The 101,787-nt window shown below is 42.9% G+C and carries 86 protein-coding genes, 5 tRNA genes, 1 rRNA gene, 3 pseudogenes and 1 riboswitch (1 of these 96 running past the window's edge); of the genes and pseudogenes, 65 read left to right on the top strand and 30 right to left on the bottom strand.

Features of this window, described 5'->3' with window-relative positions:
* Positions 1–168 precede the first annotated feature (168 nt).
* The 5 genes from rrf to FTU98_RS00985 all read left to right on the top strand — a co-directional run bounded on the left by rrf (position 169) and on the right by FTU98_RS00985 (position 7,007).
* Positions 169–283: ribosomal RNA gene (gene rrf / locus FTU98_RS01005) — 5S ribosomal RNA — on the top strand.
* 287 nt (positions 284–570) lie between these two features.
* A complete protein-coding gene (locus FTU98_RS01000; RefSeq protein ID WP_180050128.1) occupies positions 571–1,920 on the top strand; it encodes an MFS transporter in 1,350 nt (449 codons plus the stop codon).
* Positions 1,921–2,343: 423 nt separating this feature from the next.
* Positions 2,344–3,552 carry an MFS transporter gene (locus FTU98_RS00995; RefSeq protein WP_179989619.1) on the top strand — a complete coding sequence of 403 codons (1,209 nt, stop codon included), beginning with the start codon at positions 2,344–2,346 and terminating at the stop codon, positions 3,550–3,552.
* Between the two features lie 194 nt (positions 3,553–3,746).
* Positions 3,747–6,119, top strand: coding sequence for a YgiQ family radical SAM protein (locus FTU98_RS00990; RefSeq protein ID WP_180050125.1), 2,373 nt, complete (start codon positions 3,747–3,749; stop codon positions 6,117–6,119).
* Positions 6,120–6,464: 345 nt separating this feature from the next.
* Positions 6,465–7,007: a DUF2726 domain-containing protein gene (locus FTU98_RS00985; RefSeq protein ID WP_180050123.1), complete on the top strand. Its 543-nt coding sequence runs from the start codon at positions 6,465–6,467 to the stop codon at positions 7,005–7,007.
* Between the two features lie 88 nt (positions 7,008–7,095).
* On the opposite strand, the gene FTU98_RS00980 is transcribed toward FTU98_RS00985, so the two are convergent.
* The 4 genes from FTU98_RS00980 to mdtD form a co-directional block, all read right to left on the bottom strand.
* Positions 7,096–7,476 (bottom strand): RidA family protein, encoded by a 381-nt coding sequence (locus tag FTU98_RS00980; protein ID WP_180050120.1) that lies wholly within the window; start codon positions 7,474–7,476, stop codon positions 7,096–7,098.
* Positions 7,477–7,921: 445 nt separating this feature from the next.
* The gene (gene dinB / locus FTU98_RS00975; protein ID WP_180050117.1) at positions 7,922–8,977 is read right to left on the bottom strand and encodes a DNA polymerase IV; all 1,056 of its coding nucleotides are present in this window, start codon (positions 8,975–8,977) and stop codon (positions 7,922–7,924) included.
* A 525-nt stretch (positions 8,978–9,502) separates the two neighbouring features.
* The gene (locus FTU98_RS00970; protein ID WP_180050114.1) at positions 9,503–10,300 is read right to left on the bottom strand and encodes a GH25 family lysozyme; all 798 of its coding nucleotides are present in this window, start codon (positions 10,298–10,300) and stop codon (positions 9,503–9,505) included.
* A 79-nt stretch (positions 10,301–10,379) separates the two neighbouring features.
* A complete protein-coding gene (gene mdtD / locus FTU98_RS00965; protein ID WP_180050111.1) occupies positions 10,380–11,771 on the bottom strand; it encodes a multidrug transporter subunit MdtD in 1,392 nt (463 codons plus the stop codon).
* 183 nt (positions 11,772–11,954) lie between these two features.
* Between mdtD and FTU98_RS00960 the strand changes: the two are divergent.
* A pseudogene (locus tag FTU98_RS00960) lies at positions 11,955–13,841 on the top strand (choice-of-anchor I family protein).
* Between the two features lie 153 nt (positions 13,842–13,994).
* Here FTU98_RS00960 and FTU98_RS00955 read toward each other — a convergent pair.
* A complete protein-coding gene (locus tag FTU98_RS00955; RefSeq protein ID WP_096902251.1) occupies positions 13,995–14,615 on the bottom strand; it encodes a TIGR00730 family Rossman fold protein in 621 nt (206 codons plus the stop codon).
* Positions 14,616–14,739: 124 nt separating this feature from the next.
* Here FTU98_RS00955 and FTU98_RS00950 point away from each other — a divergent pair, with 124 nt between their 5' ends.
* From FTU98_RS00950 to FTU98_RS00920, 7 genes are all read left to right on the top strand, one after another.
* The gene (locus FTU98_RS00950) at positions 14,740–14,952 is read left to right on the top strand and encodes a hypothetical protein (RefSeq protein ID WP_180050108.1); all 213 of its coding nucleotides are present in this window, start codon (positions 14,740–14,742) and stop codon (positions 14,950–14,952) included.
* Positions 14,949–16,532 (top strand): TerC family protein, encoded by a 1,584-nt coding sequence (locus tag FTU98_RS00945; RefSeq protein ID WP_178318297.1) that lies wholly within the window; start codon positions 14,949–14,951, stop codon positions 16,530–16,532. The genes FTU98_RS00950 and FTU98_RS00945 overlap by 4 nt, the downstream gene beginning before the upstream one ends.
* Before the next feature lie 141 nt (positions 16,533–16,673).
* Positions 16,674–17,141, top strand: coding sequence for a YchJ family protein (locus FTU98_RS00940; RefSeq protein WP_178865910.1), 468 nt, complete (start codon positions 16,674–16,676; stop codon positions 17,139–17,141).
* A 65-nt stretch (positions 17,142–17,206) separates the two neighbouring features.
* The gene (locus FTU98_RS00935; RefSeq protein WP_004975638.1) at positions 17,207–17,851 is read left to right on the top strand and encodes a trimeric intracellular cation channel family protein; all 645 of its coding nucleotides are present in this window, start codon (positions 17,207–17,209) and stop codon (positions 17,849–17,851) included.
* Between the two features lie 156 nt (positions 17,852–18,007).
* A complete protein-coding gene (locus tag FTU98_RS00930; RefSeq protein ID WP_180050105.1) occupies positions 18,008–19,327 on the top strand; it encodes an MFS transporter in 1,320 nt (439 codons plus the stop codon).
* A gap of 174 nt (positions 19,328–19,501) precedes the next feature.
* Entirely contained in the window at positions 19,502–21,721 is a 2,220-nt protein-coding gene (gene parC, locus FTU98_RS00925; RefSeq protein WP_180050102.1) for a DNA topoisomerase IV subunit A, read from the top strand.
* Between the two features lie 148 nt (positions 21,722–21,869).
* Positions 21,870–23,546: a long-chain-fatty-acid--CoA ligase gene (locus tag FTU98_RS00920; RefSeq protein WP_004975645.1), complete on the top strand. Its 1,677-nt coding sequence runs from the start codon at positions 21,870–21,872 to the stop codon at positions 23,544–23,546.
* Positions 23,547–23,648: 102 nt separating this feature from the next.
* On the opposite strand, the gene FTU98_RS00915 is transcribed toward FTU98_RS00920, so the two are convergent.
* Positions 23,649–24,029 (bottom strand): hypothetical protein, encoded by a 381-nt coding sequence (locus tag FTU98_RS00915; protein ID WP_004975646.1) that lies wholly within the window; start codon positions 24,027–24,029, stop codon positions 23,649–23,651.
* A gap of 104 nt (positions 24,030–24,133) precedes the next feature.
* Here FTU98_RS00915 and FTU98_RS00910 point away from each other — a divergent pair, with 104 nt between their 5' ends.
* Positions 24,134–24,532: an MAPEG family protein gene (locus tag FTU98_RS00910; protein ID WP_104852906.1), complete on the top strand. Its 399-nt coding sequence runs from the start codon at positions 24,134–24,136 to the stop codon at positions 24,530–24,532.
* Positions 24,533–24,656: 124 nt separating this feature from the next.
* Positions 24,657–25,193, top strand: a complete 537-nt coding sequence (gene ppa, locus FTU98_RS00905) for an inorganic diphosphatase (RefSeq protein WP_178318302.1) — start codon at positions 24,657–24,659, stop codon at positions 25,191–25,193.
* A 98-nt stretch (positions 25,194–25,291) separates the two neighbouring features.
* Here the strand turns inward: ppa and FTU98_RS00900 are convergent, their stop codons facing one another.
* Complete coding sequence (locus tag FTU98_RS00900) at positions 25,292–26,623, bottom strand: OprD family outer membrane porin (RefSeq protein WP_180050099.1); 1,332 nt, start codon at positions 26,621–26,623, stop codon at positions 25,292–25,294.
* Between the two features lie 1,153 nt (positions 26,624–27,776).
* Here FTU98_RS00900 and FTU98_RS00895 point away from each other — a divergent pair.
* Positions 27,777–28,532 (top strand): TorF family putative porin, encoded by a 756-nt coding sequence (locus FTU98_RS00895; protein ID WP_373683406.1) that lies wholly within the window; start codon positions 27,777–27,779, stop codon positions 28,530–28,532.
* Positions 28,533–28,686: 154 nt separating this feature from the next.
* Here FTU98_RS00895 and FTU98_RS00890 read toward each other — a convergent pair whose 3' ends face one another.
* Both FTU98_RS00890 and FTU98_RS00885 read right to left on the bottom strand, forming a co-directional pair.
* A complete protein-coding gene (locus tag FTU98_RS00890) occupies positions 28,687–30,174 on the bottom strand; it encodes a YifB family Mg chelatase-like AAA ATPase (protein WP_180050096.1) in 1,488 nt (495 codons plus the stop codon).
* A gap of 74 nt (positions 30,175–30,248) precedes the next feature.
* Positions 30,249–30,476 carry an accessory factor UbiK family protein gene (locus FTU98_RS00885; RefSeq protein ID WP_096902239.1) on the bottom strand — a complete coding sequence of 76 codons (228 nt, stop codon included), beginning with the start codon at positions 30,474–30,476 and terminating at the stop codon, positions 30,249–30,251.
* A gap of 276 nt (positions 30,477–30,752) precedes the next feature.
* On the opposite strand from FTU98_RS00885, the gene glnK reads away from it, so the two are divergent.
* The 7 genes from glnK (at position 30,753) to FTU98_RS00850 (ending at position 36,953) form a co-directional block, all read left to right on the top strand.
* Positions 30,753–31,091 (top strand): P-II family nitrogen regulator, encoded by a 339-nt coding sequence (gene glnK / locus FTU98_RS00880; RefSeq protein WP_004650081.1) that lies wholly within the window; start codon positions 30,753–30,755, stop codon positions 31,089–31,091.
* Between the two features lie 62 nt (positions 31,092–31,153).
* Positions 31,154–32,563, top strand: coding sequence for an ammonium transporter (locus tag FTU98_RS00875; RefSeq protein ID WP_167845702.1), 1,410 nt, complete (start codon positions 31,154–31,156; stop codon positions 32,561–32,563).
* Between the two features lie 139 nt (positions 32,564–32,702).
* Positions 32,703–33,161 (top strand): transcriptional regulator NrdR, encoded by a 459-nt coding sequence (gene nrdR / locus FTU98_RS00870; protein ID WP_096902237.1) that lies wholly within the window; start codon positions 32,703–32,705, stop codon positions 33,159–33,161.
* A 36-nt stretch (positions 33,162–33,197) separates the two neighbouring features.
* Positions 33,198–34,301 (top strand): bifunctional diaminohydroxyphosphoribosylaminopyrimidine deaminase/5-amino-6-(5-phosphoribosylamino)uracil reductase RibD, encoded by a 1,104-nt coding sequence (gene ribD, locus FTU98_RS00865; protein WP_180050140.1) that lies wholly within the window; start codon positions 33,198–33,200, stop codon positions 34,299–34,301.
* Entirely contained in the window at positions 34,298–35,590 is a 1,293-nt protein-coding gene (locus tag FTU98_RS00860; RefSeq protein WP_004975669.1) for a DNA adenine methylase, read from the top strand. The genes ribD and FTU98_RS00860 overlap by 4 nt, the downstream gene beginning before the upstream one ends.
* Positions 35,591–35,624: 34 nt before the next feature.
* Positions 35,625–36,284 carry a riboflavin synthase gene (locus FTU98_RS00855; protein ID WP_096902235.1) on the top strand — a complete coding sequence of 220 codons (660 nt, stop codon included), beginning with the start codon at positions 35,625–35,627 and terminating at the stop codon, positions 36,282–36,284.
* Between the two features lie 123 nt (positions 36,285–36,407).
* Entirely contained in the window at positions 36,408–36,953 is a 546-nt protein-coding gene (locus FTU98_RS00850; RefSeq protein WP_004975673.1) for a VTT domain-containing protein, read from the top strand.
* 108 nt (positions 36,954–37,061) lie between these two features.
* Here the strand turns inward: FTU98_RS00850 and FTU98_RS00845 are convergent, their stop codons facing one another.
* From FTU98_RS00845 to FTU98_RS00830, 4 genes are all read right to left on the bottom strand, one after another.
* Positions 37,062–37,280 carry a hypothetical protein gene (locus FTU98_RS00845; RefSeq protein WP_096901968.1) on the bottom strand — a complete coding sequence of 73 codons (219 nt, stop codon included), beginning with the start codon at positions 37,278–37,280 and terminating at the stop codon, positions 37,062–37,064.
* A 145-nt stretch (positions 37,281–37,425) separates the two neighbouring features.
* Positions 37,426–38,046, bottom strand: a complete 621-nt coding sequence (locus FTU98_RS00840; RefSeq protein WP_004975677.1) for a hypothetical protein — start codon at positions 38,044–38,046, stop codon at positions 37,426–37,428.
* A gap of 48 nt (positions 38,047–38,094) precedes the next feature.
* On the bottom strand, positions 38,095–38,502 hold the full coding sequence (locus FTU98_RS00835; RefSeq protein WP_104852911.1) for a DNA polymerase III subunit chi: 408 nt from the start codon (positions 38,500–38,502) through the stop codon (positions 38,095–38,097).
* Positions 38,495–39,943 carry a leucyl aminopeptidase gene (locus tag FTU98_RS00830; RefSeq protein ID WP_104853278.1) on the bottom strand — a complete coding sequence of 483 codons (1,449 nt, stop codon included), beginning with the start codon at positions 39,941–39,943 and terminating at the stop codon, positions 38,495–38,497. Before FTU98_RS00830 ends, FTU98_RS00835 begins: the two co-directional genes overlap by 8 nt.
* A gap of 158 nt (positions 39,944–40,101) precedes the next feature.
* Between FTU98_RS00830 and lptF the strand changes: the two genes are divergently transcribed.
* From lptF to FTU98_RS00810, 4 genes are all read left to right on the top strand, one after another.
* On the top strand, positions 40,102–41,202 hold the full coding sequence (gene lptF / locus FTU98_RS00825; RefSeq protein ID WP_096901961.1) for an LPS export ABC transporter permease LptF: 1,101 nt from the start codon (positions 40,102–40,104) through the stop codon (positions 41,200–41,202).
* Position 41,203: 1 nt separating this feature from the next.
* Positions 41,204–42,274 (top strand): LPS export ABC transporter permease LptG, encoded by a 1,071-nt coding sequence (gene lptG, locus FTU98_RS00820; RefSeq protein WP_004975683.1) that lies wholly within the window; start codon positions 41,204–41,206, stop codon positions 42,272–42,274.
* Between the two features lie 145 nt (positions 42,275–42,419).
* Positions 42,420–43,967: a 2,3-bisphosphoglycerate-independent phosphoglycerate mutase gene (gpmI, locus tag FTU98_RS00815; protein WP_180050093.1), complete on the top strand. Its 1,548-nt coding sequence runs from the start codon at positions 42,420–42,422 to the stop codon at positions 43,965–43,967.
* A gap of 24 nt (positions 43,968–43,991) precedes the next feature.
* Positions 43,992–45,155: a S41 family peptidase gene (locus tag FTU98_RS00810; protein ID WP_180050089.1), complete on the top strand. Its 1,164-nt coding sequence runs from the start codon at positions 43,992–43,994 to the stop codon at positions 45,153–45,155.
* A gap of 49 nt (positions 45,156–45,204) precedes the next feature.
* Here the strand turns inward: FTU98_RS00810 and FTU98_RS00805 are convergent, their stop codons facing one another.
* The 3 genes from FTU98_RS00805 to FTU98_RS00795 all read right to left on the bottom strand — a co-directional run bounded on the left by FTU98_RS00805 (position 45,205) and on the right by FTU98_RS00795 (position 48,946).
* The gene (locus FTU98_RS00805) at positions 45,205–46,638 is read right to left on the bottom strand and encodes a sigma-54 dependent transcriptional regulator (protein WP_178318308.1); all 1,434 of its coding nucleotides are present in this window, start codon (positions 46,636–46,638) and stop codon (positions 45,205–45,207) included.
* Positions 46,639–46,707: 69 nt separating this feature from the next.
* Entirely contained in the window at positions 46,708–48,270 is a 1,563-nt protein-coding gene (locus tag FTU98_RS00800) for a PAS domain-containing sensor histidine kinase (RefSeq protein WP_004975700.1), read from the bottom strand.
* A gap of 40 nt (positions 48,271–48,310) precedes the next feature.
* Positions 48,311–48,946, bottom strand: coding sequence for a response regulator (locus FTU98_RS00795; protein ID WP_004975702.1), 636 nt, complete (start codon positions 48,944–48,946; stop codon positions 48,311–48,313).
* Positions 48,947–49,161: 215 nt separating this feature from the next.
* On the opposite strand from FTU98_RS00795, the gene FTU98_RS00790 reads away from it, so the two are divergent.
* Positions 49,162–50,253: a serine hydrolase gene (locus tag FTU98_RS00790; protein ID WP_131260992.1), complete on the top strand. Its 1,092-nt coding sequence runs from the start codon at positions 49,162–49,164 to the stop codon at positions 50,251–50,253.
* 120 nt (positions 50,254–50,373) lie between these two features.
* On the opposite strand, the gene thrC is transcribed toward FTU98_RS00790, so the two are convergent.
* The 4 genes from thrC to xerD all read right to left on the bottom strand — a co-directional run bounded on the left by thrC (position 50,374) and on the right by xerD (position 54,958).
* The gene (thrC, locus tag FTU98_RS00785) at positions 50,374–51,513 is read right to left on the bottom strand and encodes a threonine synthase (protein ID WP_004975706.1); all 1,140 of its coding nucleotides are present in this window, start codon (positions 51,511–51,513) and stop codon (positions 50,374–50,376) included.
* Positions 51,514–51,570: 57 nt separating this feature from the next.
* Positions 51,571–52,875 (bottom strand): homoserine dehydrogenase, encoded by a 1,305-nt coding sequence (locus FTU98_RS00780; protein WP_004975708.1) that lies wholly within the window; start codon positions 52,873–52,875, stop codon positions 51,571–51,573.
* Positions 52,876–53,074: 199 nt separating this feature from the next.
* Positions 53,075–53,890: a DsbC family protein gene (locus FTU98_RS00775; RefSeq protein ID WP_004975709.1), complete on the bottom strand. Its 816-nt coding sequence runs from the start codon at positions 53,888–53,890 to the stop codon at positions 53,075–53,077.
* 150 nt (positions 53,891–54,040) lie between these two features.
* A complete protein-coding gene (gene xerD / locus FTU98_RS00770) occupies positions 54,041–54,958 on the bottom strand; it encodes a site-specific tyrosine recombinase XerD (protein ID WP_004975712.1) in 918 nt (305 codons plus the stop codon).
* Between the two features lie 185 nt (positions 54,959–55,143).
* On the opposite strand from xerD, the gene FTU98_RS00765 reads away from it, so the two are divergent.
* The 5 genes from FTU98_RS00765 (at position 55,144) to ftsW (ending at position 60,275) form a co-directional block, all read left to right on the top strand.
* A complete protein-coding gene (locus tag FTU98_RS00765) occupies positions 55,144–55,404 on the top strand; it encodes a FeoA family protein (protein WP_004975713.1) in 261 nt (86 codons plus the stop codon).
* Entirely contained in the window at positions 55,401–57,257 is a 1,857-nt protein-coding gene (locus tag FTU98_RS00760; RefSeq protein WP_131260988.1) for a ferrous iron transporter B, read from the top strand. The genes FTU98_RS00765 and FTU98_RS00760 overlap by 4 nt, the downstream gene beginning before the upstream one ends.
* Positions 57,258–57,289: 32 nt before the next feature.
* The gene (locus FTU98_RS00755; RefSeq protein ID WP_004975717.1) at positions 57,290–57,541 is read left to right on the top strand and encodes a DUF6587 family protein; all 252 of its coding nucleotides are present in this window, start codon (positions 57,290–57,292) and stop codon (positions 57,539–57,541) included.
* Positions 57,542–57,712: 171 nt separating this feature from the next.
* A complete protein-coding gene (gene murD / locus FTU98_RS00750) occupies positions 57,713–59,059 on the top strand; it encodes a UDP-N-acetylmuramoyl-L-alanine--D-glutamate ligase (RefSeq protein WP_180050073.1) in 1,347 nt (448 codons plus the stop codon).
* Between the two features lie 19 nt (positions 59,060–59,078).
* The gene (ftsW, locus tag FTU98_RS00745) at positions 59,079–60,275 is read left to right on the top strand and encodes a putative lipid II flippase FtsW (RefSeq protein ID WP_154321144.1); all 1,197 of its coding nucleotides are present in this window, start codon (positions 59,079–59,081) and stop codon (positions 60,273–60,275) included.
* Between the two features lie 11 nt (positions 60,276–60,286).
* On the opposite strand, the gene FTU98_RS00740 is transcribed toward ftsW, so the two are convergent.
* From FTU98_RS00740 to FTU98_RS00710, 7 genes are all read right to left on the bottom strand, one after another.
* The gene (locus tag FTU98_RS00740; protein ID WP_104852920.1) at positions 60,287–60,526 is read right to left on the bottom strand and encodes a zinc-ribbon domain-containing protein; all 240 of its coding nucleotides are present in this window, start codon (positions 60,524–60,526) and stop codon (positions 60,287–60,289) included.
* A 52-nt stretch (positions 60,527–60,578) separates the two neighbouring features.
* Positions 60,579–61,511, bottom strand: coding sequence for a tRNA glutamyl-Q(34) synthetase GluQRS (gluQRS, locus tag FTU98_RS00735; RefSeq protein WP_179989655.1), 933 nt, complete (start codon positions 61,509–61,511; stop codon positions 60,579–60,581).
* Positions 61,512–61,513: 2 nt separating this feature from the next.
* Positions 61,514–62,041 (bottom strand): RNA polymerase-binding protein DksA, encoded by a 528-nt coding sequence (gene dksA, locus FTU98_RS00730; protein ID WP_004975725.1) that lies wholly within the window; start codon positions 62,039–62,041, stop codon positions 61,514–61,516.
* Between the two features lie 213 nt (positions 62,042–62,254).
* Positions 62,255–63,064: a 3',5'-cyclic-AMP phosphodiesterase gene (gene cpdA / locus FTU98_RS00725; RefSeq protein WP_180050070.1), complete on the bottom strand. Its 810-nt coding sequence runs from the start codon at positions 63,062–63,064 to the stop codon at positions 62,255–62,257.
* Between the two features lie 10 nt (positions 63,065–63,074).
* Entirely contained in the window at positions 63,075–63,695 is a 621-nt protein-coding gene (locus FTU98_RS00720) for an NUDIX domain-containing protein (RefSeq protein WP_168418389.1), read from the bottom strand.
* A 77-nt stretch (positions 63,696–63,772) separates the two neighbouring features.
* Positions 63,773–65,668: a phosphomethylpyrimidine synthase ThiC gene (gene thiC, locus FTU98_RS00715; RefSeq protein WP_180050067.1), complete on the bottom strand. Its 1,896-nt coding sequence runs from the start codon at positions 65,666–65,668 to the stop codon at positions 63,773–63,775.
* A 102-nt stretch (positions 65,669–65,770) separates the two neighbouring features.
* A riboswitch (TPP riboswitch) is annotated at positions 65,771–65,918 on the bottom strand.
* A gap of 99 nt (positions 65,919–66,017) precedes the next feature.
* Positions 66,018–67,082: a hypothetical protein gene (locus tag FTU98_RS00710; protein WP_154321140.1), complete on the bottom strand. Its 1,065-nt coding sequence runs from the start codon at positions 67,080–67,082 to the stop codon at positions 66,018–66,020.
* A gap of 432 nt (positions 67,083–67,514) precedes the next feature.
* On the opposite strand from FTU98_RS00710, the gene FTU98_RS00705 reads away from it, so the two are divergent.
* Both FTU98_RS00705 and phoU read left to right on the top strand, forming a co-directional pair.
* Positions 67,515–68,852: a TolC family outer membrane protein gene (locus FTU98_RS00705; RefSeq protein WP_104852922.1), complete on the top strand. Its 1,338-nt coding sequence runs from the start codon at positions 67,515–67,517 to the stop codon at positions 68,850–68,852.
* A 450-nt stretch (positions 68,853–69,302) separates the two neighbouring features.
* Positions 69,303–70,025 carry a phosphate signaling complex protein PhoU gene (phoU, locus tag FTU98_RS00700; RefSeq protein ID WP_004975736.1) on the top strand — a complete coding sequence of 241 codons (723 nt, stop codon included), beginning with the start codon at positions 69,303–69,305 and terminating at the stop codon, positions 70,023–70,025.
* 528 nt (positions 70,026–70,553) lie between these two features.
* On the opposite strand, the gene FTU98_RS00695 is transcribed toward phoU, so the two are convergent.
* Together FTU98_RS00695 and argH are read right to left on the bottom strand one after the other, a co-directional pair.
* The gene (locus tag FTU98_RS00695) at positions 70,554–70,826 is read right to left on the bottom strand and encodes an oxidative damage protection protein (RefSeq protein ID WP_004975738.1); all 273 of its coding nucleotides are present in this window, start codon (positions 70,824–70,826) and stop codon (positions 70,554–70,556) included.
* A gap of 14 nt (positions 70,827–70,840) precedes the next feature.
* Entirely contained in the window at positions 70,841–72,271 is a 1,431-nt protein-coding gene (argH, locus tag FTU98_RS00690) for an argininosuccinate lyase (RefSeq protein ID WP_171458207.1), read from the bottom strand.
* Between argH and FTU98_RS00685 the strand changes: the two genes are divergently transcribed.
* The 7 genes and pseudogenes from FTU98_RS00685 to FTU98_RS00655 form a co-directional block, all read left to right on the top strand.
* Positions 72,262–73,416, top strand: coding sequence for a sensor histidine kinase (locus FTU98_RS00685; RefSeq protein ID WP_178318317.1), 1,155 nt, complete (start codon positions 72,262–72,264; stop codon positions 73,414–73,416). The genes argH and FTU98_RS00685 overlap by 10 nt on opposite strands.
* Positions 73,417–73,486: 70 nt before the next feature.
* Positions 73,487–74,227: a LytTR family DNA-binding domain-containing protein gene (locus tag FTU98_RS00680; RefSeq protein ID WP_004975743.1), complete on the top strand. Its 741-nt coding sequence runs from the start codon at positions 73,487–73,489 to the stop codon at positions 74,225–74,227.
* A 122-nt stretch (positions 74,228–74,349) separates the two neighbouring features.
* Complete coding sequence (gene hemC, locus FTU98_RS00675; protein ID WP_180050137.1) at positions 74,350–75,270, top strand: hydroxymethylbilane synthase; 921 nt, start codon at positions 74,350–74,352, stop codon at positions 75,268–75,270.
* Between the two features lie 21 nt (positions 75,271–75,291).
* On the top strand, positions 75,292–76,071 hold the full coding sequence (locus FTU98_RS00670; protein WP_180050064.1) for a uroporphyrinogen-III synthase: 780 nt from the start codon (positions 75,292–75,294) through the stop codon (positions 76,069–76,071).
* Entirely contained in the window at positions 76,068–76,904 is an 837-nt protein-coding gene (locus FTU98_RS00665; protein WP_104852926.1) for a hypothetical protein, read from the top strand. The genes FTU98_RS00670 and FTU98_RS00665 overlap by 4 nt, the downstream gene beginning before the upstream one ends.
* On the top strand, positions 76,905–78,098 hold the full coding sequence (locus FTU98_RS00660; protein ID WP_180050061.1) for a heme biosynthesis protein HemY: 1,194 nt from the start codon (positions 76,905–76,907) through the stop codon (positions 78,096–78,098). It abuts the gene before it with no gap.
* Positions 78,099–78,107: 9 nt separating this feature from the next.
* Positions 78,108–78,212, top strand: a pseudogene (locus FTU98_RS00655) (acyl-CoA thioesterase); the annotation flags it as partial.
* A 51-nt stretch (positions 78,213–78,263) separates the two neighbouring features.
* Here the strand turns inward: FTU98_RS00655 and FTU98_RS00650 are convergent.
* A complete protein-coding gene (locus FTU98_RS00650) occupies positions 78,264–79,196 on the bottom strand; it encodes an IS5-like element IS17 family transposase (protein WP_104852498.1) in 933 nt (310 codons plus the stop codon).
* A gap of 55 nt (positions 79,197–79,251) precedes the next feature.
* Between FTU98_RS00650 and FTU98_RS00645 the strand changes: the two are divergent.
* The 23 genes and pseudogenes from FTU98_RS00645 to FTU98_RS00535 form a co-directional block, all read left to right on the top strand.
* A pseudogene (locus FTU98_RS00645) lies at positions 79,252–79,587 on the top strand (acyl-CoA thioesterase); the annotation flags it as partial.
* A 145-nt stretch (positions 79,588–79,732) separates the two neighbouring features.
* The gene (locus FTU98_RS00640) at positions 79,733–80,059 is read left to right on the top strand and encodes an H-NS family nucleoid-associated regulatory protein (RefSeq protein WP_004975751.1); all 327 of its coding nucleotides are present in this window, start codon (positions 79,733–79,735) and stop codon (positions 80,057–80,059) included.
* 162 nt (positions 80,060–80,221) lie between these two features.
* Positions 80,222–80,962, top strand: a complete 741-nt coding sequence (gene gspN, locus FTU98_RS00635; protein ID WP_096901906.1) for a type II secretion system protein N — start codon at positions 80,222–80,224, stop codon at positions 80,960–80,962.
* Positions 80,962–81,801, top strand: a complete 840-nt coding sequence (locus FTU98_RS00630; protein ID WP_004975757.1) for a type II secretion system protein N — start codon at positions 80,962–80,964, stop codon at positions 81,799–81,801. Before gspN ends, FTU98_RS00630 begins: the two co-directional genes overlap by 1 nt.
* 60 nt (positions 81,802–81,861) lie before the next feature.
* Positions 81,862–84,117: a type II secretion system secretin GspD gene (gene gspD, locus FTU98_RS00625; protein ID WP_131260972.1), complete on the top strand. Its 2,256-nt coding sequence runs from the start codon at positions 81,862–81,864 to the stop codon at positions 84,115–84,117.
* Positions 84,118–84,186: 69 nt separating this feature from the next.
* On the top strand, positions 84,187–84,837 hold the full coding sequence (locus FTU98_RS00620) for an FHA domain-containing protein (protein ID WP_179996500.1): 651 nt from the start codon (positions 84,187–84,189) through the stop codon (positions 84,835–84,837).
* 61 nt (positions 84,838–84,898) lie between these two features.
* Positions 84,899–85,570 (top strand): phosphoglycolate phosphatase, encoded by a 672-nt coding sequence (locus tag FTU98_RS00615; protein WP_179996501.1) that lies wholly within the window; start codon positions 84,899–84,901, stop codon positions 85,568–85,570.
* Positions 85,571–85,722: 152 nt separating this feature from the next.
* Positions 85,723–87,216: an anthranilate synthase component I gene (trpE, locus tag FTU98_RS00610; RefSeq protein ID WP_180050058.1), complete on the top strand. Its 1,494-nt coding sequence runs from the start codon at positions 85,723–85,725 to the stop codon at positions 87,214–87,216.
* A gap of 98 nt (positions 87,217–87,314) precedes the next feature.
* Positions 87,315–87,390 (top strand) — tRNA-Thr (locus FTU98_RS00605).
* 55 nt (positions 87,391–87,445) lie between these two features.
* Positions 87,446–87,529 (top strand) — tRNA-Tyr (locus tag FTU98_RS00600).
* A gap of 36 nt (positions 87,530–87,565) precedes the next feature.
* A tRNA-Gly gene (locus FTU98_RS00595) sits at positions 87,566–87,641 on the top strand.
* Between the two features lie 14 nt (positions 87,642–87,655).
* A tRNA-Thr gene (locus FTU98_RS00590) sits at positions 87,656–87,730 on the top strand.
* 148 nt (positions 87,731–87,878) lie between these two features.
* Positions 87,879–89,069, top strand: coding sequence for an elongation factor Tu (gene tuf / locus FTU98_RS00585; protein ID WP_004975768.1), 1,191 nt, complete (start codon positions 87,879–87,881; stop codon positions 89,067–89,069).
* Between the two features lie 51 nt (positions 89,070–89,120).
* A tRNA-Trp gene (locus tag FTU98_RS00580) sits at positions 89,121–89,196 on the top strand.
* Positions 89,197–89,269: 73 nt separating this feature from the next.
* Positions 89,270–89,710, top strand: coding sequence for a preprotein translocase subunit SecE (gene secE, locus FTU98_RS00575; RefSeq protein WP_004975769.1), 441 nt, complete (start codon positions 89,270–89,272; stop codon positions 89,708–89,710).
* 7 nt (positions 89,711–89,717) lie between these two features.
* Positions 89,718–90,251: a transcription termination/antitermination protein NusG gene (gene nusG, locus FTU98_RS00570; protein WP_004975770.1), complete on the top strand. Its 534-nt coding sequence runs from the start codon at positions 89,718–89,720 to the stop codon at positions 90,249–90,251.
* A gap of 116 nt (positions 90,252–90,367) precedes the next feature.
* A complete protein-coding gene (gene rplK / locus FTU98_RS00565) occupies positions 90,368–90,796 on the top strand; it encodes a 50S ribosomal protein L11 (protein WP_004975771.1) in 429 nt (142 codons plus the stop codon).
* Between the two features lie 3 nt (positions 90,797–90,799).
* Positions 90,800–91,495, top strand: a complete 696-nt coding sequence (gene rplA, locus FTU98_RS00560) for a 50S ribosomal protein L1 (RefSeq protein ID WP_004975774.1) — start codon at positions 90,800–90,802, stop codon at positions 91,493–91,495.
* Positions 91,496–91,816: 321 nt separating this feature from the next.
* The gene (gene rplJ, locus FTU98_RS00555) at positions 91,817–92,323 is read left to right on the top strand and encodes a 50S ribosomal protein L10 (protein WP_004975777.1); all 507 of its coding nucleotides are present in this window, start codon (positions 91,817–91,819) and stop codon (positions 92,321–92,323) included.
* A gap of 48 nt (positions 92,324–92,371) precedes the next feature.
* On the top strand, positions 92,372–92,743 hold the full coding sequence (gene rplL / locus FTU98_RS00550; RefSeq protein ID WP_004975779.1) for a 50S ribosomal protein L7/L12: 372 nt from the start codon (positions 92,372–92,374) through the stop codon (positions 92,741–92,743).
* 307 nt (positions 92,744–93,050) lie between these two features.
* Entirely contained in the window at positions 93,051–97,139 is a 4,089-nt protein-coding gene (rpoB, locus tag FTU98_RS00545) for a DNA-directed RNA polymerase subunit beta (RefSeq protein WP_131260966.1), read from the top strand.
* A gap of 157 nt (positions 97,140–97,296) precedes the next feature.
* On the top strand, positions 97,297–101,496 hold the full coding sequence (gene rpoC, locus FTU98_RS00540) for a DNA-directed RNA polymerase subunit beta' (RefSeq protein ID WP_096902331.1): 4,200 nt from the start codon (positions 97,297–97,299) through the stop codon (positions 101,494–101,496).
* Between the two features lie 151 nt (positions 101,497–101,647).
* Positions 101,648–101,787: the 5' portion of a hypothetical protein gene (locus tag FTU98_RS00535; RefSeq protein WP_154321134.1), read on the top strand. 421 nt of this gene lie beyond the right edge of the window; only the first 140 of its 561 coding nucleotides appear in the window; the start codon lies at positions 101,648–101,650; the stop codon falls past the right edge of the window.

Raw genomic sequence — 101,787 nt, 5'->3', positions numbered from 1 at the left:
GAATGCTCAATCGATTCAAATCCAATCAGTCAATTCAGACTGATCTTGATTTAGTTAACGCTAAACAATAAAATTCAGACCCAATACAGCCCAATCTGTTACAGATTCGGAAAACGCAGTGCATCACAGTCGTGAATAAGACCAATGCAAGTCTCCGTAAACAGTTGTGCTGGCGACCATAGCAAGAGTGAACCACCTGATCCCTTCCCGAACTCAGAAGTGAAACCTCTTCGCGCTGATGGTAGTGTGGGGTTACCCATGTGAGAGTAAGTCATCGCCAGCTCATTATTCAAAGCCCCCTTGACATAAACGTCAAGGGGGCTTTTTTATACGGAAAGGAAAATATTAAGAAGAATAATCACATTTTATTGTGTTTAAAATAACAATAAACCCATAATTAATAAAATGTTTTAGACTAATGTTGAATTTTTATTTTTTGTGTTTTGTGTGAAAGTTACACAATCTACTTGAATGGCAAAAGTGGACATGGATGACTGATAAAAATGAAAGTCTTCACTGTAAAAATTGCTATTCAAGCTTACTGAAACACAAACTCACAGGAGGTGAGGAATGGCACATCAAGCAATTAACGTGAATGATGTCATCGATCACGCAAAATTCAAACCATTTCATTTCAATGTCGTGGCATGGTGTCTACTGATCATTTTATTTGATGGCTATGACTTGGCAATTAATGGGGTCGTTTTACCCTTATTGATGGATGAGTGGGGCTTGAGTGCTGTTCAGGCGGGGATGCTCGCGAGTACCGCATTGGCAGGTATGATGTTTGGCGCGATGATTTTTGGTTCTTTAGCCGATAAAATTGGTCGTAAGAAAGTCATCATGATCTGTATCGTTCTGTTTAGTGGTTTAACCTTTGCAGGTGGCTTCGCCTCTAATCCAACTGAGTTTGCGATTTTACGTTTCTTGGCGGGTTTAGGCATTGGTGGTGTAATGCCAAACCTTGTGGCCTTAACTTCTGAATATGCACCTAAAAACATGCGTAGCACCTTAGTGACTACTATGTTTAGTGGTTATGCTGTAGGTGGTGTAATGGCAGCCTTACTTGGCTCATGGTTTACCCCAAGTTTTGGCTGGGAAATCATGTTCTTTATTGCAGGTATCCCATTGTTTTTATTGCCTGTGATTTGGAAATTCTTGCCAGAATCTTTAACCTTTATTGTCAAAGAAAATAAGCAAGATCAAGCCCGTCCAATCGTAGCGCGTTTAGCATCAGATTTAAAAATTACCGAAGACACCACTTTTGAATTGTATCAGGTTGGTGTGCCTGAAGCTGCTAACGTGGTGAGCTTGTTCAAACGCGGTCGTGCAGTGAATACTTTATTGTTCTGGTTAGCGTTCTTTACTTGTCTATTAACCATGTATGCACTCAGCAGCTGGTTGCCAAAACTGATGATGGCGGCAGGCTATTCTATGGACAACAGCTTAATGTTCATGATGGTGATGAACGTAGGTGCAGTCGTTGGTATCGTGGGTGGTGGTATTTTAGCAGACCGTTTCCACTTAAAACCTGTATTGATGTTCTTGGGAATCATGGGTGCATTGGTGATGAGCCTCATGGGCTTCCAATCTAATCAATTCTTGCTTTACATCTTAGTATTCTTGGCGGGTGCAGCATCTATTGGTTCACAAATGTTGTTGTATAGCTATGTGGCACAATATTACCCACTTGCGGTACGCTCAACAGGTATTGGCTGGTCATCTGCCATTGGTCGTATGGGTGCGATTGTGGGTCCAATTTTAATTGGCGGCTTATTGGGTATGAATTTACCTGCACACTTCAACTTTATGGCAGTAGGTTTGCCAGTGTTGATCACTGCAATTGCGGTTGCCTTGATTATGAGTGAAGATGAAGCTGAGCAAATTAAAGCAGGCAAAGCAGTTGCTGCCAAAGCTTAAACTTGTAATGTGCTAAGTTCAAAAGTCCTCAACCTTGTTTGGGGACTTTTTGATTATGGGGTGTGTAAATAGAAAGTGATGATAGATAAAGTTATATACTCAAGACACAGATAAAAAGAAACCCCATCATCCTGACGGGGTTTCTTTGTATTTCGTGTTTAGGTATAACTCCTGTCGTACCTCACGATCCTGGTGCTCAAACCTATTATTGTTGTTTTCTGTTTGGGAAACATCCTGTCTCCTTATGCTTTAAAGAATACCGTAAGCTCAAAATACTGCCTAGCCTCATTTTGCTTCAGTGCATGTAAGCAAAAACTGACAAAGTGATGAATGATACTGACGCTGTTTTTGAGCAAACGATAAAATACCGAGCTTATTTTTGTCCATAAACAGGCGTATACTGATTGCGTGATTGGAGTAAATATGTCTGATTTAGCTGCAGCATCTCATGTTCAGTATGGTACTAAGCCGTTTAAAGCCATTCTTTTTTCGTTGTTTCTAGCGGGTTTCGCTTCTTTTTCGACCTTGTACTGTGTGCAACCGATGATGCCAATTTTGGCCGATTTTTTTACGGTTACACCAACCCAAAGTAGTTTCCCGCTGTCATTTTCTACTGTGGCTTTGGCGATAGGTTTGCTTTTCACAGGTTTTATTTCAGATCGTTTTGGGCGTAAACCTATTATGGTTTTGGCTTTATTTTTAGCTGCCATTTTATTAATTCTGAGTGCCTTACTTCCAATCTGGTCATTCTTTTTAACCACACGAATTTTTATTGGCATTGCTGTGAGTGGTGTAGCTGCGGTCGCCATGACCTATATTGGTGAAGAAATTCGACAGCAAGATATTGGTTTTGCTATGGGGCTGTATATTTCGGGTACGGCCATTGGTGGCATGGGTGGACGTTTAATTGCTGGGGTCTTGGTCGATTTTATTTCTTGGCAAGCGGCAACCTTAATTATTGGTAGTTTGAACTTACTGATTGCAATCACCTTTTATATGTTACTGCCCGCATCGAAAAATTTTACAGCGTATCCGATTCGCTTCTCGCGGTTTAGAGATGCTTTTGTTGCCAATTTGGCAGACCGTAAATTAAGAATCCTGTTTTTACAGGGCTTTTTGCTGATGGGCTGTTTCGTTAGTATTTTCAATTACATTAGCTATTATTTATTGGCTAAACCATTTGAGCTTTCTCAAGTTTGGATTGGGGTAATTTCAATTGCCTATTTGGCGGGTATTTACAGTTCACCACGCGCAGCAAGCTGGGGCAATCGTATTGGACGTGAACGTGTGTTGCCTATGGTGATTGTCCTAATGTTGATCGCATTATGGTTGATGTCGATTGCACATTTAGCCGTCGTATTGGCTGCATTGGTGCTATTTACCTTTGCTTTTTTTGCCGCACATTCTACTGCCAGTAGTTGGGTGTCGATTCAAGCACTGCAGTATCGTGCAGTGGGATCATCATTATATTTATTTAGCTACTACATGGGTTCAAGTTTGCTCGGCAGTGGTAGCGGATTGATTTGGGAACAATGGGGATGGTCTGGTCTGACATGGGTGATGACTGCAGTCTTGGGTGTGGCGCTTTATGGTGCGTGGCGTTTAAAGATTAAACCAACAGCGCTGCGATAAGCATTCAGGATTATTGCTTTAGGCTTATCCCTTTATGCTTTTCTTATTCAGATACCAACTTAGGATATAAAAATAGTTTGCTGATTTTGTGTGTTTTTTAATCAAGCAAGATGAATGGAATTCATGCTAAAATAGTCGGCTTTCATCTTTGATCGACTTTTGATCTTCCACTTCCCAGCCGAGAATTGCAAGCCATGTCTACTGCTTATACTGCTCAGACCGCACCCAAAGCGTTGTTTGATTATGACAAATATTGGGCGTCATGTTTTGAGCCTGCGCCATTTTTGCCGATGTCACGCGAAGAAATGGATCAGCTTGGTTGGGATGCCTGCGATTTTATTTTGGTTTGTGGTGATGCTTATATTGATCATCCCTCTTTTGTATCGGGCGTGATTGGTCGTGTGCTTGAGGCGCAGGGCTTTCGTGTCGGGATCCTCGCCCAACCAGACTGGACCAATGTGGAATCTTTTCGGGTACTAGGGAAGCCGACCATTGCTTGGGGTGTTACCGCGGGCAATATGGACTCGATGATCAACCGCTATACTGCAGACCGTAAAATCCGTTCTGATGATGCTTATTCACCAGACAATCAGCCGAATAAACGTCCTGACCGTGCGGCTACGGTATATTGTCAGCGTTGTCGTGAAGCCTTTCCAGATGTGCCTGTTTTACTGGGCGGGATTGAAGGCTCGTTGCGTCGTATTGCACATTATGACTATTGGTCGGATAAAGTTCGTCGCTCAATTTTAATGGATTCTAAAGCCGACTTATTGATGTACGGCAATGGTGAGCGTTCGATTATTGAAGTGATGCACCGTTTGGCCAAAGGCGAAAAAATCCACGAAATTACAGATGTACGTGGTACAGCATTTATTATTAATAAACATAACCGCGCGTCTAAAGCCAAATTTGTTGAAATTGCATCTAATGATGTAGACAGCGTGGGCCGTGTTGATCCAATCATCAACCCTTATGTGATGACCGAAGATTTAGACGGTTGTGAGATTGAAAAAGACAAGGGCAACAACCTCGCACAATATCAAAATTTCCAGAAAGATGTGGTCAGCAATCCAATTGTGCGTGAAGGTGATCAGCTAGATGCAGATACCCAGATTGTGCAATTGCAGCCTGCTTCAAAAGCAATTAAACACAAATTACCCCCACGTGAATTGGCAGTGATTCGTTTGCCTTCTTTTGAGGAAGTGGCGAATGATCCTGTGCTGTATGCGCATGCTAACCGTATTTTGCATTTAGAAACTAACCCGGGCAATGCGCGTGCTTTGGTGCAAAAGCATGGTGAACGTGATGTGTGGTTGAATGCACCGCCTATTCCGTTGACTACGGAAGAAATGGACTATGTATTCGATTTACCGTATGCACGTTTGCCGCATCCATCTTATGGCAATGCTCGTTTCCCTGCTTTTGATATGATCAAGTTTTCGGTCAATATCATGCGTGGTTGTTTTGGTGGCTGTACTTTCTGTTCGATTACCGAACACGAAGGACGAATTATCCAAAACCGTTCTGAAGAATCCATTTTGCGTGAAGTGGAAAAAATTCGGGATACTGCACCCGGCTTTACTGGCATTATTTCAGACTTGGGTGGCCCGACTGCAAATATGTACCGTTTGCATTGTAAAGACCCTGAAATTGAAAAGAATTGTCGTAAACCTTCCTGTGTATTTCCGGGCGTATGTCAAAACTTACACACTGATCATGCACCTTTAACTCAGTTGTATCGTAAAGCACGTGAACTGAAAGGCATTAAAAAAATTCTGATTGGTTCAGGTTTGCGGTATGACTTGGCGGTGTTGAACCCTGAATATGTACGTGAATTGGTGACGCATCATGTGGGCGGTTATTTAAAAATTGCACCAGAGCATACCGAAAAAGGTCCATTATCTAAGATGATGAAACCGGGTATTGGTACGTATGACCGCTTTAAACAAATGTTTGATCGTTTCAGTAAAGAGGCGGGCAAAGAGCAATATTTAATTCCGTACTTTATTGCCGCGCATCCGGGAACGACCGATTACGACATGATGAATTTGGCGTTGTGGCTGAAAAAGAATGGTTTCCGTGCCGATCAGGTGCAGACCTTCTATCCATCGCCAATGGCAACCGCTTCGACCATGTATTACACGGGTAAAAACCCACTGGCCAAAGTGGCGCGTTATACCGAAAATGTGGATATTGTCAAAGGCGAAAAACGTCGTCGTTTGCATAAAGCTTTCTTACGTTACCATGATCCAAACAACTGGCCGTTGTTGCGTGAAGCCTTAAAAGAAATGGGACGTGCAGATTTAATCGGAAACTCTAAACAGCACCTGATTCCAACCTATCAGCCGCAAGGCACAGATGGACAGTATCAAACGGCACGTAAGAAAAACTCGACTGTCGCGGGTGATTCACAAAAACGTACGGGGCAAAGTGGTAATCGTGCTCAGAACAGTAATCGTCCGAAGAAAGGGCAGATATTGACTCAGCACACAGGTTTGCCGCCACGTGAAACAGGTGAAAAACGTCCATTTTCACACAAAAAATCTAAGCCAAAATCGAAAGCTTAGTACTTGAAGTTAAGATCCATCAAAAGGCGCTGCAGCGCCTTTTTTGTTTGCTTTTCATTTCATCGGAATTGTCCGACAATCGAATCTGTTAAGCATTGCTTTGTTATTTTTTTGCATGCTATACAGTATTCGTATCTAATGATAAAAACACGCTTAGATGCTACAGCACTTAGACAAAAGGCGGGCTTGTGAAACAAAATTTCTGTTTCTATGATGGTTTTGTCAATGTTTCATGTAGTTTTTTAAATGGAACGTTTAAATATAAAAGCGTGTTATATACTGATTTGATGAAAAAATCGGCATGAAGCCGAAACAACTATAAAAAATGATTTTAAGGATTGAATTATGACCATTTATATTTTGATTGGGGTTTTGATACTGATTTTCTTTCTCTTGATGGCGGTTAAGGGCTTGGAAAATAGAGAAAAACCTCAGGACAGTGCACTAAAGCAACGTGCAATTTTTAACTTAAATGAACAGCTGACGTATACACGTTTGCAGGAAATTTTACCTCAACATATCATCTTGGCGCATGTGTCTTTTGATGCCTTGCTGACCACGAAATTTTCACGTACTCGACATAAATACCGCAATATGATTGCCGATTTTGTGGTGTTGGATGCCAATCATCAGGTCGTTGCAATTGTAGCCTTAGATGATTTGTTGATGCTGAAACGTAGCCGCAATGCGCAATACCAAGATGAATTGTTGCGTTTGGCGGGTTATAAAGTGCTGCGTTATGAAGATGTGCCTGAATATCACGAATTACGCGAAGCTTTTGGGCAATCATCGTCATCTTATGCAGATTTAGAAGATTTGGATACTGCGTTAAAAAAGTATGATTTTTTAGCGCATTCTGTACGCCATAAAGTGAAGGTATTGGGCTAAACGCTTGCCGCTAAAATCGCAAGATAGACAATATCAATCAGCATGTTGCCATCACATGCTGATTTTTTTGGCTATGTTTCTGATCCAATTACATCTGTTTTACGTTGGGTTGGTATTCAGGTTTGACTGCAACCACAGTCATTTCAACCAAAACATCAGGATGATATAACTTGGCTTCTACGCAAGTACGCGGTAAAGCTTGTATATCTGCTACCCAAGCATCCCAAACTTGATTCATTGCGGCATAATCGCGCTCAATGTCTTTTAGAAAAATCATCACCGACATGATGTGGCTTTTATCCGTACCCGCATCTGCTAGTAAACGATCAATCAGAGCAAGTGTTTGTTGGGTTTGTCCCTCAATATCTTGTTGTGTGTCGTCTGCTAGTTGTCCTGCCAAATGGACTAAATTTCCCGAAATTGCAATTTCAGAATAACGTTTTTGAATATGTAGACGTTGAACAGCCATTGAGTGTAATCCTCGCGACAAGCGATTAAGTATATAAAGCGTGAGGTATTATAGAGGCAGGCAAGCACGTGGAAAATATGCAGGCAGTAGTCTGTTAAAAATAAAAAGTAATCGAATGGAAAATACGAGGAAAAGAGATGTGGTGTCAAAGCAGCGAAGTGCTAAGCGCAGAGTTGTCCTGTAATCTTCGGATTTGATCGTCACGCCAATCACAGGACAAGTATGCCAAAAGTAATGGTGATTTTTGGCATCTCAGCGTATATACGGATAAATACATCGCGCGTATAGATTACTCTAAAAAGCACAACTGTGAAGGATAAATAGTCTAATTTTTATTCTTTTGGCTGAAATTTATACAAAAATTAGCTTTAGTACCCATTGGTAAGCATAGGCTTGGGATGCTTTATGTAGGACAGCAAGTTTACTGCTTTAATATTCGTGATATTTAAAATAAAGATAGTTGCACTTGCTCATCGGCAGGGCTGAGTTGATACAGACCAACCCCAATTAAACGAAATTGATCCTGTGCGGGAATATGCATTTCGTGGAGCAAAAGCTGCAGGACGTTTTCAAGATCATTTTTACTTTCAAGGGGCTGTTTAAAACTTTTGCTGTGTTGTAAGACCTGAAAATTTTTAAGTTTTAATTTGACCGATATACCCCGTGCAACATAATTTTTTTTCACTAAACTATGCCAAACCTGATCAATCAAGCCGGCCCAGTAATTTGCACATTCAGCTAAGTTTAAATCATCATCGAAGGTGATTTCTTTAGAAATCTGCTGTCGTTCACGCTCTGCCTGCACAGGACGTTCATCAATGCCTTGGGCAAATAAAAACAGGCGTTTGCCATATTTACCAAAATGATGAATCAACAGGTTTTCTTCGATGTGTTGTAAATCGCCCAAGGTATTCAAGTTCAGACTTTTTAATTTTTCCTGTGTGACTTTGCCTACGCCTGGAATTTTTTGTAAGGCTAAGTCTTGAATAAATTGCTGCACTTGACTGGGTTTAATTACGCAAATGCCGTTGGGTTTATGCCAGTCCGAAGCAATTTTGGCTAAAAACTTATTTGGTGCGACACCTGCCGAAGCTGTTAAACCTGTACTTTGAAAAATCTCTTCTCGAATTCGCATAGCGACTTCTGTTGCGCTTGAAATACCTTGTAAATTTTCGGTGACATCTAAATAGGCTTCATCTAAAGACAAGGGCTCAATCAATGGTGTATAACGCTGAAAAATCTGATGAATTTGTGAAGAAACTTCACGATAGAGCACAAAATTAGGTTCGAGTACTACCACCTGCGGGCAGCGTTTGCGGGCCTGTGCCATCGACATGGCAGAACGTAAACCAAACTCACGCGCAGGATAAGATGCCGCGGCAATCACAGCCCGAGGATGATGCGAAGCAATCACCACAGGTAAATGTTGTAATTCAGGACGACTGCGCAGCTCAACAGAGGCATAAAAGGCATCCATATCAATATGAATGATTTTCCGCATGGCACAAACTAGATGAAGCGTTTAGATTTCAACAGTATCGCATGTTTAGGAAGCTGGTTGTAGCATCGGAGCAAACGGTTAAGGCGTGTTGCTATTCAGTAAAATCGCTTGTGTTGATTGTTGTTATTCACAGTCGATCAAATGCAGTAAACTGCGTAGACTATGGTCGGCAATGCGAGGCAAAAACTCTTTAGGGCGCGCTAAAGGCTGAAAAATTTATCCCAATGGATTGGAGTCATAACATGAGGACGCAACGTCCCTGCAGTTTCGTCTAAATAGTGAGGGCGACTAAAAATCCATCAATCAGATTCTAGTTTTCGCATCATTAAACAATAGGGTAGATACGCCACAATAATGTACCTTTAAATTAGAACTTATATTTTTTGTTGGATATTGCCATGCGGAAAATTGCTCCAGTTTACCCGCAGATTGTAATAGGTAAAGCAGCGTGAATCCTGAAAAATGCAGAGCGCGAGAGCAGCCCTTTAAGCAATTTCATGACGGTATTTTTTTATTGTGATACGGTTATCTTGTTATTTTTTGGTTCGGTTCAAGTCTAGCGGGTTGAATCGCGTTGTCTGTTAAAAAACGCTGCCATTGTTTGGCGTTTCCAAAAAAAACATTTAGGTCGACTGGGGTGTGAATACCTTTTATTTGACCCCGATTAGTATGTTGCCAAAACAGCCATTTTGGCTGACCTGCCAGTTGTGGTTTACCCTGATATTCTCTGACCCAAAGTGGTGTTTGCTTGAAACTTTCAGTCAATACCATATTGTAAAAGGCTTTAGATACATAAAAAATCGGTTGTTTTTCATAATGTTGATATAGCGCATCATGCATGATTTGAATTTCGCGCAGTAACTGTTCTTTGGTATAGGTATTGATGCAGTTGCTGTCATACTCCAAGTCAATTACAGGTGGCAAACTGTCGGATTTTTTTGGAACAGTCGCAATAAAGTTTTCTGCCTGAATTGCTCCATCACGGCATAAGCGATAAAAATGATAGGCGCCGACCAAAAAGCCATGTTCACGGGCTTTGAGCCAGTTATCCTGAAATTTACGGTCTTTAAAATCGCCCCCTTCGGTGGCTTTTAAATAGACAAAGGCATATTTTTGTGGGGAAATTTTATGCCACTGAACATCGCCTTGATGATGTGACACGTCAAATCCTTGAATCGGATATTCTTCGGTTGCCGCAGGTTGTTGGCGCAACACACCCAAATACAATAAAACCGCCAAAACAGCACTGCCAAGCATCGCAATGGTCATACGATAGTGCGGTGTAAAAGCTGAGTTTTTAGCTTGATTGGACGGTTTGCGCATGTTGAAAAAGCTTCGCGGAGCAAAGTCATATCATAACGTGCAGTGCGGTGTAGCACCATGCGCTTTCGGTAATGGCGTTTTAAACAGCCGTGTGTTTGGGGATATTCCAAAACACTAAAAATGCCAAAATATTTAATACACCCAAACAAATTAAAGTGGCATGAAAGGCACTGACTAACTGTCCTGCGCCGTAATAGGCACTAAACATATTCACCAAAGTACCTGCCAATGCCACGCCAATACTCATCGACAGCATCATAATAATGGATAAAAAACTATTGCCGCTGCTGGCATCTTGTTGAGGTAAATCTTTGAGTGTAAAGGTATTCATACCCACAAACTGCAATGAATTAAGCACCCCAAATATAAAAAAATGCAAGGCACGTAACCAAGTCGCAGTTTCAGCAGTGGTCAGCGCAAAACTAGCAATACACGCCCCGACCAATAACGTATTGGTCAGTAAAAACTGCCGATAGCCAAAACGTTGAATTAAAGGCCGAATAATTGGTTTAGATACCAAAGAACCGAGCACAGTCGGAATCATCATCAAACCCGTGAGAAACGGTTCAAAACCAAAAGCCACCTGTAGCATGATTGGCATGATAAAAGGCATGGCATTGCCCCCGAAGCGGGCAAAAAAGTTACCTAAAATACCAATGGCATATAAGCGATTTTTAAATAAATCGCTGCGAAATAAGGCATTTTGATGAGTATGGGCATGGCGGGCATAGCATGCTGCGGCAATACCGCCAGCCAAGATTAACGCTAAATTCCAAAGCAGATTATGTTGTGGGTTGGCAAAATTTTCGATGCCTAAAGATAAGCCCGCCATCGCCACAACTAATAGGATAAACCCGAGAAAATCAAAGTTTTTAACTTCAGTTTCAGTCACATTTGGCATGGCTTTGATACAAATCCAACAGCCCAAGATGCCCATAGGAATATTGATCAGGAAAATCCAGTGCCACGTGGCGACTTCGACCAACCAGCCACCCAGCGTTGGGCCAATTAAGGGGCCAATCAACCCTGCCAGACTCATCAGGCTCATGGCAGATAAAAACTGGGTGCGTGGAATAATTTTTAACATCGCCAAGCGCCCGACAGGCAAGAGCAATGCGCCACCAATACCTTGAATCACCCGATAAAACAGTAATTCATTCAGACTCGCTGCTGCAGCACAACCCAAAGAGGCAAGGGTAAAAATGATAATCGCTGCAAAATAGGTATTGCGTACCCCAAAACGATCTGCCAACCATCCACTTAATGGAATACACGCTGCCACCGAGAGCACATACGCCACCACAACACTGTGCATCCGCAGCGGGTCTTCCTGCAGGCTATTCGCCATTGCAGGGATTGCTGTATTCACAATGGTGGTGTCGAGCGCCTGCATAAAAAAGCCAATTGAAACCAGAAATACCAAAAGACGGTATTCAGGATGCAGGGCTTGATGGGTCGGTGTTTGGTTCATAACTCGGCAAAATGGACATTTGGTCTAGTTTAAACCATTTTGCAATCTAGCGGACTGCATCTGCAAAAGTATGAAAAGTGTTTGAAAATTCAAGTAAATGCCATGAAATTGTCATCTATTTGTCACCGATTATTCACTTTGAGTTTGTAAGTTGGGTGCATTTAGAAAAATGATGAGTAATTTATGAAAACGAAAATTTCTGCATTAATGTTGGCTTTATTGTCTGTAGGGATGGTGGGCTGTAATGATAATAATGATCCTATTCCTGTAAAAGAAGAAGTTGTTGAAGCAACACCTACAACAATTAGTTTGGAGCGTTTAGGGGAATACGATGCACAAATTTTTGGTGCGAGTGCTGCGGAAATTCCTGCTTATGATGCTGAAAGCAAACGTTTATTTGTAGTCAATGCGAAAAATGGCGTGGTCGATGTACTGGATTTAAGCAACCCAAGTGCACCTGTTAAGCTGAACAGCTTGGATGCCAAGACTCATTTAGCGAATTCTGAAGTCAATAGTGTCGCGGTACATCAAGGTATTGTCGCTTTAGCTGTTCAGGCAACACCTAAAACTGATAAAGGCATCGTGGCATTTTTTAAAGCCAAAGACCTGAGCTTTATCAGCAAAGTTGAAGTCGGTGCATTGCCTGATATGTTGACTTTTACCCCAGATGGTAAAAAAGTTTTGGTTGCCAATGAAGGTGAGCCAAATGAAGGCTATGCGATTGATCCAGAAGGTTCGATCAGTATTATTAATCTGACTGATATTAACAAGCCTACTGTAAAAACTGCAGATTTTCAGGCATGGAATACACGTAAGCAGGAGTTGCTTGATGCGGGCGTGCGTATTTTTGGGCCAAATGCGACTGTCGCACAAGATTTAGAGCCTGAATATATTGCGGTGAGTGACGATGGTAAAACTGCTTGGGCAAGTCTACAAGAAAACAATGCTATTGCTGTGATTGATTTGATTCAAGACCAAGTGGTCGATATTTTCCCCTTGGGCTATAAAGACTTTGGCTTAGCTGCAAATGCTTTAGATGCAGGTGATCGTGATTGTGTTGTTGGTAAGCAAGACTATAACGGTAAAACGATTACAGCCTGTGCTAAAAATGAGGGGATGATTAATATTCAAGCTTGGCCAGGCTTATATGGCATGTATATGCCAGATGCAATTGCGCAATATCAAGCCAATGGACAAAGCTACTTGGTCACTGCCAATGAAGGTGATGCGCGTGAATGGTTGGTTGATGAAGACTTATATTTTGGTACGGATGAAATAACTCAGGGTTATGCAGAAGAAATTCGTGTTAAACACTTATTCAATAATAAAGGCTTCAGTACCAATGGCGATTATGCAGCGCATTTACGTCTATTAAAGTCAGGGGTTAAAGGCGCAAAGCTTGATTCAAACGTATTTAAAGCATGTACCACTACAGATGCCAATGAAGTTTGTGCAGATAATTTAATTAAAGATTCATAATTGGGTCGTTTGACGATTACTTGGACGCAAGGTTACAAGAAAGATACAAATGGTGAGCCTGTGCTAGACAGCGATGGTTTCATGACCTATGACAAACTATATGCTTATGGTGGCCGCTCGTTCAGTATTGTAGATCCTAAAACCAAAAAAATTGTTTGGGACTCAAAAAATGACTTTGAACGTAAAGCTGCTGAATTATTTCCAGAATACTTTAATACCAATCATGAAAAATTAAGTATAGATGATCGTAGTGACAATAAAGGCCCTGAGCCTGAAGGCATTGCTTTAGGTAAAATTGGTCAAAAAACTTTTGCCTTTATTGGGTTGGAGCGTATGGGTGGCATTATGGTGTATGACATTACCCAGCCGACACAAGCATCTTTTGTTGAGTATTTTAATGATCGTAAGTTTGGTGAAACCCGTACATCTTTCGATGCAGAAGGTAATGAGGTTACCGTTGAAAATTCAAATCTCGGCCCCGAAGGTTTGATCTTTATTGCAGCCAAAGACTCGCCTAACGGCAAGCCACTGTTGGTTGTAGGTAATGAAGTCAGCGGAACTACTGCTGTGTACCAAATCAAACTCAACTAACAGCATTGCAAAATTAGAAATCTATTAAAGAGGGCACTTTGGTGCTCTCTTTTTTATGCTGTAAAACCAGTTTAAAACAGCGCATTAAAAAAGCGAGTCACCGACTCGCTTTCACTTTCATTTTTATTGCTATTTCATGTAGCTAAAAAAAGTTCAACCCACAAAATGACGTGGAGAATCCAAATTCTTCAAGGCATTAATAATTTTGTGGGAGTGGTTACACACGATCAGTTTAGCGCGGTGCTGTGGTGGTAAAAAACCTTCGTGTACCGCATGATCTAATTGCTGAATCAGCGCATCATAAAAGCCATTCACATTATATAAAATCATCGGTTTTTGGTGCTGATTCAATTGCCCCCAAGTGGCAATTTCCAAAATTTCTTCAAAAGTACCCAAGCCACCTGGTAACGCCACAAAGGCACTGGCACGATCTGCCATCATCGCCTTACGCTCATGCATGCTTTTTACTACGTGTAATTCGGTTAAATTACTGTGGGCAATTTCATAATCCAGCATAAATTCAGGAATTACTCCCACCGCTTGCCCACCATGTTGCACAACGGTGTCAGCAACCAAACCCATTAATCCAATACTCGCGCCGCCGTAGACCATACCAAAGCCTTGCTCGGCTAGTTTTCTTGCCAGTTGTACTGCTTTTTCCTGATAAATCGGGTTATTGCCAGAGCGCGAACCACAGTACAGTGCCACTAAAGGTTGAGAGGTTTGAGGAGATGGATTATTGATATATTGGGTCATTCTTAATTCGCTATTCATTTATTTTCTTCACCATAGCATGTTCTTTTTGTTGGCTCTAGCTTAGTACTCAAATATGACAAACCCGTCAGTATGCAGTGTTCAATTTGCAAAGATTTGTGAAAGTGCTGCATTGGCGTGGATGATGTCGCAAAAAGGGGATGAATCTGAGCGCAAACTTTCCTATACTCAAAGCTTGTCTGACAACTATAGAATCGTCATGGACAGTGGCAGTAGTCGCACCGAACGAATATTTTTAAATTACATGCTGTGCCAACCAGAGCAAGCAAACTTATCTTTTCAGTGTCATCGCCGTGTGGCACTTATGACCCATGATATTCAGGAGAAGAGCGCATGATCTTTGAATGGATGTCTGACCCCGCAGCGTGGGTCGGGTTATTGACCCTGATTGTGCTTGAAATTGTACTGGGCATTGATAACTTGGTGTTCATTGCCATTTTGGCAGAAAAATTACCGCCAGAACAACGCAATACGGCACGGGTGGTGGGCTTGCTTCTCGCCTTGGGGATGCGCCTGATTTTACTCGCCTCTATCGCGTGGGTCGTCACTCTGACCCAACCACTGTTTCATATTTTTGAACATCCTTTCTCTGGACGTGACCTGATTTTACTGTTTGGTGGTGTGTTCCTGTTGTTTAAAGGCACCATGGAACTGCGCGAACGCATTGAAGGCAAACCAGCACTAAAAGAAGAAAACCCTGTGCACGCGACTTTCTGGATGGTGATTGTGCAGATTGTAGTGCTAGATGCAGTGTTCTCACTCGACAGCGTGATTACCGCTGTGGGCATGGTGCAGCATTTATCGGTCATGATGATTGCGGTGATCATTGCGATAGGCATTATGTTGTGGGCGTCTAAGGCGCTCATGGACTTTGTCAATAAGCATCCTACCGTGGTGATTCTATGCCTGTGCTTCCTGATGATGATTGGTTTCTCATTGGTGGTGGAAGGTTTTGGTTATCACATTCCAAAAGGCTATTTATATGCCGCCATCGGCTTCTCGGTGATGATTGAATTCCTGAACCAAACCATCCGCAGAAATCAGGAAAAAACCGTGACCACCACCGATTTGCGCTACCGTACTGCTTCGGCTGTGATGCGGATGTTAGGTGGCAAAAGTCAAAATACGGCAGAAAGCAGTCATATCAATGAAGATGTTTTAGCTACCCGCGCCTTTGCCGATGAAGTCTTTGATGCTGAAAATGGCGTCTATCACAGCGTGATGGTACAAGGAGTGTTGGGCTTATCTGAGCGTCCTGTAAAATCGGTGATGACGCCACGTCCTGAACTGGAATGGATTGATTTAGACGAAGATGATGCCTCAATTCGCAGCCAATTATTAAGTATGACCCATTCACGAGTGATTGTGGCACGTGGTGAACTGGACAATATCTCAGGCATTGTCTTAACCCATAAAGTCATGAATCAATACATTGAAACAGGTGTACTGGACTTTGAAACACATTTGCGTGAACCCGTGATTGTGCATGAAAATGCCCAAGTTTTGATGGTGATGGAGCAATTGCGTCAAGCACCGCTGCAAATGGCGATTGTGCTGAATGAATATGGCTCGATTGAAGGCGTTGCCACACCTATTGATATTCTGGAAGCAATTGCAGGCGAATTCCCTGATGAAGATGCTCTCGAAGCCAGTGCTGAAAGTTTGGAAGATGGCACATTATTGCTAGATGGTTCCATTGATATTCGTCACGTATCTTTATTATTAGGTCGTGATTTGGTGGATGAAAGCGAGCAATATTCAACTTTATCAGGCTATATTTTATTCCATTTGGGGCGTTTGCCTGAAAACGGTGAAAAGCTGCTTTCCGATGGTTATGTTTTTGAAATTGTGACCATGGATGGACATAAAATTGAAAAAGTGCATTTGATTCAGCAGGAATCTTCAAGCGCATCATAAACTGAACGCCAAACTGCATTTCAGTCTTGTGCTTCCGCTAAAATAGCCTGCATTGTCAGGCTGTTTTGGGGCTGTTGCCATTGCAAATATAGACGAAGTGTCAACAGACCCTATTATTGATTTAAATTTCTGGAATTTTCTATGCATCACTTGGCATGTCCGTGCGGGCAAGGCGATTATCAATACTGCTGCCAACCTTTACACGTGGGGCAGGCACATGCAGAAACCGCGAGCCAACTCATGCGTTCACGCTATAGCGCTTTTGCCTTGCAACAAATTGATTATATTGTGCAAACTACTGCGCTAGGACAACAGGCAAGTTTGGATGTTGACGCAATTGCTGATTGGAGCAAGTCGAATCAATGGTTAAAGCTCGAAGTGCTGAATAGCAATGAAAAGTTAGATAAAAGCCATGCCCAAGTTGAATTTAAAGCCCATTACCATGATGCTAAGCAGGCGCAAATTCACCATGAAATTTCCCATTTTGTGCAACATCAGGCACGCTGGTATTTTCTAGATCCGACCACAGGGCAACAGCCGACCATGAAACAGCCGTGTATTTGTGGTTCGGGTAAAAAATTTAAGCAATGTTGTGCGCAATTTTTATAACTTTATCTTGGTTTTTCGCTTATTATAACGCGCATCTATTGGCCTAGTGAAAGAAGGGCAAGTCCATGTTGTTGTTGGTCATTTACTTAATCGCGATTACCGCAGAAGCGATGACAGGCGCATTGTCTGCAGGGCGTCGCAGCATGGACTGGTTTGGTGTCACCTTAATTGCCTGTGTCACCGCATTGGGCGGTGGTTCGGTGCGAGATGTATTGTTGGGGCATTATCCGCTGACTTGGGTCAAACATCCTGAATATTTGGTGCTGACCTGTATTGCAGCTTTTATCACCATTTTAATTGCCAAATGGATGCGTCATTTACGTTCCATTTTCTTGGTGCTCGATGCTTTAGGCTTAATTGGCTTCACTATTATTGGTTGTCAAATTGCTTTGGAAATGGGGCATGGCTTTGTGGTGTCTGCCGTTGCAGGCGTCTTAACAGGTGTGTCAGGTGGGATTCTGCGTGATATTCTGTGTAACGATGTGCCTTTAGTGTTCCGCCGTGAGCTATATGCCAGTATTTCTTTTGTGTCCGTGATTTGCTATTGGTTGTGTATCGAAATCGGTTTGTCGCTTGAATTGACCGTGATCTCAACACTTGTTTTTGGTTTTACTTTGCGTTTGATTGCGATTTATTTTGGCTTAGAAATGCCTAAATTTATTTATCAGGACGATGATGAACATTCAGCATCCTCTAAAGATGAAACCTAATTGGTTATAAGAATTGTATTGAATATCTAAATAGAAGCGAACCGATCACCAGATCGGTTTTTTAATGCTATCCACATCCTGTCAATTCATAGTATAAAAATACAACAGCAGTTGTGTTTTAGCCCATATCCTTTTAGCCAACTTAAAGAGTGTGTTATGGATTTAGTTTCGCGTGTGCAACGTCTACCCATTGGAAAATTCCACTATAGCCTACTGGTGGTGATTGGTCTGGGCTGGATGTTTGATGCCATGGATACAGGACTGATCTCCTTTATTTTGGCAAAAATGGCAGAAGACTGGAGCATGACCCCTGCCGAAAAAGGCATGGTGGTGTCGATTGGTTTTGTCGGAATGGCCATTGGGGCAGTCTTTTCAGGTGGTCTGGCCGATAAAATTGGACGTAAAACTGTATTTGCCACCACCTTGGTGATTTACAGTCTAGCTACTGCCGCTTGTGCCTTTGCGCCGAATTTAACTTGGTTACTGGTCTTTCGCTTTATTGTCGGTTTAGGTTTGGGCGGGCAGCTTCCCGTAGCGGTGACGTTGGTCAGTGAATACATTCCTGCGCATGTGCGTGGGCGCTTTATTGTATTGCTGGAAAGTTTTTGGGGCTTGGGGTGGTTATGTGCGGCATTGGTTTCTTATTTTGTGATTCCAAAATTTGATTGGCATACAGCATTTTTAATCGGTGGTTTGCCTGCCTTATATGCCTTGGTGATCTGGGAAAAAGTCCCTGAATCTATCCCATATCTGATCAATCGTGGTCGTATTGCCGAAGCACATGCACTGGTACAAAAGTTTGAGCGTCAATGTGGGGTAGAAGTCATTGAACAGATTGAAGTTCAGCCTGTTGCCGCTAAACAGCATATCTCTTTTACCCAACTGTGGTCGGGGCCATTTGCACGCCGTAGTTTAATGCTGTGGCTGATTTGGTTTGGCATTGTCTATTCCTATTATGGCATTTTCACTTGGTTGCCTAGTCTGTTGGTGCAGCAAGGCTACAGCATCGTACAGTCATTTGAATATGTGCTGGGCATGATTTTGGCGCAATTGCCCGGTTATATTGCAGCCGCTTGGCTGGTCGAAAAATTAGGGCGCAAAGCCACACTGGCAGGTTTTATTGGCATGTGTGCCGTATCGGCGTACTTCTTTGGTCAGGCGGATAGTGTGGCGATGATCATGTTCTGGGGCTGTTTGATGTCGTTCTTCAACTTGGGCGCGTGGGGGGTGCTATACACCTATACTCCTGAACAGTACCCAACCAATATTCGTGCTTTTGGTTCAGGTTGGGCCTCGGCCATTGGACGCATGGGCGGTATTGTCGCTCCAATGGTGGTCACGCACATGATGGTCATGCAAAATGGCTTTAGTTATGTCTTTATGATGTTTACCGCGGTTTTATTGGCCGTTGCTTTGGTGATTGTGGTGTTGGGTGAAGAAACCAAAGGCAGAACTTTAGAGTCGATAGGTTTGTAAAATAACCACCAGCCATCGTATATTTTGCATTGCTGTTTTTTATAAAATGAATATTTTTACGGCATAAGACACAAATTGTCGCAGAGCATCCTTACTAGCCCTTGTGCAGGATGCTGCTGCGGCATAGCATAAGCCGATTGATACAAAAACAAATGATTTAGGACGACAGGTTTTATGACAAGCCTTGCGCATCATGCAACAGAAAACCGTTCCGTAGCAGAATTTACTGAACGTGCATACCTTAACTATGCCATGTACGTGATTATGGATCGTGCATTACCCCATATCAGCGATGGTTTGAAACCTGTACAACGCCGTATTGTGTACGCCATGAGTGAGCTTGGACTCAAGCACAGCGGCAAACCGAAAAAATCGGCCCGTACCGTAGGGGATGTATTGGGTAAATACCATCCACATGGTGATTTTGCTTGTTATGAAGCTATGGTGTTGATGGCGCAGCCGTTCAGTTATCGTTACCCATTTATTGAAGGGCAGGGCAACTGGGGGTCACCCGATGATCCTAAATCCTTTGCCGCCATGCGTTATACCGAAGCCAAACTATCGCAATATAGTGAAGTACTTTTGGCGGAATTGGGGCAAGGTACTTGTGATTGGCAAGATAACTTTGATGGCTCATTAAAAGAACCTGTCAATTTGCCTGCGCGTTTACCGAATATTTTGCTTAACGGCACCACAGGTATTGCCGTGGGGATGGCGACCGATATTCCACCGCATAACTTGCGTGAAGTGGTGAAAGGCACAATTGCCCTGATTCGCAACCCAAATTTAACCGACGAAAAAGTTGCAGAATATATTCCTGCACCAGATTTACCGACTAAAGCTGAAATTATTACCCCACCTGAAGAATTGCTGAAAATGCAAAGTACAGGTCGTGGTAGTTACCGTATGCGTGCGGTGTACAGCATCGAAAAAAATGAAATCGTGATTACCGAATTGCCGTATCAGGTTTCGGGTTCAAAAATCATTACCCAAATTGCCGATCAAATGCAGGCGAAAAAACTGCCGTTGGTGAGCGATGTGCGTGATGAATCTGACCATCAAAACCCAACCCGTTTGGTGATTGTACTCCGTTCTAACCGTATTGATGCCGAAGCGGTGATGAGTCACTTGTTTGCCACGACCGATTTAGAATCGAGCTATCGTGTCAATATGAACATGATTGGCGCAGATGGTCGTCCGCAGGTGAAATCGATTCGTCGTATTTTGCTGGAATGGATTGAGATTCGTAAAAATACCGTCACACGTCGTTTGCAATATCATCTTAATAAAATCGAAAAGCGACTGCACATTTTGGCAGGTTTGCTGATTGCCTATTTAGATATTGATACCGTGATTCGGATTATTCGTGAAGAAGATCATCCTAAAGCCGAGTTGATGGCGCATTTTGGTATTGATGAAATTCAGGCTGAAGCCATTTTGGAATTAAAGCTACGTCATTTGGCTAAGCTTGAAGAAATGGAAATTCGTCGTGAACAAGAAGAATTAGAAGCACGCGCTGCCATTATTCGTGAACAATTGGCGAATCCTGAATCATTGAAAAATTTAATTATCAGTGAGTTGAAAGAAGACGCGAAAAAGTTTGGTGATGATCGTCGTTCACCAATTGTATTGCGTGCCGAAGCGACTGCAATTAATGAACAAGATATGCTACCTGCCGACCCTGTAACGGTGGTGTTGTCTGAAGCAGGCTGGATTCGTTGTGCCAAAGGGCATGAGGTCGATGCGGAAAATCTAAATTTCCGTGCGGGTGATCAATATCTCAGTCATGCACAAGGCAAATCCAATCAGCGCGTCTATATTTTAGATGATACGGGACGCAGTTATGCGTTGCCAATTAATAGCCTGCCTTCGGCACGTGGCTTGGGAGAACCATTAAGTTCAAAACTTGCTCCTGCCAGTGGTGTTGGCTTTAAACAATTGCTGATTGCCGATGATGAGACTGAAATTCTAGCAGCCAGCAGCAAAGGTTACGGCTTTAAAACGCAGGCCAAACAGTTAGATACCAGTGCCAAAGCAGGTAAAGCATTCCTGTCTTTGCCTGAACAATCGACAGTGATGAACTTGCAAATGATTGAACACGCGAGTCATGTTGCACTGCTCAGTTCAGCAGGGCGTTTACTGGTGATTGAGCTGTCAGAATTGCCAATTTTGAATAAAGGTAAAGGTAATAAATTGATACAACTTGAGGAAAAAGATCAGTTGGTGTCTATGTTGCCTTTAAGTTTAGATGAAGCAATTCAAGTATTTGCAGGACAGCAACAACTCAAACTCAAAGGCGACGATTTGCTGAAGTATGTGGCGAAGCGCGGCACGAAAGGTCAGCTCTTACCACGCGGTTACCAAAAAGCAAATAAACTGTTAATTCAAAGATAATACTAGCGTTTTTTAAGCAAAATACGTTATATATGGTTTATATTCGTGAAAATGGATGCAATACGGGACATAAACAAGCAAAGAACGACGTCCTGTATTGAGAAAAACAGTTTAAAACTAAGGATTATTGATTGGAGAAATTGGCATTATGGAAAAGATTTGGTTTGCTGAATACCAAAAGACAGGGATTCCAGAAACTGTAGAACTGCCTGCAGAAAATACGTCACTCGTAGACATTTTTGAACGTAATTTCCAAAAATTTGGTTCACGTGATGCCTTTATCTTTATGGATAAGGTTTTAAGCTTTAGTGAACTAGAAGAAGCTAGCCGTAAATTTGCAACTTATTTACAAAGTTTAGGTTTGGCACCTGGCTCGCGTGTTGCGGTGATGATGCCGAACGTACTTCAATATCCTGTGGTTGCACTGGGGGTGTTCCGCGCAGGTTTAGTTTTGGTGAACGTGAATCCACTTTATACTTCGCGTGAGTTAGAGCATCAATTAAATGACTCTGGTTCTGAAGTTTTAGTGATTATTGAAAACTTTGCATCCGTTTATCAGGCGATTATTGGTAAAACCCCTGTGAAGCATGTTGTTGTTGCTTCTGTGGGCGATATGCTAGGTGCATTAAAAGGCACGTTGGTGAATTTTGTTTTACGTTCAGTGCGTAAGCAAATTCCTGCATGGAACATTCCGGGTCACGTTAAATTTAACGCAGCAATGTCTAAAGTAAGCCCAAGCAACTACAAACGCCCAAGCTTAACTTTAAGTGATACGGCTGTGTTGCAATACACGGGTGGTACAACAGGTGTATCTAAGGGTGCAGAATTAACACACCGCAACCTTGTGGCAAACATGCTGCAATGTGATGGTATTTTCCAGAGTAAATTCGGTGCACAAGATGGTCAGCCAGATGACCGTATTTTCTGTGCATTGCCGCTGTATCACATCTTTGCATTCATGGTGTGTGCGCTTTACGGCATGTACAAAGGTCAGGCAAACGTCTTAATTCCAAACCCGCGTGACTTACCTGCGGTGATGAAAGAATTACGCAAATATCAACCAACTTTCTTCCCTGCGGTGAATACTTTATTCAATGCGCTTGTGAACAATGAAGAGTTTAAACAGCTTGATCACAGCAAATTGAAAATGGCGATGGGTGGTGGTATGGCCGTATTACCATCGACTGCTGAAGCATGGAAAAAAGTGACAGGCACTAACATCATTGAAGGTTATGGCTTGTCTGAAACTTCGCCAGTTGCAACGGCAAACCCGCCTGCATCTGAAGAATTCACTGGCACCATTGGTATTCCATTACCATTAACTGAAGTGGCTATTTTGGATGATGACGGCAATGAAGTTGCACTGGGTGAGCAAGGTGAAATTTCAATCCGTGGTCCACAAGTCATGAAAGGCTATTGGAACCGTCCAGATGAAACTGACAAAGTGATGATTAATGGTTTCTTCCGTACAGGTGACATTGGTGTTATGGATTCACGCGGCTATGTGAAAATTGTAGACCGTAAAAAAGACATGATTTTGGTATCAGGCTTTAACGTGTATCCATCTGAAATTGAAGAAGTGATTGCGAAGCATCCGAAAGTATTGGAAGTGGCTGCCATTGGTGTACCAGATGAAAAATCAGGTGAAGTGCCAAAACTGTTTGTGGTGAAAAAAGATCCATCATTAACCACAGAAGAAGTATTAGCATTCGCTAAAGAGAACTTAACTGGCTATAAACGCCCACGTTATGTGGAGTTTATGGATGAATTGCCAAAATCGAACGTAGGCAAAATCTTGCGTAAAGATTTGCGTAAAACTGCATAATTCATTCAGCATGTTCTAAAAAAATGCCCCTGAACATTCAGGGGCATTTTTTTATGGTTCTTTTTTAGAAAACCAATCGTTATATCTTAGAACAAAACAGCATTATTCTTTCATGAGCCAGCGGTCAAAATAACGACGCCCAACACCCACAATACCCAAGAAAATAAACATCGCACCAAATTGGCGGCTAAAACCTGATTGATTAAAACTGCCATAACTTAAAATATTATCAATTAAGCAATACACCACAATCACAATAATCCAGTGCCAGAGCGGTAAGCGCTTAATCCCTACCGCATAAAACGCCACCCAAAGCACAACGAAGGTAAAAATGGTCGACCATACGTTCATGTTGGCGCAAATCACCATCAATAAAAATGCCACAATAGGCAACACAATTTTTAAAACACGATCCACTCGCAGTTGATGTTGGCGCTGCTTTTCAAGTACATCTAACATTTCCTTTTGATCTGGGCTGACCATAATGGATCCTTTATATAATTGCTTAAAACATGCTATTTAACAAAATTTATTCAAGAAATGCCATGTTATGATAAGTTCTCAATACAGTTTATGAGAAAAAATTGATGCAAAGCATAAGTGGAATTGTTTATCTAATTATAATTGCTTGCTTATTGCCGTATGTCTTTGCTGTTGTCGCAAAAATGGCAGGCGGCTTTAAACGCGAAGATAACCAAAATCCACGTGAATTTTTAGCCAAAACTACAGGTTTAGCTGCACGTGCTAACGCCGTTCAGCAAAACAGTTTTGAAAGCCTGCCTTTATTTATTGCTGCAGTGCTCATGGCGGAATATATGGTCATCCCACAAGTGGTGGTGATGATGTTTGGTATTGCTTATATTGTGCTGCGCATTATTTATGGAATTTGTTATTTAGCCAATTGGGCGACGCTGCGTTCAATTGTTTGGATGCTGTCTTTACTTTGCCCAATTTGTATTTTACTGATGGTGATTAAACTGACCTGATCAAGTCAGGTGTGAAAATATGTATTTTTGCCTTGCAGATGTATAATCGCGCAGTAATTCAGGACAGAAAACCGTTATAATTGACGCGGTTTTAAAAAGATTTAACTTGTTTAAGAGTGATGCTATGAGCTACAGCAATATCCCTGCGGGTAAAGATGCACCAAATGACATCTATGTGATCATTGAAATTCCTGCCAATGCAGCGCCAATCAAATACGAAATTGACAAAGATTCTGATGCATTATTTGTAGACCGTTTCATGGGTACAGCAATGTTCTACCCAGCAAACTACGGTTATGTACCTAATACACTTTCTCTTGATGGTGATCCACTTGACGTATTGGTTGTAACGCCACACCCAGTAGAGCCAGGTTCTGTGATCCGTTGCCGTCCTGTCGGTAAACTGAACATGGAAGATGATGGTGGTGTTGATGCGAAACTGGTTGCAGTTCCACACGACAAATTGACTCCAATTTATAAAGATGTTCAAGAATATACTGATCTTCCACCATTATTGATCAGCCAAATTGAACACTTCTTCCAGCACTATAAAGACTTAGAGCCAGGCAAATGGGTGAAGTTAAGTGGTTGGGAAGGTGCTGATGTTGCGAAACAAGAAGTATTGAACTCAATTGAAGGCTACAAAGCTGCAAATCCATAATTTGCGTAGCCTGTTTGGCTTTTACATAAAAGCTAAAATATAAAAAAACCTGCACAGAATATGTGCAGGTTTTTTATTGGATTGGCTATTCTGAGAAATTAGAATAATTTCACAGGAATATCTAACCAGATACGCCATTCATTAGTTGAGCCAATACCTTCGCTGTTATTCACTTTTTGGTTATTGTAGCTACTACTTGAACGCAAGTAAGAGTAGCGTAAGCGTAAGCTCGCATCTTTAAATGCACCAGATTGAACGGTGTATTTCACTTGGTTGAAAAATTCATGTTCTTCAGCTTGATCAATAATTTCAGTTCGATTGTTGCGATCCGCAACATCAATATCCCAACCGTAAACAAATGCACTTGTCCAGTTCAAGCCAGGTAAACCGTGGTTTTTAAAGTTGTAGTTATATTGCAAGCCAACTGATTTTTCATCATTGCCGTTGAAATCAGATAAGTATGAATTTGGTACATAAATACTTTGTAGACCATCTGCATTGTATGCATAGTCGTAACCTGTATTGCCAGCATTATCTTGATAAGCCAGCATTACATTGTGAGCATCTTTATTATAGGTTGCCGAAACTCCCCAAATAGTGTTTTCACGGTCTGCAAGGTTATCTGTAGTATGTGAACCTGTGGCTGCACCAGCTTCCCACTGTGTGTTATAAGCCACAGCATCTAAGGTTACATTTGCATCGTTAGGTACAGCAAAGTTGTAATTTGCATTGGCATAGTGGCGTTCTAATTTATCTTTAACATCTACCCCATAATAAGAGGCATTAACTTGGTCGTTAAATTTGTATTTTGCACCCCAGAAAATAGCACTATCCAAACCTTGTTGGTCTGAGCTGATGTCATTTGACCATTGGTTTTTAGTAAATTTACCACCAATTAACGTCAAGTCTTTAATTTCGTTACTTTCAATATAAAGACCAGTGTAGTATTCAGGTGTTAAGCGTGCTGTATTGCTTGCAATTACTGGAATTTCAGATACTTGCGTACCATATTTAGCTGTTGTATTTGATACACGTGCTTTCACATAAGCACCACCACGTGCCCAGTGATCGTAAGCATCTTTGGTGCCATCAGCATTTAACTGATCATGTACAGGAATCATTTGATTGCCAGTATGCCCATTTTTGCCTAATTTAAATGAAGCATCACCAACAACACCCACACCAAAACCGACTACACCTTTGGTAAAGCCAGAATCTAATTTTACGATTGCAGTTTGCGCAAATGAACTTGTATCGTCACCAGGTTCTACACCTTTATAGTCACGAGTTAAATAACCTGTACGGAATAAAACCGAACCGTTTGCGTCTTCTACAAAGCCTTTAGATTCACTTTGTTCGCTAGCAAATGCAGTTGAAATAAGCGCTGCGTTGATCAATAACGCAAGTGTCAGTTTTTTAGATTTCAGCATTGGGAGAGAGCCTCATGCAGTAAATGTGTAGTTGAAACGTAGCCGAATTGTATCGCTATTTAGGCGCGAAAATATCATTTTTAAGGTGCTTATGACACTAAAGTTAAGCATTTTTTCGATAAACTGTAGGGTCATTAAAAATATTGAATTTTTAAAAGTTTAATAATTATTTTAATTTTTAGTAAAAACATAAACATAATTTTAAATGAGCTGAACAGCTAGAATGGATGACTTGGGAGCAATGCTTTAAGTTTTTTGTAAATTTTAGCCATAAAATCATCTTTGTTTAATATTTCAGCAGTTTAAGTTAATAGTTTATGGCGAAATAAGTAAGTAAAAACCTAAAATTTTATGTTTATTTCATCTTGTTAAGTATTTCTTCAAAAGTGCGGTTTTAAATTTAAGAATAGATAAGGTTGTATATTTTGGTTTTTATTTGAACTAAAAGTATAAAAAATAGAATGGTGTTGATGGGGTAACTAATAGTTTTTAGCTATGAGGTGTTTCATGTGAAATACGGTGTTTTATTTGTGCTGTTTTTGATGAATTTGACCCAGTAAGCATTTCTCTTTTTGCTAAATTTTTAAGTGTAATAACTTCAGAAGATATTGCATCGGCCTGTCACAATGCTGCTGAAATCTCACATTGGCTATTCGGTTTAACAATTTGAATGATATGCATGTTCTTGGTGCAAAAAAATTATTCGTATTCAAACAATATTTTTCTAGGCCAAACATGCTGTTCGCCCTTAATGGGAAAGGGGCTGTAAGCATATGAGTAATGACTTTGTCCCAGTTTTTAGTATATGCAAAGATGTGCGAATAAATGTTATTGCACTTTTTTAGGCAGTTTAAATTTGAGTTCTAAGTCAGGTACATCAAAAATGTTGAAATGTATTCTGTATTTACACGGTAAATATGACTTATACATCTATGTAAAAAGAATGAACAAAAGTGAGTTGTAGGCCATAGCGATGAAAATAAGAAATTTATTAATTTAAAAATAAATATAAATAACAATCATTTAGATGTGGTTGTGAGCCTATTCTGAGTATGGAAAATCTTGTTTTTTTGAATGTTGGCACACGGTTTGCAATCCTCCATGTGAGTTAAACAACAATAGACACAAGCATCTCATCAGATGCAGGGGGAAAATCATGAACATGGGATTTAAAACACTTTTTGCAGCAGCGATGATGGCAGCATCTGGTCTAAGCATGGCATCAGAATCAACTTCAGCATTGTCTTTTAGTGGTACTGCGGCAATGACCAGTGATTATCGTTTTCGTGGCATGACACAAACAATGAGTGATCCTGCGGTGCAAGCGGGTTTTGCGTTGAGCCATGATTCAGGCCTTTATGCTGGTGTGTGGGGTTCCAATGTCGATTTTGGTGGTACGGCACATTTAGAGCTTGACCCTTATATGGGCTATACCACAAGCCTAGATTATTTTGCCAGCAAACCCATTTTGGATGTGGGTTTTTGGTATTACGCCTACCCAAGTGAGAGCGATTTAAACTGGCTCGAAGCTTATGCAAAATTAGGTTTTAGTGATGTTTTGTTTAAAGATGCCAGCTTATTAACAGCCATTAACTACAGTAATGATTTCTTAGGTGGTGACACCGATGCTTGGTATTTCAATGCCACTTATACCGCACCCATTGGAAGTACCGGCTTTTCTGGGGTTGCTGGATTAGGTTACACCCAAGCAGATGACTTTGATTTTGGCGGTGGAAAAGACAGCTATGTAGATTGGAAAGTCGGTGTAAGCTATAACTTTGCTTCAGTTGAAGGTTTATCTGCTGAATTGGCTGCTGTAGGAACTGATATTGATACCGATGGTTTTTCGCATGCGGCAAAGCGTGGCGTTGAAACAGGAGCTGTATTTACTTTAACTAAAGCCTTCTAAAGATACGGCTACGACGATAAATAAAAGCTCCAGTTAGGAGTGAAACTTAAAACAATAAAAACAACTCGCCCATTGTACAGGCATGGCAATGGGCTATTTTCATCTCTTAGACTTTTAATCAGATTCTTAATCGAACTCTTAATTAGACTTTCAATCAGGCTTCATGGGCACGATAAGACAGTGCTTCACTCAAATGTGGACTTTGAATCTGTTCACTTTGGGCTAAATCTGCAATGGTGCGTGCCACTCGTAACACCCGATGATACGCACGTGCCGATAAGTTCAAACGCTGCTGCGCAATGGCTAAAATATTTTGCGCAGTATCATCTAAATGTGCAAATTGCTCTAATTGTTTGGGACTGAGCGCCATGTTTAAACACTCTTGGCGTTGCAATTGTCGTGTATATGCTTGAATGACACGGCTTCGCACGGTTTCAGAATTTTCCACTAGTCGGGTGTCCTGTAATTCATGTGCTTGCAGAGGTGGTACATCAATGTGTAAGTCGATACGATCCAATAACGGCCCTGAAATACGGTTTTGATAGCGTTTAATACTTTCTGCAGAACATTGGCAGCGCACATCCTGATTAAAAGCATAACCACAAGGACAGGGATTCATGGCGGCAATTAGTTGAAAGTTGGCTGGAAAGGTAATTTGCCGAGAAGCGCGGGAGATCACAATTTCTTTGGACTCTAAAGGTTGGCGCAGCACTTCTAACACTTTTTTATCAAATTCAGGTAATTCATCTAAAAATAAAACGCCTAAATGCGCCAAGGTAATTTCACCAGGTTTGGGATATGAGCCTCCACCGACCAATGCTACAGCAGAAGCGGTATGATGCGGGGCGCGAAAAGGGCGCTGTCCAAACGTATGCGGGCTATTGGCCACTGAATAGATGCTGGCGACCTCTAAATTTTCCTGCATATTCAATGGCGGTAAAATACTGGAAAGCCTAGATGCCAATAAGGTTTTACCTGTACCGGGTGGGCCTTTGAATAGCAATGAATGTCCACCTGCAGCTGCTATTTCCAAAGCACGTCGTGGGCGCAACTGTCCTTTAACATCGACTAAATCAAAGGCGGAATGTGATAACTGTGGTTGGGCAGTCGCGGTGACTTTATTTAAAGGCTGGCTTTGTGCCAAATGTTCGCAAACTTGTTTTAAATGTGTGGCGGCAAAGACTTCAAAGTCAGGCAATTGAGCAGCTTCTTGTGCATTTTGTTCAGGTAAAACCAAACGATGCTGTGCCTGTTGGCAGGCAATCGCAATACTGAGTGTGCCTGTGGTGGGACGCAATTGACCATCTAAAGCCAATTCTCCAATAAACTCTAAACTTTCAGTGCTTTGTTCGGGCAATTGTCCCGAAGCAATTAAAATGCCTAAAGCAATGGCTAAGTCCAAACGCGAACCATCTTTGGGCAAGTCGGCAGGCGCTAAATTAATGGTCAGACGTTTGGTCGGAAATTGAAAACCACTGTTAATAATGGCAGAGCGTACCCGATCTTTACTCTCACGTACGGCAGCTTCGGCTAGACCGACAATGGTTAAAGAAGGTAAACCTTGACTCAGATGGACTTCGACTTCAATTGCAGGGGCGTGCAAGCCGAGCAGCCCCCGCGTATACACTTTGGCAAAAGACATTTTTTATGATGATCCGTTTTGGTGCGTTATTTTTATAATGTTTGGTTTTTGTTTTTTATGCACTCAATTGATGCTTATTTTTTGAGTTGAATTTTCTGTTCTAGTGCTTCAACTTGTTTTAACAATTCATTTAAACGTAAGTTGGCATTATTGAGCGCAGTACGTTGGCGGTCTAGCTCATCTTGCGAGACCAAATCCATTTTGGTGACCGCCTCATTGAGCAAAGCACGTAAATTATGTTCTAAATCTTTTTTAGGTTGTTCAACTTGTTCCAAAATGGCTTGTAATAAAGTTTCAATCATTGTTGTTTCCACAAAGATGGAGAAAATGGAGGCAGTGTAGCACTGGTCTTGAATAGACTATAGCATTTCAGACGAAATATGGATTTATTCGATGAGTAAAATCGTAAATCTTCTAGTAAATATGTCTATTTTTTGAAGATCAAAACCATATAAATGTATAAAATAAGGTATAAAGAAAACTCATGTCACGGTTTCTAATTTCCCCCGACCTTAGAACTTTGGCATGGAATTTGAACATAAAACCTTACTGGTGAATTAAGCCGAAGGAAAACACACATGAAGCTCGTAACTGCAATTGTAAAACCCTTTAAATTAGATGATGTGCGTGAAGCATTATCTGAAATTGGTGTTCAAGGGATCACCGTAACAGAAGTCAAAGGCTTCGGTCGCCAAAAAGGTCATACCGAACTTTATCGTGGCGCCGAGTACGTCGTTGACTTCTTACCTAAAGTTAAAATCGAAATCGCAATTAGCGATGAAATGGTCGATTCGGTGATTGAGTCAATCACTCGTGTTGCTAGTACAGGCAAGATTGGTGATGGCAAAATCTTTGTGACTAACCTCGAACAAGTCATCCGTATTCGTACAGGTGAAACGGGTGCAGATGCTGTTTAAAAGATGGCACGAAGTTTGCTGAGTACCTAATAACTCACAAAAACAAAGGTCGGGGGACACAAATGAAAAAAATGCTACTCGCGCTGAGTCTATCAGGCGCACTTCTTGGTGGTTCTGTTGCTTGGGCTGAAGAAGCCGTAACAGCCACCGCACCAACTTCAGATGTTGCAGTGCTTGAAACTGCCGAAACATCTCCTATCGAAACAACAAATGCAACAGAAGTTGCAGCTGTAGCAGAAGTCAGCACGCCCGAAGCTGCTGAACCTGAAGCTGTATTAGATACAGGCGATACCGCTTGGATTTTAGTTTCGACTGCTTTAGTTTTACTCATGACCATTCCTGGTTTGGCACTATTTTATGGCGGTATGGTACGCAAGAAAAACGTACTCAATACTATGGCTTATAGCTTTGTAGCAGCAGCCGTGGTCAGTATTGCCTGGGTGGCAGTGGGCTATAGTTTGGCTTTTGGTGAAGGTAATGCCTTTATTGGTGGTCTAGACAAAGTCATGCTGGCAGGCATTGGTACCGATGCGCTCAGTGGCAGTATTCCTGAAATTCTATTTGTGATATTTCAAATGACCTTTGCCATCATTACTGTGGCAATTATCAGTGGTTCAATTGCAGAACGAATGAAGTTTGGTGCCTTTGTTGCCTTTATCGCGATTTGGGTGGTCGTGGTCTACGCACCAATTACCCACTGGGTATGGGGTGGTGGTTGGTTAGGCAATGATGGTGCTCTCGACTTTGCTGGTGGTACTGTTGTTCATATTAACTCGGGTGTTGCAGGTTTAGTTGCTGCATACATGTTGGGCAAACGTATGGGCTTGGGCCGTGAATCTATGGCTCCGCACAACCTGACTTTGACTGTACTGGGTGCAAGTTTACTCTGGGTGGGCTGGTTTGGTTTCAACGGTGGTTCTGCTTTAGGTGCCAATGGTGCAGCGGGTTATGCCTTAGTTGTGACTCAAGTGGCAGCCGCAGCCGCAGCAATTGCATGGCTTGTAGCAGAAAAACTGGTACGTGGTAAAGGTTCTGTATTAGGTGCTGCATCGGGTGCTGTAGCAGGTTTGGTGGTGATTACTCCAGCAGCAGGTTTTGTGACTGTTGGTGGTGCATTAGCGATGGGTTTAATTGGTGGTGTGGTATGTTTCTGGGGTATTACTGCCTTAAAACGCGCCCTGAAAGCTGATGACTCTCTAGATGCCTTTGGACTACATGGTGTAGGTGGTATTGTTGGTGCAATTTTAACAGCCTTCTTTGCCAGCGAGTTTATTATGGGCGATGCTGCACCAAGCAACTTGATGAGCCAACTTTGGGTGCAAGTTGAAGGTGTGTTAGCGACCATTGCTTACTCTGCTGTACTGACTTTCATCATCTTAAAAGTAATTGATCTAACCATTGGTATTCGTGTGGCTGCAGAAGATGAGCGTATGGGACTCGACTTAAGCCAACATGGTGAACGTGTAGAATAATCTAGACAGTACATAATCAATATATTGTGTAAAACAGCCCTTCGGGGCTGTTTTTTTTCTATATGTTGCGTAAAACTCTACAAAGTTTGGAATTTTTGCTACACTGCATTTTCATTCAAATTTGTGCAATTAAACCGCTATGCATTGTCCATTTTGCAACACTGCAGACAGTAAAGTGATTGACTCACGTTTGGCGGCAGAAGGCTGCCAAATTCGCCGACGTCGTGAGTGTATTGGCTGTGGTGAACGCTTTACCACCTTTGAAAGTTATGAAGTGGTTATGCCACGGGTGATTAAATCCGATGGTAAAAGTGAGCCTTTCGATGAAGCCAAGTTACGTCGTTCGTTAATGCATGCTTTGCAAAAACGTCCCGTGACCCAAGAGCAAATTGAAACGGTACTCAGCGACATCCAATTACAAATTCGCCGTTTGGGAGAGCGTGATGTGAAATCACGTACCATTGGTGAGGTTGTTATGCAGGCTTTATTTGCATTGGATCATGTTGCTTATGTACGTTTTGCCTCGGTGTATCAAGACTTTCAGGATGTCGAAGCATTCCGTCGCCAAATTGAACAAATGCAGTCGCGTGAGCAATAAAGCGCAATGCCATCATCTATTCCACAGCAACCATCCATGATTGAACTCAATACTGACGCGCAACCCGATGATCTTTTTTGGATGCGTCGTGCCATTGAACTGGCACGTTTGGGGCAATACAGCACTAAGCCAAATCCGAACGTGGGCTGCGTTATTGTTAAAGATGCCCAATTATTGGGCGAAGGTTTCCATCTTCGTGCAGGACAGCCACATGCCGAAGTCTTTGCTTTGCGTCAGGCCGCTGAACAAGCGCAGGGTGCAACTGCTTATGTGACTTTGGAACCTTGTGCACACTATGGGCGCACACCACCATGTGCCAAAGCCTTGGTCGATGCAGGCGTGGCTAAAGTGGTTGTGGCTTGTCCAGACCCGAATCCATTGGTGGCAGGTAAAGGCGTTCAGATTTTACAGGATGCAGGTATTCAGGTTAGCGTGGGCGTGGCAGAAGCTGAAGCAGCGCAGTTAAATGCAGGCTTTTTAAAAGCCATGGCTACAGGCATGCCTTATGTGCGTTTAAAAATTGCTTCTAGTTTGGATGGTCGTACGGCAATGGCTTCGGGTGAATCCAAATGGATCACAGGCACGGCTGCACGTGCCGATGTGCAGCATTGGCGGGCAATTTCTGCTGCAGTATTAACGGGGATCGACACGTTACTGGCCGATGACTGTCTGCTTAATGTACGCCACTTAGAGGGTGTAGATGACATCCACAGCGTAGTACAACCCAAACGGATTATTTTAGATCGCCAAGGTCGTTTGCCTTTGAGCGCACAAATTTTGCAGCAGCCTGAAACGGTGATGGTGATGGGACCGTATCGTGCAGAGTTGGCTGCTTTGGGCGTGTTACAATTGGAACCGCAACCTTTAGCCACCTTACTTGCCCAATTGGTACAGCAACATCAAATTTATGATGTGTTGGTTGAAGCGGGTGCAACCTTATCGACCGCTTTCTTACAGGAAGGTTGGGTTGATGAAGTGATCAGCTATGTGGCACCTACATTGTTAGGGCGCTCGGCTCGTGCCATGTTTAATGCAGAATTTGAACAGATGGCAGAGCAACTTCGATTTAAACTTTGCGATGTCACTCAATTGGGTGATGACGTGCGCCTTAGGTTAATTCCTTCTCAAGAGACACTATGAGTTCAGAGTCAACGGTTTATCACAAACGTCGTCATGCGGCACGCACCACTGATGAATACTTATTCCATCAGTTAGTGCCTTATTTGGGCAATAAACGCCGTTTACTGCATCTGATTTTAGAAGCACTTGAACAGACAGGAACGCTACATCCTAAAAATGGTCGTGCACCAATTTTTGCCGATTTTTTTGCAGGTTCAGGAGTGGTATCACGTTTGGCGCGTCAAAATGGTTATCGGGTGATTGCCAATGACTGGGAACCGTACAGCCATGCCTTAAACCATGCGATTTTGGCCTGCACTGAAGCACCTGCGTTTAAAGAATTAGGCGGCTATCAAAAAGCCATTGATTATTTGAACCGTTTGCCTGAAGTCAAAGGCTGGGTGACGCATAATTTGTGTCCGCGCAATGACGAAATTTATGACCCAAGTCGTGACCGTTTATTCTTTAAACGTCGTAACGGTATGCGCATAGATGCGATTCGTCAGCAAATTGCTACGTGGCAAGCGCAGGGTGCCATTGATGATGTTGAGATGTCGGCATTGTTGGCGCCGTTGTTGTACTCTGCCAGTTTTGTCAGTAATACCAGTGGGGTGTTTAAAAGCTTCCACCACGGCTGGGGTGGCAAAACTCAAACTGCACTCGAACGAATAGAATCATTATTGTGGCTCACGCCAAGTCGTTTTTGTGACATTGGTGAACCAAATAAACCTGCTGCAGAAATGTGGTGTGTCGATGCACAGCATCTTGCCAATCAAATGAGTGGTTTTGAGGTGGATGTGGCTTATTTAGACCCACCGTATAATCAACATGCTTATAGCAGTAACTATCATGTCTTAAATGCCTTAACCTTGTGGGATCAGGTCGATTTACCAACCCCAGACACCAAAGGCTTTAAAAGTGGTATTGACCGTGCATGGCGCAAAGAACGTCCAAGTCCATACAACTCATCTAAGTACGCCAAAGAGGCGTATGAAACCTTATTGGACACCATTAATGCACGTTTTATTCTGACCAGTTATTCTACCGATGGTAATATTAGTGCCACAGACTTGTTGCAAGCCAATTTAAAACGCGGTCGAGTGACGTTATTGACGCAAGATGTTCCGCGTTATCGCGTGAGTAAACAGCGTCAGTCCGAGCGTGCGCGCGTGCTGGAATTTATTGTGATTACCGATACGCATGCCAAGTCAGGCCCACCTATTCGCCAGTTGTTAGGGCAACTTTACCATTTTGCAGAATTGGGTGGTGTAGATACCTCAGGTGTGAGTACCCAATTGGCGTTGTGGTAAATCCACAAATCCTCAGTGAATGAGAGAAAAGATTATGTTTACAGGCATTATTGAAAGTTTAGGTAAAGTAGAAAGCCTGCAAAGTGTGGGCGGTGATGTACGTTTGCGTATTCAGACCGATTTGGATATGTCGGATGTGCATTTGGGGGATTCAATTGCCACCAATGGTATTTGTCTAACCGTGATTGAGTGGGGCGATAACTGGTATGCGGCAGATGTGTCGCGTGAAAGTCTGAACCGTACCACTTTAGGTACATGGAAAGTCGGTCAACCTGTCAACGTTGAAAAGGCCATGCTGCCAACCACACGTTTTGGCGGGCATATCGTGAGTGGGCACGTAGATGCTGTGGGTGAAATTACCGTGGTACGTGAAGATGCGCGTTCGATTTATTATGAAGTGACTGCACCTGCAGAAATTGCCAAATATTTGGCAGAAAAAGGCTCAGTGACGGTAGATGGCATTAGCCTGACTATTAACCATTTACGTGGCAGCATCATCAGCCTAAATTTAATTCCGCATACGGCAGAACGCACCAATATTGGTACGTGGAAAGTCGGCAGCAAAGTCAATTTAGAAGTGGATGTATTGGCACGCTATATTGAGCGTTTGCTGTTGGGTGATAAAGCTGCAGAAACCACACAGCAATCCAAAATCAGCATGGAATTTTTGGCTGAAAATGGCTTTTTAAAATAAGCACAGAGCCGAATGAAATTTAAACAGTCTGATTGAAAAATTAGACTGTTTTTTTGTTTTTAGGGATAATTAAAAAGATAAAGATGTTTTTTTCATCATAAACACCCCTTTGGTTTAATGTAGATGATTGATTTTTTAATGAATTTGGAACACTGGCTGCCATTATTACTCGATAATTATGGTCTGTGGATCTATGCCATTTTGTTTCTGATTATTTTTGCAGAAACAGGTTCTGTGTTCATGTTCTTTTTACCAGGCGATAGTTTGCTGATCGCAATTGGTGCCTTGTGTTCCACCACCGATGTGGTGCATTTGCACTATATGGGGATTTTACTTTTTGTCGCTGCGGTCTTGGGATATAGCGTCAACTATTACACTGGACGAATTCTAGGGGTGAAGTATTTTCATCAACATTCACGTTATTTCAAACCTGAATATATTGTCAAAACCAACCATTATTTTATGAAACATGGTGGCAAAACTATTTTAATGGCGCGTTTTATACCGTTTGTTCGTTCATTTGCACCATTTGCTGCAGGGTCAGGGCACATGCCTTTGGCGACCTTTAGTTTTTATAATGTGGTGGGTGCTGCCGTATGGATTTTTTCTTTAATGGCAATAGGTTATGGCTTGGGTAATATTTTGTCTTGGTTGGGTGATTGGATTTAAATTCCTCATTTTTCTATTTTCTTCTTCTAAATCCACCGCGATAACTAAAAAAGTGGATTGATGGCCACAAAAAAAGCCCACCGTGTGGACTTTTGATATTGTTCAGTTTTAGTGTTTGGTGACAATTAATTCTGTGCCACCCAAGCGCGGGCTAAAAGTATCGTTACTTTGAATTGAAAACTCACCCTTTTCCGCTTCTTTAGACAAGTACATGCTTAATGATTGGAAATCTGCACGACTGATCCATAAATCCTGAGCACGAATACTCCACTGTTCGCCCGCATTAAGATGGTCGATTTTGCCTGAAATTTTCGTCAAGATATCCATTTGAAACCCATGATTACAAAAGTCATTTAAAGGAGATAAAAGTTGAGAATTCAACTTTTTCTGGATGATTATCATGTGACAAAATTATTTCATTTTGATGACATTGGGTTTAAGACTTTGGGCTAATTGGGGATAAAAAGTAAAATTATTCTTTAGAAAAATTTGAATTTTTTAAGATATAGTCAATTTCTTCTTGGGCTGCAGCATGTAGTCGCGCACGAAAGATCGTTACCGCCTGCTCAATTTGAGTTTCGGCTTCTAGCTCTAAACGCAAACGTACACTTTCAAGTTCAGAAACAATTTGATCATCACTTACCGCAGTTGCGGCTTGATTAAAAGTCACTGCAGGTAATTCAGGATTTTGCTCATAACGTGCAGTATAGTTTGAAATTTCCTGATCCAGACTTTGACGCATCAACTCAAGTGCTTGAGTTTGTTCTGCAAAGCGTTGCGCTTCATCTTGCTGTAGCTGTGCAGCATAAGCGGCTTGTTCTGCACGTTGCTGTTCTAATTTGAGTTCGAGTGCCAATTGGCGACGTTGCCGTGCTTCTTCAATCAAACGTGCTTTCAGGTCAGCATAGGCTTGTTCAATTTTTTCCTGTGATTGTTGCTGAGCGCGCTGATCTTCTGCAATCCAGTTGTGTAATTGCGTTTCAGGTTGCAAGACCTCACAAATTCGATGCAGATCATCCATAAATGTCTGGCGCACAGCCTGAGGCGCGGTTAACCAGCGCTGTTTAAAATCTGAGCCGACATTTAAAGTCACCGCATCTCTCCTTATTTTGAGCAGTATTTTTAAAAAAACGTTTTAAAATTAAAGCTTAAACGTCTGTGGTTCTATGCCCAAACGTCGATATTGTTTAAATTTTTCACGTCCAAGCACTTTAGCTGCTTCGTGATTTTCAATAATCTCAATAATGTGACTAAATTTTGCATAGGCTTCAAGTGCCTGACTGTTAAAATTAAACACAATCCAGTCCGATTGCTGCGGTAATTCGGCAGAAATACATACGCTGGCCTGTGTTTGGTTAATGCCATGCGGAATAAAACTGCTGGCATCAAAACTCCACAGACGCTCATCCAATGTTTGCTGTAACTCTGGGTCAGGGCAATGCAACCAAATGCGCGCCTGCTGCCGCAGTATTTTGCGGCATAAACGGCAAGTGCTTTCCACTTGCCGTTCAGGACTTTTTTCAAACAAATAAAAGCTGACTTTAGCCATTATTGCCTGCACGTTGTGCGAGGAACTGCATCAATAACGGTACAGGACGACCTGTTGCGCCTTTATTGCTGCCTGAGTTCCATGCTGTACCTGCAATATCTAGGTGCGCCCAACGGTAGTCACGGGTAAAGCGCTGTAAGAAACAAGCTGCAGTCACTGAACCTGCTTTAGGACCACCAATATTGCCAATATCGGCAAATGGTGAATCCAGTTGTTCTTGGTAATCGTCAATCACGGGCATACGCCATACACGGTCAAATGCGGTGAGTCCCGCAGCATCTAATTCCGCCGCAAGCTCATCATCTGGGGTAAACATGCCTGTCAGTACCGAACCGAGTGCAACCACGCAAGCGCCTGTTAAAGTCGCAATATCAATCACCAAAGCAGGGTTGAAGCGTTTCACATAGGTTAGGGTATCGCACAGCACCAAACGACCTTCGGCATCGGTATTTAAAATTTCGATGGTTTGGCCGCTCATACTGGTCACAATATCACCCGGGCGAGTGGCTTTGCCTGACGGCATATTTTCTGCAGCGGCAATCGTGCCGACCACATGGATAGGTAAACGTGCTTCACACAGCGCGCGCATGGTGCCTAAAACTGAAGCAGAACCACACATATCAAATTTCATTTCATCCATCCCTAAGCCGGGTTTGAGTGAAATGCCGCCTGTATCAAAGGTGATGCCTTTACCAACCAATACCACAGGTGCTTCATCACGCTGTGCTTGGTATTCGAGGCTAATGATGCGTCCTGGACGGTCTGAACCCTGACTGACTGCAAGGAAAGCACCCATGCCCAATTCCGCTATTTCTGCTTCATCTAAAATGGTGACTTTGAGTAGGTCTGGATATTCTGCCGCAAGTGCTTGGGCTTGTTCTGCCAAATATTCAGGGAAACAAATGTTGCCCGGACGGTTGCCCAAGTCGCGTGCCATGTTTTGCCCCGATTGCATGGCTTCAATCAATTGAAGTTGATCTGCGCTGAGTGGGCTGTTATTGGCAATGAAATGGATTTGTTCAAGCTGAAATTCATTCTTTTTGCTTTTGTATTCATCAAAAGCATAGGCTGCTTGGGTCAGGCTGAGTGCAAATACATAATGCAGCTCGCTAGGCAGGGCAGACAAGTCAATGCTGATCTGTTTAAATTTTTTTTGTGAAGATTTGATAATGCTTTGTGCAATTTTTGCCAGCTTTGCGGCTGGTAATTCTTCGGTTTTACCCAAACCGATCAGGTTGCTATTGGCGCATTCAGCAACGCTAGCCACCAAACTTAAACTTTCATTAAAGCCTGCTTTAAATTGTGTCGCTTGAATAATGCTGTCTAAATCCTTGATTTGATAAGCAGCAGTTGCCTGTGGCACCTGTTCTGCAGCCACTAAAATTGACAAAGATTCACTCGCGCTGTGTTCTTGGAATGCGGGACTTAAGCTAAATTTAATCACTGGATTTTATGCCTATCTAAATGTGCAAACTATGCAACCATTGAAACATTTTTATGCGTCGAGTTTCAATGTATAACAAGGCGATAGGTTTTATATTTTCAACATTCAGGTAAACTAACGCGAATTGGATTCCCTCACATTTTGGAAGAAATAATTTGATTATTCGGCGTTATTTGGTCAAGCAAGTTGTGTCGACATCCTTGGTTGTGATTGCCTTACTGACTTTGATCATGATGGGTGGTCGCTTGATCAAGTATTTTGGCGTGGCGGCACAAGGGCGTCTGGATGCGAGTATTTTATTCAGCATCATTGGCTATCGCTTGCCTGAATTTTTGACGCTGATCTTACCTTTGGGTTTCTTTATTGGCTTGATGTTGGTATTTGGTCGTTTATATGTCGACCATGAAATGGCAGTGCTCAACAGCAGTGGCGTGAGTCGGCATCAATTGGCACGTTTATTGGTGCCAATGACGCTGGTATTTCTAATTGTCCAAGGCTTTTTAATGCTGTGGGCATCACCGTGGGGACTGCGTCAGTTTGAAGCATTGACCACCAGTCAGGCAGTACGCACAGGTTTTGATTTGGTGCGACCCAAAGAATTTATTTCTTCAGGGCCATATACCATTTACGCAGGCGATCTGTCCGAAGATCGTAAAAACCTGAAAGATATTTTCTTTTATCAACGTGCAGAAAAAACAGGTCGTCCTGATGTCATGATTCTGGCAAAAGAAGCGACACGGGTAGAGCTGGAAAATGATCCTGCCAATGTGGTGGATTTGGTCGAAGGGCGTCGTTATGAAATATTTCCGGGCACAGCCAAATATTCACAGGCAGAATTCCAAAGTTATCGTTTACGTTTAGAGAATGACAAAGAAGCTAAATTTGAAAGTGCCGAAGTAGAAGCCTTAACCACCTCGCAACTTTGGAAAAACCGTGCAGACCCTGTGGTCGCAAGTGAACTGGGATGGCGTATTTTTGTGCCTTTTGCGATTGTGGTGGCGTTGTTTTTAGCCGTGGCATTGTCAGAAGTTAGTCCGCGTCAGGGGCGTTATTTAAAACTGTTTCCTGCCTTGTTAATTTTCGCCAGTTTGATTGTGGCGCTCATGGCGGTTAAAACCCGTATCAGCAAACAAGAAATGGGCATGATTGCTTATCCGTTGGTGTTGTTGGCTTATGCGATTGCGGCAGCCTTGTTCTCACGTAAACAAAAACTAGCACCTAAAATTAAGCAGCAAATTCAGCGAGTGAGGTCTTAAGATGTTGGCACGTCGTATAGTTGCAAAACACGTCACCAAGACCACTGCACTGGCTATGTTTGGTGCAACGGCAATTTTGTCTGGTTTGCAGGTGTTGTTTACCTATTTAGGCGAATTGGGTTCACTCAATGAAAACTATAGTGCATGGCAGGCATTGCTGTATGTATTGTGGGGTGCGCCAAATTATCTCTATGAAATTTTGCCGATTTCTGCCTTGATTGGCGCAGTGTTAGGCTTGGGTACGTTGGCATCCAACAGCGAATTGATTGTGATGCGTTCTGCAGGGATTAGCCTGTGGCGTATTGTGGGATGGGTGATTCGTTCCGCCATGGTATTGGTACTGCTGTCTTTTGTGCTCAGTGAATGGGTGATTCCATACACCAATGAACAAGCCAAAAGTGTTAAAAGTCACCGTAGCGTCGCTGAGCTGGGTGAAGTTCGTGGCTATTGGTCGCGCGAAGGCAATCGTTTTATTTATATTGACTACGCCAATGCCCAAGGGCAGCTCAAAAATGTACAAGTGGTCGATTTTGATGATAATTATCGCTTGCGTGGTACATTGTCTGCAGATCAGGGACAGTTTGTTAAAGACGGTAGTTGGTTGCTCAATCAAACTGAACAGATGGATATTTTGCAGGCGGGCAACGCGACTTTAGCTAAAAACAGCGAACAGGCTTTGGCTTTAGCATTGCAACCGAAATATGTGCACATGGTCACCATCGACCCTGAAGATTTATCCCCAAGTCAATTGGTCAGTTTCATGAGTTATATGCATGAATACAGCCAAGTGCCAAAAACCTACCAATTGGCGTTTTGGCAAAAACTTGGTGCGCCCTTTGCGCTGATTGCTTTGGTGGTGATTGCTTGCTCCTTTATTTTTGGGCCGTTACGTCAGCAATCTATGGGTTTCCGTTTGGTGATTGCTTTATTTGTCGGCTTAACCTTCTTTTATTTGCAAGATTTCTTGGGCTATGCCAGCTTGGTCTATGCACCATCGCCTGCGTGGTTCGTATTTATCCCTATTATTTTAATGTTTGTCATCGGCGGTTACTTACTGCATCGTGCGCGTTAAGTGCGGACCGATGCTGCTGCTTTTTCCGTATGATTGGGTAAACCTATCTGAATCAGTGGCGGAAACCATCTTCTGAACATAGAGTCTTGACGCAAAATTCGTTAAGATAGCATGATTAATTTGTAGACGAAAAAGAGTATTGATTATGGCGGATGCAACTGCTGGCAAAATCCCTCACGTATTGGTGATTATGGATGGTGTGGGTCATCGCGAAGCGGTCGAAGACAACGCGTTTTTAGCAGCGAAACGACCAAATTTGACTGCTATGCAGGAAAAGCATCCGCATGGTTTGATCTCTGGTTCAGGTGAAGATGTGGGCTTGCCAGATGGTCAAATGGGTAACTCTGAAGTTGGTCACATGAACTTGGGTGCAGGACGTGTGTTGTACCAAGACTTTACCCGTATTACCAAAGACATTCGTACAGGCGCTTTCTTTGAACATGAAGTGTTGGTCGATGCGGTAGAAAAAGCCAAAGCAGCCAACGGTGCAGTGCATCTGCTTGGTTTATTGTCTGAAGGCGGTGTGCATTCGCATGAAGATCATATCGTGGCGATGGCAGAATTGGCATTAAAACGTGGTGCAAAAGTTTATCTACATGCCTTTTTAGATGGCCGTGATACGCCACCAAAAAGCGCGCAGCCTTCTTTGGAAAAACTGGACGCATTATTTGCACAATATCCAAATCAAGGTCGTATTGCCAGCCTGATTGGTCGCTACTATGCGATGGATCGTGACAACCGTTGGGATCGTGTAGAACAAGCCTATCGTCTACTTACCGAAGGTGAGGCAGTACGCACTGCGGCAACTGCGGTTGAAGGCTTGGCAGCGGCTTATGCGGCAGATGAAAGCGACGAGTTTGTTAAAGCCACCCGTATTGATGAAATTGCCAAAATTCAAGATGGCGACAGCGTGGTGTTTATGAACTTCCGTGCTGACCGTGCACGTGAATTGACTAAAGCCTTTGTGGAACAGGATTTTGCTGGTTTTGAACGTAAAGTTGTGCCGCAATTGTCTAAATTTGTGATGCTGACCCGTTATCAAGCCAGCATTGCTGCGCCAGTGGCGTACATGCCAGAAGATTTGAAAAACTCGATTGGTGAATATTTATCAGACTTGGGCAAAACACAATTGCGTATTGCTGAAACTGAAAAATACGCACACGTGACGTTCTTCTTTAGTGGTGGTCGTGAAGATGAATATCCGGGTGAAAAACGTATCCTGATTCCATCGCCAAACGTAGCAACCTACGACTTAAAACCTGAAATGAGCGCTTATGAAGTGACTGATGAACTGGTTGCAGCCATTAATTCAGGTGAATATGATTTGTTGGTGGTGAACTATGCCAATGGCGATATGGTCGGTCATACTGGTGTGTTTGATGCAGCTGTCAAAGCAGTGGAAGCAGTAGATACCTGTTTGGGTCGCGTTTATGAAGCGGTGATGGCGAAACAAGGTCACATGATTATTACAGCTGATCATGGTAACGTCGAGCAAATGCAAGACTATGACAGTGGTCAGGTACATACTCAGCACACCACTGAATTGGTGCCATTCATTTATGTAGGCCCAACTCAGGCCACCATTTTGGAAGGTGGTGTGTTGGCAGATGTTGCACCAACTTTATTGAATTTGATGCAATTGCCAGTGCCAGCAGATATGCAAGGTCGCAACTTAATTCGCCTACAGGCATAACCCTCGAGACAGGTAGATGATGGAATGACGGCTCACAAAATTTATGCGGTTGTGTTGGCAAGCGTGTTGTGTGCCAGTCATTCGAGTGTTTGGGCTGCGCCAGATTTGGAGTTAGATGGCCCTACACTACAACAGGACTATGTCGATGTGCCTGTAGAGTCGATACAGGAATTTGTGCAAATCTATGGCATTGTCAAAGACAACTATGTGACTGAAAAAAGTGATGATGCCTTGTTTCAGCAAGCCATTCGTGGCTTGGTGAGCGGTTTAGATCGTTATTCACGCTATTTAACTGCTGAAGAATATAAACAACTTTTACAATATACCGAAGGCGACTTGGCCTCGGTTGATTTTACTTTGCGCTATGACGCTGCCCAGCAACATTGGGTCATTCAAAATTTAAGTGCCAATGCCGACTCGGCTAAACAAGGGCTGAAGAATGGCGACAGCCTATTTAAAATTGATAACCAAGAACTGAAAAAGCTGAGTGCAGATCAGGTCAATAACCTGCTCACAGGCTCAGTGGGATCGACTGTAAGCGTACAACGTGCAGCCAATCAGCCTGAAATTATGTTGGTACGCAACAAAAAAGTAGAAACCGATATTCAGGCGCAGATGCTTTCTAATCAGGTCTTGTTGTTAAAATTACGTGTGTTTCAGCAAGACACCGCCAATGAAATTAAACGCTTAATTGAAGAACATAGCACGCCACGCTTAAAAGCCGTATTGATTGATCTGCGTAATAACCCAGGAGGCTTACTGTCTGCTGCGGTGGAATCTGCCGATTTATTTTTAAATCAGGGTGTGATTGTATCGACCAAAAGTCGTTCTGAAGGCGATCAACAATTTCAGGCGTTACCTAGCTTTGAATTTCAAAATTTAAAAGTCGGAGTACTGATTAATCATCGCTCTGCATCTGCGGCAGAAGTCTTTACTGGTGCTTTAAAAGACCATTCACGCGCTTGGGTGATGGGCGAAAAAAGTTATGGCAAGGGGGTGGTGCAAAAGCTGTTCCCACTTAGCGATGGTGCTGCCTTACAAATGACGGTTTCGCATTATTACACCCCACGCGAGCAAATGATTGAAGGGGTTGGGATTCAGCCGAATCAGCAATATATTCAAAGTCCTGAAATGAAAGAAGAGGCTTATCTTGAGCATGTGGCAGATTTACTGCTGAGCCGCCGTTAAGTCTCATCTGAGTAACACGTATTTTTAGACAGTCTTCATTGTTTAGCGTTTACTCATCTTCAGTATCTAATCCAAACTTTTTCAGACGATAGCGCAAAGAACGGAAAGACATGCCCAATTTTTTTGCTGCCAACGTACGGTTCCAGTGGGTCAGGTGCAGCGCATTCAGTAAAATGTCTTTTTCTACTTTTTCCAAGTAGGCTTCTAAACCTTCTTCAGGCAGTTTGCGTCCTGTCAGCAATACATCTGTCACGATCTGCTGTGGTGTTTCTGCTGTAGGTTGTGATTCAGTGGTTGCTGTATTGCTCATACTGAATTGGCGCAAGGGTGCGGTTTGTAAGTGTTTGAGATCAATAACATCATCATCACTCAGGGTAATGGCACGTTCAATAATATTGCGTAACTCACGCACATTACCCGGATAGTACTGTTCTAATAAAAATTGCTGGGCACGAGGTGTCAGTTGTTTGGCAGGAATGTCCCATTCTTGTGCAACTTTTTGAATGAAGTGGTCTGCCAATAACAGAATATCTTGTCCACGTTCACGCAAGGCAGGCAAGACCAAATCCATCACGTGAATACGGAAGAATAAATCCTGACGGAAACGTCCTTGCTGAACCAAACTTTCTAAGTCCTGATGACTGGCGCTGATCACTCGAAAATCGACATCAATTTCACTATCTGAACCCACAGGACGGATGCGCTTTTCCTGAACGGCACGCAGCAGTTTGACTTGCATGCTCAGTGGCAGTTCGGCAATTTCATCTAAAAATAAGCTGCCACCATGTGCAGATTGAATCAGACCTTGTTTGTCTTGAGTCGCTCCTGTAAAGCTACCTTTTTTGTGTCCAAATAGCTCGCTTTCCATGAGTTCGGTGGGGATTGCACCACAGTTAATTGCAATAAATGGTCCTTCGTTGCGATTACTTAAACGGTGAACCAAATTGGCGACAACTTCTTTCCCCGTACCTGATTCGCCTGTAATAAATACAGGCGCTTGCGAGCGCGCAATTTTTTTGATGGTGCTGCGCAATTGCTGAATAGGCAAAGATTGCCCAATCAACATTTTATATTCAAGCTGATCTTGGCTGTGATGATCGGTGGTGTCGAAAGGTTTATTCAGTGCTTTTTCAAGGAGTTGCTGTAAATGTATTTGATTGACAGGCTTGCTGACAAAGTCAAATGCACCTGCTTTTAAAGCAGCAATCGCAATATCCATATTGCCGTAAGCGGTCAATACGGCAACAGGCACATTCGGATATTGTTCGGAAATCCATTCAACCAGTTGCAAGCCATTGCCATCGGGCAGGTTTAAGTCGGTTAAGCAAGCATCGTACTGATGTTCTGCTAATAACTGCTTGGCTTGCACTAAACGATACGCGACATGGGTTTGAATCCCCATACGTGCCAAAGTCATCTGCATGAGGGTACAAAGGTCTTCTTCGTCATCGACCAATAAAACCAAAGGTTGAACAGCGTGCATATTTTCCCCAAAACCACACAAAATTAAATCAAAACCACAGCAACAAGATTGATCCAATATCAATCGCGTTTATTCAATGGCACGTAGACATTTCATCCTGAAACATGCGCCTTGTTCTTGTTCTACATAGCTCAGCTTGGCTTGATTCGCCTCGCAAAAACTATGCGATAGATACAATCCTAAACCAGTTCCATTGATTTCGGTACTGAAAAATGGCTGGAACAGATAGAGGAGATCTTGACTGGCGACACCTGCACCAAAATCCCGCACATCAATATAAATATAAGTTGTTTGCGGGTAGACCGTAATCTCAATGGGCTGCTGTGCAGCATTGTGTCGAATGGCGTTACGAATCAGGTTAATCAGCACTTGGCGAAACTGTGATTCATCAAACTGGATGCTCAGTGGTTCGGTCAGTGTAAGCTGAATTTGACTCGCTGCATCAGGTAAATCTTCCTGAATGAATTGTGGCAAAAATTGATTGAGCTGAATCGCGACAGGCGTGGTTTGTTTATTTTTGACCATACTCAGCGTGTCGTGAATAATCTTATCAATCCGTGTCGCTTGTTTGCTGATCATGTCCGACAGCAATTGTTGCTGTGCAGCATCACTGCCTGTAAATAAATTGTTGGCTTGTACAATGGCTGCCAACGGGTTGCGAATTTCGTGCGCAATACTGGCAGAGAGTTGTCCTAAGGCGGCTAATTTGAGTTGCTGGACTTGCTGATTGATTTTACGTCCATCCTGCAGCGCCAATAAAGTCAGCGTTTGATGTGGCACTTTGAGTTTTTGTACCTGAATATGCACATGAAAATGACTTAGTTGCGACTCGAATTGAAATTTTTCTCCATCTTGCAATTGATCAAATTTGAACAGATCAAATAAATCGGGCTGAATTTTATACAATGGATAGGTCGCGTGCGCATATTTAGGATGAATCCCCAACAGATGACAGGCTGCAGGGTTGCTGAGGACGACATAGCAATTTTCATCTAAAACCAAATAGCCCATTTCGGTTTGTTCTAAAATATAACGGTTGATATTTTGTAGGCGGTTTAATTCCAAAGATTGCGAAAAATTTAGATTTTCTAAAATTTGGAAACGCCGTACTGCAATACGTCCACTGCCATAAACCACCCAAAATAAAAATGCCAATAGCGCACTTTGACCAATATTATTTAGCGATGAAAAGTCCAGCAAACTCCCAACAAAGTGTTGGTAAATCACCATAATCATCGCGATGAGGGTAATGGCTAAGGCTTTACGCTTTTGCAGCAAGAGTGATGCTGCAAAAATCGTGATCGCAAACAGCAGACTTAAATATAAATTAGGGCCATCGCTGGCAAAAGTCAGGCTACTGAGCGCGATAATATCGACTGCAAAAAACAGGGTCAGTTGTTGCGTGCTTTTAAAAGGAATATATTTATAGCTGATCAGTTGCAGGCAGCTAAAAATAAAATAGCAGACCAAGGTGTATAGATATAAACCCGGGTGCTGATATTGTGTGCCAAGCTGCTGAAAGGTGAGTAGGGTAATCAGCAGCAAACAAAAGGCAATCAGCAGTCGGTAAGTACCATACCACATGCCAAGATGATACTGATTTAACTCAGAATGTTGTTTTAAATCTGGCATATCGTAAAGGTCTTATTTGTGCATCAACAGCGTTGAAAATTTAGGGTTTAATCAGTCCATAACGAATGGCAAGGTGAGTCAGTTTGACATCACTATCAATATTTAATTTTTCAAAAATACGGTAACGATAGGTATTTACGGTTTTTACACTGACAAACAACTTATCGGCAATTTCCTGTGCGCTAATACAATTCACCACCATCATCGCCACTTGCATTTCACGTTCTGAAAGACTATCAAAAGGCGATTGTTGTGTGTCAGATAAGTATGAACTTGCCAGTTGTTCGGCAATGTCGGCACTGAAGTATTTACCGCCCTGCATGACTTTTTTAATGGCACGTACCATTTCACTGACAGGTGCGCCTTTGGTGATATAGCCTTTTGCACCTGCTTTCAGCAATAAAGAAGGGTAGGGTTCTTCTGCCAAACCACTCACCGCCAAGACCTTAGTGTCTGGTGCAGTTTGCAATAGACGACGTGTGGTTTCTACGCCTCCAATCCCAGGCATGTTCACATCTAACAACACCACATTGGGATGATGCTGACGCACTAAGGTAATCGCTTCTTCACCCGATTCAGCTTGTCCAATCACCTGCACATCGGCATGGTCTTCGAGCATACGGCAAATCCCAGTACGTACCAATTCATGATCGTCGACTACTAAAACTGTGATCACCTACACTCTCCCTTTGAAAAAATCATCTTTTTTGTTACATAAAGCAAAATTAGCTTGCAATGAAACGACAAAATTAGCAATGCTATTCTTAATCTAGAATGAAAAGTTCTGCACAATATGGTGTCAAAAACGATTCATTGTTGTATTTTTAAATGTAAGGCATATTTGAGGTAATACGCAAATGTATCTTACCTCCTTGAGTTGAGTAAGCAGTCGTGAAAAATTCTAAGAAGTCGTTCATGCATGTGCTGGTCGCATCTATGATGTTCAGCCTAAGTTCTGTCAGTTTTGCTGAACTTGTCATCAATCCTTCCTCTGGGAGCGACGGTCAGGCGACCTTAAGTTGGTCTTCGGAGCAAGCCGATCAATTCTTAAATGGTGATCTGGAAAGTACCAGTGCGAGCGCTCAGGCTGCGCCAGAGAGCTATGTTGCTGAACCTACTCCGCCAGGTTCAACGAAAATTACCACTACAGTGCGTAGTAGCAATGGTGTTGCACCTGCTTCCACTGCGCCTAAAACAGTCCGTATTTTAGATACCTCTGCTTATAGTAACCAACCATCAGTTAATGCACGTGCGGCTTTGGTGATGGATGCGCAAACAGGTGAAGTGCTGTATAGCAAAAATACCAATGTGGCATTACCTATTGCATCTGTGACCAAGGTGATGACTGCCGTGGTGACTTCTGATGCACGTTTGAATATGTCTGAACAAATCACTTTGCAATCGATTGATTTTGCAGGTGCAGCAGGTAAAAACTCAAGCTCAACTTTGCGTGTGGGCGACAAGTTAAACCGTGCCGAAGCGTTACTGTTTGCATTAATGAAATCTGAAAATCCTGCAGCAGCAGCGTTGGCACGTACTTATCCAGGTGGGAAAAATGCCTTTGTAGCCGCAATGAATGCTAAAGCGCGTGAATTGGGCATGCATTCTACCCGTTTTACCGAAGCAACAGGCTTAGACCCACGTAATGTATCTTCTGCGCGTGATTTGGGTATTTTGGTCAGCACCGCTTCGCAATATGGTTTGATTCGCCAATTCTCAACCACGCCAACCTATGACTTTAACTTGGGTTATCGTGTTTTAAAATCTAACAATACCAATGCACTGGTACGTAATGGTGGTTGGAATATTAATCTGTCTAAAACAGGCTATATCAATGAAGCAGGGCGTTGTGTGGTGATGCATACCACTTTGAATAACCGTCCTGCAGTGGTGGTGCTTTTGGGTGCAGATACTTCACAAGCACGTACCAATGATGCAACTCGCTTAATGAGTTGGGCAAGCCAGTTACCTAAACGTATTTAAGAGCACATTCAGCTTGGAGCGTTGAGTTATCAATCGTATGACTCAACTTCCGTTAAAGTTGCATGATTCCAAATACAAAAAAACCTGCTAATGCAGGTTTTTTTGATCACGATTCAAAACTTACATGTTTGAAAGGATAGAGTCTTTTACTTGTTGCATTGTAGCATCAATAGAGAGCATCACCGCATCTGCACATTGTTTCATTGCAGTGTCAGGATCTTTCAGACCGTTACCTGTTACGGTACATACAATCACAGAACCTTCTTTGATTTTACCTGCTTTGATGTCGCGCATTGCACCACCAATAGACGCAGCAGATGCAGGCTCAACAAATACGCCTTCATACATTGAAAGCATGCGTTGTGCTTCTAAGATTTCAGCATCAGTTAGCTCATCAAACCAACCTTCTGAATCGCGTACAACGGCTTTGGCATGGTTCCAGCTTTGTGGGTTACCAATACGAATTGCAGTTGCAACAGTTTCAGGGTTTTCTACAGGCGCACCACGTAAGAATGGCGCAGCGCCAGACGCTTGATAACCCACCATGATTGGGCGGCCTTCAGGGTTTGGACCTGTGAATTTGTCCGTTGCTGCGTCATAGACCACTTGCTCGAATTGATCGGCAGATTGGTTGGCAACCGCTTCGGTATAACCCATCCAGTGTGCAGTAATGTTGCCTGCGTTACCTACAGGTAAGCAGTGGTAATCTGGTGCACGACCTAACTCATCTACAATTTCATACGCAATGGTCTTTTGACCTTGTAGGCGGTAAGGGTTGATCGAGTTCACAATGGTCACAGGTGCTTGGTCAGCAACTTCTTTAACTAGACGCATACCATCGTCAAAGTTACCGCGGATTTGCATGGTGATGGCACCGTACATCATCGCTTGTGCCATTTTACCCATGGCAATTTTGCCTTCAGGAATTAAAACGAATGCTTTGATGCCTGCACGTGCAGCATAGGCAGCAGCAGCAGCAGAAGTATTACCTGTAGATGCACAGATAATGGCTTTTGAACCTTCTTCAACTGCTTTAGTAACTGCCATGGTCATACCACGGTCTTTAAATGAACCTGTCGGGTTTAAGCCTTCATACTTCACATAAATTTCAACATCTTTACCAATAATGCGTGGAATATTCTCAAGCTTAATCAGTGGCGTGTTTCCTTCGCCTAGAGAGATTGCACGTGTGGTTGCAGACACTGGTAAACGGTCACGATAACGGTCAACTAAACCAGTATAACGATTGGCATTCGACATGATGATGTTCCAATTGTGTGTAGAGCTTGGCAAGGGGAAATACTCCCCTTCACCCGATTAATTATCAAGCGATTCTAAACGAATTCGTACAATTTCGCCATGAATGGTTGGCAATGCTTGAATTTGTTGTAACGCTTCATCCATTTTCGATTCTAGGACTGGGTCAGTCAGAATCACGATAGGAATAAGGTCTTTTAAGCGTGATTGCTGCATGATGGCATCAATACTGATTCCCGCACGGCTTAAAATGGTGGTTACATCGGCAAGTACGCCAGTTTGGTCTTCGGCATTAATGCGAATGTAGTAACCCGTGGTCATTTCTTCACGGCTTAAAATTGGCAAGTCGGTTAAGGCTTCAAATGCCAATTGCGGAATTGTACCTGCGCCATCTTCGGTATAAGAAATGTCACGGACAATATCAACGACATCTGCAACTACTGCAGAGGCTGTTGGGCCTGCACCTGCACCTGCGCCATAATAGAGCGTTGGACCAACCGCATTGGCTTGTACCAAGACCGCGTTTTTCACGCCATTAACATTGGCAATCAATTCTTCTTCAGGAATTAAAGTTGGGTGAACACGCAATTCAATACCTTTATCGGTACGACGGGCAATCCCCAAGTGTTTGATGCGGAAACCGAGTTCTTCGGCATATTTCACATCTTGTGCGGTCACTTTGCCAATACCTTCGGTAAAGACTTTGTCAAACTGTAGTGGAATACCAAATGCACATGAAGCCAAAATAGTCAGTTTGTGTGCAGCATCAATACCTTCGACGTCAAAAGTCGGATCGGCTTCGGCATAGCCTAACTCTTGCGCTTCTTTCAGTACATCTTCAAATGCACGACCTTTTTCACGCATTTCACTTAAAATGAAGTTGCCTGTACCGTTGATGATGCCTGCCAACCATTCAATTTTGTTGGCAGCCAAACCTTCACGGATGACTTTAATAATTGGAATACCACCTGCAACCGCAGCTTCATAGGCAATTTGTACGGCATTGTCTTCAGCTGCTTTAAATAGCTCATTGCCGTGTTCTGCAAGTAGGGCTTTGTTGGCTGTCACTACTTGTTTGCCGTGCTTCATGGCTTCCATGATCACGTCATAAGCAGGGTGAATACCGCCCATCACTTCAACCACCACGTCTACATCGGGTTGACGGACAATGTCCATCAAGTCGGAGCTTTGCTTGACCGATTCAGGCAAGTTTAGGTCAGGACGCGGACGACGTGTTCCCACATAAGTGATTTCAATTTCACGACCAGTGCGACGTCTAATCTCAGCAGCATTTTCTTTTAATAGTTTAAGGGCACCACCACCCACAGTACCAAGACCGAGGATTGCCAGACGAACTGGTTTCACGTCACACTCCATATTTTAATAACTTTAAGCAAGCCTAGATCATAGCTAAAAAAACGCGCTGACTCTAGGGCAGATCTCACTTATCTTCACAGTATAAAAAAAAGTAAAATAACGCATAAAAAATCGTTATTTATATTGGCTTCATAGATGCTACGTCTTGGTGTATTGGGATGATGCAGCATCCACAGATCCGCTATTTTTATTTGTCTAAGCGCTTGATCAATTCAGCGGTAGACAGATAGCCGCCTAAATATACGCCTTCGGCATTATAAATCGCAGGTGTGCCATTGACGCCCATATTTAAGCCCAATTGATACTGAGCACGAACAGGGTTTTTACAGTTGGCAGGTGCAATTTGTGCGCCATTCATGACCTGATTAAAGGCAGCGTGACGATCTTCGCTACACCAAATTGCTTCCATAGCAGGCATGTGCTGTTCACCACGCGGCCAAGCAATGTAACGGACTTCAATGCCTTTACCATTCATTTCATCCATTTGCTCATGTAGACGATGGCAATATGGACAGCTGACATCGGTAAATACATAAATGACGTGTTTGGTTTTGCCTTTGGCAGGGAATACCAATAAATCTTCCTGTTTTAATTCAGCAAAAATTTTCTTGTTCACGCCTGCTTGCAGGTTTTCACTGACGTTATGTAGTTCTTTGTCACCTAAACGGATCACATCGCCCTGAATAATGTATTTGCCATCACTGGTGGCATAGACCGATGACATGCCTTCAAGACTCACCCAAAATAAATTTGGAACTTCAGTGGCTTTAATGTCGGTAATTTTGGCGTTGATACCTGCAGTTTTAAAATGTTGCTGCAAGGTTGTACTTAAACGCTGTTGTGCATTGCGTTCAATTAGGGTTGATGCTTCACCCGTTGCAGGCGCACTGGCGGTGAGTGTGGTTTGCTTTTTATCTTCATTGTTTGCATTTGAACATGCGGTGATTGCAAAAGCACTTGCCAGTGAACAGGCAATCAAAAGTGTCGAGCGGGTAAATGTCATAAACAACCCTTTCTTGTTGGCATAAAAAATAGAGCGTTAGCATAACAAAAAATATTCGTGATCGTTAGGGTCTGTTGCCATTTCATAAATGGCTTACGTTCATAGATGAAGTGTCAACAGACCCTATGCTTCTACGTCGTTTTTGTTTTTTTAAGCCCGTGGATGATGTTGGGCATGCAATTGCTGCATACGGATTTGTGCAACGTGGGTATAAATTTGTGTAGTGGATAAATCGCTGTGCCCGAGCAGCATTTGTACCACACGTAAATCTGCCCCATGATTGAGTAAGTGTGTGGCAAAGGCATGTCTTAACGTGTGTGGCGATAACTCGGCTTGAATGCCTGCTTGCAGGGCATAGCGTTTAATGGCATACCAAAAATTTTGTCGGCTCATAATGCCGCCATGCACCGTTAAAAATAGATAATCGGTGGCACTTTTATACAGTTGCGGACGCGACTCGGTTAAATATTTTTCTATCCATTCACAAGCGACTTGTCCCATAGGCACCAAACGCTCTTTATTGCCTTTACCTACAATTCGTAAATAGCCTTGTTTTAGGTTGATTAATTCTAAACGTAAATTCAGCAATTCCGTCACTCGTAAACCGCAAGCATATAAGACTTCAAGCATGGCACGATCTCGTAATCCGAGTGCAGTGTTGATGTCAGGAGCGTGAATTAAGGCTTCAACATCGGCTTCAGATAAATCTTTGGGTAAGGCACGACCTAATTTTGGGGTTTTATGCGCAGCAACAGGGTTGTCAGAGCGCAGTTTGTGCTCTCTTAAAAATTTATAAAAAGAACGTAGTGCAGACAGGCAGCGTGCAATAGAGCGGGGGCTTTTTTGTTGTTTGGTGAGTTCGATGAGTACATCTGAAATATCGTCATGATTCCATTCAGGCATGGGTTTGCTGACATAGTCACTGCATTGAATTAAATCGGACAGATAGGCATTGCGGGTATGCGGGCTGACACTTTGCGCGATTAAATCGTTGCGATAGCCTTCCAAAAAGCTCAAAGCTTCTGGAATTTGTATTGCAGCAGGAATACGAGGTTTTTTGTTCAGCATAGGAATCACAGACGAAATCACAAAATTAATTGAGAAATTCGATAATAAGCAGCGTTATTTTCTACTCTAATCCAATTCAGCAAGGCTGTCGATGTGATATAAAGCATTTAAATGTAAGTCGACCTTATTTGTTAATTGTTCTCATTTGCATGTTATAATATGCAAAATGGTATAGGAATTTCACGGTGCGTTTGTCAGAACTTAAAGCAAAACAAACAGCCATCATCCGTCAGGTATTACGTACCGCCGATGGTGGAACATCCCTTAGTGACTTGGTGGCAAACCGCTTAGAAACACTGGGTTTTGTGCCGGGTACGCAGGTGCAGGTGATTACCAAAGGTATTTTTGGTGGTGATCCAATCCTGATTCAAGTGGGATTTACCCGTTTTGCTTTGCGCAAAGTAGAAGCTGAACGCATTGAAATTGAACAAGGGGTGTCCGCATGAGCGATGCCTTACGTATCGCACTTGTAGGGAATCCAAACTGCGGTAAAACATCTTTATTTAACCATTTGACAGGGACACGTCAAAAAGTTGGCAACTACGCAGGCGTGACCGTAGAGCGTAAAGTCGGGCAATTCACCTTGCCTTCGGGACAGGCGGTGCGGGTGTTGGATTTGCCCGGAACTTATAGTTTAGAAGCCACCAGTCCCGACGAAGCCATTACTCGAGATGTGGTACAAGGCAAAATAGCCGAAGAAGGTCAGCAAGATGCCTTTCTTTGTGTCGTGGATGCCACCAACCTGAAATTGCATTTGGGCTTGGTTTTGGAAATGATTGCACTGGGTCGTCCGATTTTGTTGGTACTCAACATGATGGATGAGGCGCGTCGTCGTGGCATGCAAATCAACACGCAAAAATTGTCTGAGCGTTTGGGTGTACCTGTGGTGGAAACCGTGGCAGTGCGTGATTCAGGTATTCAAAACTTAATGCATGCCTTAGATCAGGGCAAATTTGCTGTTCCGCAGACAGAATTGACAGGCTTAACAGGCAGTCAGCATCAACGGATTCAAACCATTTTGCATGATGTGGTGCACTTTGTAGATCAAGAAGACAAACGCTCCGACTTCCTCGATAAAATTTTTTTACATCCTGTATTCGGTTTAGTCAGCCTTGCGGTGATGATGTTTGTTGTCTTCCAAGCGGTATTTGCTTGGGCTGCACCGTTTATGGATGGCATCGAAAGTTTATTTGGCTGGCTAGGTGAAGTGATTGGCGAAAACATTAGCCATCCCTTGCTGAACAGCTTGATTGTGGATGGCATTATTGCGGGCGCAGGCGGTGTGGTGGTGTTCTTGCCGCAAATTTTAATTCTGTTCCTGTTTATTTTAATTTTAGAGGAATCGGGTTATTTGCCACGTGCCGCATTCTTGCTCGATAAGCTGATGTTTAGCGCAGGTTTGAGTGGTCGTGCCTTTATTCCATTGCTGTCTAGTTTTGCCTGTGCAGTGCCGGGCATTATGGCAACACGTAGTATTGCTGACCCACGTGATCGTTTAACCACGATTATGGTTGCGCCGTTAATGACTTGTTCTGCGCGCTTGCCTGTATATGCCTTACTCATCGCAGCATTCATTCCCAATCAAACTGTATGGGGCATGTTTAATTTACAAGGTCTGGTCTTGTTCGGTCTGTATATGGCAGGCATTGTGAGTGCCTTGGGCGTATCTTTTGTGCTTAAATTTTTGCAAAAAGATAAATCTGAGCATGTCTTGTTGATGGAACTACCAAGTTACCGTTTTCCAGACCTAAAAAGTGTTTGGATTGGTTTGCTAGATCGCGCCAAAATTTTCTTAAAGCGTGTCGGTGGCATTATTTTTGCACTGTCGATTTTATTGTGGTTCTTGTGTACGTTCCCGCAGCCGCCTGAAGGCGCGACCATGCCTGCAATTGACTATAGTTTTGCAGGGATGCTGGGGCATGTATTACAGCCAATTTTTGCTCCTGTGGGCTTTAACTGGCAGATCGTGATTGCCTTGATTCCTGCGATGGCAGCGCGTGAAGTGGTGGTGGCTGCATTAGGCACAGTCTATGCCTTATCTGCAGTGGATGAAGATGCCATGTCCCAAGGTTTGGCTGCTTTAATTAGTGGTGGTGGTGAACTGGGCTGGTCATTGGCAACGGGTTTATCGTTATTGGTGTGGTTTATTTATGCACCGCATTGTTTGGCAACTTTAGCAACGGTAAAACGCGAAACAGGATCATGGCGTACGGTCAGTATTATGACCTGCTATCTATTTGGTTTGGCTTATTTCATGTCATTCCTGACTTATCAAACGGCATCGTATTTGTTGGGTTAAGGCACATGCCTGACCTACAGGAGTAGATGAACATGGTTGAAATTTTAATTGTTGCTGCATTGGTACTGTGGAGTGCTGTAGTAGTCTTTAAAAAAGTCTTTCCCAAGACTTCTGGCGCAGTTTTTCTAAAACTCTCCAATTTCTGTACTGAAAAAGGCTGGCATGGCTTGGCCAAATGGCTAAAACCTGCAGCCGCGGCAGGCTGTGGCGGCAGTTGTGGTTGTGATTCTCAAGATCAACCCGCAGAAAAGAAAGTTGAAGTTCAAGCGGTGAAGTGGAAATAGGCTTGTTTATTCACTTTAGCAATATTCTTTTTAAAAACCGTCTGCAATATGACGGTTTTTTTACGCACTGACACAAAAAAACTGCAGGAACTGCAAACAGAAAAAGCATTCAAAACAGCAAAGTGCTACTATTTTGTCTGTTTCAAAATTAGCGCACAAAATGGGGCAAAAATGTTAATACAACGTGGTGGATTAAAAGTCGTTGCAGGACTTGGTATTTCTGGTGTTGCAGCCGTTAATTTTTTACATCATCAGGGTTACCGCGTTGCTGTGACAGATTCTCGCCCCACACCTCCAGGGCATGACCAAATTCCTGCCGAAGTAGAAACCCGTTTTGGTCAGTTTGATCAGGATTTATTGCTGTCTGCGGAAGAAATTGTGATTAGCCCAGGTTTAGATCCAAAACTCCCTGAAATTCAGGCTGCGATGGCGCAGGGCATTCCTGTGGTGAGTGAAATTCAGATTTTACGTCGTGCGACCGACAAACCTATTGTGGCAATTACAGGGTCTAATGCGAAAAGTACCGTTACCACACTGATTGGTTTAATGGCAGAGCAGGCAGGTAAAAAAGTCGCGGTAGGTGGAAATTTGGGACGCCCTGCGCTGGATTTGATTAAAGATGATCCTGAACTGTATATTTTAGAACTCTCCAGTTTTCAGCTAGAAACCACCTCGAATTTAAATGCAGAAGTGGCGGTAGTGCTGAACATGAGTGAAGACCATTTAGACCGTCATGGCGATATGTTCGGTTATCACACCGCCAAACATCGTATTTTTCAGGGTGTGAAAAAAGTGGTGTTTAACCGTGATGATGCTTTAAGTCGTCCGTTAGTGCCAGATCAAACCCCTATGCAAAGTTTTGGCTTAAATGCGCCTGACCTAAACCAATACGGCTTATTAAAAGATGCTGATGGCAGCATGTGGTTGGCACGTGGGCGTGAGCGTTTATTAAAAAGCACCGAGATGTATATTCAAGGCACACACAATATTGCTAATGCATTAGCGTGTTTGGCATTGGGTGAAGCCATTGGTTTATCTATGCACAGCATGCTGGAAACGCTGAAAACCTTTAAAGGTTTGGAGCATCGTTGTGAATTCGTCAAAGAATTACATGGGGTGCGTTATTATAATGACTCCAAAGGAACCAACATCGGTGCAACTTTGGCAGCTTTAGATGGCTTGGGTGCAGCAATTCAGGCACAAGGCGGTAAGGTTGCGATTATTTTAGGTGGGCAAGGCAAAGGGCAGGACTTCACTGCGCTACGCCAATCATTGCAACAATATGCCAAACTGGCAGTGTTGATTGGTGAGGATGCTACGAAAATTGAAACAGCAGTTGCGGGAACAACCCAACTCTTAACTGCAGATACCTTGCAACAAGCAGTTGAAATCTGCCAACAACATACACAAGCGCATGATGTGGTGTTATTGTCACCTGCATGTGCAAGTTTTGATATGTTCTCGGGCTATCCAGAACGTGGTCACAAGTTCGTTGCTTATGTCAACGCACTGGTATAACAACAATAAGGTGTGAGATATGGCTGGCTTTGCTCAGACAACAATCAATAAACTCAATCAGGTCTATGAGCGCTGGTTACCCAAACTGCCAGCGGAAGTGAATGTACGCAATGTACTGATTTTTAGCGTACTGGCGCTGTTATGTATTGGTTCAATCATGGTGGCATCGGCTTCGATGCCTTATGCCGAGCGCATGCATGAAAATGCCTTTCACTATGTATTGCGTCATGGCATTTCTATTGTGGTGGCATTAATCGCTGCCGTGATTGCCTATAGAGTGCCGTTGAATACCTGGTTTAACAACACCTTCTTTCTGTGGATTGTGACCATTGCCTTGTTGGCTGCAGTGTTGCTGGTGGGTACTGAAGTCAATGGTTCTAAACGCTGGATTCGGGTCGCAGGTTTTACCCTGCAAGCTTCCGAAGTCGCTAAAGTGATGATGGCCATTTTTACCGCTGACTATGTGGTGCGCCGTGCCGAAGAAGTGCGTAATAACATTAAAGGTCTGATTCGTCTTGCAGTGATTATGGCAGTCACGGTAGGTTTGGTGATTGCAGAGCCTGACTTGGGGGCGACCGTGGTGATTGCCTTGACCATGTTAGGGGTCTTCTTTTTAGCTGGTGCGCCATTAATTCAGTTTGGTATTGCCTTTGGCGCGATTATTGCCGCCTTTGTGTTTTTGGTGGTATTTGAGCCTTATCGTTTTGAGCGTTTAATGTCGTTCTCAAACCCGTGGAATGACCCTTTGGGTGTCGGTTATCAGTTGTCTAACGCCTTAATGGCATTTGGACGCGGTGAATGGGCAGGCGTAGGCTTGGGGCATAGTATCCAGAAAATGTCCTATTTACCTGAAGCACATACGGACTTTATGTTGGCTGTCTTAGGTGAAGAGTTTGGCTTTTTAGGCATTTTTGTGGTGTTGAGCTTGTCTTTTGCTATACTGATTGCCTGCATTAAAATTGGTCATCGCGCCCTGAAAAACCAGTACTTACGTGCAGGATATTTGGCTTATGGCATCAGCATTATCTTCTTATTACAGATTATGGTGAATGCAGGCATGAATATGGGTATGTTGCCTACCAAAGGTTTGACTCTACCTTTTATTAGTTATGGTGGTTCATCGTTAATTATGTGTGCAGTGATGGTGAGTTTGATTCTGAAAATTGAAGCCAGCACGCATGAGATTAACCCTAGCCGTGAAGAATCCAGCTTCTAGAATTTATCCTTCTATTTCGCTTCTGGCTGAGCATGGTGCAAGACCATGCTTGGCATGACTGTTCCGCAGTGTAAGCACTTGACTGTAGTATTTTTTTGTTTAGACATAGGAAACAAGGGAATAAAAAATAAGGAAAAATATTGTCGTTGCTGTCTGAGTTCATAGCTACTGCGAGTGCGGCAAACGGGGCAGCTAAATTGACTTTTCTCGACCACTTTGGTTTTCGGTCCAACACCAAAAATAAAAAACATGACACAACCTCAAATGATCCATTTCAATTTGAGCATAACTGAATTTTAAATTTTATAAATAATAGCCGTGTAAAGCTGTGCCTGCAGGAATACGTGAAAGATCCCATTGCTGAATGGCTTGCGTAAGCATGCGTGCAGGGGTGTCTAATTCGACAGTGGCTTGATTTAAGGCAGTTAAAGCGGCTTGTAGCAGCTTCGGTGCTTGGGCTAAATCTAAAGCTTGTGCCAAGTTCTGTTTAGACAGTTTTTGCCCTTGTGCATTCATGGCTAAAGGCAGGTGCGTGTAGCTGAGTTTAGGGTAGCCTAACAGTTGCCCCAAATAGATTTGCCGTGCGGTGTTGTCGAGTAAATCTGCGCCGCGAACCACATGGGTAATGCCTTGCAAATAATCATCCACCACCACTGCCAGTTGATAATTGATAATGCCATCACGCCGTTTTAGGACAAAATCGCCCAAGTCCTGCGCAAGGTTGGAACATTGTTTGTCTTGCAGGCGGTCTTGAAAGCAAATCTCTTGGTCTGTGACTTTGACTCGAATCGCTTGATTGGCAAAATCTAAACCTAAATTGCGGCAAGTCCCTGCATAAATATGATTGGAGCCAAGCATTTTGCGGGTGCATTGACAGGCATAGACCAAGTCGCGTTGCTGCAATTGTTGCAACACGGCTGCATAGAGATCGAGGCGATCTTTCTGGAAAATAATTTCGGCATCCGGCTCAAATTGAAAGGCATCAATACAACGCAAGATATGATTTTCACTGCCAGGGTAAATGCGTGGGATGTCAGTATCTTCAATACGTACCAGCCAAGTGCCGTGCTGGGCTTTGGCATCGCAATAACTGGCCACTGCGGTAATGAGTGAGCCAAAATGCAAAGGGCCGGTTGGCGATGGCGCAAACCGACCTATATAGCGAGTGAGCGAAACATCGTTTCGCTGCTGCTCAAGCTCCGAACTGTGTTCGGCTAGGTAATTCTCAACAGTCACGATTAACCGTTGTTTTGCTTCTCTTTGATCTCTGCCAAAGTTTTGCAATCAATACATAACGTTGCAGTTGGACGCGCTTCTAAGCGACGTAAACCGATTTCGATACCGCAAGTTTCACAGAAACCATAGTCATCGTTTTTAATCGCTTCAATAGATTGTTCAATTTTACGAATCAATTTACGTTCACGGTCACGAGTACGCAATTCAATTGCAAACTCTTCTTCTTGAGTCGCACGGTCGTTGACATCTGGCAAGGCTGTATTTTCGTCTTGCATGGTGTTTAAAGTGCGGTCAACTTCTGACATTAACTCTTCTTTCCACGCCATGAGAATTTGACGGAAATGCTCGAGCTGTCCTTCAGACATGTATTCTTCATTTTTTTTAGGCTGATAAGGTGCAATACCAAATAAGCTAGCTGTAGAACCGCCCTCTAAAGCCTTTGGCTTTGCCTTACGCACGCGTTTTGTAGCTTTTTCTTCTACAAGATCTGTTTGTTCGTCCAAGACTTGATTTTGGTTGTCATTCGCCATGTAGGGCATTCCTCATCATATGCGCACGATTGGTACGCGAAAAATATGGTGATATGCAAGTGTTTTTATCCACTCCCAAAGAACAATATTCGATCTTCGGGGGACGTCATCATATAGACTTTTTTTGATTATGGATAGTCTTTGATGTTTGGATGTGTTATCGCATTTTTTCGTTGAAGGCATAAAGTAAAGCAAAAAAAATAAAATGGAAAGTTAATAACCTGAAATTTCAAAATTTATTTGTTGTGTGACATGCTCAACCCGATGCACTTGGGTGCTAAAACTGCCATCTGCATTCAAATGTAACACACGGTAACCCGGTGCCTCAGGCCCAAGCGCAAAGTGCTGGCTATGTGGTTTAAATTGCACGCAGGTCGAAGGCGTAGAGTAAAATTGAATCCCTTGCCATTCATTTAATGAGTCTTGATGCACATGCCCACACAGCACCAATTTGACATTGTTGTGGCGTGCCAATACATCAATTAAGGCTTCGGTATTTTTAAGTTTGTGCTGATCTATCCAGTGCGATTGCATATCAAAAGGATGGTGATGACAGGCAATAATCACCTGCTGCTGCGCATGTTGCTGTAAAAGCTGATCTAACTGCTGTAATTGTGCTGCGTCCATCCAGCCATCAATCCGACCTTTAACCGCAGTATTCAGTAAAATGACACTCCAATTGCCCAACTCAATTGCATGAACTTGATTGGACTGTAAATGGAATGGAAAAACCGCGGCATCATCATGATTGCCCGGAATCTGGAAATGCGGCGTATTCAAAGTCTGCATAAACTGCAAATAACGCTGATAGGTTTCAGCAACAGGGATTTGTGCTAAATCGCCTGTATGGAAAATAGCATCGAGCTGCGGATATTGCTGTTGAATATCGTGCATTACCGCGTGAAAGCTGCGTTCAGGATTCATGTGCACAAACTCTAAATCTTCCTGATTCATGAGGTGCGTATCTGAAATTTGTACAATTGTCCAGCGCTCTGGCTGGTGTGTATTTGGGAATAAAGTCATGCCTGACCCCTTAGACATCCTTCACGGTTTTAATCTGTTGTTGTAACCATTGCAATGCCATAATGACAGGTGCGTTCTTTAGCCGACCATTGGTCAGTAAGTCAGGAATGTCCTGATAATCAATAATATGTAATTGGATGTTTTCTCCCTCATCTGGCATTCCAAAAACGCCACCTTCCTGTGGTAGCGTGGTATTCGCACTATATAAGTGGAACAACTCTGCACATGCCCCTGCAGAAGGGTAAAAACTAAATAAATGTTGTAATTGTTGCAGCTCGCAGCCTGACTCTTCTAAGGCTTCACGACGAATGCAGCTTTCAGGCGATTCATTGCCATCCAGTACCCCTGCAATCACTTCCAATTGCCAAGGCGAGTCGCTGTCGTCAATTGCACCAATGCGGAACTGTTCAATCAGTGCAAATTTTTGTTGTGCGGCATCATAAATGAGTACCCCAGCCGCTTCAGGGCGTTGAATAAGTTCACGCTGAAGGACTGGGGTATAGGTGGTTTGATTAAACAAGCGATGGCTCAGGCTGACTTTCTCAACCTGAATAAACCCGCGATACAGGTATTCACGCTGGTGAATCTGTGCATCGTGTTGACCATAAGTTGCTTGTTGAATAATCTTCATAAACTCTCATCAGGATGAGCAAAGCATGATTTCATCCTAACTGAGATTTGATTGAATACAAACGCTTTTTAAACAATTTATAGCTTATGGTACAATTTTTGACCATGTTCCTGATAAGCGGTTTTCATGGCTTTGAGACCTGATTCTACCTCTGCATCTACTTGCTCTGTTTTGTTCGCAGCATTTTGATTTTGTGCATAATCTCTCACATTTTGGGTGATTTTCATGGAGCAGAACTTTGGTCCGCACATTGAACAGAAGTGTGCAGACTTATGCGCTTCTTTTGGCATGGTTTCATCATGCATGCTGCGTGCGGTGTCTGGGTCAAGGCTCAGGTTGAACTGATCTTCCCAGCGGAATTCAAAACGTGCTTTAGACAGCGCATTGTCACGGGCTTGTGCACCTGGGTGACCTTTGGCAAGGTCAGCCGCGTGGGCTGCAATCTTATAGGTGATGATGCCGTCTTTGACGTCTTTTTTGTTTGGTAAGCCCAAATGCTCTTTTGGTGTCACATAGCACAGCATTGCTGTACCGTACCAGCCAATCATTGCTGCACCAATGGCAGAGGTAATGTGGTCGTAGCCTGGAGCAATATCAGTGGTTAATGGGCCAAGTGTATAGAATGGTGCTTCTTTACAGACCTCAAGTTGCAAGTCCATATTTTCTTTGACCATGTGCATTGGTACGTGCCCCGGGCCTTCAATCATCACTTGCACATCATGTTCCCAAGCGCGGTGAGTCAATTCACCCAAAGTTCGCAGTTCGCTGAATTGTGCTTCATCGTTGGCATCTTGAATACAACCCGGACGTAAACCATCACCTAAGCTGAACGATACATCGTAAGCTTTCATGATTTCGCAGATTTCATCAAAGTGTGTGTAAAGGAAGTTTTCTTCATGATGCGCCAAACACCATTGCGCCATGATTGAACCGCCACGCGATACAATACCTGTTAAGCGATTGGCCGTGAGTGGTACATAACGCAATAACACGCCTGCGTGAATGGTGAAGTAATCCACACCTTGTTCAGCCTGTTCAATCAGCGTGTCTTTAAAGATTTCCCAAGTGAGGTCTTCGGCAATGCCGTTTACTTTTTCTAGTGCCTGATAAATAGGTACAGTACCAATTGGCACAGGCGAGTTGCGGATAATCCATTCACGGGTTTCATGGATGTTTTTACCTGTCGATAAATCCATGATGGTATCTGCGCCCCAACGGGTCGCCCAAGTCATTTTCGCGACTTCTTCATCAATACTTGAACCCAGTGCCGAGTTACCAATATTGGCATTGATTTTGACCAAGAAGTTGCGACCAATAATCATTGGCTCACATTCTGGGTGGTTAATGTTGGCAGGAATAATTGCACGGCCTTCAGCCACTTCCTGACGTACAAATTCAGGCGTGATTTCAGTTAAGTTTTTAGCCCCAAAGTTTTGCCCTGGATGCTGACGCATATCGACAGCTTCGCGTTGGCGTTGGTTTTCACGAATGGCGATATATTCCATTTCAGGGGTAATGATGCCTTGTTTGGCATAGTGCATTTGGGTGACGTTTTTACCCGCTTTGGCACGACGCGGCTTTTGAATATGGGCAAAACGAATCTCTGCAGTACGAATATCGCGTAAACGCTCTTGACCAAAGGCTGAGCTGAGGGTTTCTAGTTTTTCGGTGTCTTGGCGCTCTTCAATCCAGCTGTCGCGGATGTTCGGCAAGCCTTTGTTCAGATTAATTTCAACATTTGGATCGGTATATACACCTGAAGTGTCATACACCATGAGCGGTGGATTGTGCTCACCGCCTAAACCTGTTGGAGTGTCGGTCAGTTCAATTTCACGCATTGGCACCTGAATGTCTGGGCGTGAGCCTTGAATATAGACTTTTTTCGATGCAGGCAAAATGCGGGTTAAATCTTTGGCATCTTGCTCGTGTTGAGCAGAAATGTCAGCAGGGGATAGATTCGTTAATTGGTTCATTGCAATGATCCTGAAGAATGAAATCAACGAATCAAGCACGACCAAAAACATTGCAATTGAGTTGTTGAGACTTTAATAGTTCAACATTAACCGTGTGGCTGGGTTTTTAGGTGGCTTGATTCCTACGCAGGTTTTAACCTGATCAGGTTCAACGGTACTTGGGTTTACAGCTTGGTTTGCAGATTTTAGGCTACAAACTCAGCATGGACACAATCTCAGCGAGGAATTACTCGCGCTCCGTCAAGCTGTATAAATAGTAGCACGTTGTTGGTATAAAAGCAGGCTTCGCGCGGCTTTTATTCTTTGATGCCTAAGGACAAGGATTTGAGCTTTAAGCGACTTTGGATAATTAGCGAGTAATACAAACGGCATCACTAAAACAATCGCGTTTTGCATGGATGGAGATGTTCTTTAAATTTAAATATTGATGCAACTGTGCATGTACTAAAGCATCATCGCCATATTCACGCTGTTCACGTGCAGTGGGCTGTGCTGCAATTTCAGTGAGTCGTTGTTCACTGCTCATGTGTAAAAAGGCAAGGAATTTACGCGCTTGCTGTGCTAAGGGAGATTTTTGCAACTTTGCCAGTTTTTTAATTTCAAATAATACGGCAGGTTGGATACTGTATTCATCGACATAATCCTGAGAAACAGGACTGTTGACTGTGCCTTTAAACAGCAGCAAGGCATACACTTCGGCTAGATAACGTGCATCCCGTATAAAGTGACTTTTAGGATAACGCTGCACGTAATCTTCCCAAAATAAGGCGCGTTCAGTCAAATCGGCAGCATCAAGGGTGAGTCCACCATCACGCAGGCTGTGCTGCATATTGTCATTGGCCATTCTTTCAATAAAAATCTGCTCGGCATCGGGCATGTAAGGCGCAAAAATAATGGCTAAGTATTGCGGGCTTCGACGATAAACCAACTGTGCTTCACCTGCATCGTATAGCTCTAAATAGGCTTGTCCCTTATGTTTCAATAAATATTGATCACGCAAGGCAAAGTTTTCAAAATGACTTTGCTGAATGGTCGGATGCTGTGCCATATCAAAAGCGTGTTGGTCAAAGGCAGCTTGTTCTGCAGCGCTGCGTTCTACATGCAAAAAGCGTTGATACATTTGGGTCGAAAGATTGAGCAAATTTAATTGTTCATTCAAAGGCAGCAAGGGTAGGCAGACTTTTAAATCCTGATTAATTTGTTCTAGCGCAAACGTGGTGCGGGTATTGTCAATTTGCTGCATATTGTGCTGAATATTTTCACATATTTGGGTCAAATCCACAGGCTCGCTGGCACTGGCCTGTACCTTTGGTGGTTCAGCTACGGGAGGTGTATCTGAATTTTGGCAGGCGAGCAAATACAGACAACTGCCAAGCAGTAGGGCAAGTTTACTGGCGCGAAGAAATTTAACCATTACAGCAATTCAACATGAGTATTCATTCATCATCTAGTGCCTTCATTTAGGCACTATGGATTCCAAAAATTCAAAATGAGTCATTCATACCAAAATTCTAAATTTAAAATATCCGCTGTGAGGCACACGGTTTTAGAAGCTTGGGTCGAAGGACGAGGGGAGAGCTTGCATTGTAAAGTCAAAGCCACGGAGTAAATTGTAGTATTCTGCTAGAGTTTGGTTACATGCCTGTGAGTAAGTACCACTTTATGCAGCGATTGTTAGCACGTGTATGGCTTTGCTTAATTATTGCAATGAATTGAAATAATATGAAAAATTATCAAAATTAATGAAAGTCATACGAAAAAAATGCAAATTCGCTTTAGTATGGGCGGTGTAAAAATACATTGCAGTAGGATTGACGAAATTACAGAGTGGGTTGATCGAAAAATAATGAAAAAAATGATGTTAGTAACATGCTTATGTTGGATGAGTTCAAGCGCTTTTGCTTTGGATTTAATGCAAGCCTATCAGCGTGCTCAAAATAGCGATCCGACTTGGCGCGCACAGCAATTACAATATCAGGCCGATCAATTAAATTTAGGGCTTGCGCAAGGCAATTTACTGCCAACTGTGACTCTGTCGGGCAATATCACCCGTAAAAGTCAGGAAATGAGTCGAGTCAATATTGCCAGTTCCTCGCCAGAGCTTTTAAGCAGTTCATCTTCAACTTCACGTCAAGTCGCGTTAACAGCACGTCAGCCTTTATTTCGTTGGGATGCTTGGCAAGCCCTGAAACAAGTCAAAACCTCGTTAAGCCTGAGTGAAGTCACCTTACGTTTACAACAACAGCAACATATTTTGAATGTATCAGAAGCGTATTTTAATGTGCTGAGACAGCAGTCTTTAACAACAGCATATTTACAAGAAGAAAAAGCTTTGTTGGAACAGCTCAATATGATGAATGCCAAACTGCGTGAAGGTTTGGTGGCTAAAAGTGAAGTCAGTGAAGCCAATGCGCAATATCAAAATGCACGAGCGAACAGGATTGGAACACATGTGCAGTTGGTTTTGGCACAAGAGCAGTTGGCACAATTGATTGGGCCATATCAAGAAAGTTTGGCAGTTTTGCGAGATGACTTTCAATTTCAAAAACCTGTGCCTGAAAGTTTAGAGGCATGGTCGCAATTGGCACAAACTCAAAATTTGGCTATTCAACAGGCACGTTTGCAGCGACAATATGCCGAAGATGCACGTCGGGTTGAACAAGCAGCACGTTATCCGCAGGTAGAAGCTGTGGGCAGTTATGGTTATGCCAAACAAAGCCCTGAAAGTATCATGTCGCCCGATGGTCAGTTCGACCAGGTCGGGATTGAAATGAACTGGAATGTGTTTAGCGGTGGGCGGGTCAATAAAAATGTGCAAAAAGCAGTGGTTTTGGTACAAAAATCTGAAGCCGAGCTAGATGCAGCAATCCGTAAAGCCAATACCGATGTGAAACAGGCATATTTACAAGTCGAAACTGATCAAGCCAAATTGCAGGCGCGACAGGCTGCAATGAATTCAGCAGATTTAGTGGCACGAGCATCCAAAGCGCAATATCAGGAAGGTTTAAAAACCATGGTGGATGTACTGTTGGCACAGCGTAACGCCTTTTCTGCCAAGCAGGATTATCTCAATGCACAGTATGACTATTTGAAGCATGTGTTACAGTTGAAAGCAGCCGTTGGGCAATTGACTGAACAAGATGTGCAGGAAATGAATGCTTGGTTGATTCGGAAAGCCATATAGGGTCTGTTGACATTTCATAAATGGCTTGCGCTGTAGGCTAAAACTGAGCAGATCAGGCATGAAACGCAGGGAATAGCGAGACTATTGCCAAGTTTCATAACGCAATCTGAGAAAGTTTTAGCCACATGAGCAAGAACAAAGCGTTGCTTTGTTTGCTGCGCAAGGGGGCGAGCATATTTTTGCTACTATTGCTTTATGAGTCAGTCATTTAGAATGACTAAATTTCCTGTCCCATGCCTTATATCAGCTAAAAAATATGCGTTGCCGCAAACATAGACGAAATGTCAACAGACCCAAGTCATTTTGTCATCTGAATGGCTTATGCTGTTTAAAGGCAGAAACGATCAGACTTGAGAGTTTGGTGAGAAAATGTCATAAAAACGTCATCATTGCTGTGCTTTAATATTCAATCATTGCGTCAGTCTATCCTTTTGTTGTGGAGTGTATTCCTTGAGTACGAATAATCCTGTGTTAAGTCACCATATTTCTTCTCAGTTCAATGAAGATTTGCAGGATGTAAATACCAAATTTATGGCCATGGGTGGTTTGGTAGAGCAGCAGGTTGCCAACTCGATTCACGCACTCTTGGATACCGATGCAGCCTTGGCGGTAGAAGTTCAGTTCCAAGACAATGTTGTCAATCGCATGGAAACCGAAATTGATGAAGCCTTAACGTTGATTTTGGCGCGTCGTCATCCAGCCGCAATTGATTTGCGTATGGTGATTGCCATGTCTAAAGCCAATACTGACTTAGAGCGTATTGGTGATGAAGCTGCAAAAATTGCCCGTATTGCCCAAAACTTATGTGAAGAAGGTGGTTCGCCACGCGGCTATATGGAAACACGTCATATTGGTAACCAAGTGCGTGTCATGATTCACGATGCACTGGATGCTTTTGCACGTTTAGATGTCGATCAAGCACTGCGTGTTTTACTTGCCGATGCCGATATTGACCGTGAATATCAATCTGCAACACGTACTCTAATGACGTATATGATTGAAGATCCGCGTCATATTTCACGTGTGATTAATGTGATGTGGGTGTTACGTTCGTTAGAGCGTATTGGTGACCACGCACGAAATATTTCAGAACAAGTGATTTATATGGTCAAAGGTTTTGACGTACGTCATACCAGTGTCAAAGAAATTGAAGAAAAAGTACAGGAACGCTAAGTTCAGCTTTTTTGAATATTCAGCCATCATCTAATGATGGGGCTTTTTTTATGGCTTGAAACAGCCGAAATTTTGGATAAAAAAAATCTCAGACTTTGGGGGAAATCTGAGATTGAAATCGGGGATATTTATTATAGTGAGAGATAATTGCTTATCTCCTTGAAAATAAGTATAGGAAAATCACACTCAAGAATCATGTGGTTTATTGTAGTGGAATGTAGCGTTTTATATACAAATGTATTTTTAAATTACATTATTTTTAGTGTGATTATTTTTAAAACTATTCTTTTTGAAATCAATAATTAATCTATTGTTAAGTGTTTTGTTGTGACTATAAAATATACGCTTCAATCGAGAAATAAAAATAGGAAATTAGCTTAATTTTTTGAATCTATTTTCATTTATTTAAAACATTGTTGCGGCAACTCATAATCACAAATGGCATAAAAAAAGAGCCTTCATAAAGACTCTTTTAATTGTAAAATAAACAAGGTTTGAATTTTCCAAAATGAAAAAACAGTACTTGGATTAGTTTTGAGGTTTTAAGCCTTCTGCGACTTCCAAACTGGCATCATTGTTGAGAAACTTCTCACGTTGTTCTTCCAAAAACTTTTTCGCTTCAGGTTCAAACACATTTAAACGCTTTTCATTAATGAGCGTAGTTTGGTGTTTGAGCCATTCCTGCCAAGCCTGTTTAGATACCGTTTCAAGTAATTCTTGACCTTTGGCACCCGGAAAAGGAGCGAAATCCATCGCTTCCATGTCGGTTTGATATTTACGACAAAATACTTGTTTAGACATCTCTCACTTCCTGATTATGCATAAAGTTGAGCAAGACGTGTTTGAGCACGTTCAATTGCCGCTGCAACTTGTGCAGGCGCTGTACCGCCAATATGATCACGTGCATTTACAGAGGCTTCAAGGGTCAGTGCTTTTTCAAATACATCAGCTTGAATTAAATCTGAGAATTGCTGTAATTGTTCTAGGCTAAGTTCAGACAAGTCTTTGCCTTCTTGTACGCCCAATGCTACGGCTTTACCTACAATTTCATGTGCATCGCGGAATGCCACGCCATTTTTTACTAAGTAATCTGCAAGGTCAGTTGCCGTAGAGAAACCACGTAATGCAGCTTCACGCATTTCTGCAATGTTTGGTACTAAAGCAGGAATCATATCGGCAAATGCCATGAGCGAGCCGCGCACGGTATCAATGGCATCAAACAAAGGTTCTTTGTCTTCTTGGTTGTCTTTGTTGTAGGCAAGCGGTTGACCTTTCATCAGGGTCAACAGACTCATTAAATCGCCATAAACACGACCTGTTTTACCGCGCACCAATTCTGGTACGTCTGGGTTTTTCTTCTGCGGCATAATGGATGAGCCTGTGCAGAAACGGTCTGGAATATTCACAAACTTAAATTGTGCCGATGTCCATAAAATCAGCTCTTCAGACATGCGTGACAAGTGCATCATAATTAACGATGCAGCAGCGTTAAACTCAATTCCGAAATCACGGTCTGATACAGCATCTAGCGAGTTTTCAGATACGGCTTCAAAGCCCAATAATTCTGCGGTAAAAGCGCGGTCAATTGGGTAAGTGGTACCTGCCAAAGCGGCAGAACCTAAAGGCATACGATTAACACGTTTGCGGCAGTCAATTAAACGCTCAGAGTCACGTACCAACATTTCAAACCACGCCATAAGGTGATGACCAAAAGTCACAGGCTGTGCGGTTTGTAAATGAGTAAAACCAGGCATAATGGTGTGGGTGTTTTTGGCTGCCAAGCTTAAAATGCCGTGTTGTAATTTTTTTAATAATTCTAAAATGGCATCAATTTCGTCACGGACATACAAACGAATATCGGTTGCCACCTGGTCGTTACGGCTACGACCTGTATGTAATTTTTTACCTGTAATGCCAATACGTTGAGTAAGGCGTGATTCGATGTTCATGTGGACATCTTCAAGGTCAATACGCCATTCAAATTGACCTGCTTCAATTTCAGCCTGAATGGTATTTAAACCTTGAATAATATCGTCACGCTCTTCAGTCGTAAGTACGCCTACTTTGGCAAGCATCGTTGCATGCGCAATTGAGCCAGCAATATCTTGTTTATAAAAGCGTTGGTCAAATTGAACAGATGCTGTAAATTCAGCAACAAAAGCATCAGTCGCTTCAGAGAAACGACCGCCCCACATACCCGAAGTTTGGGCTTGTGACGGATTTGAGGAATTAGAAGATGTGGTCATATCGGCTCAATAAAGTAAAAAGCGGTGATTTGGACAAGAGTATAACAAATTCAGATTCACTTGCCGAAGAACAAGCCAATCAAACTTATGCTGATACGCAGGCAGAACAACATGAGCTGTATTTTTTTACGAAAATAGGACGTTGGCAATATCTAATTGAATTATTTATTGGCAGTAATGCCTTGGCAATGGTTTTGGCACTGGCTGAAGCACAAGGTTGGCACGGCTTAAGTTTTGCTCGGGTGCTGCAATACGTACTCTATATCAATTGGGTGGTGTTGTGTTTTGCGGCCTTGGTGGAGTTTTTTCAGGCGCGTTTTTTACGCATGGGCTTGAGTTTATCTTTTTTGGTCAGTTTTTTGCTGCTGCAAGGCATCGTGTTGCTGACCACGCTCAGTTTAAATACCTTGTTGCATTTTGGGCAAAACTTTCATCTACAGCAGTTTGGTATAGATGATCTGTTACATGGCGTTGGACTGCATTTGAGTTATGGCGTGTTATTGGGCGCATTTTGCTTTCGTTATATTTATGTACGTGAACAGGCGATTCAGCAACGGCATAGTGAATTACAAGCGCGGGTACATGCCATGCAGGCGCGTATTCACCCACATTTTTTATTCAACAGCCTCAATAATGTGATTAGTCTCATTGCCATAGATCCCGATAAAGCCGAGCAAATGTTGCTCAATTTGTCGCGTTTATTTCGTGCCAGTTTGCAAGAATTAAAACTGGTTAGCCTGAAAGATGAGATCGAACTTTGCCAGCGATATTTAGACATAGAACAAATTCGTTTAGGCGAGCGTCTGACCGTGGAATGGAAAATTGAACAACCGCAACTGCTCAGTCAGGTACAAATACCCTTATTAACTTTACAACCCTTGTTAGAAAATAGTATTTTTCATGGAGTTGAAAAAGTTTTAGCAAAGAGTACGATAAGTATATTGATCGAAATATTGCAAAACCAAGTCAATATTGTCATTACAAATCCGTATGTCAGCGATAAAATAAATTTAAGACAAGGACACGGTATCGCGCTACAAAACGTGAAACAGCGTTTACAGGCTTATTATGGGCGCAGTGTCGCTTTTCAAAGTTATGCGGGGAATGGTATGTACACGACGGTGTTGCAATATCGCTATAAATAAAAAAACTTGTGATTGTTCTGATTTTTCTTAACTTGATAAAAATAAAGTATTCAACTGAAAAGGAGGGGAAATGGACATCCTAATTTGTGATGATGAGCCTCTGGCAAGAGAGCGATTATCACGTTTGGTCACTCAATTGGGGCATCATGTGGTGGCAACGGCAGCTCATGGGCAACAGGCGATTGAACTGGCAGATGAACATCAGCCGGATGTCATATTATTAGATATTCAAATGCCGGGAATGGATGGTTTAAGTTGCGCTCAACATTTGCGTGAGCTTGACCCAATGCCAGCCATTGTGTTTTGTACCGCCTACGATGAACATGCACTCGAGGCATTTAAGTCCAATGCGGAAGGCTATTTGTTAAAACCTATTATGCAACAGGAATTGCAACAGGTTTTAGATCATTTAACAAAACTCACGCAAGCGCAGATGAGTCATTTAAAACAAAAAGAAAATATGGACGAATTAAAAATAAAACGTCACCAAATCGCGGCGAAAACCTATCGCGGTGTAGAATTGGTGCCAATAGAAAATATCTACTATTTTTTAGCCGATCAGAAATATGTCACTGTGCGTCATAAAAATGGCAGTGTCCTGATTGATGAAACGCTGAAAGATTTAGAAACCGAGTTTGGTGATCAGTTTATTCGGATTCACCGAAATGCCTTGGTCTCGATTCAGTTTTTGGAGGGGCTAGAAGTGGTCAATTCAGGACAGTATCAGGTACGTTGCCGTGAGCTAGATGAGCGTTTGGCTGTTAGCCGACGACATTTGCCTTTATTGCGAGAACGCATCCAAAAACTCTAATTTGTCAGCATCATCGCAGATGAATACGCAACAGATTGATAAATCGGTAAAGAAATAGACTTGCATTTTTAGGGGATCAGGTTAAGTTTAGATGAACTTATTTATCTTGCTTAGCCACTATGATGAAAACCCTGAAAATTGCAACTCGACAAAGCCCGCTTGCGTTATGGCAGGCTGAACACATTCGTGCCCGCTTAGAGGCGATGCATGCCGATTTAACTGTTGAGTTGGTGACCTTTGTCACGCAGGGCGATAAAATTTTAGATACCCCATTGGCAAAAATTGGGGGGAAGGGCTTATTTGTCAAAGAATTAGAAGCCGCCTTAATGGATGGTCGTGCCGATTTAGCCGTACACTCTATGAAAGATGTACCCATGGCATTGCCTGAAGGTTTGAGCTTGGCGGTCATTTGTGAGCGTGAAGACCCGCTTGATGCCTTTGTATCGAATCACTATGCCAGTTTTGCAGATTTACCACAGGGCGCTAAAGTTGGAACTTCAAGCTTGCGCCGTAAATGCCAAATTTTGAAAGCGCGCCCAGATATAGAAATTATAGATTTACGTGGCAATGTGGGTACGCGCTTGTCTAAGCTAGATGATGGTCAGTATGACGCGATTATTTTAGCCAGTGCAGGATTAAAGCGTTTGGGCTTGGCAGAGCGTATTCGTCATACCATTCAGCCTGATATGAGCTTACCTGCCGTTGGGCAAGGGGCTTTGGGTCTGGAATGTCGTAGCCAAGATCAGGCGGTGTTGGATTTAATTTTGCCGTTAATGCATGCCGAAACCAATGTCTGTGTACGTGCCGAACGTGCTTTTAATGCCTACTTGGAAGGCGGTTGTCAGGTGCCAATTGCAGGCTACGCAACTTTGCAGAATGGTCAGTTGCAGATTGAAGGTCGTGTTGGTAGTGTCGATGGGCAAACCATTCTTAAAGCTGTGCAATATGGCGCACCTGAACAGGCTGAAATGCTAGGTGAAGAATTGGCAAAAGCTTTATTGGCACAGGGTGCGGGCGAATTACTCAAAGCCCTGTATCAATAATTCATATTGCACCAGAAGCCCATGCTCTTCATTAATACCCGACCTCAAGATCGTGCAGAGGCCTTAACTCAGGCTTTGCAACAACAGCATATTGAGGTCATTGATTTGCCCTTGTTGCAGCTTTCTGCACAGCCGTGGTCGGAGCAACTGGCTAATTTATATGCCCAGTTGCCTCACACGCATATTATTGTGGTGGTTAGTCCGACTGCTGTCGATATTGGGATGCAATATTTAGCCCAAAGCCAAATATCATTGCAGGACTTGCAGCATATACGTTGGGTGGCTGTGGGCGAAAAAACTGCAGAAGTTTTAAGTGGATATGGTCTTTACAGTGAAGTCCCACAGGTTGAAACTTCCGAAGGGATGCTGAGTTTGCCGTGTTTGCAAAATTTGAAAGTCGGCACACACATTGCCTTTTGGCGTGGCGAGGGCGGACGGCAATTTATGATGCAAACACTGCTTGATCAGGGGATGCAGATCCATAATTTTGTATTGTATCGGCGGGAGTGTCCTGCCAGTTCTATTGAAAAAATGCAGGCAGTACGCGCACGTTTAATACAATCTTCAGAATTTATCATGATGATCAGCAGTGAAGCCAGTTGGTTAAACTGGCTAAGCTTAATTCAGCGGGATTTCGATCTACTGAACAAAGGTCATTATTGGGTATTGGGTGATCGTTTAGAGAAAATTTTGCTCGATTATCAAACGCAGCATCATACAAAATATAACGTATTCAAGTTGACCCATTTAAAAACAGAATTAATATTGCAGCAAATGATGCGCATGCAAGGAAAACTATGAAAAAACTGGTTGTGATAGTGGTGTTGATCGCTTTGGTCTGGATCGTCAAATTAAGTTTTGATGTGATGCAAATTTCAGCGCAACAACAGCAACTCAGTCAAAGTTTGCATCTTGCAGAAAAAACCAATGCCAATTTAAATGATCAGTTGGTGGCTTTGCAGCGCCGTAATTATACCCAAGATGCACCAGAACAGCCCGCAGTATCCAGCGCTGTGCAGCAAGAAGATGCGATTCAACCAGTAGATATGGTGGCGCAGCAATTGGATTTGGTGGAATTTTCCTTACAGCAACAGCAATTTCACTATGCGACTGAAAAACTGGCAAATTTAGATCGTGAGTTGAACGAATATGCTTTAGCCCCTGCTTTGAAACAAAGTTTGCACCAAGTCATTCAGCAAGATCAGAAACAAATTCAACAATTCATAACAACACGTGATGCGCAATATCAACAAGTAAGTCAGTTGTTGCAACAGTTAGATCAACAATTAAAACAGCAAGCTCAACAGCCTGAGCTGAACCCTGCCGATGTCGATGATCGTTTTTTTTGGCAAAAATGGCTGAGTATTGAATCTGCCAAGCAACCTGCGACACAGTTGATGCAGCGTCAGATTATTTTAAAAGAAGCGCAATTGCGTCTATTGCTGGCTCGACAAGTCTTTATGCAAGGTCAATATGTGCAATATCAACAAGAAGTGAATGACATTATTCAGTTATTACAACAATTGCCTGATCAGAAAGCACAACAATTGGTTCAGCAATTAGAAAAAATTAAAAACTTAAATATCGTTCCAACGCCAAGTTTAAAAACACGTGCTTTATTGGGGGCGGTATAAATGAAACAGATTTTACTCGCCTATGTGGTGGTCAGTATTGTACTGGTCGCTTTGCTGAGCGTACTGAGTTATGGGCATGGTTCAGGCTATGTTTATGTGTATTGGCGCGAATGGCAATTACAAACCAATATTTGGTTGTTGTTGTTCTTTTTCTTGTCGATCAGTGTTTCGCTACAAATTTTATGGTTGTTGTTAAAGCGCTATTTTAGCCGTGAACAGCGTAAGGTTGAAACAGTATTTAACTTTAAAAATCTGCATCCTTATGAGCAGTTGGCGGTCATTTGGTTGTTGGATGCTGCAGAAGATCAACACCAGTTTATTCGACAGGTGTTTGCCCAGTCAGGTTTGCTCAAAGGAGTGATGGAAGCACGTATGCACTCCATCCAACAGCAATATCCGCAAGCGTTGGCTGCCTTAAATCAAAGCAGTGCCATGGCGTTTGAGTTGGCAGAAATACAGCGTATTGAAATTTATTTAGCGCAGCAACAACCTGAACAAGCTTTGACGCATTTAGAGTTTTTGAATCAGCACGAATTATCGCCGTGGTTATTTAAAGTCAAAACGGCTTATCAAAAACGTTTAATTGCCTTGTGGGGCGAATTTGCCACGCAATATCCTTGGCATTATTTACGTTCGACCAAATACGGGCATTTAGATGCAGACACCAAGCAAAAGTGGCTGACTGAGTTATTAACCCAATTTGAGCAAGCTAATGCAGAAAACTTACAGGCTTTGCAGCAGCGTTATTGCGATTTGGGGGAGCAGATTTTCAGTCAGCCTTATGCCATTCAGGTATTGTGGTTGAAGTTATTGTCGCGTCTGCCTGATTTAGCCGCACAACATGAACGTCTTGCGGTACAGATGTTGAGTGAACAGTTTAATCAGGAAGTGTTTTATTTATGGTTCCAACAGCAGTTGTTAAAACAACAACCTGATTATGCCAAAATTGAAAAGCAAATAAATCTGTGGGAACAGAAATACCCTGCATTACCTGTATTTAGTTTTGCCAAATGGCATATTTTTACAGCAACAGCGTGTTATTCAGAAGCCGAGCAATTACTGGATTTATATCCTGAACACGTATTAATGAGTTATTTAAGAGTTAAATCTAATTTAAAAGATCAGCCTGAATTATTAAAACAGTTAAATTTAATCTTTGAAAATAATTCTAATTTTGTCGAAATTAAAATTTAAGGGTGAGTTGTGTTAACACTAGCAGATTATCCAATTGTTTTTGAGCAGCGTGTTGCATGGGGAGATATGGATGCTTTTGGGCATGTCAATAATGTGATCTATTACCGTTATATGGCTTTGTTGCACAAAGATTTGAAATGCAAAGCGCCCCTAATTGAGCCAAATTTAAGGCGTAACTTGGGTAAGTGGTCGACCTAATTCCGTAAATCTGTTGAGGACTGCTACACGTGCATGAATTTCATTCACCTGACTAGGAAAGCTTCTTGCCATTAATTTATCGCCTAATAATTTGATGCAATGCATCTTGGTTTCCACCAAACTGCGGCGATGATAGCCTGACCATTTTTTCCATAATGTCCTGCCTAAACGTTTAACTGTTCGAAGTAATTCATTTCGCTCTAGCGAGCTGATCTTTGTATCTTTCCATGGTTTCGCATTTTTTCTAGGTGGAATCACCGCATGTGCTTGCCGATCTGCAATGACCTGACGGCATTGCTTGGTGTCATAAGCTCCATCGGTATAAACAGAGTCAATCTGCTCATCTTGTGGAATCTGATTAAGTAAATCACCAAGCACCTGTGAATCACTGACATTATTGGTTGTGAGCTGAATAGCGCGTATTTGTAGGGTTTTGGCATCTATACCAATATGTAGTTTACGCCATTGGCGACGATATTCAGCTCCATGTTTCTTGCGTTTCCATTCGCCCTCACCTAGAAACTTCATGCCTGTAGAGTCTACGAGTAGATGCAGCCCATCGCTACTTTTTTGGTAGCTGATTGCAATATCAATATGCTTTTGTCTTCTACAAAGCGTACTGTAATCTGGTGCGGTCCAATTTAATCCGCAAAGTTCAATCAGACTTTGCACAAAGCCAGTGACCATACGTAAAGATAGACGGAATAAGGATTTAATCATTAAGCAGCATTGGATAGCTGCGTCGGAGTAGGTTTGATTTCGCCCTTGTTTGCCTTTTGATGGAGCATACCATTGCGTAGCAGGATCAAACCAAATGACAATATTTCCGCGACTCATGAGTGCTCGGTTATATGCGGGCCAATTGGTTGTGCGGTAGATTTTGTGTGTAGGCTTCTTCATTTGAAAATTATATCGCTGAAAAAGCCTTTACAGATAGGTTTGTGCAACAAAGCCCCGTTATATTGAAAGTGCGCGTTTATATTATTTAGACCATTTAAAAATTTTACAGCAAGATGTTTTGACTGTGATTGCCTCAAATCAGTGCAAATATATACGTCCTGTGGTTTATCCTGATATTTTAAAAATTGGCGTTCGGGTAGAAGAATTGCGTAATAGTGCCATGCGTATGCATTATTTAATCCACAGTGAAGCACAGCAAATGGTGGTGGCAGAGGCAGATGCGGTGATTGTATGTGTAGATCGCGTCAATATGCAAAAAACCTTAATCCCTGAAAATGTACGCGCGGGTATTCATAAAATAGAAAAAACCGTACAGCATATTCTTGATTAAATCTTAATAATCAGTTCATAATATGTCCGACTGTTATTTATATGTAGAGTAGTAGATTTTTTATTGACGCTTCAGTTTGATAAAAATAGAATGAATCTGCTTAGTTTAATAACTGAATATAAAAAGCATAGTTTTTGGAGTAAGTATGATGCCTGATATTAGCAATTTGTCTGTAGAACAGTTAAAGCGTTTACAAGCTGAAGCGGAAGCATTAATTGCCACGAAAAAAGATCAAGCAATTGAAGATGCCTATAATCAAATTTTAGCGATTGCAGACAATTTGGGTTTAAGCATTGAGCAGATTTTGGAAGTTGGCGAAAGCAAGCGTAAGAAAAGCCCACGTAAAACTGTAGCGCCACGTTATCGTAGCAAAATCAATTCTACAGATACTTGGACTGGTCGTGGTAAAAAACCACGCTGGTTAGTCGCTGAATTAGAAAAAGGCGCAAAACTTGAAGATTTTCTAATCTAAGCTTCATCAATTTGTCATTGATTTGACTTAGAGTTCAAAAACCAAGCAATACGGCTTGGTTTTTTTATCTGTATCAATTGGCGACGCCGAAAAAGTGTGCATAATGTGTGAGTGTTATAAAAAGTCATTCATAGAAAAATTAGTAAGGTTGGTCGTGGTGGCATGATAAAGAAACCCAAATACATCACGTGGTGGATTTTCGCCCTCATTGCATTTTTGTTTTTTGTGTTATTACAAATTCCAGCAGCGTGGTTAATTTCAAAATTTTATAAAAATAATCAGACCTTACACAATGTGAGTGGCAATATCTGGAAGGGGCAAGCCGATTGGCATAAGGGACAGTTACGTGGTTCTTTAAGTTGGAATACACGTCCTTTAGATTTAGTTTTATTGCGTGTCGCTGCCGATGTTGAAGTGCATAGTGGCAATACTAAACTCGAAGGCATTGTTGGCTATCGTTTTGGTAGCGTCTTGGTGCAATCTTTAGATGGGCAAGTTGCGCCAGAAACCTTAAAAAGTATTGTGGATTGGCAGTGGCCAAGTAATGCGATTCAACTCAAAGACATTCATTTGAATTTTAAAAAACAGCAAGGCTTCACCAAAGCCAAAGGACAACTGCAGTGGGCGGGTGGTGAATTGCTGTATCGTTTTGCTCAGCGCCAAGACCGTATGAATATCCCCGCGTTAAAAGGCAGTTTGTCCGATGAAAATGGCAAACTGTTATTTGATATTCGCGATCAACGTGAACAAAAAATGCTGAATATTGCGCTTGATCAAAGCTTGATGCTAGATGTGCAACTCACGCAACGCTTATTGATGAATATCGCCTCTTATGAAGGCAAAGCGGGCTTAGATACCTATGTGATCAGCACTCGCCAACCTCTATTAAAAGGAGGTTTCTAATGCGTACACTCTCTGAACGATTAGGGAATTTGCACTGGAAGCAGTTTGATCGTGCTGCGCCAGTATTTTTAGCTTTTTTGATTTTGTATCTGTGTTGGAAACTGGCGAGTTTATTTTGGTGGGTTGTTGCGCCGCCCCAAGTCATGCAAATTGATCGGGTGGAGTTGGGTTCACAGCAACCACAAATCCCGAATATTACCTCCTTTGCATTGTTTCAAGAACTTGGGCGCAGCAACACTGCCGATGATCAATTAAATATGACTTTGCAAGGTGTAGTGGTTGGGCAGCCGAGTCAGTTTTCTTCTGCGGTCATTAAAGTGAATGAGGTGGCAGAGCGTTACCGTGTGGGTGATGTGATTGATTTGAGTCAGTACCAATTGGCAGAAGTCTACTGGGATCGGGTGATTTTACGTCATAGCAGTGGCGCGACGCGTGAAGTATTGTTTAAAGGTATTGAAAATGGTTTAAATCAACCTATCGCACCTTTAATTCCAAGTGGTAATCAAGCTCCTGTAACTGCACCTACGCAGTCCGCACAACCGAATAATGCCATTGGACAGGCAGTGCAGCGCATACAGGAAGATCGCGAACAATACTTAAAAGAGATGGGTGTTGAAGCAAATACGGGCAATGGTTATGAAGTCACTACACGTACGCCTGCCGCTTTAAGAAATAAACTGGGTTTACAGCCAGGTGACCGTATTTTGTCTTTAAATGGTCAAAACGTTGGGCAAGGGCAAAGCGATGCACAATTGCTTGAACAGGCACGTCGTGAAGGTCAAGTGAAATTAGAAATAAAACGTGGTGATCAAGTGATGACCATACAACAAAATTTTTAAATGGATCGGCATCGTAACTACATGCAGAGACATATTTAGGGTTAGGAAACACAGTAGATTATGGCTTTATTGAATTATGAGCGTCCATTTTGGGCATTACTGGCTGCTGCACCGCTTGTTGCAATGGTGAGTACTGCAAGTCATGCGCAAACCTGGAAAATTAATTTACGTGATGCGGACTTAACTGCATTTATTAATGAAGTGGCCGATATTACGGGCAAGAACTTTGCAGTCGATCCGCGTGTGCGTGGCAATGTCACGGTGATTTCCAACAAAGCCCTGAATAAAAATGAAGTCTATGACCTGTTTTTAGGCGTATTGAATGTGAATGGTGTGGTGGCAATACCATCAGGCAATACCATTCGCCTTGTACCTGACAGCAATGTAAAAAGCTCAGGCATTCCCTATGATGGTCGTCAAAATGCGCGTGGTGACCAAATTGTAACGCGAGTGATTTGGCTAGAAAATACCAATGCCAATGACCTGATTCCTGCTTTACGTCCGCTCATGCCGCAGTTTGCGCATTTGTCTGCGGTCGGGGGCACCAATGCTCTAATCGTGTCTGATCGTGCCAGTAACATTTATCAGTTAGAAAGCATTATTCGTAACCTAGATGGTACGGGGCAAAATGACATTGAAGCGATTAGCCTGCAATCCAGTCAAGCCGAAGAAGTCATTGGCTTGCTTGAGTCGATGAGTTCGACAGGGGCAGCGAAAGATGTTAAAGGTTCGCGTGTGCGTATTGTGGCGGACAACCGTACCAATCGTATTATCATCAAAGGCGATACCGCAACACGTAAACGCATTCGTCAAATGATTGAAATGATGGATGTGCCTGCGGCAGATCGTTTGGGTGGTTTGAAGGTTTTTCGCTTGAAATATGCCAGTGCACAGAATTTAGCAGAAATATTGCAAGGTCTGGTTTCAGGACAGGCGGTGAGCAGCAGCTCTAATGCAAATAGCAACAGTAACAACAACAGTGCTAGTAATTTAAGCAGCACCAATAACAACACAGGTAATTCATCGACTATTTCCACCCCAAGTATTAATTTGGGTGGCAGCTCGAATAGCAACAATCAAAACAACATCACCAGTTTTAATGGTAATGGTGTCAGTATTATTGCCGATGGCTCGCAAAATGCTTTGGTGGTCAAAGCCGATCCGCAGTTGATGCGTGAAATTGAATCGGCCATTCAGCAACTAGATACCCGTCGTCAACAAGTGTTGATTGAAGCTGCGATTATAGAAGTGGAAGGTACCGATGCCGACCAATTGGGTGTGCAGTGGGCATTGGGCGATTTAAGCAGCGGTATCGGTCTAATTAATTTTGACAATATTGGTGCAAGTTTAAAAAATGTTGCTGCAGGCTATTTAACTGGTGGTGCAGCAGGCGCAGGCAGTGCGATTGGTGCAGGTACGTCATTGGTGTTGGGTGATTATCGTGAAGGTCGTGATGGTTCACGCAAGCTATATGGTGCGATGATTCAGGCCTTGAAGGAAAAAACCAAATCCAATTTATTGTCTACGCCATCTATTGTGACCATGGACAATGAAGAAGCCTATATTGTGGTTGGTGAAAACGTTCCTTTTGTAACAGGTTCATTATCTACCAATGGTGGTGTGGCAAATCCGTATACCACTATTGAACGTAAAGATGTCGGGGTTACTTTAAAAGTCGTGCCACATATTGGTGAAGGCGGAACACTACGCTTGGAAGTTGAACAAGAAGTGTCAGATGTCAAAGCCAATAAAGGTCAGGCGCAGGATTTAGTCACCAGCAAACGCGCAATTAAAACTTCTATTTTGGCCGAGCACGGACAAACCATTGTCTTAGGTGGCTTAATTTCTGATAACTCGGTTTATAGTCGTCAGGCTGTGCCAGGTTTGGGTGCTATTCCAGGGTTGGGGCGTTTATTCCGTTCCGATGGTCAATCTAATCAAAAACGTAATTTATTGATTTTTATTCACCCAACCATTGTGGGAGATAGTCAGGATATTCGCCGTATTTCGCAGCAGCGTTATAGCCAATTGTATAGCCTTCAGTTGGCAATGGATGCCGATGGTAGCTTTGCTAAACTGCCTGAGAATGTTAGCGATGTTTATCAGCAGCGTTTGCCTGTATCTCGAGTTGCGCCGCAAACAGGAACTTATCAAACCTTACCATCAGCAGTGTCTGCAAACCGCACAGCAACGGTGGTGAGCACCCCTGTTGCGATTGAGCCTGCGGTACAGCGCCAAAACGTAGTTTTGCCGCAGCAGGAAGTCAGCAAAACTAAAAATACAGTCACTACGACCACAATTCGCGCTACACCTTAATCGTATCCTGCGCAGATTGTGGTTGAGGGCATGTTATGATGTCGCCAAATCACACGAGAGAAGTTATTTATGACTTGGAAAATACAAGCAATTAGCGGTGAATTTACTGGCCAAGAAATTAGTATCGACCGTGATATGTTGGTGGGGCGTCATCAAAGTGCAGATTTGGTGCTGCAATCGGCAGAAATTTCACGTAAACATGCGGCTTTTTTACTTAAAGAACAAGCGCTGTATGTGCAAGATTTAAATTCTTCCAACGGCACTTTTGTAAATGATTTACGCATTGCCGATGAAACCTTACTTAAAGAAGGTGATATCGTCCAATTTGCCAGCTTAAAGTTTTCGGTACTTGCGCCTGCGGTTGAGTTAGAGCATGCGGTTGATGTTGCTGAAACTGCAGAAAAAGTCACAGCGCAAACAGAAAAAACACCTGCACAGCAAATGAATGAGCAGGGAATGCCTGAATTGAATCAACGTGACAGTTCTGTTCAATTAAACCGAGATGGTATGCCGCAAGGCGTGGCAGTGCCGAAACCAGCACCTATTCCAGAAGGTGTGGATATTCATGCAGTTCCAGCAGAGCCAAAACCTGTGCCTGTCGAGGAGCCTGTTTCTCGTGTGGAACAAGAGAAAGAACAACAGAAAAATGCCTCTGTTGGTTTGATTTCACTGATTGTTTTGGTGATTTTGGCGGTTTTGGCTTGGCTATTGTTTAAATAAGCAGCCTTTGCTTTACAATCAAGGCATGCGAACGCATGCCTTTGTTCATTTAGGGGGAAGAATGTCTATTACTCAGCTTGATACGCGTCAAGTCATTTTATTTGATTTAGATGGCACCTTGGTCGATTCTGCGACAGATTTATACCGCGCCATGAACATGAGTTTAAATGCGCTGCAACTGCCTTTGGTAACATTGGAGCAAGTGCGAACTTGGGTGGGGAAGGGAACTGCGGTATTTTGCAATAGTGTCTTATCGCACTTAATGGGCGAAGTTCACCCTGAACAGCAACAACAGCTACTGAACACCTTCTTAGAAATTTATAATGCCGATCCGTGTATCGACACACAACCATTCCCGGGCATTATTGAATTTTTGGACTGGGCAAAAGCACAACAAAAAACCTTAGTTTGTGTGACTAATAAACCTGAGCAGCCAGCTCGTGCCATTGTTGAAGCATTAGAGATGCAACACTATTTTGATGATGTGATTGGTGGAGATCGCTTTGAGGAGCGTAAACCACACCCGCGTCAATTGCTGCATTGTGTTGAGCATTATCAGGTGGAGAAGTCTCAAGTCTTGATGATTGGTGATTCTTCTAATGATGTTGAAGCCGCGCGTCGAGCGGGGATTGATTGTATTGTAGTCAGCTACGGCTATAATCATGGTGAGCCGATTGCCAATTGTCAGCCACAACAAATTGTGGATAATTTAACTGAATTGTTAAATATTTAAGTGCTTAAAACTTCGCGCTAATTGCTATAAAGGATATCAATATGAGTCAGGCTGTAATGCCCATATTTCGATGGCGACGCTAGTCAATCTACAACCGTCCTTCACTTCGTCTTATCGAAAACATTGCTACATCGAAATATAGAGAGCTCCACATGACCACTCAGACTCAATTTGAACAACTTAAAGCAGCAGGCTACAACCTCATTCCTGTATATCGCCAGCGTTTGGCTGATACCGAAACTCCATTGTCGGTATTTGCGCGTTTGAAGCAGCATCAACAAGCTTATTTGTTTGAGTCTGTAGAAGGCGGTGAAAACTGGGCGCGTTATTCAATTATTGGTTTGGGTGAATCTACAGTTTTCTCCTGCAATGCGGGTGAACTCACCATCCAACACGCCGATGGTTCAATCGAAAAACAAACTTGTGCGCAGCCGTTTCAGTATATCCGCGATTTTCAGGCGCAATTTAAAGTACCTACACAAGCCGACTTGCCTGAATTGCCAAGCTTTACAGGTGGTTTGGTGGGTTATTTTGGTTACGATGCAGTGCGTTATATCGAACCTCGTTTAAAGAATGTGCCTGCAGAAGATCCAGTCGGTTTACCTGATATTTGGATGATGTTGTCTAAAACAGTCATCGTATTTGATAACTTAAAAGATACCTTGTTCTTAATTGTGCATGCTGATGCGGCGCAGGCAGATGCTTATACTCAGGCGCAGCAACAACTCGATGCACTAGAAGAAATTTTAGCAACCCCGATTAGCCTAAAAGCAGAAAAACATACGCCACCACATTTTGAATCGCTTACAGGCAAAGAAAAATTCTTGGCGACCATTGATACCGTCAAAGAATACATTCGTGCAGGCGATGTTATGCAAGTAGTGCCTGGGCATCGCATGGTGTCAGATTTTGATGGTGAGCCGTTACAGGTTTATCGTGCTTTGCGCCATCTCAACCCATCGCCGTACTTATTCTTGGTACAAGGCAAAACTTTGGGCGATGATCAGCCGTTTCATATTGTCGGCTCATCACCTGAAATTTTATCGCGTTTGGAAAATGGTATTGCCACTGTGCGTCCTTTAGCAGGTACACGCCCGCGCGGTAAAACCAAAGAAGAAGATTTGGCACTTGAGCAAGATTTGTTGTCGGATGAAAAAGAAATTGCCGAACACTTAATGCTGATTGACTTGGGGCGTAATGATGTCGGGCGTATCGCCAAAATTGGTAAAGTACAAGTGACTGATCAAATGGTGATCGAGCGTTATTCGCATGTCATGCATATTGTGTCCAATGTGCAAGGTGAAGTGCGTGACGATGTCGATGCTTTGGATGTTTTTCAGGCAACTTTCCCTGCAGGGACACTTTCGGGTGCACCAAAAATTCGTGCCATGGAAATTATTGATGAAGTTGAGCCTATAAAACGTGGTGTTTTTGGTGGTGCTGTTGGTTATTTAGGCTGGCATGGCGAAATGGACATGTCGATTGCGATTCGTACCTGTGTTATTCGTCAAAATAAGGTCTATGTGCAGGCAGGCGCAGGTCTAGTTGCGGACTCAAATCCTGAATCTGAATGGAATGAAACCCAAATAAAAGCTCGCGCAGTGATCAAAGCGGTTGAATTATCATCAAATGGATTGATTTTATGAGTTTTTAGCGTTTTTTTTGAAAAAAACACTTGCACGGATTTCAAGTTTTGCTAAACTGCACACCGTTCCGATACGAAACGTACGAAACACTAAGAAACGCCGGCATAGCTCAGTTGGTAGAGCAACTGACTTGTAATCAGTAGGTCCACAGTTCGAATCCGTGTGCCGGCACCATCTTAGGGAGTTTGAGTTGTTAAGTAAAGAACGAACACTGAGTAAGTGTGAAAATGGTGGGATTCCCGAGCGGTCAAAGGGAGCAGACTGTAACTCTGCCGCGTAAGCTTCGAAGGTTCGAATCCTTCTCCCACCACCATTAACTTCGATAGAAGTGGTAATTACCAACATAGATGCGGGAGTAGCTCAGTTGGTAGAGCGGCAGCCTTCCAAGCTGCATGTCGCGAGTTCGATCCTCGTCTCCCGCTCCATCGAAGGATTTGTCGCTCTTATAGCTCAGTGGTAGAGCACTCCCTTGGTAAGGGAGAGGTCTCGAGTTCAAATCTCGATAAGAGCTCCAGATACAGTTTAGCGATTATTCGCACAAGATTTTCAAAAAGCAGGCTTATTAGTCTGCTTTTCAAGTATTAGGTGTCTAGTTTTTTAGGCGATATGTCGGGGCAGAGTTTTACTCAGCATTGTGTTCGACGTAAACGAGGAAGATGAACATGGCTAAGGCTAAGTTTGAACGTAATAAGCCACACGTTAACGTGGGCACAATCGGTCACGTTGACCATGGTAAAACAACTTTAACAGCTGCGATTGCTACAGTATGTGCACGTAAGTTTGGTGGTGAAGCGAAAGATTACGCTGCTATCGACTCTGCACCAGAAGAAAAAGCACGTGGTATTACAATTAATACTTCTCACGTAGAATACGACTCCCCAACTCGTCACTACGCGCACGTAGACTGCCCAGGTCACGCCGACTATGTTAAAAACATGATCACTGGTGCTGCTCAGATGGATGGTGCGATCCTTGTTTGTTCAGCGACTGATGGTCCAATGCCACAAACTCGTGAACACATCCTTCTTTCTCGTCAGGTAGGTGTACCTTACATCATCGTATTCTTAAACAAATGCGATATCGTAGACGACGAAGAGTTAATCGAATTAGTTGAAATGGAAGTTCGTGAACTTCTTTCTACTTACGACTTCCCAGGCGACGACACTCCAGTAATCCGTGGTTCAGCACTTGCTGCACTTAACGGTGAATCAGGTCAATATGGCGAAGATGCTGTAGTTGCTCTTGTTGAAGCGCTTGATACTTACATCCCAGAGCCAGTACGTGCAATCGATCAAGCATTCTTAATGCCAATCGAAGACGTATTCTCTATTTCTGGTCGTGGTACAGTAGTAACTGGCCGTGTAGAAACTGGTATCGTGAAAGTAGGCGAAGAAGTTGAAATCGTTGGTATCAAAGACACAGTTAAAACAACTGTAACTGGCGTAGAAATGTTCCGTAAACTTCTTGACGAAGGTCGTGCGGGCGAGAACTGTGGTGTTCTTTTACGTGGTACTAAGCGTGAAGACGTACAACGTGGTCAAGTACTTGCTAAGCCAGGTACAATCAAGCCACACACTAAATTCGATGCGGAAGTATACGTACTTTCTAAAGAAGAGGGTGGTCGTCACACTCCATTCCTTAACGGTTACCGTCCACAATTCTATTTCCGTACAACTGATGTAACTGGTGCAATCCAGTTGAAAGAAGGCGTTGAAATGGTAATGCCAGGTGACAACGTTGAAATGTCAGTAGAATTAATCCACCCAATCGCAATGGACCCAGGTCTACGTTTTGCGATCCGTGAAGGTGGTCGTACTGTAGGTGCGGGTGTTGTTGCTAAAGTAACAGCATAATTATAGAATGTGTTAAACAGGTCGAGAGCTTTGGCTCTCGTTCTGTTTTGTAGGTCAGTAGTTCAATTGGTAGAGCGTCGGTCTCCAAAACCGAATGTTGGGGGTTCGAGTCCCTCCTGGCCTGCCACTTTTTTTAAAAAAGCTTGATGTCGGCTAATCTAGTCATATAATAAGTCGCGAATTCTACGACGAGTACAAAAATGTCGAATGATAAATCGCGTGACGCATTAAGCGACGCGCCAATCCCTCAAAGAAATAATTCTGCTGAAGTTGTTCAATCGAGTTCTCCATTAGACTACGTGTTGTGGGGTATCGCTTTGATTTTATTCATTGCTTCGATGATGGTGAATCAGCATCTTCCTGCGTATTGGGCACCAGCCAATGATATTTGGGTGCGTGTTGGGGTAATTTTGGCTTGTATCGTTGTGGCTTTAGGTTTATTATACGCCACCCATCAAGGCAAAGGCTTTGTTCGTTTGCTTAAAGATTCACGTATTGAGTTACGTCGAGTCACTTGGCCTACTAAACAGGAAACTGTAACAACGTCATGGCATGTATTGATTGTTGTTGTAGTCACTTCAATTGTATTGTGGTGTTTTGACTATTTGTTAGGCTGGGCAATCAAGTTAATTATCGGGTAAAAGAGCTATGAAACGTTGGTACATTATTCATGCCTACTCAGGTTATGAAAAACAAGTGATGCGTTCGCTTAATGATCGAATCCAGCGTAGCGCTGTTGCCGATAGCTTTGGTGAAGTCCTTGTTCCTACCGAAGAAGTGGTAGAAATGAAGGATGGTAAGAAACGTAAGTCAGAGCGTAAGTTCTTTCCAGGCTATGTATTGGTTGAAATGGAAATGAACGATGAAACTTGGCACATTGTTAAAGAGTGTCCAAAAGTTTTAGGTTTTATTGGTGGTACAGCAGAAAAGCCTGCCCCAATTACGCAAAAAGAAGCTGACGCGATTCTTGCACGTGTACGCAATACTGGTGAAGCACCTCGTCCGAAGACGATGTTTGAACCAGGCGAAGAATTACTTGTGATTGATGGTCCATTCACCGACTTTAAAGGCGTGGTGGAAGAAGTTCAATACGAGAAGTCACGTTTAACGTTGACAATTAATGTATTTAATCGACCTACTCAGGTTGAGCTGGAATTTCGTCAAGTCGAAAAATCCGTTTAAGTTTGAGTGGTTGGAAAACGCCCGATTTATGATGAATCGGGCATTGTTGTTGTAACGGTATCGTTACTTAAAATATTGGGGAGCCTAGCGGCGTTTGTACCCAGAGGTAATTTGAAATGGCTAAGAAGATTGACGGCTATATCAAGCTGCAAGTTCCAGCTGGTAAAGCGAATCCATCTCCACCAATTGGTCCTGCATTAGGTCAACGTGGTGTTAACATCATGGCATTCTGTAAAGAATTCAATGCTGCTACACAAAAAGTTGAACCAGGTTTGCCAATTCCTGTAGTGATCACTGTGTACAACGACAAGTCGTTCACATTCATCATGAAAACTCCTCCTGCTGCAATTCTTCTTAAGAAAGCTGCAGGCATTCAAAAGGGTTCAGCTGTACCTAACAAAAACAAAGTTGGTAAGTTGACTCGTGCTCAATTAGAAGAAATCGCGACTACTAAAGAACCAGATTTAACTGGTGCTGATTTAGAAGCACGTGTGCGTACCATTGCTGGTTCTGCACGTTCTATGGGCTTGGATGTGGAGCTATAAGACATGGCAAAGTTAACTAAACGTCAAAAAGCCATTGCTGCTGCTGTAGAAGCAAACAAAGTTTACACTTTGGAAGAAGCAGTTGAAGTTCTAAACAACCTTCCTGCTGCTAAATTCAAAGAATCTTTGGATGTTGCGGTAAACCTAGGTGTTGACCCACGTAAATCTGATCAGGTTGTTCGTGGTGCGACTACACTTCCTGCAGGTACTGGTAAAACTGTACGTGTAGCTGTTTTCGCTCAAGGTGCTGCTGCAGAAGCTGCTAAAGCTGAAGGCGCAGACGTAGTTGGTTTCGACGACTTAGCTGAAAGCATTCAAGCGGGTAACCTTGACTTTGACGTTGTGATTGCAGCTCCGGATGCAATGCGCGTAGTAGGTAAGTTGGGTACGATTCTTGGTCCACGTGGCTTAATGCCAAACCCTAAAGTGGGTACTGTAACTCCTGACGTTGCGACTGCAGTTAAAAATGCAAAAGCAGGTCAAGCGCGTTACCGTGTAGACAAAGCGGGTATTATCCACGCTGCGATTGGTCAAGTTGGCTTTACTGCTGAAGCAGTTCGTTCAAACGTTGAAACCTTAGTTGCTGACTTGAAAAAGTTAAAGCCTGCAACTTCTAAAGGCGTATACATCAAAAAGATCACTTTGAGCTCTACTATGGGTCCTGGTCTTGTTATTGATGTACAGAACGTTTCTAACTAAGTCTGACTTAGAAAGAATTTTAAAGTCCTGAAAAGTCTCCTTCTCCCTCTGGGAGAAGGTCGGGATGAGGGTTAAACCTCTCCCTAACCCTCTTCTAGCAGGAGAGGGGGACATTCAGGCGGACTTTGAATTGGTAAATGAGAATTTATCAGCGTCAAAGACCTCAGGCGAGAGTAGTTTTATGCTGCTTTCTTAATCTTCCAGCCTGGGTAGACGCGGTGGTGTGATTTATTCCTCCTCCGCGTGTAAGTTCAGCAATGAATTTACGAATTGGGAGTGTGCTTCACGTAAGCACATAAATCACCGTTAGGAGGTTTTACAATGGCTCTTCTTATCGAAGACAAAAAACAGATCGTAGCAGAAGTTAACGAAGTTGCTTCTAAAGCGTTCTCTGCTGTTGTTGCTGACTATCAAGGTATGAGCGTTGAGCAATTAACGGCTCTACGTGTTGAAGCGCGTAAATTAGGTGTTACTACACGTGTTGTACGTAATACTTTGGCTAAACGTGCTTTTCAAGATACGCAATTCACGATCTTGAACGACAACCTTGTTGGCCCAACAATTTTAGCTTTCTCAACTTCTGAAGACGACATGGGTGCAGCTGCACGCTTGTTCGAAGAATTCGCTAAAACGAATAAAGCATTTGAACTTAAAGCTGCTGCATTTGACGGCAAACTTTATAAAGGTGCTGAAGTTAGCGTAATTGCGAATCTTCCGAACCAAGAAAAAGCGCTTACTATGCTTGCAAACGTTCTTCAAGCTCCTATTTCGAAATTGGGTCGCCTTATTACTGCGCTCAAAGAGAAAAACGAGTCAGAAGCTGCATAAGCTTAAATTTATTTCCACACCATTCAATTTCCATTTGGAGTTATTCTCATGGCTTTAACTAACGAAGAAATCTTAAACGCAGTTGCTGAAAAAACTGTTCTTGAACTTGTTGAACTTATCTCTGCTTTTGAAGAGAAATTCAATGTATCAGCTGCTGCTGTTGCTGTTGCTGCTGCTCCAGGCGCTGGCGCTGCTGCTGCAGAAGAGCAATCTGAATTCAACGTTGAGTTGACTTCTTTCGGTGCGAACAAAGTTGCTGTAATTAAAGCAGTTCGTGAAGCTACTGGCCTTGGTCTTAAAGAAGCTAAAGACATCGTTGAAGGCGCTCCTTCAGTGATCAAAGAAGCTGTTTCTAAAGAAGAAGGTGAAGAGCTTAAGAAGAAACTTGAAGAAGCTGGTGCTACAGTTACACTTAAGTAATCTTAAGGGGAGTCGATTTTTTTATAATCGACTCCAAAAAATGGCTGATGGCTCTTGGGTCATCAGCCTTTTTGCGTTACAATTATCGGCTCGATTTTTGTTTGAATGATGGGAAAACCATCGAAAACAATATAAATCAATAAAATCAAACGCTTACCAATATTTTTCCACATTTAAAAATATTGTTAAGCGTTTTAATACCACTAAAAATTGCAGCATTTGTAAAGAGTGGTGGCCATATCGGCCTGCGTAATTCCTTCTAAACCCGTTCTGCAGGCGGGTTTAGTTTACTTTCCGAGGACTCCAGATGGCATACTCATATACCGAAAAGAAACGGATCCGTAAGAATTTTGGTAAATTGCCCCAAGTAATGGATGCACCGTACTTGCTTTCGATTCAAGTCGACTCGTACCGTACTTTCCTTCAAGATGGCAAAACTCCAAAAAGCCGCGAAGATATCGGTCTCCAAGCCGCATTTCGTTCAGTTTTTCCTATAGAAAGTTATTCTGGCAATGCTGCTTTAGAATTTGTTGAGTATAGTCTTGGTAAGCCTGAGTTTGATGTACGTGAGTGTATTCTTCGCGGCTCAACTTATGCGGCACCAATGCGCGTAAAAATTCGTTTGATCATTAAAGATCGTGAAACGAAATCAATCAAAGATGTGCGTGAGCAAGAAGTCTACATGGGCGAAATGCCATTGATGACGGATAACGGTACCTTTGTGATTAACGGTACTGAGCGTGTAATTGTTTCTCAATTACACCGTTCACCAGGCGTGTTCTTTGACCACGATAAAGGTAAGACCCACTCGAGCGGTAAAGTGTTGTATTCAGCACGCATTATTCCTTACCGTGGCTCATGGTTAGACTTTGAATTCGATGCCAAAGACCTCGTTTATGTGCGTATTGACCGTCGTCGTAAATTGCTTGCGACTGTAGTGTTGCGTGCATTGGGCTATAGCAATGAACAAATCCTAGACTTGTTCTTTGAGAAAGTACCTGTCTATTTAGACATGGGTAGCTACCAAATTGACCTTGTCCCAGAACGCTTACGTGGCGAAATGGCACAATTTGACATCACTGATACTGACGGCAAAGTGATTGTTGAGCAAGGTAAACGCATTAATGCGCGTCACGTACGTCAAATGGAAGCAGCTGGTCTTGAGAAGCTTTCAGTTCCTGATGAGTACTTGTACGAACGTATTACTGCAGAAGACATCCAGCTAAAAGATGGCGATGTGATTGCTGCAAACACCTTGTTAAGCCATGAAATCATGGTGAAACTTGCAGAAGGTGGTGTTAAACAATTTAACATCCTATTCACCAATGACATCGACCGTGGTTCGTTCATTGCGGACACCTTACGTGCAGATACAACTGTTGGTCGTGAAGATGCTTTGGTAGAAATCTACAAAGTGATGCGTCCAGGTGAGCCACCGACGAAAGAAGCCGCTGAAAATCTGTTCAATAACTTGTTCTTCTCTTCTGAGCGTTATGATTTATCGCCAGTAGGTCGTATGAAGTTCAACCGTCGTTTGGGTCGTCCTTACGAAGTGGGTACAGATCAGAAATCACGTGAAGTTGAAGGTATTTTGTCTAACGAAGACATTACCGATGTACTTAAAACATTGATCGAAATCCGTAACGGTAAAGGTGAAGTCGACGATATCGACCACTTGGGTAACCGTCGCGTACGTTCAGTGGGCGAGATGACTGAAAACCAATTCCGTGTTGGTTTGGTACGTGTTGAGCGTGCTGTAAAAGAGCGTTTGTCACAAGCTGAAACAGACAACCTGTCTCCGCAAGATTTAATCAATGCGAAGCCAGTGGCTGCTGCAATCAAAGAATTCTTTGGTTCAAGCCAATTGTCTCAGTTCATGGACCAAAACAACCCGTTGTCTGAAATTACCCACAAGCGTCGCGTATCTGCGCTTGGTCCAGGTGGTTTGACACGTGAACGTGCAGGCTTTGAGGTACGTGACGTACACCAAACTCACTATGGTCGTGTGTGTCCAATTGAAACGCCTGAAGGTCCAAACATTGGTTTGATCAACTCGCTTTCTGTTTATGCAAAATGTAATAATTTTGGCTTCTTGGAAACGCCATACCGTAAAGTGGTTGATGGTCGTGTAACCGATGAGGTTGAGTATTTATCTGCAATTGAAGAAGTGGGCACGATCATTGCGCAAGCGGACTCAAGCGTAGACCAAGATGGCAATTTAACAGAAGAATTCGTATCTGTACGTCACCAAGGTGACTTCGTGCGTATGCCGCCAGAGCGCGTGACGCACATGGACGTTTCTGCACAGCAGGTTGTATCTGTAGCAGCATCACTGATTCCATTCCTTGAGCACGATGACGCCAACCGTGCCTTGATGGGATCGAACATGCAACGTCAGGCTGTTCCGACGCTTATCGCTGATAAACCACTTGTGGGTACAGGGATGGAAGCGAACGTAGCACATGACTCAGGTGTATGTGTGATTGCAAACCGTGGTGGTCGTATTGAATATGTCGATGCTTCACGTGTAGTCATTCGTGTGAACGAAGAAGAAATGATCGCGGGTGAAGCAGGTGTAGATATCTACAACCTGATCAAATACACACGTTCAAACCAAAACACTTGTATTAACCAAAAAGTTTTGGTGAAGATGGGTGATAAGGTAGGTCGTGGTGATGTATTGGCTGACGGTCCATCTACAGATGGCGGTGAGCTTGCACTCGGTCAGAACATGCGTGTCGCGTTCATGACTTGGAATGGCTATAACTACGAAGACTCGATCTTGCTTTCTGAGCGTGTACTTCAAGAAGACCGTTTAACTTCGATTCACATTCAAGAATTGTCATGTGTTGCACGTGATACCAAATTGGGTGCGGAAGAAATCACAGCTGATATTCCAAACGTGGGCGAAGCTGCACTGTCTAAACTAGACGAGTCTGGTATCGTTTACATTGGTGCTGAAGTGACTGCAGGCGACATTCTTGTTGGTAAAGTAACGCCTAAGGGTGAAACTCAGTTAACGCCTGAAGAAAAATTGCTTCGTGCAATCTTCGGTGAAAAAGCAGCAGATGTGAAAGATTCATCATTGCGCGTTCCATCAGGTACTAAAGGTACTGTGATTGACGTTCAAGTCTTTACCCGTGATGGTCTAGAAAAAGACGAACGTGCACAAGCGATTGAAAAAGCACAACTTGATGCATACCGCAAAGACTTGAAAGAAGAATACAAAATCTTTGAAGAAGCAGCGCGTGAACGTATTATCCGCTTATTAAAAGGTCAAGAATCTAACGGTGGCGGTACAACTAAACGTGGCGACAAACTTTCTGAAGATGTGTTGTCTGGTTTAGAGTTAGTTGATCTACTTGAAATTCAACCAAGTGATGAAGCAATTGCTGAGCGTTTAACTCAAATTCAAACTTTCTTGAAAGAGAAGAGCTTTGAAATTGATGAGAAATTCGCTGAGAAGAAACGTAAGCTTTCTACAGGCGATGAACTCACTACGGGCGTATTGAAAGTTGTTAAAGTTTACCTTGCTGTTAAACGTCGCATCCAACCGGGTGACAAGATGGCGGGTCGTCACGGTAACAAAGGTGTTGTATCAAACATCTTGCCTGTAGAAGACATGCCACACGATGCTAACGGTGTACCAGTAGATATCGTATTGAACCCGCTAGGCGTACCATCGCGTATGAACGTGGGTCAGATTCTTGAAACACACTTGGGTATGGCAGCCAAAGGTTTGGGTGAGCAAATTGATAAAATGCTCAAACAACAACGCGAAATTGCTGAACTACGTGAGTTCCTAGACAAGATTTATAACAAAGTCGGTGGCGAGCAAGAAGATCTTGACAGCTTAACTGATGATGAAATCTTGGTATTGGCTGGCAACTTACGTGCAGGTGTTCCATTGGCTACTCCTGTATTTGATGGTGCAGAAGAAGGTCAAATTAAAGAATTACTTGAACTGGCTGAATTACCACGTTCAGGTCAAACCGTGTTGTACGATGGTCGTACAGGCGAGAAATTCGACCGTCCAGTGACTGTAGGTTATATGTACATGCTCAAACTCAACCACTTGGTGGATGACAAGATGCACGCGCGTTCTACAGGTTCTTACTCACTTGTAACGCAACAGCCGTTGGGTGGTAAGGCACAATTCGGTGGTCAGCGTTTCGGTGAGATGGAAGTCTGGGCACTTGAAGCATACGGTGCTGCATACACACTTCAAGAAATGCTCACTGTGAAGTCGGATGACGTTGAAGGTCGTACCCGTATCTATAAGAACATTGTAGATGGTAACCATTATATGGACCCAGGTATGCCTGAATCGTTTAACGTATTGACCAAAGAGATCCGTTCTTTAGGTATCAACATTGAACTGAAAAATGGTGACTAAGCATCTCCATTAAATCTCCCTAAATCCCTCTTTATAAAAGAGGGACTTTTCCCCCTTTGAAAAAGGGGGATTAAGGGGGATTAAAACTCAGTTAAAAAACAATATTTGTGACCCAGTTGGGATGTGAAAACAGCCTCCCAGCACACGGAGAAAAAAATTGAAAGACTTGCTCGATATCATGCGCAAAAAGACGGATTCAGACGGTCATGCTCCAGTAGAGTTTGACCGCATCCGTATTGGTCTTGCGTCACCAGAAATGATTAAGTCATGGTCTCACGGTGAAGTTAAAAAGCCAGAAACCATTAACTATCGTACGTTTAAGCCTGAACGTGATGGTTTATTCTGTGCCAAAATTTTTGGTCCAGTAAAAGATTACGAATGCTTGTGTGGTAAATACAAGCGTATGAAATACAAAGGCGTCATTTGTGAAAAATGTGGCGTTGAAGTAACGACTGCAAAAGTTCGTCGTGAGCGTATGGGTCACATCGAACTCGCTTCTCCAGTTGCACACATTTGGTTCTTGAAATCATTACCAAGCCGTATTGGTTTATTACTTGATATGACTTTACGTGATATCGAGCGCGTATTGTATTTCGAATCTTATGTGGTTACTGACCCAGGTATGACGCCATTTGAGAAATATCAACTTCTCAATGACGAAGAATACTTCAATGCTCTAGAAGAGCATGGTGATGAATTCACTGCGAAAATGGGTGCTGAAGCAGTTCAAGACTTGTTAAAAGACATCGATCTTGAAGCTGAAATTGCTCGTTTACGTGAAGAAATTCCACAAACAACTTCAGAAACTAAGCTGAAAAAAGCGTCTAAGCGTTTGAAGTTGATGGAAGCGTTCAAAGAGTCGAACAACAAGCCAGAATGGATGGTGATGAATGTACTGCCTGTACTTCCACCAGATCTTCGTCCGTTGGTTCCACTTGAAGGTGGTCGTTTTGCGACGTCTGACTTGAACGATCTTTATCGTCGTGTGATTAACCGTAACAACCGTTTGAAGCGTCTTCTTGACCTTGCAGCGCCAGACATCATCGTACGTAACGAAAAACGTATGTTACAAGAGTCTGTTGATGCCTTGTTAGATAACGGTCGTCGTGGTCGTGCAATCACAGGTTCAAACAAGCGTCCGCTTAAATCTTTGGCAGATATGATCAAAGGTAAGCAAGGTCGTTTCCGTCAAAACTTACTTGGTAAGCGTGTTGACTATTCAGGTCGTTCGGTGATTACCGTTGGTCCAAACCTACGTTTACACCAGTGCGGTCTTCCGAAGAAAATGGCACTTGAACTGTTCAAGCCATTCATCTTTGCGAAACTACAAGCTTCAGGTCAAGCTACCACCATTAAAGCTGCGAAGAAAATGGTTGAGCGCGAAACCCCAGAAGTTTGGGACGTACTTGCCTCTGTAATTCGTCAACACCCAGTGATGTTGAACCGTGCGCCTACACTTCACCGTTTGGGTCTTCAAGCATTTGAACCGATCCTGATTGAAGGTAAAGCCATCCGTCTACACCCACTCGTTTGTGCTGCGTTCAACGCTGACTTCGACGGTGACCAAATGGCGGTACACGTACCATTAACACTTGAAGCGCAATTAGAAGCGCGTGCGTTAATGATGTCGACCAACAACATCTTGTCTCCTGCGAACGGTGAGCCAATCATCGTACCATCTCAGGACGTTGTCTTGGGCTTGTATTACATCACGCGTGATGCAATCAATGCCAAAGGTGAAGGCATGGTGTTTGCAGATACGCACGAAGTAAACCGTGCACTTGCAACGGGTCAAGTTGACTTACACGCTCGCGTAAAAGCACGTGTACACCAAACCGTAATCAATGAAAATGGTGAGCGTGAGCAACAAACTATTGTTGTAGATACGACACCAGGTCGCTGCTTGCTTTGGGAAGTTGTGCCTGAAGGTTTAAGCTTCGAGCAAATTAACCTAGAGATGAACAAAAAGAACATCTCAAAGTTAATCAACTCTTGCTACCGTAAATTAGGTCTAAAAGACACGGTTATTTTTGCAGACCAATTGATGTACTTGGGCTTCCGTCAAGCGACACGTTCAGGTGTTTCTGTGGGTATGGAAGACATGGTTATTCCACCACAAAAACAAGCAATTATTGAAAAAGCAGAAACTGAAGTTCGTGAAATTGAACAACAGTTCGAGCAAGGCTTCGTAACTGCGGGTGAGCGTTATAACAAAGTGGTCGATATTTGGGCACGTACCAACGACCAAGTTGCTAAAGCGATGATGGACAACTTGTCATTCACAACTGTGAAAAACAAACAGGGTGAAGACGAGAAGCAAAAATCATTCAACTCGATCTACATGATGTCGGATTCAGGTGCGCGTGGTAGTGCGGCACAGATTCGTCAGTTGGCGGGTATGCGTGGTTTGATGGCGAAACCAGATGGTTCGATCATTGAAACGCCAATTAAAGCGAACTTCCGTGAAGGTTTGACGGTACTTCAGTACTTCATTTCAACTCACGGTGCGCGTAAAGGTTTGGCCGATACCGCATTGAAAACAGCGAACTCAGGTTACTTGACACGTCGTTTGGTTGACGTTGCACAAGACTTGGTAATTACTGAGCCAGATTGCGGTACTTATGGCGGTTTAGTGATGACACCATTCATTCAAGGTGGTGATGTCATTGAAAACCTTGGTACGCGTGTATTAGGTCGTGTAACTGCAGAAGATGTGAAGAAAGCGGGTTCAGACGAAGTTATTCTGCCACGTAACACACTCATTGATGAAAAACTTGCTAACTTCTTAGAAGAGCAAGGTGTCGATGAAGTAAAAGTACGTTCAGTGGTATCTTGTGAATCGACCTTTGGTGTATGTGCGAAGTGTTATGGTCGTGACCTAGCACGTGGTCACTTGGTGAATCCAGGTGAATCTGTGGGTGTAATGGCTGCTCAATCGATTGGTGAGCCAGGTACACAGTTAACCATGCGTACATTCCACGTGGGTGGTGCGGCAAGCCGAACTTCTGCAGCCAATAGCGTACAAGTGCGTAACAAAGGTTCAGTACGGTTCCATAACGTGAAAACTGTACAACACGCTAAAGGTCACTTGGTATCTGTTTCACGTTCAGGTGAAATTGGTATTGCCGATGAGTTAGGTCGTGAGCGTGAGCGTTATAAACTGCCATACGGTGCGTCAATCTTGCTCAAAGATGGCGAAGCGGTAGAAGCTGGCGGTATTGTGGCGACTTGGGATCCACACACGCATCCACTTGTGACCGAAGTTGCGGGTAAAATCCGTTTCAGCCAAATTGCTGATGGCGTGACTGCAACCTCGAAAACTGATGATGCAACAGGTATGACCACAGTTGAAATCTTGCCAGTGACTTCACGTCCTGCGTCAGGTAAAGACTTACGTCCTGCTGTGGTATTAGACACTGTGGATGGTGGCGAACAGTTCTACTTCTTGCCACAGAACACGATTCTTTCTGTCCGTGATGGCGAAAATATCGGTGTGGGTGACGTTATTGGTCGTGTACCACAAGAATCTTCACGTACTCGTGATATTACCGGTGGTCTGCCACGTGTAGCTGACTTGTTCGAAGCACGGAAGCCGAAAGAGCATGCGATTCTTGCAGAAGTGTCAGGTATCGTGAGCTTTGGTAAAGAAACCAAAGGTAAGAACCGTTTAGTGATTACACCAGATGATGGCTCTGAGATTTACGAAGAGTTGATTCCAAAATGGCGTAACATCAATGTGTTTGAAGGTGAGCATGTGAACCGTGGTGAAACCATTTCTGATGGTCCACAAAACCCACATGACATCTTACGCTTGAAAGGTGAAGTGGCATTAACCAACTACATCGTGAACGAAGTTCAAGACGTTTACCGCTTACAAGGTGTAAAAATTAACGATAAGCACATTGAAGTCATCGTGCGTCAAATGTTGCGTAAAGTTGAAATCACCGATGGTGGCGATACGAGCTTCATCAAAGGCGAACAAGTGGATTACATTCGCGTGGTACAAGAAAACCAAGCTGTACTTGCACAAAACAAGTTCCCAGCGAAGTTTGAACGTCAATTGATGGGTATCACCAAAGCATCGCTTTCAACAGACTCGTTCATTTCTGCTGCATCGTTCCAGGAAACTACACGTGTGTTAACTGAAGCGGCTGTAACAGGTAAAGAAGATGATTTACGTGGCTTGAAAGAGAACGTTGTTGTGGGTCGTTTGATCCCAGCAGGTACGGGTCTTGCTTACCACTTAGAGCGTCGTCGTCAAGAAGCTGAAGCTGCTGAATTGGCATTAGTGAATGATTTCTCTGATGTAGATCAAGCATTAAGCCAAGCATTTAGCGATGAATTTAACGATCTCTAATTCGTTTTAAAGCATCATTTAAAGACGCCTTTCGAGGCGTCTTTTTTTTGCCAACGTTTTAGTTGCATATTTTGCTTTAATAAAGCCGCAATATTGCATATAGTGAATTAAGAACAATTTAAAAATATCAAGAAAACTAAGGGGATAGCTTATGCAATTTAGAGGACTGACACTGTGTTTATCGGCAATGCTACTGAGTGTGTCTGTTTCGGCTGCACCAATGCCAAACAGCATTGTGGTGAAAGACAAAGCCATTGTGCCTATTCTAAAAACTGAAGTGATTCGTACAGT

Source organism: Acinetobacter sp. YH12211 (genome assembly GCF_013418015.1).
GTDB lineage: Bacteria > Pseudomonadota > Gammaproteobacteria > Pseudomonadales > Moraxellaceae > Acinetobacter > Acinetobacter towneri.
The sequence above is the reverse complement of the archived record's forward strand: the minus strand, read 5'-3'. Positions and strand labels throughout refer to the sequence as shown.

Bases quoted from the DNA above. Each gene is read 5' to 3' on its own strand.
- dksA (WP_004975725.1), bottom strand. From the start codon at position 62,041: ATGGCGAATGACAACCAAAATCAAGTCTTGGACGAACAAACAGATCTT.
- FTU98_RS00685 (WP_178318317.1), top strand. From the start codon at position 72,262: ATGTGGTCATATCGGCTCAATAAAGTAAAAAGCGGTGATTTGGACAAG.
- FTU98_RS00760 (WP_131260988.1), top strand. From the start codon at position 55,401: ATGAGCGATGCCTTACGTATCGCACTTGTAGGGAATCCAAACTGCGGT.
- FTU98_RS00875 (WP_167845702.1), top strand. From the start codon at position 31,154: ATGAAAAAAATGCTACTCGCGCTGAGTCTATCAGGCGCACTTCTTGGT.
- rpoB (WP_131260966.1), top strand. From the start codon at position 93,051: ATGGCATACTCATATACCGAAAAGAAACGGATCCGTAAGAATTTTGGT.
- trpE (WP_180050058.1), top strand. From the start codon at position 85,723: ATGACCACTCAGACTCAATTTGAACAACTTAAAGCAGCAGGCTACAAC.
- thiC (WP_180050067.1), bottom strand. From the start codon at position 65,668: ATGAACCAATTAACGAATCTATCCCCTGCTGACATTTCTGCTCAACAC.
- FTU98_RS00800 (WP_004975700.1), bottom strand. From the start codon at position 48,270: ATGCCAGATTTAAAACAACATTCTGAGTTAAATCAGTATCATCTTGGC.
- rplK (WP_004975771.1), top strand. From the start codon at position 90,368: ATGGCTAAGAAGATTGACGGCTATATCAAGCTGCAAGTTCCAGCTGGT.
- FTU98_RS00670 (WP_180050064.1), top strand. From the start codon at position 75,292: ATGCTCTTCATTAATACCCGACCTCAAGATCGTGCAGAGGCCTTAACT.
- FTU98_RS00915 (WP_004975646.1), bottom strand. From the start codon at position 24,029: ATGGTCAGCCCAGATCAAAAGGAAATGTTAGATGTACTTGAAAAGCAG.
- FTU98_RS00680 (WP_004975743.1), top strand. From the start codon at position 73,487: ATGGACATCCTAATTTGTGATGATGAGCCTCTGGCAAGAGAGCGATTA.
- gspN (WP_096901906.1), top strand. From the start codon at position 80,222: ATGATAAAGAAACCCAAATACATCACGTGGTGGATTTTCGCCCTCATT.
- gspD (WP_131260972.1), top strand. From the start codon at position 81,862: ATGGCTTTATTGAATTATGAGCGTCCATTTTGGGCATTACTGGCTGCT.
- FTU98_RS00660 (WP_180050061.1), top strand. From the start codon at position 76,905: ATGAAACAGATTTTACTCGCCTATGTGGTGGTCAGTATTGTACTGGTC.
- FTU98_RS01000 (WP_180050128.1), top strand. From the start codon at position 571: ATGGCACATCAAGCAATTAACGTGAATGATGTCATCGATCACGCAAAA.
- gpmI (WP_180050093.1), top strand. From the start codon at position 42,420: ATGGCGGATGCAACTGCTGGCAAAATCCCTCACGTATTGGTGATTATG.
- FTU98_RS00970 (WP_180050114.1), bottom strand. From the start codon at position 10,300: ATGCGCAAACCGTCCAATCAAGCTAAAAACTCAGCTTTTACACCGCAC.
- FTU98_RS00930 (WP_180050105.1), top strand. From the start codon at position 18,008: ATGGATTTAGTTTCGCGTGTGCAACGTCTACCCATTGGAAAATTCCAC.
- glnK (WP_004650081.1), top strand. From the start codon at position 30,753: ATGAAGCTCGTAACTGCAATTGTAAAACCCTTTAAATTAGATGATGTG.
- FTU98_RS00630 (WP_004975757.1), top strand. From the start codon at position 80,962: ATGCGTACACTCTCTGAACGATTAGGGAATTTGCACTGGAAGCAGTTT.
- FTU98_RS00945 (WP_178318297.1), top strand. From the start codon at position 14,949: ATGATCTTTGAATGGATGTCTGACCCCGCAGCGTGGGTCGGGTTATTG.
- murD (WP_180050073.1), top strand. From the start codon at position 57,713: ATGTTAATACAACGTGGTGGATTAAAAGTCGTTGCAGGACTTGGTATT.
- FTU98_RS00740 (WP_104852920.1), bottom strand. From the start codon at position 60,526: ATGTTTTTTATTTTTGGTGTTGGACCGAAAACCAAAGTGGTCGAGAAA.
- FTU98_RS00695 (WP_004975738.1), bottom strand. From the start codon at position 70,826: ATGTCTAAACAAGTATTTTGTCGTAAATATCAAACCGACATGGAAGCG.
- FTU98_RS00775 (WP_004975709.1), bottom strand. From the start codon at position 53,890: ATGACATTTACCCGCTCGACACTTTTGATTGCCTGTTCACTGGCAAGT.
- FTU98_RS00845 (WP_096901968.1), bottom strand. From the start codon at position 37,280: ATGGATATCTTGACGAAAATTTCAGGCAAAATCGACCATCTTAATGCG.
- FTU98_RS00940 (WP_178865910.1), top strand. From the start codon at position 16,674: ATGCATCACTTGGCATGTCCGTGCGGGCAAGGCGATTATCAATACTGC.
- FTU98_RS00855 (WP_096902235.1), top strand. From the start codon at position 35,625: ATGTTTACAGGCATTATTGAAAGTTTAGGTAAAGTAGAAAGCCTGCAA.
- FTU98_RS00990 (WP_180050125.1), top strand. From the start codon at position 3,747: ATGTCTACTGCTTATACTGCTCAGACCGCACCCAAAGCGTTGTTTGAT.
- FTU98_RS00900 (WP_180050099.1), bottom strand. From the start codon at position 26,623: ATGCTGAAATCTAAAAAACTGACACTTGCGTTATTGATCAACGCAGCG.
- FTU98_RS00810 (WP_180050089.1), top strand. From the start codon at position 43,992: ATGACGGCTCACAAAATTTATGCGGTTGTGTTGGCAAGCGTGTTGTGT.
- FTU98_RS00665 (WP_104852926.1), top strand. From the start codon at position 76,068: ATGAAAAAACTGGTTGTGATAGTGGTGTTGATCGCTTTGGTCTGGATC.
- argH (WP_171458207.1), bottom strand. From the start codon at position 72,271: ATGACCACATCTTCTAATTCCTCAAATCCGTCACAAGCCCAAACTTCG.
- FTU98_RS00835 (WP_104852911.1), bottom strand. From the start codon at position 38,502: ATGGCTAAAGTCAGCTTTTATTTGTTTGAAAAAAGTCCTGAACGGCAA.
- FTU98_RS00615 (WP_179996501.1), top strand. From the start codon at position 84,899: ATGTCTATTACTCAGCTTGATACGCGTCAAGTCATTTTATTTGATTTA.
- FTU98_RS00995 (WP_179989619.1), top strand. From the start codon at position 2,344: ATGTCTGATTTAGCTGCAGCATCTCATGTTCAGTATGGTACTAAGCCG.
- FTU98_RS00935 (WP_004975638.1), top strand. From the start codon at position 17,207: ATGTTGTTGTTGGTCATTTACTTAATCGCGATTACCGCAGAAGCGATG.
- FTU98_RS00910 (WP_104852906.1), top strand. From the start codon at position 24,134: ATGCAAAGCATAAGTGGAATTGTTTATCTAATTATAATTGCTTGCTTA.
- FTU98_RS00920 (WP_004975645.1), top strand. From the start codon at position 21,870: ATGGAAAAGATTTGGTTTGCTGAATACCAAAAGACAGGGATTCCAGAA.
- ppa (WP_178318302.1), top strand. From the start codon at position 24,657: ATGAGCTACAGCAATATCCCTGCGGGTAAAGATGCACCAAATGACATC.
- FTU98_RS00650 (WP_104852498.1), bottom strand. From the start codon at position 79,196: ATGAAGAAGCCTACACACAAAATCTACCGCACAACCAATTGGCCCGCA.
- rplJ (WP_004975777.1), top strand. From the start codon at position 91,817: ATGGCTCTTCTTATCGAAGACAAAAAACAGATCGTAGCAGAAGTTAAC.
- thrC (WP_004975706.1), bottom strand. From the start codon at position 51,513: ATGTCGAATGCCAATCGTTATACTGGTTTAGTTGACCGTTATCGTGAC.
- FTU98_RS00850 (WP_004975673.1), top strand. From the start codon at position 36,408: ATGATTGATTTTTTAATGAATTTGGAACACTGGCTGCCATTATTACTC.
- ribD (WP_180050140.1), top strand. From the start codon at position 33,198: ATGATTGAACTCAATACTGACGCGCAACCCGATGATCTTTTTTGGATG.
- FTU98_RS00720 (WP_168418389.1), bottom strand. From the start codon at position 63,695: ATGAAGATTATTCAACAAGCAACTTATGGTCAACACGATGCACAGATT.
- secE (WP_004975769.1), top strand. From the start codon at position 89,270: ATGTCGAATGATAAATCGCGTGACGCATTAAGCGACGCGCCAATCCCT.
- mdtD (WP_180050111.1), bottom strand. From the start codon at position 11,771: ATGAACCAAACACCGACCCATCAAGCCCTGCATCCTGAATACCGTCTT.
- FTU98_RS00955 (WP_096902251.1), bottom strand. From the start codon at position 14,615: ATGAATAGCGAATTAAGAATGACCCAATATATCAATAATCCATCTCCT.
- nrdR (WP_096902237.1), top strand. From the start codon at position 32,703: ATGCATTGTCCATTTTGCAACACTGCAGACAGTAAAGTGATTGACTCA.
- FTU98_RS00980 (WP_180050120.1), bottom strand. From the start codon at position 7,476: ATGGCTGTTCAACGTCTACATATTCAAAAACGTTATTCTGAAATTGCA.
- parC (WP_180050102.1), top strand. From the start codon at position 19,502: ATGACAAGCCTTGCGCATCATGCAACAGAAAACCGTTCCGTAGCAGAA.
- FTU98_RS00890 (WP_180050096.1), bottom strand. From the start codon at position 30,174: ATGTCTTTTGCCAAAGTGTATACGCGGGGGCTGCTCGGCTTGCACGCC.
- FTU98_RS00985 (WP_180050123.1), top strand. From the start codon at position 6,465: ATGACCATTTATATTTTGATTGGGGTTTTGATACTGATTTTCTTTCTC.
- FTU98_RS00710 (WP_154321140.1), bottom strand. From the start codon at position 67,082: ATGGTTAAATTTCTTCGCGCCAGTAAACTTGCCCTACTGCTTGGCAGT.
- FTU98_RS00755 (WP_004975717.1), top strand. From the start codon at position 57,290: ATGGTTGAAATTTTAATTGTTGCTGCATTGGTACTGTGGAGTGCTGTA.
- FTU98_RS00860 (WP_004975669.1), top strand. From the start codon at position 34,298: ATGAGTTCAGAGTCAACGGTTTATCACAAACGTCGTCATGCGGCACGC.
- FTU98_RS00885 (WP_096902239.1), bottom strand. From the start codon at position 30,476: ATGATTGAAACTTTATTACAAGCCATTTTGGAACAAGTTGAACAACCT.
- FTU98_RS00705 (WP_104852922.1), top strand. From the start codon at position 67,515: ATGAAAAAAATGATGTTAGTAACATGCTTATGTTGGATGAGTTCAAGC.
- hemC (WP_180050137.1), top strand. From the start codon at position 74,350: ATGAAAACCCTGAAAATTGCAACTCGACAAAGCCCGCTTGCGTTATGG.
- cpdA (WP_180050070.1), bottom strand. From the start codon at position 63,064: ATGACTTTATTCCCAAATACACACCAGCCAGAGCGCTGGACAATTGTA.
- FTU98_RS00805 (WP_178318308.1), bottom strand. From the start codon at position 46,638: ATGCACGCTGTTCAACCTTTGGTTTTATTGGTCGATGACGAAGAAGAC.
- dinB (WP_180050117.1), bottom strand. From the start codon at position 8,977: ATGCGGAAAATCATTCATATTGATATGGATGCCTTTTATGCCTCTGTT.
- FTU98_RS00950 (WP_180050108.1), top strand. From the start codon at position 14,740: ATGTCGCAAAAAGGGGATGAATCTGAGCGCAAACTTTCCTATACTCAA.
- FTU98_RS00620 (WP_179996500.1), top strand. From the start codon at position 84,187: ATGACTTGGAAAATACAAGCAATTAGCGGTGAATTTACTGGCCAAGAA.
- rplA (WP_004975774.1), top strand. From the start codon at position 90,800: ATGGCAAAGTTAACTAAACGTCAAAAAGCCATTGCTGCTGCTGTAGAA.
- xerD (WP_004975712.1), bottom strand. From the start codon at position 54,958: ATGCTGAACAAAAAACCTCGTATTCCTGCTGCAATACAAATTCCAGAA.
- tuf (WP_004975768.1), top strand. From the start codon at position 87,879: ATGGCTAAGGCTAAGTTTGAACGTAATAAGCCACACGTTAACGTGGGC.
- ftsW (WP_154321144.1), top strand. From the start codon at position 59,079: ATGGCTGGCTTTGCTCAGACAACAATCAATAAACTCAATCAGGTCTAT.
- rplL (WP_004975779.1), top strand. From the start codon at position 92,372: ATGGCTTTAACTAACGAAGAAATCTTAAACGCAGTTGCTGAAAAAACT.
- FTU98_RS00640 (WP_004975751.1), top strand. From the start codon at position 79,733: ATGATGCCTGATATTAGCAATTTGTCTGTAGAACAGTTAAAGCGTTTA.
- lptG (WP_004975683.1), top strand. From the start codon at position 41,204: ATGTTGGCACGTCGTATAGTTGCAAAACACGTCACCAAGACCACTGCA.
- nusG (WP_004975770.1), top strand. From the start codon at position 89,718: ATGAAACGTTGGTACATTATTCATGCCTACTCAGGTTATGAAAAACAA.